This is a genomic window from Sphingobacterium sp. 18053, from assembly GCF_902706145.1.
In the GTDB taxonomy this organism is placed as follows: domain Bacteria; phylum Bacteroidota; class Bacteroidia; order Sphingobacteriales; family Sphingobacteriaceae; genus Sphingobacterium; species Sphingobacterium paramultivorum.
This window is the reverse complement of record NZ_CACSJW010000005.1, coordinates 115,344-230,686: the sequence shown is the minus strand read 5'-3', so window position 1 is coordinate 230,686 and position 115,343 is coordinate 115,344. Positions and strand designations below refer to the sequence as shown.

Below are 115,343 nucleotides of genomic sequence, written 5' to 3'. Positions count from 1 at the left end.
TCCCATTGTATATTCACCGTACGATTTCCTCTTGCTTTAAGTCCGGTTACGCTTCCCTGATCCATGTTGTGACTTAGAGCGGGTAGCAGCTCGATGAGGTAATTGTTGTTTTTGTCCCTGACCTGACTTTGCAGCAGCATTTCGGCAATCGCTGCGGTCGCGCCAAAGTTCCCGTCAATCTGGAAGGGTGGGTGATTATCGAACAGATTGGGCAGTGTCTTATCACTGATCAGGTTATACAATAAGCGGTAGGCATGTTCTCCGTCATGCAATCTATTCCACATATTGATTTTCCAGGCCAGACTCCAACCTGTACCATGATCGCCCCGACTTAATAGTGTCTTTTTTGCAGCTTCGGCTAGTTCGGGCGTATTAACGATTGAAATCTGGTTGCTCGGATGCAAACCAAATAAATGTGACGTATGCCTGTGATTTACCTCAGTCTCTTTATAATCTTCGATCCATTCCATAATGCGGCCTGTTTCTTTGCTGATTTGTGTTGGAATAAGTTTGGTTAAGGCAGCTTGACAGCGTTGTCTGAAATCAGGATCGCAATCTAAGAGCTTTGTGGCTTCAACACAATTTTGCAGGAGGTCGCGGATAATCTGTGTATCCATGGTGGCACCGTAGGTAAAACTGGAAACTTCACCCGATGGTAGGATAAAACTATTCTCAGGGGAATGTGAAGGGTTGGTGGTCCAATAACCGGCAAATGATTTACCTTGGGGGATTTTGACCATAAAATCCAAAATAAATTCAGCCGCTCCTTTCATAATAGGATAAGCCTGGACTTTTAAAAATTCTCGGTCGCCAGTATAGTTATAATGTTCCCAGGGGTGCTGCGCCATCCAGGCCGATCCCATGGGCCAAATGCCCTGTACGCCATCGGCTGGAGCTGTGTAGCCCCAGGCATCGGTGAGATGATGTACCACCCAGCCTTTGGCTCCATAGAGCTTGCTTGCGGTACGCTCACCAAAAGGGATTAATGCCTTGGTCAGGTCAAATAGGGGCTTATGCAATTCAGAAAGATTGGTTACCTCGGCAGGCCAATAGTTCATTTGCAAATTAATATTGGTATGAAAATCAGCATTCCAAGGTGGATCCATCTGCCAAGCCCATAAGCCCTGCAAATTTGCCGGCATATGTCCTGGACGGGAGCTGCTGATTAAAAGGTAACGACCAAACTGAAAGAATTTGTTGACTAAGGTATTAGGTACCTTTTGCAATTCTTTTGTCAACCGAATGAGTGAATCGGTGGGTAGTTTTGCGAGTTTATCTTGTTCTGGATCTGGAAGATTCAACTTGACGCGATTAAAATACTGTTGGTAATCTTCTATATGAGCCTGTTTTAACTGTTGATAATGCTGTTTGTTCAGGCTACTGATTACCTTGCGGCAGCTTGCAAGTGGATCAATATCCACCGGGGTTTGTGGATAGGCGATATGCTTCAATCCGGGATAATCCGTAGCAGCGGTGACGATGATGGTAATCTCATCTGCTCCGGTAATCGCTATGCGGCCGTCGGCATTGATAAGTTTACCGCCTTTAAGGATTACTTTTGCAATTGCGGCAAACTTTGTTCCGCGCTCATTGGCGTGAGCAGATTGGCCAATCTGCCCCTGAAGTAGCAATTGTGTGGGATCTGTCGGATCAGCCGTGCAACTGAAATCCTGGGCTCTTTTCCAGGTGAAGTTTAGATCGAGTGCCTGTTTCTTGTTTGCTGTATAATGGATGACCATCGCGTTGGCAGGAGCTGAAATGAATGACTCGCGAAAGAACTTGACACCATTATACACGTAGCTTGTTTGTTGCAATGCACGCTCAAGATCAAGCGAGCGCGCATACTGTTCAGCTTTAAGATGGGGCATATCAAACCATAGTTCGCCAAGCGACTGATAGGGTTTGATGTTTTTGGGTAAGCCCATCAAAGTTGTGTCTGCAAGGTCGATTGCTTCTTTATTTTTACCTTCAAAAAGAAGTTGTTGTATGCGAGGTAGATACATTTTCCCCTTGGGATTATTGGGATCCTGCGGATGACCGGCCCAAAGCGTACTTTCGTTCAGTTGGACGCGTTCATCGGCGACACCACCAAAAACCATAGCACCGAGCTGACCGTTACCTAGCGGTAGAGCTTCCTCCCAAACTCCTGCGGGGCGTGCATAGGATAACGTTAAAGGGCCTGCGGAGAGACTTGCAGCCGATTGAATCTGTGTGCGGTCTGTCCAGAATTGCGTGATCTTATGTTGCCGCTGACTAGCTGGGGCATCTATTATTTTAGTAGACTGCTGTGCCTTAATTGTTGTGTTGCCCATCAGTAGCAGTGCGCAGTATAGGAGCGTTTTTATTTTCATCTTTTAGTTTCTTTTTGGTTGTTTTACGGGGACTGAGGTTTTGGTTTTTAGGTATTTGCTTGCCTGTCCGGTTAACCAAAGATAATGATCATTTGGAAGATTATCTTCAATACCGACAAATGAACCTGTTCCATTAAGTGGGACATCTTTTTGATGCAGTGTCTTGAATATGGCGGTACCTTCATCGACTTCATCAAACATGGCGATGTAGAGCATTTGGGCACCAATTGAAAGGTTATACTGTAATTGTTTCCATAAGAAATTTCCGGAATCACGTGGGACGAACGCACGTGAACTCCCAGTCATGTTAGTCCAGGAGAATCCCGGGAAGCAAAGTGGAGCATAATCGATTTGATGTTGTTTGCACCAGTCCATATCATCTTTGATCAGGGATTTGAACTGATCGAATCCGGCCTGATTATATCGACCAACAAACCAAGGCATAATGATATCTGATTTTTTGATGAGTTCATGCAAAAATGGATCGGATTCAGTATCCTGGCGTAATTCACGCCAATAAGTCGGTACGCCAAGAAGGACGCTATAGCCGTTTTGTTTGAGGTAATTGACAATACGTTCGGCTGTTTTGAGATTATATTTGCGACCGTCGTTAAATCCGATACCCCAAACGGCAATCAGTGGTTTGCCATGATGAAAAAGATAGGTTTTGGCGCGATCCCGCTTTTTGAGGTTCCATTCTTTTTCAAGGGCGGCTACATCGTCCATTAAGATTTTGTCGTCGTCCTCTTTAATGCCACTAAGGTCGTACATCACGCAGATTGCGCGGTCAAATTCATTGGCTGAACGAATAGCCGAAGTCAGGACCGTATTGAAGTGGTTGCGACCACTGGGGTTAGCGATCTCACCCACGAATCGTTGCATAAATACGCCATCGATTCCGTATTGTTGCATCCATTTAAAATGAAGGTTGACGGAAGAATAGTCATGTGCGCTATAGAGTTTAGCGGGCTTTCCATCTTTTGTCATAAAAGGACTGTCATAGGTTATTTGATAGGCGCTGACGTCTGGCCAAAAATCGATATTTGTAGAACCAGGTTGGAATCCGTTTTTTCCACGGTAATGGTACCATCCGCGGTCTGCACCATCCGTAGGACTATTAAACCAGCCTTGGTAGCCGGCCATAACAAGGCCGCTATACGAGTCGTATTGTTTTTGTGCGAATAGTAAGCCTACCGAAAAAAGTAGACAGATGCCAAGAAGATGGAATTTGAGCGTTTTAGCTATCATATCGATTTATAATTAAGTTATCATGCTAAATATCGATTAACCCAATTAATAGTCCATTAATAAAGTATTAATGGAACATATAAGTATTTGTTTTTAATATAACAACAGCGTTCCAGCTTGGATGCAGCCGGTTGCATTGTTTTTTATACTAAAAAAGTGACAAAGTGAATTTCGATAAATAAAAGTCAATCGATTGCGTTATTTGCGCAATCGATTTCGTGACACCGTTGTTTTGTTCCCATAAAATATCCCTCTAATTTAATGGGCTGAACCAGTCAATCTAATACTAAACTGACAGACTCAATTTTACTAACTATTTAATTATGATTTCAAAATTTACAAGTAACCAAAAGGTAAGCCTGCTTGCTATTGCTCTTCTTGTTGCGTCTTCGCAAAGTTTGTGGGCCGCAGAAATGCCGATTGCATTTAAACATACAGCAAACGAGGCCACGCAGAACCAAGTTACCGGGAAAGTAACCGCAGAAGATGGTCCTCTTGCGGCTGCGACTGTTTCGGTCAAAGGGACATCGGTATCGACATCTACAGATGCAAAGGGAACATTTGCAATTCGAGCTAAAGCGGGAGATATTTTGCTTGTTAGTAGCGTTGGCTACAAAACCAAAGAAGTTACAGTTACAGGAACGACCCTATCAATTCAGCTGGAAAGTAATAATGAGGCTTTGGAGGAAGTGGTCGTTGTGGGATTTGCTAAACAAAAGAAGGTAAATTTAACCGGCGCGGTACAAGCGATCACGTCAAAAGATCTACAGGATCGTCCGGTTACCAATGTATCTTCTGCGATCCAGGGTAAATTTTCGGGTGTAACGATTACCCAAAATTCAGGACAGCCTGGTAAAGACAACGGTACGATCCGTATTCGTGGGCTGGGTACCATCAATAATGCGAATCCGCTTGTTATTGTCGATGGAATAGAAAGCTCGATGAATAATATCAACCCCAACGATATTGAAAGTGTTTCGGTATTGAAAGACGGACCTAGTGCAGCAATTTATGGCTCTAAGGCTGCAAACGGGGTTATCTTGATTACGACCAAAAAGGGCGGTAGTGGCAAGCCGCAATTGAATTATACAGGCTATGCCGGTATTCAGGATCCAACACGTCTACCGGAGTATATGAACTCTTATGACCATGCTGTTATCTTAAATGAGGCCCTTAAAAATGAAGGGAAGACACAGCGTTTTTCCCAGCAGGATCTTGAACTTTTCAAAAATGGATCTGATCCGGACGGTCATCCCAATACGGATTGGTTAGGACTGCTCTATAAGGGATCGGGCTTTCAACAATCACATAATTTGCAGGTCACAGGTGGAACAGAAGATGTGCAATATATGGCTTCGGGAGGCTACTTAGGACAAAAAGGCGTTATCAAGGTAGCGAGCTCTGACCGTTATAATTTACGCACAAATGTTGGTGCAAAAGTATCTTCAAGACTTCGATTTGATTTAGGACTGGCATATAATTACCAACGCATCACCGAACCCGTAAACCCTTATACCGGTGATATGGCGCAGATCTTTAGACAGGTAAACCGTATTCCTAGTTTTATTCCTTATAAATACAGTAATGGTGTATATGGCCGTGGTAGCGATGGTAACCCAATTGCTTGGATGGATCTCGAAGCCAAGGATAATATGACCTATAAACATACTCAGGTCAATTTCTCCGGTGAATTTCAGATTATGGATGGACTGAAGATCAAACAGGTTGTAGGCTTTCAACCGATTGACAATATGTCTTCCAAATTTGTCAAAGACATCCAATACTATGCGCCAAATGGTGATTTGGGACCTAAGCAAGGGGTGAATAATTTGACTGTTTATAACTTCCAATCCGAACGATTGACTTTTCAAACCTTGATGACCTATGACAAAAAGATTGGTAACCATCAGATCAATGTTTTAGGCGGTTTTATGGATGAAACATTCCGTGCGGATTACTCCAGTGCTTATGCACAAGGTTTCTTAAATAATGATTTTTCGGAACTGAATTTGGGTAGCAAAGACGGAATGAAAGTCGATGGAGGGGCCAAAAAACTAATATTACGCTCTTTCTTCGGTCGTATCAATTATGCATTTGCGGATAAGTACCTATTGGAAGCCAATGTGAGACGTGATGGAACATCGCGATTCTTGGGAAGCAATCGTTGGAGTACATTCCCGTCGTTCTCAGCCGGCTGGCGTATTTCTCAGGAAGATTTCTTTAAAGAATCTTCTTTGTCCGATGTAATCTCAGAATTGAAATTAAGAGGCGGTTGGGGTAAACTAGGAAACCAACAATTAGCGGCAACATCAGACAACTCATATCCTTCTTCCGACGCTTATTATCCAGGCTTATTTACTATTTCTCCTGGTTATAACTATTCTTTTGGTGGTGAGATTAGTTCCGGTGGGGCCATCGTAGAATCGGCAAACCCAATATTAAAATGGGAGTCAACGACAAGTACCAACATTGGTTTGGACCTGAACTTTAAAAATAATCTGGGCTTTGTATTTGAATACTTTGACCGTAAAACTGATGGGGTGTTGTTAAAACTGCCTGTATCGAACTTATATGGTCTTCCAGCGCCTTACCAAAATGCAGGGAAAGTGCAAAATAATGGGGTAGAGCTACAAGTAAACTATCAAAATAGTATCGGAGATTTCAAATATAGCATTGCCGCAAACGGTTCTTATATCAACAACCAGATTAAAAAATGGGCTAGTGACGAACCTCAGGTCAATGGAACTTTCTATATCTATGAGCAGGGACGACCAATCCGTTCGTTTTATGGCTACGAAACTGCTGGAATCTATCGTTCGGACGAAGAATATAAAAACAGTGGCATTCAAGGTGTGAACGGAACTGTAGGTGCTGGTGATATTATCTATAAAGATCAGAATGGCGATAAAAAAATCGATGGAAATGACCGTGTATATCTAGGTTCGCCTGATCCAAAATTTATCTTTGGTCTGACCTCCAATATGAGTTATAAAAACTTTGATCTGAGCCTATTCTTCCAAGGTGCGGCTAAAGTACAGGGCTATCTTTGGGGTGAAGCCATTGGCGGGATCTCGGGATCGGATAAACCGACAACCATTTTTGCAGATCGTTTCAATGCAGAGACCAATCCAAACGGATCTATGCCGAGGGCGTTGACCAGTTGGTCACAAAATAGCCCTTCAGGCACACCTTCCGATTTCTGGATCCAGAATGCAAGTTATGTCCGCTTGAAGAATATCACCTTCGGTTATACCTTACCAAAAACGTTTACGGATAGAATCGGTATTAAGGGGGCTAAAGTATACTATAGTGGACAAAATCTCTTGACTTTTACCGGATTTGCTAAAGGATTTGATCCGGAGGCGCCAGCGGATTCTAGAGGTAATTACTACCCACAGGTGAAAACAAATGTGTTTGGTCTTAACGTAAACTTTTAATTGAAAATCATGAAACTTAGAAATATAACGATTGCATTGAGCGTAGCCACCTTACTGTTCTCTTGTCAAAAACTCGATCAGGAACCGTTGGATGCATATAATGCCGATAATTTTTGGAAAACGGAAGCTGAAACCGATTTTGCTGTAACAGGTTTGTACAGTGGTACAAGGGGAAGTGACGGTAAGCTGGCCGAAGGATCTGCTTGGGAAGACGGTACCCAGATCTTTTACATGGACTGTACGTCGGATAACTCCAATAGTGATTTCCCTTGGGAAGGATTCCAGGCTTTAGGAAATGGCACGGCAACACCGACAAACGCTGGAAATGCAGAGGCACGCTATACGTACGAGCATATCCGTCGAGCCAATTACATCCTTGAAAATATTGAAAAATCGCCGGTTAATGCTGAAAAGAAGAAGCGGCTGACCGCCGAGGTACGCGTTATACGAGCATACAAGTATTTTGATATGGCAACCTTATTTGGGGGAGTACCTATCATTACGAAAACTTTGACGACAGAAAATTCGTTTGTGCCTGCAAATACGCAAAAGGAAGTATTGGAATTTGTGGAAAAAGAATTGAAAGAAGCTGCTGCAGATTTGTCGTTTGCTAAGGGGGGCGGCCGTATGTCCAAAGGTGGTGCCCTTGGTTTATTGGCACGCTGTTATGCTTTTGAAAAGAAATACCAGGATGTCATCAATACAACACAGGAGATCATTTCTTCGGCTAATTATAAATTATTCGATGATTATGCGACCTTATTTGAAGAGGCAAATGAAAATAACAGTGAGGTCATGATGAATATCGAATATTTGGTAAATATTCAAGGATATACTTCACTTGGTATTATGCTGCCCAATTCAATGGGAGGATGGGGTTCTATTGTACCAACACAGAGTCTGGTAGATGCTTACGAAACTGCCGATGGGCAGACTATTGGTGAGTCAAAATCTTATGACCCTGCCAGTCCATATGAAAAAAGAGATTCACGCCTGGGCGCAACAATTGTTTACCCAGGAGCACTGTACAACGGTAAATATTTCGATCCATTAAATCCGAAATCGGAAGATTATCCATCTGGTCCAGATAATGCATCTAGCACAGCTTACAACTATAAAAAATATATCCAAAATCCGGGCAGTTATGCGAACATTTGGAACGTAGGTACCAACATTATTGTGATGCGTTATGCCGAAATGCTTTTGTTAAATGCGGAAGCAAAGATTGAATTGGGGATTATCGATAATACCGTATATGATAATATCGATCTGGTTCGCCAGCGCGCTAAGATGCCAAAAGTAGACAAATCCGTATACAGTGGCCAGAGCAAACTGCGTGAATTGGTACGTCGTGAGCTGCGTGTAGAATTCGCCGGAGAAGGACGTCGTCGCTTTGATATCATTCGTTGGGGAATAGCCAAAGACGTAATGAACGGTCCTGTAAATGGCGCGCTATCCAAAGGTACGGTGGATCCTAAAACAGGCAAGGTTACTTATACTTCGTTAACTGATCGTTTTTTCTCTGAAAATAGATCGTTCAAAGCTGGAAAAAATGAATTGTGGCCAATTCCACAAGCTGTCATCGACAATAGTAAAGGAACGTTGAAGCAAAATGTAGGGTATTAATTTTCTCCTGCTATATTTTTTACGAAGCAAGCAAGCAAGCAAGCAAGCAAGCAAGCAAGCAAGCAAGCAAGCAAGCAAGCAAGCAAGCAAGCAAGCAAGCAAGCAAGCAAGCAAGCAAGCAAGCAAGCAAGCAAGCAAGGCGGTTAAGTGATATACTCACTTAACCGCCTTTTTATTGTCATATTATATTTCTAATTTTTTTGTGTAATTTTTTATGGAAAAAGAAAAAATGATCATCTTATATTAAAATATATCCTACTTTAGCGTGATACGCAGTAGATAGATCAATTATAAATTATATAAACTAAGATAAATGAGAAGTGTTCTATGCGCACTTGCGGTAACGATTATCCTAATCTTATCGTTTAATAAACTCGTTTATGATGATATGCCCGTAGCCAACGCTACGATAGTATTAACCGAAGTAAATCGTCATAAACAAGACGTCAAAAGTATCTTAATGACCGATAGTAATTTTTCGGATTTAAGTTTTTTTGATACTATGCTAAAAAACAATAGAATCCTGATGTTGGGCGAAATGATGCACAATGATGGCGAAACTTTTAAAGCGAAAGCCAGGATCATCCGTTATCTCCACGAACATCTGGATTATGATGTTGTTTTATATGAGGCAGGGCAGTATGATATGTGGATGATGAATGCACAGATGGATACCCTGATGGATAAGTCGCAGGAAAAAACGATCGGCGGTACTGGACTATTTGACTTCTGGTGGCAAAATCAGGAAAATCAGCCCCTCTTAACGTATTATAAAAAAACAAAATCAACAGAGCGTCCAATGATCCTCGGCGGATTTGATATCCAATTTTCAGGCAGGGGCTTATCAAATATACGCGTAAAATTATTGGAAGATTTCCTGCTTAAAAACGGGATAGATTCAACCAAATATCCGTTATTGAAAAAAAATAGCAACAGGCTGGAGTATCTAACTTATGAACCTTTTGCCAGTAAACGGCTCAATGCGAACGAAAAAAAACAGCTCCTGGCAGAACTGGATGAGTTGAACCGTAGGATCCGCAGCGGGATAAAAGACTCGGAGCATCTGATCTATAGCCGATATCTGTCTGATATGAAAAACAACTTTGACAAATCTTGGCGCTATAAAACTGGGTCGATGCAGAGCATGCATTTTAGAGATTCACTGATGGCGGAAAATCTAACCTATCAGATCGATTCGCTTTACGCCGGCAAAAAGATTATCGTCTGGTGTGCCAATATCCATAGCTTTTCTGCGCCATACAATAAAGATTATCGGCCCCTCGGGACTTATCTAAAACGTAAATACGGCACTCAAGCGTATAGTCTGGATTTTACTTCCTATGGACGATACGATAAAACTGGCCGTGTTGTCGATAGAGTGGGTAAGTTGGCCGTGGAAAATGTATTTCATGCCACTAAATCACCCTATTTCTTTTTGGATCTTCGTCAGTTGCCCAACAATAGCATGTTAAAACAGCGTTTTAGTTCAGTCATTAATCAGGGGATTGATGAAGAAAGAAAATGGCACGAGTTTATCGATGGCATTTTCTATATCGATATCAATAAAGATCCAATTTACCGCTAACAGCATGGAAAGTATCTTAACACAACAACTTAGCTTTAAAATAGGCGCAAAAACAATCTTGGATAATATTAGCCTACAAGTCCCAGACAGGAGTATTTATGGATATCTCGGCCGAAATGGGGCGGGAAAATCCACAACAATCAAATTGCTTTTAGGTCTTTTGGAGGATCAGGCAGATACGATTTTTATTCAGGGAAATAGTCTAAAGGCTCATCCCACAGGTGTTTATGCCAATGTTGGAAACTTGATTGAGGCCCCATGCTATTATACGAAATTGACCGTTTTTGAAAATTTAAAGTACTTGGATATCATCCACAAAAAAGGCAACAAACGCATTGATGAAGTATTGGAAATGGTAGATCTTCATCGGGAAAAGAAGAAAAAAGCCAGTGCCCTGTCCATGGGGATGAAACAGCGGCTGGGAATAGCGATGGCGATTTTTCATGATCCGCAATTGCTTATCCTGGACGAACCATTAAATGGTCTCGATCCACAGGGAATTGTCGAAATGCGCAATTTGTTTTGTCATCTCAACGAACAGGGAAAAACGATCTTTCTTTCGAGTCATATTTTGAGTGAGCTTGAAAAAATAGCGACACACATTGGTATCATTGAAGGTGGGAAAATGATTTTCCAGGGAACCAAACAGGAGTTGCTGGGACAGGTTGACCGAGAGGTGTACCTACGTACAGCCAGCCCGGAAGCAACGGCTTCGGTTTTGCGAAATAGCGGGTTTTCTGGTGTTAAAATCGATGGAGAAAGCGTTACCGTCACTATCGGCGATGATCTGCAATTTGGTCTTATGATCAAATCTTTGGTCGAAAAGCAGATTGATATTTATGGATTGGAATCCCGTAGTGCTGATCTTGAACAAATTTTTATAAATCTAATCGCTCGTGTAAATGGCTAATACATTCTATACCGCTTTCTTGTCGGAAAAGTACAAACTCCTACGCAATAGGGAGATTTTTGGGGTACTGATCGTCCCTATGGTGCTCGTTTTTGCGATTGCCGGTTATATTATTTATGATGTTATAGATTCAGGAGGGGCAGTGGCGGTTCCTAACCCTTGGAAACTTCTGCTTGGCCGATATGTTTTTCAGTTTTTTTACCTGCTCTATCCCATCCTTGTCGCTTTATTCGTCTATGCCTGTTGTGATGTCGAGTATAAGAATAACAATTATAAAATACTCTTTACCCTACCCATCAGTAAATCGAATATTTTCTTTTCCAAAGCCGTCTTTATCCTGCTGACCTTACTGTTTTCAATACTTTTTGCTTACGCTGCATTTCTGATTAGTGGTTATCTGCTCAGCCTGATTTACCCCGTACTGGGGTTTCAGAATTATGATTTTAGGGTCGTAATCTTTTATACGTTTTTGAAACTTTTTATTACGCTCTCGGCTATCGCTATGATTCAGCTTGCCCTAAGCCTATTGTTCAGAAGCTTTATCTACCCAATTGGAGTAGGCATGTTTATGTTGGTCTTTTCCGTGCTTGTCGCACAGAAAAGTTTTTCGGATTTTATCCCTTATACAGGTGCCTATAATGCGGTAATGAATATCTTATCTGAGAATGATTCCTTTGCACGGCTAGACTACAGCAACTTACTGATGCTCGTCATATTTCTATTGATCAGTTTTTACTTATTCAAGCGGAAAGGACAGTTTTAATTTGTATGCACACCTGATCGGCTATTTTTTGTCAAGTTCTTTTTTATAAGTACTTGGGGACTGGCCATATTTCTTTTTAAAGGCCGAAGCGAAATAGGATGCCGAGGAAAAACCGACACTGCTAAATATTTCGTTGATGTTTAGTCCTTCAGCCATAAGGCTTTTGGCTTTCTTTAATCTTCGCTCGATAATGTAATCATTGACGCTGCAGTCAAGCAACTGTTTGACTTTACGGTAGAGCTGCACGCGGGAGAGATGAAGCTCGTTGGCAATGCCGTCGACACTCAATCGCGGGTCTGATAATTTGGATTCGACAATCGCTGAGAAATTGTTCAGAAAACGTCTATCGTTATCATTGACCTGCTCAGCTTGAGCGCTATCAAACTGTTCCACATTGCTGCTGTATTTTTCTTTAAGCTGATGGCGTGACTGTAGGATGTTTGAAATCCGTGTCCGCAGTAATTCGGCATTGAAAGGTTTAGTAATGTAGTCATCGGCCATTAATTTACTTCCTTCGAGCATCGTATCTTCATTGGCGAGCGCACTCAGTAAGATGACAGGAATATGTGCGGTCTGATAAAATGCTTTGATGTCCTTTAGAATATCCAGACCGCTACCATCGGGAAGCATAATATCCGTAATGACTAGATCTGGAAAATGTGTTTTCAACATCCCATTGGCTTGTTGCACATCTTTTGCCAGGAAAAGATTGTAATCCCTTTCTAAGAGGGAGCGGAGATAATCTCTGATTTCATCATTATCTTCGACGACCATAATACTTTTTGATTTGTTGGATCGAAAAGAAAGATTGTTGTCTACCATCTTTCGTGTGGCGTCCAATAGGTCGTCTTGTTGAAACAGCGGTTTTTCTCCTTTGTCGAAATCGGCCAGTTCAGCAGGCTCGTAGTGACTATTTCCAATTGGCATACGTAGGGTGAATATCGACCCATGGCCGGGTTTGCTACTCACAGTGATTTGGCCATGATGCAGTTCGATGATCTGTTTGGTGTAGGAGAGGCCGATTCCAGAGCCATTACGACTACTGGCGCCCTGATAAAAAGGATCAAAAATATGCTCAATATCACTTGGGGCAATCCCCAGGCCATTATCCAATACACGTAGATAGAAATAGTCTTTGAAATTGTTTTCTTCCAATATAATTTCAATTCTGCCACTTGTCGCCGTATGTTTGATCGCGTTGGACAATAAATTGGATAATACCTGTTCCATGAGGTATTCGTCCATCCAAACCTCTTTCAAGCTTGTTTTGTTGACATAACTGACGGAGATCCTGTTTTTCTTAAATAAGGGTTTGAAACTACCTATTACCTGCTGAATAAATGGGTCAATGTAAACGATGGCCGCATGTAGCTTAATCTTCGATTTACTGATGCGATGGATATCAATGAGGTCGCTGACCAAACGTTGTAGTTTTTTTGCATTCCGTTTGATGCGCGACAATTGTTCTCTGACCTCTTCGCTAAGATCTTTTCGTAATTCAAGGTCCTCGATAGGCGCGATGATAAGGGTCAGCGGGGTTTTAAATTCATGCGAGATATTGGTGAAGAAATTATTTTTGATTTCTGCCGCTTGCTGAATTTGACTGTTCATTTCGACGATCTGTTTTTGTTGCGCAAGAATCTCGCTATTCTGGATTTCCAGATGTTTGTTCTTTTCCCAGTTGCTCCTGATCACGATAATAGAAATTCCCCCAAAGACAACAGCTAGCACCAAACTAACGACCAATACATTAAGAACGGACTTTTGGCTTTGGTAAATCTTATTCTGTTCCGTAATGAACTCCTGTCTTTTGTCAATATCGAGCTGCTGTTGTTTTATTTTATCCGACTGCAGGGCAAGCAACTCCGCGTTGGTTTTATCGATGACAGAGGTTGCGAGTATATTCTCGCGGCGATAGTTTTGGTGGTTGATGATAGCCAAGGCCGTTCGAATGGCTTCGGCCCCGCCAGTGGGATAGAGTATGGAAGCAAACATTTTGCCCTGTATGATCTGTTCAAGGCCATTTCCGGGACCAGGAAGAGCATCAACACCAATTATCTTAATGTCCTTTTTGATCTGGGCTTCGTCCAATGCTTTTTTTACCCCCATGGCCATCTGATCATTGAATGTAAAGATGATATCACTCTGGCTCATGACGTTTATATGCTTACGCATTTCCAGATAGGCATTATTTTTCTCCCAGCCGCCGTGAATGACGCCGCTCACCCGAACCGCTGTGGCATCTCCAATTTGCTGCATAAAGCCTTTTTCACGCTCTATTGAAGCCGAGGTGCCCGATAGCCCTGTGACTAATCCGACCGAACCCTTTCCTTGTAAAATCGTGCGGCTATATTGGCCGGCCAGTTTCCCGATGGCGAGATTGTCGGCGCCCACATAAGCATTGTATTGGCCGGAGGACGTCTTACGGTCTGTTACGATGACAGGTATATTGCGTTGGAATACAGAATCCACAATTGGCGTGAGTGGCTCGGCCTCATTTGGGGATACAATCAGAAGATCGATATCCTGTTTGACTAATTCGCGAATTTGATTGATCTGTACATTATTGTCGCCATGTGCGTCGCGATAAAGAAAGTCAATATCGGGATTGAAGGAAAGTTCCCTTTTCATTTCCTCGAGCATCGTTTGTCGCCATGCATCGTTTCCGATACACTGCGAAAAAGCGATGACCTGCTTTTTCTTCCGGACCATTGGTTGACATCCACAAAAAAGAAGCAAGGTCAATATGCCACTAAAAATGAAATATTTTCCCATGATTTTTTCCCCTTAAATATCCGAATATACATTATTTAGATTTTTTGGGGTAACAGTGGTCGTGTTAGTGTATATTTTACACTAAAATAGGAGCCTTCAAAAATGTATCATTTTCTAAATTTTCTGTTTAAAAAGTGAAAGTTTTGAAAAGTGAAGTGAGTGTAAGTGTTAGATTTTTAGTGTTTTAGTGTTTTTTGAAAAATGTTACATAAATAAATGTTTTTGCGAAGTCCAAATTTAAGTTAAGATGAAGCACGTGTTAAATTTGGATTAATCAATTATAGATCATCACATGAACAAAAACACGGTATTAGCTTGGTCCTTTGTAGTGGCTTTAGGCGGATTTTTATTTGGATTTGATACAGCGGTTATTTCGGGAGCAGAAAAGGCCGTTCAGGAGCACTGGCATTTAAGTGAGTTTCAGCATGGACTGACAATGGCCATCGCCTTGATAGGGACAGTTGTCGGCGCAGCATTAGGTGCACTGCCTTCCGATAAATTAGGCCGTAAAAATACCTTATTTGCTGTTGCAGCCCTTTACTTTATTTCAGCGATTGGTAGTGCACTGGCGAATGACTGGACGATATTTATTTTATTCCGCTTTTTGGGTGGCATAGGAGTTGGCGTCTCTTCGGTAACGGCACCAATCTATATATCAGAAATCTCCCCGGCAGCATCTCGTGGTAAGTTGGTAGGGCTTTTTCAATTCAACGTTGTATTAGGTATTTTGATAGCCTATTTGTCCAATTATTTTATCGGTCAGGTTGGCGAAGAGTCCTGGCGCTGGATGCTGGGGGTACAGTGCTTTCCGTCGTTGTTATTCTTCTGTTTGATCTTCCTCATTCCGGAAAGTCCGAGATGGTTGCTGCTGCACAGGGGGAATTTGGCCGAGGCAACACGGATTATGAAAAAAATTAATTCGGATGGTTACGAGCTGGAGATTTCAAAAATTCAGGAGTCCAAAAACAATTCCACAGGAGAAGGCAAACTCTTCGTTCGCGAAAATGCCAAACCTATTTTATTGGCCTTTTGTTTTGCGCTGTTCAATCAAGTTTCAGGTATCAACGCGATTATATATTATGCGCCCCGCGTATTTGAAATGGCTGGCCTGGGCTCGCAGAGTTCATTGCTTTCGACAGTAGGTATAGGGGTTGTCAATTTTATTTTTACGTTGCTGGCGATCAATTTCATCGATAAGGTAGGCAGAAGAAAATTAATGTTGGTGGGCTCGATCGGGCTGATTGTTTCATTGGCACTCGTTTCCCATGCTTTTTATACCAACCAGACGACGGGTTTTGCGATCACAATCTATCTAATGAGTTTCATTGCCTTTTTCGCATTCTCGCAAGGTGCAGTGATTTGGGTGTTTATTTCGGAAATTTTTCCGAACGACGTACGTGCCAAAGGGCAGACATTTGGGAGCTTGACGCATTGGGTGATGGCGGCGATTATCACTTTTTGTTTTCCGGCCTTGACGGAAATGCTCGGCGGCGGCGGTACCTTCTTGATCTTTGCCCTATTTATGGTGCTGCAGCTTGTTTATGTGCTCAAGTTTATGCCGGAGACAAAAGGGAAATCATTGGAAGATCTTGGGCATACCATCAATCTACATTAGTCTTTAGCTGGACTACACCAATAGGTGTCGGAGTAGCCATGACGCGACTGACGCCTATCGAAAGTTATTTAATCAAAGACAATGTGATAGCATGTTGTGTGTATCTATTGTCAACATTGAATTTAAAGGGAAATATAATAATCAATTTGTTACTTGGTTTTTGGCGCTCAGCTGAAGCTTTGTATAAAAAGGAGAAAATATGAAATACGGAGATAAATCAATACAGGGTATTTGTTTTGGCGAGGTTCTTTGGGACAATCTTCCTACAGGTAAAAAATTAGGCGGTGCGCCTTTGAATGTGGCTTATCACCTCAATAAATTGGGGGTTAAGACACGTATGCTAACGCGTATAGGGCGTGACGATAATGGTTACGAGCTGCGCAACGTATGTGAAGATCTGGGTATCCCGACCGATTTCTTCCAGTACGATGACTTGTTACCAACTTCAACAGTAGAGGTTTCGATCGATGCAAAACGCGACGTGCATTACGATATCGTTTATCCTGTAGCTTGGGATAGAATAGCGGTGGACAATGTTGTTCTTGAGGCAGTTGCGGCGGTGGATTTTTTGGTGTATGGCAGTCTGGCCTGTCGGGATGAAGTAAGTTTTCAAAGCTTGCTATTATTGCTGGAAAAAGCCCGCTTCCGGGTGATGGATGTCAACCTGCGTACACCTTATTTTGGTCCGGAAAAATTACATACACTGTTGGGATACGCTGATTTTGTGAAAATGAATGCCGAGGAGCTGCATGTTATTTCCGACTGGAATGGCGCGACGGATGCCTATAACGATCAGCAGCGTGTAGACTTGATCATGGAGCGTTTTGCAGTTCAGGAGGCAATTGTAACCTATGGTGCAGATGGAGCGGTATATCATTATAAAAAAGACAATATCAGTTATCATTTTCCCGCCTTGAAAGTTCAGGTAGAGGATACCATCGGAAGTGGTGATTCTTTTTTGGCGGCTTTCCTGACCAAAAGGTTTCAGATGCAGGAAGGTGTTCAGCTGGAAGAAGTACTGGAATTTGCGGCCACCTTAAGTGGATTTGTGACACAGAGTCGGGGGGCTTGTCCTGAATATAACGATGAGGTCATCAATCGATTCCAATGGTTGCATCCGATCTTCAATGGAGCTCAGAAGCAACAGTAGGTAGACTGCTTCTTTACGAAGCAGTCTACCCGCTATCATAATCAAATAATCAATCTAAATCATTAACCATTTACTTATAACCAATTATGTTTACAAGACAGAAAGCAATGCTGCTCCCGTCTTTGGCACTTTTTTCTGTTGTCGCATTTGCGCAACAGACTGAAATCCGGGGAAGAATTACGGATAGTGGGACAGCAGCACCTATAGTAGGGGCATCTTTAGTGGTGAAGGGAACCACAATAGCCACCAAGACAAATGAAAAGGGAGAATTTGTCCTTCAGACTTCGGGCAATCAGGGTACATTGGAAATAAGCTATGTCGGCTATGCCTCCCAGGCGATTGCTGTAGCAGGAAGAAAGTTCCTCGATATTCAGCTTGCGCCTACCGAAAAAGGGCTCGATGAAGTGGTCGTTACAGGATATCAAACAGAACGGAAGAAGGATTTGACGGGTGCAGTGAGTGTTGTTAATGTTGCTGAGATGATGAAGGCTCCGGAAAATAACCCGATGAAAGCGCTGCAAGGAAGAGTAGCTGGTATGACAGTAACTTCGGATGGTAGTCCGAGTGGAGCGGCAACAGTGCGTATGCGCGGAATCAGTTCCATCAACAGTAGTCAGGATCCCTTGTATGTCATTGATGGAACCCCCACACAGGGAGGAATGCATGAACTCAATTCGAATGATATCGAAAGTATTCAGGTTTTAAAGGACGCTTCTTCGGCGAGTATCTATGGCTCACGTGCAGCGAATGGTGTTATTGTTATCACGACAAAAAAAGGAAAGATAGGTGCCCCTAAACTTACAGTAGACGCCTATGCCACCAGTACGCATTTTAATAATCGCATGAAAGTGCTGGATGCCCAACAATATGGTCGTGCATTGTGGCAGGCCACCATCAATAATGGTGGAAACCCCAACGGAAATAATATTGGTTATCAGTTTGAATGGAATAACAACGCAAATGGCGTACCTCAGCTCAATACTGTTTTTGTTTCCAAGTATATCGACCGTGAACATACCATGTACGCTTCCGATACCGATTGGTTTAAGGAAGTTTCAAAACCGGGATTGCAACAATCTTACAATGCGACATTAAGCTCCGGTACAGAAAAATCCAGTTCCTTTTTCTCCTTAGGTTATTTGCACAACAATGGGACACTCCGTTACACGGATTTCCAGCGGATATCAGCCCGTATGAATGCCGATTATAAATTATTCGATGGACGCTTGGTGGTGGGCGAGAATTTTACGGTAAACAATACCGGTGAAGTGCAGGTACCGGGCGACGTGCTTGACCTTTCGTTAAAAGCATTGCCCATTATTCCTGTCCATACAGTAGATGGAATAGGATGGGGGGGGCCAGCATTGGGGATGAACGACCGCCATAATCCCATGCGAGTACTTTACGACAACCGGAACAATAAATATAATTATTGGCGGTTGTTTGGAAATGCCTATGCCGATCTACAGCTTATAAAAGGTCTGCATGTCCGCACCAGTTACGGTTTGGACTATAGTAATTTTTACAAACGTAATTTGGAAGTATCCTATCGTTCGGGATTTATGAATAGCAGCCGGAGTGGGGTTAATATGGAACAGTCCCATGGGATGAAGTGGACTTGGTCCAATACGGCGACATATCGGAAAGAGATTGATAAACATACCTTAGATGTGCTTGCCGGTATGGAAATGAACCGTCAGAATGATATCAATTTTAATGCCTATACTGCCGGAGATGGCGCCTTTTCCATAGAGACACCTGAGTATATGTGGCCAGGTGTGAGTACGGGCACAGCGGCAGTAGGCGGTGGCTCTACGGGATTCTCGCTGTTATCCTATTTTGGAAAGGCCAATTATTCCTATGATGACCGCTATCTGGCTTCCTTCACCGTGCGACACGATGGCTCTTCCCGCTTCGGTAAAAATAACCGCTTTGCAACTTTCCCGGCGGTAACAGCGGGGTGGCGGATTTCGTCCGAGCGTTTTATGGCAAGTACAAAAAACTATATTTCGGACCTCAAGCTGCGTGTTGGATGGGGGCAGACAGGTAACCAGGGCATAGGCAATCTGGCTACCTATGCACTGTTCGTCCCCGAATATGGTGTTGCTGATCCCACATGGAACATCGTGGATGGCACAGCCTACGATCTCTCGGGCGCTGGAACGGGAAAATTACCGTCGGGATATCGCAAAATCCAAACAGAAAACAATGACCTGAAATGGGAAACCACAACGCAGACGAATATCGGTTTGGACTTTTCATTGTTTAATCAAAGTCTATATGGTTCGATTGACTGGTATGTCAAAGCAACCAAAGATATGTTGATCAATCCAGCCTATATCGGTGTGGTCGGAGAGGGCGGTTACCGTTGGGCGAATGGTGCCTCCATGGAAAATAAAGGTTTGGACCTATCGGCCGGATATCGCAATAAAACATCGTTTGGACTGGATTATGATGTGATGGCTGTGTTCTCTACCTATAAAAACAAGGTGACACATTTGCCCGAAGCGGTAGAAAACTCTTATGGAGGTCGTCAGGGAGATAATATTATCGGCCGGCCGCTGGGATCATTCTATGGCTATGTCACCGACGGTATTTTTCAGAATCAGGACGAAGTGGATGCGCACGTCAATCAGACCGGTAAGGGGATAGGACGTTTACGTTACGTCAACGTCTATGATGCGGACAAGCAGATTACGGATATGGACCGTACTTGGATCGGTAGTCCACATCCTGATTTTTCCTATAGTCTCAATATTGTGCTGAAATATAAAGGGTTTGACCTATCGGCATACTTTCAGGGGGTACAGGGGATAGATGTCGAAAACTGGCTGAAAAAGCAAACAGACTTCTGGAGTGTGGATGACGTCAATTCCAATAAAGGCCTGCGGTTGCTGAATGCATGGACACCACAAAATCCAACGTCAACAATTCCGGCCTTACAAACGACAAACAACAATGACGAGGGCCGCCTGTCAAATTACTTTATCGAGAATGGATCTTATATGAAACTCCGGAATCTGTCTCTGGGCTATACCTTGCCAACAGCAACAGCCTCACGCCTGCGTATGAGCCGGCTAAGGATCTATGTGACCGGTCAGAACCTATTTACCGTTAAGTCAAAGAATTTTACAGGTGTAGATCCTGAAAATGTAGGTTGGGGGTATCCAATTCCAACGACCTGGACAGCCGGGGTAAATATTGGATTTTAAAAAGGGGAGAAATAAGGCTATAAACTTATAAATAATTTATACGGATGAAAAAAATAACCACTAAAATAGCGATACTTATGGTTCTTGCTGGACTACTTCCAGGATGTACCAAATTTTTGGATCAAACACCCAATGGTGTGTTGAGCTCCGATCAGGTTAAGGAGCCAGAACGATTATTGACAGCGACCTATGCCGCTTTGGGCAATGATCATTATGATGTCCCTTTTAGCTTATGGCCCTATGGTACGGTTCGGTCGGACGATGCTTATAAAGGCGGATCGGGACCACAGGATATCCAGACCTTTCATTTTCTTGAGGTCTCAAATAACATTACAACCAATTTCGCGGAGTTGGATAAATTGTGGTTTCAATTGTACGTTGCAATTTCGCGTGCCAATACAACAATCAAGACCATACAGGAAATGGACAATTTCGACGGGAAGGAAGAAAAACTGGGTGAAGCACGCTTTCTTCGGGGGCATTTTTACTTTATGCTCAAGATCCTTTTCAAATATGTGCCTTATATCGATGAAAATGTACCGGTAGACAGCTATGAAACCGTATCGAATAGAGCCCTAAGCAACGATGCACTATGGCAAAAGATTGTAGCGGATTTTCAGTATGCGGTAGATCATCTTCCTGCTGTGCAAACGGAGGTCGGTCGGGCCAATCGTATCGCCGCTGCGGCTTATCTCGCCAAAGCTTACCTGTATAAGGGATACCGTCAGGACAATGCCGAACGTAATTTGGTGACGGGTATCGATGCGGGAGATTTGGAAAAGGTTGTACAAAATACGGATATTGTGCTTTCATCTAACCATACGTTGGAAACCGACTTTGCATTTAACTTCTTGCCGGGTAAGTATGAAAATGGGACAGAAGCGCTGTTTTCAGTTCAGTTTTCAAAAGATGACGGGACAAAATTTGGACGTGTTAACTTTTCTGATGTGCTATCTGTACCTATGGGGGTGGGCTGTTGTGATTTCAATAAACCGAGTCAAAGCCTTGTCAATGCGTTTCGCACAACGGGTAAAGGTCTACCACTGGATAATTATAACGCGTTGAATAGCTTTAATACCTCCGAGAAGTATGACCCGAGGTTATTCCATACAGTTGCAATCCCGGGCTTACCGTACAAGTATAGTAGCAAAAGAACATACGAAGAAAGCTGGAATCGTAATCCGGCGGAGTATGCTGTTTATGCCTCGTTAAAAGAAAATGTAGATCCCGACTGTGATTGTTTCGTTCCGATGGTTCCCTTCTATGCGAATACAAAGAATCGAATTTTATTGCGCTTTGCCGATGTGCTGTTGATGCGGGCAGAGGCGCTTATCGAGCTGCATCGTTCGGCTGAAGCATTGCCATTGATCAATCAAGTGCGTACGCGCGCTAAAAATAGCACCTCACTTACGGGATATGCAAATGATAAAACGCTGATCGAAACGTACAAAAATGGAGATAATATTGTGTGGACCGAAGAAAATGCCCGGAAGGCGTTACGTTGGGAAAGACGCTTGGAGCTTGCAATGGAAAATGGAAGATTCTTTGATCTGGTACGTTGGGGAATTGCAGACCAGGCTATGAATGCTTATTATGATGTAGAAAAGTCACGTCGATCTTATTATTCCTCGGCACATTTTACAGCAGATAGGAATGAATATCTGCCGATTCCCGAAGCACAGATCAGATTAAGTAAGTATTTGTACAAACAAAATCCAGGCTATTAAACAGGCATTTATTGTTGAACGATTAGCATAACCAATTATTCCAATGAACACATTAAACAATTATATAAAAGTAGGGATTACCATCCTGTTTATCGGGCTTCTCGCGGCCTGCAAGCGTGATGCTGAGAGTACACTCAATTTGAGTGCAGATGTAGATGTACTTTCTTTCAAGGTCGGCAATACCATTGGGAAAGTAGATCAGGCAAAAGGTACCATTCTTGTCATGGTTCCTGAAGGTACAGATCTTTCGGCGGTGGCTCCGACAATTGAATTGCCCAGCAATGCAAAGGTTTCTCCAGCTTCAGGCATCGCCCAGAATTTTTCATTTTCTAGCACAACACCGATTACTTACCGTGTGTTTAATGGTAATCTATTTAATACCTACCAAGTAACCGTCAAAGAAATCAAAGCAGAAATAACGGCATTCCGCATCGGAGAAAAAGCAGGGATCATTGATCAGAAAAATAAAAGCATTAAAATTTACCTACCCCTGGGGACAGACCTAAAGAACCTATCACCTGTGATAGAATTTACAGCCGGAGCAAGCATAACGCCCAATCAGAGTGGGCCCGTAGATTTAAGTTCCCCCATAAAATACAGCCTTGCGTATATGGGGCAGACTTTCCAATACACGGTAACTGCCCTATTGGGTACAGAACCCAAACAAATCCTTATGATTTATAATGGCGAAACCAGCGTTCCACATTTCGATGGGTTAGGGGTGAGTACGGTAGATTCACCTTATCCCAATCCGAAAACCACTGGAATTAATGCAACACCCTTCTGTGCGTCTTTTGTACGGGACAATAAAACTGGTGAAGGCTGGCACGGTGGAGCGCTCTGGAATGCAAATAAAGTGACGATCAATCCGGCAGAATACGGGAGTTTCTCGATGATGGTATTGAAAGATGTTGCTGGTGATGTGCAATTGGAGATTCAATCGGATGGCGAACAGAATAAAGATTGGTTGCGTGCCAATTATTCGAAAGATCATGTCGGTGAGTGGCAAGAATTGGTTTTTCAGATTCCTGCCGGAAGAAAAGCTATAATTAACAATATATTGGTAATGCCACATGAGCATCCTAATGGACAGCCCGTGGTATTTCCTACCCAACGGATGTACTGGGACGAATTGAAGGCATTACCTAAAGAGTAATCGAATACAAACAAAACAAGTTATTATAAAAGCAAAAATGATAGCTAATCAGGGATTAATAGAAAGATTTAAATCATGAGACCAAAGACGTATTTGCTTCCGACAGTATTCTTGCTAAGTTTGTTGACAAGTTGCAAGAATGGGGACGAGAGTTCGACAGGGCTGGATAGGCCCATGGAAATACTGCCTGTGGATAGTTCTACGGTATGTATTTCGGGGCAGGAGGCGGGCCCTTATCAAAGGTTCTACAGACCCCAGCAGGGGTTTGTGGGCGATCCCATGCCTTACTACAATGTCAACGATAACAAGTTCTACTTGTTTTATCTGTATGAAAATGCCAACAGGCATCCGATTTATAGTACGCGGACAAGTGATTACGGTACATTTGAGGGCTATACCGAAGTCTTGTCGTCGGGTGCTGTGGGGAGTCAGGATGAATGGATCGGAACAGGAAGTTTTATTAAAAAAGGAACATTGTATTACTGTTTCTATACCGGTCATAACAATGTTTTTACGCCTGCGGAAAAGATTATGTTGGCTACGTCAACTGATTTAATGAATTGGACCAAGCAACCAGCAATGGCGCTGCAGGCTGCAGCGGGCTATGATCAAAATAATTTTCGTGATCCACAGGTTTATTGGGATGAAGGCCGCAATGCCTACGTCATGTTAGTCACGACACGAAAAGACGGAAAAGGAACGCTGGCACGTTATCAGTCGACAGATTTAAGCAGTTGGTCAATGATTGAACCGCTCGTTGCGACCACAGGGACAGTAGAGAAATATGGAATCGAAACAGATGCAGAACTATTGGAATGCCCGGATTTATTTAAAATGGGCAATAAATGGTATCTCTTGTTTTCGCGGATCAACCGGGATGAACATCGAAAGACATTTTATCGTGTTGCGGATTCTCCGGATGGCCCTTGGACGATCTGTCGGGATAGCGAAGGACATCATGAAACCTTCGACGGACGCTATCTCTATGCGGGCAAAACGGCTAGCGACGGTACGACACGTTATCTTTCGGGATGGTGTTCAACCGGGCAAACAGTAAATAATAACAACGAACTGCCCTGGGCTGGAAATTTAATTTCACACCAGTTGGTTCAGGGAGCTTCAGGACGTTTATATCCTAAAATTCCGGAAGCCCTAAACAGTAAATTCAATAAGGAAGTCGCCTTTGAAAAGCTGAGCAATGTTGGTCAAGTTTCCGAATCGAATAAAACCTATAGTTTGACAGCGCAATCGGGCGGAAGAAGTTATGCACAATTTAACCGGAACACTTCATCCGTGAAAGTGACAATGACCATTGATGCTTCCCAATCCAGCAAATTTGGTTTTTCATTTGGCGCATGTGATGATCCGACCGAAGTATATAGCATTGCTTTTGATCTGACTTCATCCAATCGTTGGAACATGCCAGCACTGTTTATGAACAAGGAGGCACGCGATGGCGGCGGAAGCAAAACAGAACTCAATTTTACGCCACTTACAGTACCGACCAACCGGATTTTTAACGTGAAAATTATTATTGAAAAATCGATTGGTATCGTATATGTGAATGATCGTGTTGCTTTTACCAACCGGATCTATAAAATGGATCAAAACCCTTGGACTATTTTCGCGGATCAGGGAACAGTACAAGTGAATGGGTTGAAAATAGAAAAATCTTCCTGACAATTGAGACTATATTTGCCTATTGAAGCGAACAATAACCTAATTAGAAATGTAAACAAAAGAAAAATGATAAGATTAAAGAAATACGGTGTTTTGATGCTCCTGCTAAGTGTTTTTGGTACAAGTCTGGCACAGACGGGACAGCATAAACAAGGGGATCCCGAAGAAAAGTATCGCCCACTTTACCATTTTACCCCACAGCAGGGCTGGATGAACGACCCCAATGGACTGGTTTATCTGGACGGTAATTATCATCTTTTTTTTCAGCATAATCCCGAAAAACCCGTTTGGGGGCCTATGCATTGGGGCCATGCGATCAGTAAAGATTTAATCCATTGGGACGAGCAGAAGATCGCATTGTACCCCGATAGTTTGGGGACTATTTTCTCCGGTAGTGCTGTAATCGATAAAGATAACACGGCAGGTTTTGGAAAAGGTGCTATGGTCGCCATTTTTACCCATCACAATCATCAGGAAGAGGATCGAAAAACAGGATTGCATCAAAATCAAAGTTTGGCTTATAGTTTGGACAAGGGCCTTACCTGGACAAAGTATAAAGGCAATCCGGTATTGCCAAACCCTGGTATATGGGATTTCAGAGATCCAAAGGTGATGTGGCATGTGCATAGCCAGCGTTGGATTATGACCTTGGCTACAAAAGATTGTATTACTTTCTATTCTTCCAAAGATTTGAAAACATGGCAGAAGGAAAGTGAGTTTGGCAAAGAGGTGGGTGCCCATGGTGGTGTCTGGGAATGCCCTGATCTTATCCCCATGGATTACAAAGGAGCTACAAAATGGGTTTTGCTGGTGAGCATCAATCCAGGTGGACCCAACGGCGGCTCGGTGACACAATATTTTGTGGGTGACTTTGATGGGCATCAGTTCCGAACAGCGGATACTAAAATAAAGTGGTTGGATTGGGGCCCCGATAACTATGCCGGCGTAACCTGGAGTAACCTAGGGGATAGGCACCTGATGATTGGCTGGATGAGCAACTGGCAATATGCCAATGTGGTTCCTACCACAAAATGGCGTTCCTCCTCAACCATACCTCGTGTTTTATCTTTAGGAAAAGTTGGACAGTCGTTCTACGTTGCGAGTACTGTGCCCAAAGAAATTGATACCGCATTTCGTCCGCTAAAAAAATATCATGGCGGCGGAACGAAGGAAGTTTCGTTCGAGCAACATCTCCCACAAGCGTACCGTTTGGACCTCAAAGATTTGAAGCGGCAGGCTTTTAAAGTCATCTTATCGAATGAATCTGGTGACGAATTGGTTATTGGTTATCGTGAAGACCAAAATACCTATTATATCGATCGTTCTAAGTCCGGTGAAGTGTCTTTTAATGGAGAATTTCCAAAGACAGCTTTGGCAAAACGGCTGCAAAGTAAGGGAGCACTTTCTTTTAGTTTGTATGTTGATGTGAGCTCTGTGGAACTTTTTGCAGACGAGGGGCTAACGGTAATGACCAGTTTATTTTTTCCGAACAGGCCAATAACCAAGCTGCGTGTCGTGGGAGATAAAAAGCTGGAGTTTAAAGAACTGAGTATCTCCAAATTTAATACACAATAAGACTTAATTGCTTAAGAATATAAGCCTGTCCGACTTGGTTGGACAGGCTTTTTTTTTGCCTTTTGGACAGCCCTTTTGTTATCAACAAGTGTTCTTGAATAACTGATAGAAGATGTAAATGTAACAATCTTCTGTCTTTCAGTAATTTAATTTGAATTCATGTGCTTATTGATTAATTTAATGACCAAAATAATCAATTATGGACAGCGCTCAATAGTTATCTAATAAGTCTTTTGCGCATATTGGTATCAACCTAAACCAATGAGATATGTAAGGTTTGGTACTTGTCCAACTGATCCAATATTACACAATGTTAAATTTATCATTTCGTAGAAAAGAACTTCGTTTTTTTGTATTGCTATTGTGCTTAGGCCTTTTGTCTATGCAAGTAAAGGGGCAAAGTCATGTTAAGGACTTTAGTTTGAGTGATGGACAAAAAGTACTTTTTTTAGGCAATAGTATTACTTATGCGGGGCAATATGTCGCCATGACCGAAAGTCTATTCCTGAGCAGTCACCCGAAAAGGAAACCTCAGTTTATTAATTCGGGGTTACCAAGTGAGACCGTTTCTGGACTCAGTGAACCGAATCATGCCGATGGAAAATTTCCACGCCCTTGTCTATTTGATCGACTGGACAATGTGCTTGATAAAATCAAACCTGAGGTGGTTTTCGTCTGTTATGGCATGAATGACGGCATTTACCTCCCTTTTGATGCTATCCGTTTTGAAGCCTATAAAAATGGAATTATCCGTCTGCACAAACGTTTGGTCGATCAGGGCGTCAAACGCATCCTATGGATGACACCTCCAGTTCATGATGATCCGCAGCTTCGGCTCAATGGCTACAATAAAGTATTGGATCGTTATGCCGAATGGCTTATCGGCTATACTAAAATGCAGTCCTGGGAAATCATAGACCTGCATTTTCCCATGCGTCGCTATTTGGAAGCTGGGATCGAGAAAGACGCTCAGTTTAAGCTGGCTGCAGATGGGGTGCACCCCGGAGAGCTGGGGCATTGGCTAATGGCAAAGGAAATTGTACAGCACCTGATGCCTGATTTCCCTATTGAAAGCACATGGGATGACAATTTGCGCAATCAGCCAAAACTTCGCCAGTTATATACGCTTGTTTTGAAAAGGCAGACGATGATGAAAGACGCATGGCTAACCTATACAGGTCATAAACGACCTGGACTATCCAAGGGAATTCCAATAGAAGATGCAAGCAAAGCATATGCTGCTATTCAAGATGAAATTCAAGCGTTGGGTTTCTGATCGACGATAGCTTGTAATCCGAATAAATGAACTTTTATGTATAAATCTATATCATGATGAAAATCAATTTTTTTAAGTGGAAGTGTGCAGCAGCAGTGGGAATGTTGCTGTGCATGACCGATGTTGCTATTTCACAGACCAAATCGGCACCTTATGAAGGTGTTGCCGGTTGGCAGGAGACGCAAGATAAACGCATGGAATGGTTTAAAGAGGCCCGTTTTGGACTATTTATCCATTGGGGATTGTACAGTGCAGCAGGTGGTTCTTTTGAAGGGAAACAATATCCACAGCATTATGCCGAATGGATACAAACCTGGGGGAAAATTCCCAGTAAGCACTATGCTGAAGTACTGAAACCAAAATTTACTTTAGGTTCTTTTGATCCACAATCCTGGGCACGCCTTGCAAAAAAAACTGGAATGAAGTATATGGTGCTGACCTCCCGACACCACGAAGGCTTTAGCCTGTTCAATAGCCAACAGCCTTATGCCTTGAAAAATGATGTTACGGGTACGGCAAATTTATCGCCGAAAGGAAGAGATCTTTACCGCGAAATTATGGATGCTTTCCGTCAGGAGGGAATGAAAGTAGGAGCTTATTATTCGCTCCTGGATTGGCAACATCCCGATTCTTATGAGGCCTTTCAGCTGAACCCGAATGTGGATAAGCACCAGCCAGATCATGAACGTTACAAAGCCTATCTCTATGGCCAAATTAAAGAACTTGCACAAAATTACGGGCGGCTGGACATGCTGTGGCCCGATTTCAGCAGCAAACAGCATGAGGGGGAAGCCTGGGGGACAAAGCATATTTTGACAGATCTGATCAAATGGCAGCCCAATATTATTATCAATAATCGATTTTGGAACGGACTCGAAAATAAGAACGGTGATATCGGAACTCCCGAAAAATATATTCCACCAACAGGTTTGCCGGGTATGTACTGGGAGGTAAGCCATACCATGAATGAAAGTTATGGCTACAGTGCTCATGATCAAAATTGGAAAAGCTTTCCCAAGATCATGCAATTATTTGTGGAAACGGTGAGTAAAGGGGGCAATTTCCTGTTAAATGTCGGACCCGATGGTGACGGAGCCATTCCTGAACCTGCGGTGCGGATTATGGAGCAAATCGGGGAATGGATGAAGGTCAATGGCGAATCTATTTACGGTACCACCGCGAGCCCTTTCCAAGCCTTGGATTGGGGGTATTGTACCCAAAAAAATGGGAAGCTGTATCTGCATGTTTTTGATCGTCCGGCCGATGGAAAAATAAATCTGCCCATCAAAAATAAAGTGACGGCTGTCTACGCCCTAGCTTCACCTAAAATGAAGTTAAAATCCACTTTAGAAAACGGAAGACCAGCAATTCCTGTCGATATCTTCGACAGTAAGAAAGGACCGAAGGTTATTGTTGTCGAAATCCAGGGAAAGCCAATTGTTGAAGAAAGCCTGACCCAAACACAGGCAGATGGACGTATCGTGATGAACGCAAATAATGCAAAATTACAGGAAGGAAAGGGATTAAAAATTATTGGTGCACATACCCATGATCCAAACCGCCCGAACGCCATCGGTCAATGGAAAGACCTTGCGGATAAAGTTTTTTGGGATATCAAAATTCAAAAACCAGGGAAGTATCGTGTGCTCGTCAATTATCTGGCGAATAGCAAGCAGCACGGAAAAATTGTGCTCTCGATACTCGGACAGCAGCTCCCATGGACATTCGTCGCTGAAAAAGAAGCTAAATTTAAGGAGGTGGCTATGGGGAACATTGAGGTATCCCAGCAAGTAATTGGTGAGCCTAGTACGAAAGTGATTTTGCAGGCTACAGCCATCGAAGGCGATACTTTGCCAGAGATTGCTTCGATTACTTTGGTGCCGATTCAAGAATAAACTTTTTATAAGAAAAACTGAACAAATCATCCATACATAAACCATTTTGCCGTCAAGGACTGAGGAAGTACCAATAAAGACGAGCAGAAAAATAAACTATCCATAAAGAATGAAAAGAAGAGAATTTATAGCCAAGGGAATTGTATCCTCTTTGGCTTTTACAATTGTCCCGCGCGTTGTGTTGGGAGGCAATGGATTTCTTGCGCCAAGTGATCGTATCAATCTTGGATTTATTGGTGTCGGAAAACAATCCTATACCTTGATGAATGGCCTCAATCGCTGCAAGGAAATTGCAAGTCTGGCTGCCTGTGATGTAGACCGTAATAAGTTGGCAGCATTTATTGCGGCGACAGCGAAAAAACAAACGGAATTGTCAAAAGCACAGACCGAGATCAAGGCCTATCATCATTATCGGGAACTATTGGATCGGAAAGATATTGATGCTGTTGTCATTGCTACACCCGATCATTGGCATGCGCAGATTGCAGTTGATGCGGCTCAAGCTGGCAAAGATATTTATTGTGAGAAACCCCTTGCATTGACCATTGCCGAAGGTCGTGCAATGGTCGATGCAACCCGAAAATATAAACGTGTATTTCAGACGGGCAGCATGCAGCGTTCTTCCTATAATTTTAGACAGGCAGCAGAACTGGTTCTCAATGGCTATATCGGCAAAATCAAGGAAATCAATGTTTCTGTGGGCGAACCGGTCAAACAATGTGACCTTCCCGCTATGCCAGCCCCCGATTATCTCGATTGGGATATGTGGGTAGGACCTTCACCATATCGGGGTTATAATCCGATATTAAGCCCACCTTTAGAGGACGATAAATGGGCCTGGTGGCGTGGTTACCGTGATTTTGGTGGCGGTTACATCACCGATTGGGGAGCACATATGTTTGACATCGTGCAATGGGCCTTGGGTATGGATGAATCGGGCCCTGTTCAGTTTAATCCACCCAAGGAAGCCAATAGCAATAGCGGACTCTCGTTTAGCTATGCCAATGGCGTTCGTGTAAACCATGTGCAGTGGGGAGTACATAATGCGATCCAATTTATTGGTGAAAAAGGTAAGATTGAAGTAAGCCGCGAATTTATCCGCTCGAACCCGGAAAACTTGGCGAATCTTAAACTGACATCTTCTGATCGTCGTTTGTATTATAGTGATAATCACTATCAGGACTGGGTTGATGCGATCAAAAAAAGAAGTAAGCCTATCTGTGATGTTGAAATAGGTCACCGGACGAGCTCAGTGTGCAATGCCATCAATATTGCGTATGAACTTCAAAAGGATTTAAAATGGAATCCACAAAAAGAACAGTTCGACAATGACTATGCTAATCTCATGCGCAGTCGCCCTTATCGCGGGGAATGGGATTTTAGAAAGTTCTAGTAAAGAAAATGGGCGATTAATTGTGAACAGGCTTAGCAAAATACGCTAAGCCTGTTAAGCATGTCTCACAATTTTTTGATCAAATAGTGGGGAAAGATTCGTACCTGCTTCGTACCTTATTCGGATGCGATACAGATATTGTACAGGTGCTGAACAGATATTGACCAGACCCTGAACAGGAATTACTTGTTCAACTTTCGATCAATAGCCGTAGCAGGACTCTCCACATCCGAAGGTGGTACGAACACAATACGAAGACAACCCGAAGACAGCATTAGCGCTGTAGACACAAAAGGCCATATAAAACAAGTTTTTCTGTTAACAGAAAGCGGATGAAAGCAAGCATATTGGAATGATCATTTACAGGATTTGATCACTAGATCGCTTTTCTTATCGGGAGATAAAAAAAACATGGCCCGCTGATTTAAAACAAAGAGGACAAAAAGAAAATTTGCTATTCTGGATAGATAATTGCTTTATTTGTATCCAACAATTATTACATTCGAACAGCAAAGGGAATCTTGATATGTCGCAATTAACAATAGTAGATCTGGCCAAAAAGCTCGGCTTGTCAAAATCGACCGTTTCCCGTGCATTTCGGGATAACGTGGACATTAATCCAGCGACAAAAGCTCGGATTCTGGCTATGGCCGAAGAAATCGGTTTTTCGCCGAATGTTTATGCAAGTAGTCTAAAGGCAAATAAAAGTCTGACCATTGCGATTATTATTCCCGAATTTGGCAATAAATTTTTCTCGCAAGCCATCAAAGGAATTGAAGCTGTGGCGCGTTCCAAGGGCTATCATACCTTAATTTATGTGACGGATCATCTGGTGCAAAATGAAGCCTCAATCGTACGTTCACTTTCTAACGGGCGGGTGGATGGCGTTATCATTTCGGCTTCGGGTGAGGGTAAAGACCATTCGCATTTACAACTTTTGGCAGAGCGCGGCATTCCGGTCATGTTTTTTGACCGTGCATACGATGATTGGAAGGGGGGATATATTACGGGTAATGACTTTGATTCAGCTTACCTGGCAACCAAACACCTGATCGATAATGCCTGTAAACGGATCGCTTACCTCGCGATTAATCCGAATGTCTCCATCGGTAAGGTGCGTAAGGATGGTTACGAAAAGGCGCTGCAGGAAGTGGGGATTCCGATCAGACCAGCGCTTATTTTGGATACGGTCAATGATGCTGATCAGAATATGAAAGATATCGCCGACTTGATCGAACAGGAGAAACCCGATGCCATATTTGCCTCGGTAGAACGTCTTGCTATTTCGAGTATACGAGTCGCCAAGCAGCTCGCAATTCGTATTCCTGAAGATCTTAAAATTATTTGTTTTTCTTGTTTGGATATCGCCGATCTGATTGACCCGGCACTGAGCGTAGTGAAACAACCAGCCTATGAAATGGGGCAATTAGTAACAAAATACCTATTGGATAAGATGGAAGACCCCGAAAATAGTAAGTTTGCTAATTCGGTTTACCTTGATTCCCAGCTTATTTTTCAAAAATCTAGCCTGAAATAAGAAAAAAAATATTTGTTTTTTGTAATCCCATTATTTAGCTTTGATTACTTTCGGGAACATTCCCGAAAGTATTTAAATAATCAATTTTTATAAAATATTGGATAGGGAAATCCAGCAAATCGCCACAAGCGATTTCTTTTTACCTTGATTTCGGGAACGTTCCCAATTTCAGATTCCAAGTAAAGCTAATTATCGATGGGGAAGCATATCTCTCGTTTAATAGGGTATCTCTGGGTGATTGTCCTATTATCATCATGTGCAAATAAGAAAGATATCGTGGATGTCGAGCAACCTCCTGTTGTTGAACAGCAGGGATCTGGTTTGCTCAATCTTTCCGACCCATTTATCTATTGGGATCAGGAAATTACGTTTCAATTTGATCTTTCGAAAGGAAATGCGGCTTTAAAAGGTAGTACTACCGACCTGTACCTACACGCCGGATTGATTCCTGTCAATGGGGGCAGCTGGCAACATGTAGCAACAGATTGGTCAAAGAATGACAATGCTTATAAACTTAAATTTGTTTCTGCTGGTTTATATTCATTCACATTTACCCCCTCCAAATTTTTTAACCTGACTAATGGTGGGGAATTTGGTCAGATGGCACTTTTAGTCCGCAATGGTGATGGGTCGCTGGTCCAACGAAACAAAAATAATTCAGATCTATTTCTTCCTCTTGTAACGAGCAATACACAGGCCATTCGTTTTGTTTCGCCTACGCTGCAACCCACAGATCCAATTACCCTGGAACAGATGTACACCGTTGGAGATAATCTGAAGCTAAAAGTACAGGCAACGCAGTCCGGAAAAATCAGTATCTGGGACAATGGTTTATTGCTTGCTGAATCTTCTGCTGGGCTGTCATTACAAAAATCGCTCAGCCTACAAAGCAATGGCCTGCACGAGCTTGAAGCACGTCTTGAGGCTGGGGGCAAAATATATTTCAGTAAAGCACAGTTATTTGTGCAATCAAAACCTACCATCGCTGCACTCCCGATAGGCGTCAATGCAAACGGAACAACCATAAACAGGGAAAAAGGAGAGGTCAGTTTTGCGCTCACAGCGCCATTAAAAACGAGTGTGTATGTCTTGGGCGATTTTAATAACTATAAAGCATTACCAGCCTATGCGATGAGCCAGACACCGGATGGAAAAACCTGGTGGGTTACCGTATCGAATCTGGATTTCTCTAAAAAACAGACTTATCAGTTTTTAGTGGACGGTCAGCTGAATATCGCCGACCCCTATGCTGAGCTGATTCTTGATCCGCAAAACGACGCGGCACTCGGACTGACCGCGGCGGCTGTACCCGCTTATCCCGCTGCTGCGCAGGGAGTAGTTGGCGTATTGGATCTCCCAGCCAAGTCCTACTCATGGAAAACCACGCTATTTAATAAACCCGCTCAAGGTGATTTAGTTATTTATGAACTCTTGGTCCGTGATTTTGTCAAACAACATCAATATTCCACATTGAAAGACTCTTTGCCTTATTTAAGAAGGCTGGGTGTAAATGCGGTCGAGCTTATGCCTGTACAGGAATCGGAGGGGAATTCGACCTGGGGTTATAATCCTTCTTTCCACCGCGCTTTGGATAAATATTACGGCTTAAAAAACGACTTGAAAGCATACGTTGATGCTTGTCATGAAAATGGTATTGCCGTGATTTTGGATGTTGTTTTTAATCATGCTTTTGGTCAATCCCCGCTAGTACAGCTTTATTTTGAGCAGGGCAACGTAGCTGGCAATAGCCCTTGGTTCAATACGGTTGCCAAGCATCCGTTCAATGTTGGCTTCGACTTTAACCATGAAAGTAGTTATACACAGACTTTTGTTAAGGATGTTTTGACCTATTGGATGCAGGAGTACAAGATTGATGGGTTCCGATTTGACTTGTCTAAAGGGTTTACACAGAAAAATTCGGGTACCTCAGAAAGTGATTTAAGTGCATGGAATGCTTACGATGCGTCACGTGTGGCTATCTTGAAGCAATACCAGCAGCATATTCGCAGCATCGATCCCTCGTGTTATATTATTCTCGAACATCTTGGTGGAGATCAGGAAGAGGCCGAACTTGCGCAATCGGGGATGTTGCTATGGAACAACATGAATGCGGTCTTCAATGAGGCGGCAATGGGCTGGAATGCCAACAACGGCTCGGATTTAGGCAGATTATTCCCTTCGAGCCACGGCATGACACAACCCTCGTTTGTGTCTTATATGGAAAGCCATGACGAACAGCGGTTGCTGTTCAAATGCCTGAATTACAGCAATTCATCAGGTAGCTATAACATCAAGAACCTCAGTACGGCATTAAAACGTATGGAACAGGCCGCCGTGTTTTTATTGGCTTCGCCCGGACCTAAGATGATCTGGCAGTTTGGCGAATACGGCTATGATGTGTCTATCGATGAAAATGGGCGCACAGGCGAAAAACCATTGTTGTGGAGCTATCTACAGCAAGATGATCGCAAAAAGCTCTTTGAGACCTATGCCAAACTTACACGTTTCAAAACCAAAAATAGCATTTTCCAAAACGGGACGATTATCACATCGGCTATGAAAGATGCCGTTAAATATTTTGTTCTCGAAAAGGAGGGACAACAAGTAGGGGTACTTGGCAATTTTGGGGTAGAAAGTGTGGACTTTGCTTTGCCGGCAGCGTTGCAGGGGCAGTGGGTCGATAATTTTACGGGAAAAGAGCTCAATTGGTCAGGCCAGTCAAAATTGAGTCTCCTCCCTGGGCAGTACCAATTGATAAGCAAAACAAAACTAAATAAATAAACAGTTATTTTATGAACAAACAGCTATCACGTCCATTTTGGGCTCTGAGCATGCTACTCGGTGTAAGTGCTTCGGCATTTGCGCAACAGGCAACGCTAAAAGGGCGAGTAATGGACCAGAAGGGGAGTTCCTTGGTCGGTGCTACACTGCGCTTCGAGGAGATTCAAAAATCACTGTCTACCAATGCGAATGGGGATTTTAGCTTGGATAGACTACAAACAGGGAAATTACGTCTGAAAGTAAGTATGGTCGGATACGCGACCCTGGATACCTTGATCCAGGTCAACGATGGACAGCATCCGTTAAACCTTTACCTTAAATCCAATACCAGTGCACTGGAAGAGGTTGTGGTGATTGGTTATGGTACACAAAAGAAAAGTGACCTGACGGGTTCAATCAGTACAGTATCTGCAAAAGATTTTCAAAAAGGACAGATCTCCTCACCAGAGCAACTCATTATGGGCAAAGTTCCAGGCGTACAGATTACAACAAGTGGAGGGCAGCCGGGCGCAGGAAGCACCATCCGTATCCGTACCGGAGCTTCATTGAACGCCAGTAACGATCCGTTAATTGTCGTAGATGGAATTCCATTGGCAGGTGGTTCTGTATCTGGAGTAGCTAACCCATTAAGTTTGATTAACCCAAATGATATCGAGACATTTACAATCTTGAAAGATGCCAATGCAACAGCCATCTATGGTTCGCGGGCGTCAAATGGGGTTATTTTGATCACGACAAAAAAAGGCAGCCGCTCAGGAACACAGATCAACTTCTCTACACAGAATTCATTGGCTACCGTAGCCAATAAAGTAAAGTTGCTCAACGCCGATCAAATCCGCGATTATGTTAATACAAATGGTAGTGATGCCATGAAAAAGTTGTTGGGAACAGCAAATACCGACTGGCAGGATGTGATTTATGGCAATGCATTTACAACGGATAATAACGTTAACATTGCTTCCAAAGCGGGCAATATGCCTTACCGTATCGCTGCGGGCTATATGAACCAGGATGGGGTATTGAAAAATGATAACTTAAAACGAACTACTGCTGCATTGGCATTAACGCCAAAATTTCTGGACAATCATCTTTCATTGGATGTAAATGTTCGTGGTACCTGGTCAAAATCGAAATTTGCGACGCAAGACGCAATCGGAGCTGCCATTCAGTTCGACCCGACCCAACCTGTCTATGTGGATGATAAAAATAGTTTTGGTGGGTATTATGAGTGGATTCAGGGGGGGAAACCTAATCCCAATGCACCACGAAATCCTTTAGCCTTGTTGGATTTACGCAAAGATAATGGCGATGTGTTTAGAAGTATCGGAAATGCAAAGGTGGATTATAGTTTTCATTTCCTGCCGGAGTTGCATGCCAACTTAAACGTTGGATACGATCTGGCGCGTTCGAAAGGGAACACATTTACACCAGCGATAGCTGCACGTAATTTTAATGAAGGGGGTGAAAGAACTCAGTATAAAACCGATATCAACAATAAAACGCTGGAGTTTTATTTAAAGTATGATAAGGAATTACCTACAATCAAAAGTACGATAGACGCGACATTGGGCTATGGCTACTATAAAAATAGCAGTAAGGTTTATAATTTTAACCGTACAAATGCGGAAGGTGATAAGATCCTAAATGAACCAACGCGACCTTTTGATAAACCCGAAAACCTGTTGATCTCTTATTATGGGCGTCTGATTTATACCTATGACAACCGGTATGTTCTGTCGGGAACCTTGCGGTCGGATGGTTCTTCCCGTTTTAGTCCTGATAACCGTTGGGGATATTTTCCTTCTGTCGGATTTACCTGGCGCGCCAAAAATGAAGGCTTTTTAAAAGATATAGCTGCAGTATCCGAACTGAAGCTCCGTCTAAGTTATGGAAAAACCGGGCAGCAAGATGGCATCGCCAACTATTCTTATTTGCCTAATTATACCATCAGCGGCAACGAGTCGATGTATCGCTTTGGTGATGAATACTACTATTTAAATTCACCTGTGGCCTACGATAAAGACATTCGTTGGGAAAATACAACAACCTATAATGCCGGCGTTGATTTTGGCTTTAGCAACAATCGTGTCTATGGTAGCGTGGATTATTATTCGAAAAAGACCAAAGACCTGCTCAGCACGATTCCCGTTCCTGTAGGCTCTAACTTTAGCAATTTCCTATTGACCAACGTGGGTAACATGGAAAACCAGGGGCTGGAGTTTAATGTACACTTCGTCCCACTAAAAACAGATAATTCGACCTTGGACATCGGTTTTAACCTAACTTATAATAAGAGTAAAGTAACCAATCTGACACAGAGTGATGATCCAAACTTTATTGTAGAGACAGGTGGTATCCGTGGTGGTACAGGCGGAAATATCCAGGCGCATAAGGTTAATTTCATGCCAAACAGTTTCAATGTTTTCCAACAGGTATATGATGAACAGGGGCATCCTGTCGAAGGTGTCTATGTTGACCGTAATGGAGATGGCGTTATCAGCGATAACGATCGCTATCTGTATAAATCACCGTTACCGAAATATCTTTTGGGTTTTACGGCGGCATACAGCTACAAAAAATGGTCGGCAACAACGGTATTGCGCGCAAATCTGGATAATTATGTCTACGACAATGTTTCCTCTAATTTGGGAAGCGGGGCAAATATCAATGATCAGGCCGTTTTGGTGATCAATAATGCACCTGTGGATTTTTTTAATACCAATTTTCTGCTCAAACAGCTACGAAGTGATTACTACATCAAGAACGCTTCGTTTTTAAAAATGGATAATGTCAACCTGAGTTATAACCTTGGAAAATTTATCCGGAATAGTAACGCTTCAATGTCGATTTCTGCAACTGTACAAAATGTATTTACGATCACCAATTATAAAGGTGTTGACCCAGAGATATCTAACGGTATAGACGATCGCTTTTATCCGAGGCCAAGGACTTATGTATTGGGTGTAAATGTGAGTTTTTAAACGATATAACAATGAAAAAATTAAATAAATATATAGGTGTATGCTTGCTGGCTATAGCACTGAGCAGCTGCCATAAGGATTTGGATCTAAAACCGACCAACGACGTAACTGCAGATGTGGCCTACAAAGATTTTAAAGGCTATACCTCATCTTTCGCAAGATTATATGGATCATTGACCTTAACGAGTACATCGGGGCCGAATAACTCTGATCTGGGAGGATTGGATGCCGGTACATCGGATTTTTTACGCCTCTTTTGGAACGCACAGGAACTTACGACTGATGAGGCCGCCTGTGCCTGGCTCAATGATTCGGGGATTAGCGGACTGGATTACCTCGATTTTGACGATAGCAATCCCATGCTGCGCGGTCTTTATACCCGCTGTGTCTATAGTGCCACACTTGTCAATGAATTTTTAAGAGAAAGTACAGATGCTAAATTGGCCGAACGCGGTATTTCAGATGCCGATAAAAAAGAAATCGCTTATTATCGTGCCGAAGCAAGATTCTTACGTGCTTATAATTATTGGGTGCTGCTTGATTTGTTTGGAAATCCACCATTTGTAACCGAAGAAACTCCTGTCGGAAAAGTATCGCCGCCTCAGATCAAACGACCTGAACTTTTTGCTTATGTAGAGAAAGAGCTGTTGGAAGTTGCAGGCCAGCTAAAAGGTGCCAAACAGAATGTATATGGTCGTGTAGATCAAGTTGCGGCATGGGGGCTGTTAGCTCGTTTATACCTCAACGCAGAAGTTTACCTGGGTGCTGGTAATAAGAAATATACCGAAGCGATTACATACGCAGAAAAAGTACTGAACTCGGGCTATAGTTTGGGAACAAATTATCGGGAGCTCTTCTACGCGGATAATGATATGAACAACCCCGAATTTATTTTTTATCTGCCTTATGATGGTACCAAAACACAGAGCAAGGGTGGTACAACTTATCTGATCAATGCAGCCATCGACGCAACCATGGATCCCACTTCTTTCGGTGTACCCGGTGGCGGTTGGGCCGGAAATCGGACACGTGACAATATCGCAACGATTTTCGGTGACTACAGCGGAGCAACGGACAAGAGGGCAATGTTTCACTTAAATACAAGCGTGAAAATTGAGGATATCGCTGTCTATAAGCAAGGGCTGGCGGTTACCAAATTCCGCAATGTGAACAAGGACGGAAAAACTGCTCCTCCGGCAGCTGAAGGTTTCGTTGCTTCGGTGGATTTCCCGTTGATTCGTTTGGCAGAGATGAACTTGATCTATGCTGAGGCTACCCTGCGTGGCGGCTCTGGCGGCAGCTTGGCCAAGGCGCTGGACTATGTCAATAAACTGCGTGTACGTGCCTATGGAAACAACAGTGGGAACTTAACGAATCTTTCTTTGGATGATATTCTCAATGAGCGTGTGAAAGAATTATACTGGGAAGGATTTAGACGTTCGGATTTAATCCGCTATGGCAAATTTACGGGTGATAATTACCTCTGGCCTTTTAAAGGTGGTGTGCTTGCAGGTCAGGCAGTTGCCGGGTATAGGACGCTGTTCCCACTTCCTGCTTCGGATATTATTGCGAACTCCAATCTTGTACAGAATCCAGGCTATAATTAATCAGCATCAGACAGGAAGAACGGCGAGTCTCTTCCGGTCAATGTAGCCTTACCTGTAATAAGACAATTGTTGACAGATGAAACCGGGCAATATCTATTGTTCGAATGGTCAGTTACCTGGGCTTTCATCAGCTATTGAAAACAAAAATTAAACAGATGAAAATTAGACACTATATCGGAATCATGCTGCTATTTATAGTGGCGTTCCAAAGTTGTAAAAAAGACGAGACGCGCGCTATATTGGCTAGCGGGGAGAGCATAAAGCCTGCAACTTTAAGCCTCGATAAAACGAATGTAACCTTGTCAAAAGATAACGCAAAGGATACCGTACTGCACCTCAATATGATTCAGCCTGACTTTGGTTTTCAGGCCGCAGTAACCAACGTCCTGCAGTTTGCACTTAAAGGAGACAATTTTAAAACAGTAAAAGAAGTTGTCATTCCCAACGGTCGGACAAGCCTTGGATTTACAGGCTATGAATTGAACAGCTATTTACTTTCTCTTGGTGTTCCGACGGGAACGGCTTCGGACTTTGATGTACGCCTCAAATCGAGTATCAATACTAAAATTACGGTGGTGTTTTCTGCGTTAGCTAGTCTTAAAGCAATCCCTTTTGCTTCGACCAGCTATTTGTATGTTCCGGGAGCTTATCAGGGATGGGATCCGGCCACTGCTGAATCGATAGTCTCCCCAACAAGCAACGGCATCTATACGGGCATTATCTCCTTTCCGGAAACGAATTCGGAATTTAAGATTACGACAGAGCGCAATTGGGCAAATTCCTATGGACAGGCTGCAGATGGTAAACTCGCTTTTAATGGCGGTGGAAATATAAAGGCTCCCCGTGCAGGAAATCTGGAAATAGAAGTCAATACGACAGCAAATACCATTTCATTTAAAGATCACAATTGGGGCATTATTGGTAGTGCCACGCCTAAGGGCTGGGATGCCGATACGGATATGAAATTCGACAATGCCAATCAGGTATGGAAGCTCACGGTGAGTTTGACTGCAGGCGATATCAAATTCCGTAAAAACCACGATTGGGGAACGAATTTCGGCGGAGCTAACGGCAGTCTGATTGCCGGCGGGGCCAATATCGCGGTTGCCAATGCCGGTACGTATGATATCGTCGTGGATTTCAATGCAAATACATATACGTTGACGAAGAAATAAAAAACGATGTTTAAACGAAATAAAAAGATTACCACAGTATTCGTGGCACTAACGGTGCTTGGATGGAGCCCCCTAATGGGGCAATCCATCCAACGCGTAGAACCTTTAAACTGGTGGGTAGGAATGGAAAATCCGACCTTGCAGCTTGTTGTGTATGGACCTCAGATAGGGAAAAGCGAGGTACAGGTGGAGGACAAAGGGATAGAACTTGTCAAAGTCAATCGCGTAGAAAATCCCAACTACCTGTTTTTGGATGTCAAGGTGGCTGCTTCGGCCAAACCAGGATGGTCAACTTTTACCTTTAGCCAAGGAAAGAAAAAACTAACCTATCGTTATGAGTTGAAGCAAAGGGATCAAGAAGTAAAAGCACAGGGAGTGAACAGTGCTGATTTGATCTACCTGATTATGCCCGATCGTTTTGCCAATGGAAACAAAGGAAATGATCAGGTGAAAGGCATGTTGGATATGAGTTTAAACCGAGACTCGATGTATCTGCGTCATGGCGGTGATCTGGAAGGTATTATCGGAAAGCTGGATTACCTACAAGATCTTGGGGTGACATCATTGTGGTTGACTCCTGTGTTGACCAATGACATGCTCCAGGCTTCATATCATGGTTATGCCAACACCGAAACCTATCATATTGATCCCCGTTTTGGTAGCAACGATACCTATGTCCAATTGGGTGAACAGCTGCATAAACGTCAGATGAAACTGATTTTTGATGTGGTGCCCAATCATATCGGAAGTTATCATTGGACGGTAAAAGACAAGCCGATGGCCGACTGGCTCAATGAATGGCCTACCTATACGCAGACATCTTACAAAGACCAGACAGTTTTTGATCCTTATGCCTCGGCAGATGACAAAAAGAAAATGGTCAAAGGCTGGTTTGTTCCCACAATGCCCGATATGAACGAACAAAACCCATACGTTCAAAATTATCTGACCCAAAGCCATATCTGGTGGATAGAGACTGCGGCAATAGATGGATTCCGAATTGATACCTATCCATACAATGATCTTGATTTTATGGCCAAATGGACAGATCGCATTCTGCAGGAGTATCCAAAATTCACCTTTTTTGGTGAAACATGGGTACATGGTGTGGGGAACCAGGCCTATTTTCTGGGTGGAAAACGAGTTGGCCAGGATGTCGATTCCAAGCTGATGGGTGTCACGGATTTTCAGCTTAATTATGCCATAGGTGATGCACTCAACCAAAAGACAGAATGGACCGCCGGAGCCAATAAATTGTATTCAACCCTCGCTTCAGACTTTCTGTACCCACATCCCGAGCAAAATGTGCTTTTTTTGGATAACCACGATAAAGATCGTTTTTTCTCCGTTGTCGGTGAAAATGTGCAGAAATATAAATCGGCAATGGCTTGGCTTATGACAACAAGGGGCATCCCACAATTGTACTACGGGGCTGAAATTCTGATGAAGAATTTCTCAAATCCAGATGGCTTGCTACGGGAAGACTTCCAGGGTGGTTTCGCGGGTGACAAACTGAACAAGTTTACCGCAGACGGAAGGACTAAAGCAGAGCAGGATATGTGGACTTTTGTTCAAACGCTAGCCAATTATCGTAAACAACATGCTGTATTACAGGTTGGTAAAACGATGCAGTATGTGCCCGAAGATGGTGTGTATGTGTATTTCCGCTACAACGAGCAACAGACGGTTATGGTCGTGATGAATTGCAATGATTCGACGAAAGAGATCAAACTGGATCGTTTTAAGGAAAGAAACAGCAGGGTCAGATCCTATGTTGATATTATCCAAAAACAGGAAACCGCTCCAGCTGACAATACCTTGAAACTGGAAGCTTATGAGACTAAAGTGTTGGAGCTTAAGTTTTAATACAATTTAAAATTCTATAGAATTCATTTTTCAATGATTAATTATACTACTGTAAAAGCCGTAATATTTGATTTGGACGGTGTGTTGGTGGATACGGCAATCTACCATTTTGAAGCTTGGCATAGATTGGCCGAAGACTTGGGCTATTCGTTTTCCATTGTTGACAATGAGCAGCTGAAAGGTGTCAGCCGGATCGAATCCCTGGAGCTTATTTTAAAATGGGCCGGGGTGGAAAAGTCCGAAGCTGAAAAAGCGGATTTACTGGTGCTTAAAAACCAATGGTACCTGGAGTTGATTGAACAGCTGAGTCCTGACCACTTGCTTTCCGGTAGTTTGGAACTTTTAAAAAAGCTACAGGAAAAGGGAATTAAGATTGGACTTGGTTCGGCCAGCAAGAATGCAATGGGTATCCTTGAAAAAACCGGAATTATACCCTATTTCGACGCGCTGATCGATGGGAATGTAGTGCAGCTTTCTAAACCCAACCCGGAAGTTTTCCTTAAGGGGGCTGAGGTTCTGGAGATTGTGCCGGCCCACTGCCTGGTGCTGGAAGATGCGCAGGCTGGAATAGATGCAGCACGGGCAGCCGGTATGCAGGTAATAGGTGTAGGCCTGGAGGTACATCTCAAGGGAGCGGATTTGGTCGTAGCAGATTTAGGGACCTTAGTCGATAAATTTTAAAATTTAGGAGAAATTCAATAGCGGAAAGCATGCAGTAGATGGTATCGGTAAATAGGGCAATCATTTATTTGCCTTCGATTCCGAGCATGCGGTGAAAAAAATAAAAAGATGAAAACATATATCAAACATAACCCTTGGCAAATTATCGAAGATACATTTCGCCCCGAACATAATGAATTTTCGGAAAGTATCTTCGCTATTGGTAATGGTCGGATGGGGCAGAGGGCTAATTTTGAAGAAGAATTCAGCGGGAAATCCTTGCAAGGGTCGTATTTGGCCGGTATTTATTATCCGGACAAAACACGTGTAGGCTGGTGGAAAAATGGGTATCCGGAATATTTCGCCAAGGTTATCAATTCCATCGATTGGATAGGCCTGCATATTTTGGTCAATGGGCAGGTGCTGGATCTGAACAAAGTTACGGTCAAATCTTTTGAGCGCCGACTGGATATGCAGCATGGCGTTTTGTACCGCAGTTTTGTCGTGGAAATGCCAGACGGAGCACAGCTTAAGGTAGAAGCAAGCCGGATGTATCATCTGTTTGCTTCCGAAACAGCTTCATTGCAGTATAACATCCAGGCGCTTTCTGGTCCAATTGCATTGGAGATCAGGTCGCAGTTAAATGCTGAAGTCGTTAACCGTGATAGTAACTATGACGAGCAATTTTGGGAAAGTACAGCGCAAGGTAGGGATGGTGAAAATACCTTTGTGGTAGCGCGCACTAAGAAAACGGGGTTTGAAGTCTATGCCATGCTTACAACGAGCGTAACTGGTCCAACAGCGGTCGTGGAAGTGCAAGATACCGTCGCAAGTCCGGGCTGTATGACAGAGATCTATCAGACGGATCTTGCCGAATCTCAAATTTGTCGTGTTGAGAAGCGCGTTGCCATTGTCACCTCGCAGAATCACCTGCCGGCTCAGCTAAAAGAGGCTGCTTCGGTTAATCTACACCAATTGAATGTGCTGAGTTATGAGCAGTTAACGGCTCGACAGGCAGCAGCCTGGCAAGTGATCTGGGCAGAAAGTGATATTGAAATTAGTGGTGATGTCGCAGCACAGCAGGCAATACGCTACAATATTTTCCAGCTTAACCAGACTTATACCGGCGAAGATGAGCGCCTCAATATTGGTCCGAAAGGTTTTACAGGTGAAAAATATGGTGGTGTTACGTATTGGGATACCGAAGCATATTGTATTCCATTTTATCTCGCAACACAGTCACCAAAGATTGCCCGTAATTTGTTGATTTATCGTCATCAGCAATTGGAAAAGGCAATCGAAAATGCCGCTAAACTCGGCTTTAATCGGGGCGCTGCACTCTATCCCATGGTTACGATTAATGGTGAGGAATGCCATAATGAATGGGAGATTACATTTGAGGAAATTCATCGCAATGGAGCTATAGCATTTGCGATCTATAATTATGTCCGTTACACCGGAGATCATGATTATATCTGGTCACATGGATTGGAGGTTTTGGTTGCGATAAGCCGTTTCTGGGCACAGCGTGTCAATTGGAGTGCCGATCGCCAGCAATATGTTATGTTGGGCGTGACGGGACCAAACGAGTATGAAAACAACGTAAACAATAACTGGTACACCAATCGTATTGCTTCATGGTGTCTGCAATATACACTGGACTGTTTAAAAAAGCTGGCTCAGCTGAGCGACGGGAATGCTGACGTACTGAAAGCGAAGTTGGCCGTAGCATCGGGAGAACAACAAAAATGGCAGCACATTGTCGATAACATGTATTATCCTTTTGATGCGCAACGGAATGTGTATTTGCAGCAAGATGGCTTTTTGGACAAAGAGCTGATTCCTGTGGCAGAACTTGATCCATCGCATCGCCCTATTAACCAGCATTGGAGTTGGGATAGGATTCTGCGTTCCTGTTATATCAAACAGGCCGATGTATTGCAAGGTTTTTACTTCCTTGAGGATCAATTTGACCTGGAGACCCTAGGTCGACATTATGAATTCTATGAGCCTTTTACGGTGCATGAAAGTTCGCTGTCTCCCTGCGTACATGCAATATTGGCCGCTAAATTGAACAAGCCCGAAAAAGCGTATGAATTCTATCTGCGCACCTCACGTTTGGATCTGGACGATTACAATAACGATACCGAAGACGGTTTACATATTACGTCGATGGCGGGTACCTGGATGACAATCGTAGAGGGCTTTGCAGGAATGCGGATTAAGGACGGACAATTGTATTTAAATCCGATGTTGCCCAAAGAATGGGAAGGATATAAATTCCGGGTGTTATTTCGTGGAGCGACTTTACTGATTGCAGTAGATGCCGATGGTTATACGATCGAAAATGTCAGTGATACTGCAGTCCATATCCAGACGGCAACCGAAGCTTTCGTGCTGCCTGGGCAAAGCAAAAAACAGGTGCTTCAGCTGAGATAAACCCTAGTTTTCAGCAGTGAAAGAACCTATCTTATGCTGCTGAAAATAGGGGTTAAATGGTAATTAAATTGTATTTTGTCTTAAATTTTGATAGCCTATTATGGGAAATAAACCTGAATTAAGCATTAGCCAGGTCATCAATATGAGTTTTGGATTTCTGGGGATACAAATGGGTTTTGCTCTGCAAAATGGCAACGCCTCCCGTATTCTCCAAACATTTGGTGCTGATGTGGAGCATCTTTCACTTTTTTGGCTTGCAGCTCCGATTACGGGGATGATTGTACAGCCAATTATAGGCCATTATAGCGATCGAACCTGGAATAGATTGGGCCGGCGGCGACCTTATATTTTGGTAGGGGCACTGTTGACTACCCTGACTTTATTTTTAATGCCCAATGCGGCATTATTGACAACATTATTGGCGCCACTTTGGATCGGTGCCGGCTTATTGATGTTTATGGATGCTTCCATCAATGTGACGATGGAGCCCTTTCGGGCGCTGATCGGTGATAATCTGCCGAGCAGTCAGCGGAGTCTGGGCTTCTCGGTACAGACCTTTTTAATCGGGATTGGCGCTGTTCTTGGCTCGCTACTTCCCTTTATGTTGACGAAGTATTTTCATGTAGCAGGAACTTCTGAAGCCGGGCAAGTACCGAGTAATGTTATCTACTCCTTTTATGTAGGCGGTTTTGTCCTGCTTCTAACGGTGTTATGGTCTGTGTTCAAAACAAAAGAGTACTCACCAACAGCGCTTCAGACTTTTTCGGATGCGGTTGCTATTGAACAGGATGCGGCACCAAAGTTTGGTTTGCGTTCTATCGTTAGTGATATCGGTAAGATGCCATTGATCATGCGCAAATTGGGCTGGGTCCAGTTTTTCTCCTGGTTTGCCCTTTTTATGATGTGGGTGTATACAACTCCTGCTATTGCTGATTCGGTTTTTTACCTGCGGGAAGGAAATCGGCAGGATCTCTATATGGAGGCTGCCAATTGGGTAGGTGTGCTTTTTGGTATTTACAATGGAGTCTCGGCCTTGTATGCCTTGTTTATTCCGCGGATAGCTAAACATTTTGGGCGTGGAAAAACGCATGCTCTTGGGCTTTCCATTGGTGGGCTTTCGTTAATTTCATTATTTCTGATTAAAGATGCCAATCTACTGATTCTTCCTATGATCGGTATTGGTATCGCTTGGGGAAGCATTTTGGCAATGCCTTATGCAATTTTGAGCGATCATTTGCCTACGGGTAAAATGGGAGTTTATATGGGGCTATTTAATTTTTTCATTACCCTACCTCAGATTGTGTGTGGATTTTTTGGCGGAATGATCATCAAATATTTTTTTCATAGCCAATCCATTTATGGCTTGTTGTTGGCCGGCATATTTATGTTGCTGGCGGCATTCTTTGTTCCAAAGAGTAAGAATTAAGTTCATGCCATTATCGTAGACGTAGGCTAAACCCGCTACGTCTACGTTTTTTTTTCTTCACTAGCGTCTTTCAATAAGATTTTCGAGTTCCTTGTATTTGTCCCCGATTCTTTCTTTACCTAGGGGCTATTTCTTTCTTTATCAAGTGCCTATATTCTTTCGGCATCTCGGGAACAGTTTTTACGCCATCGGAATAATATTCTTCCTGGTACTAGAACTGGTGTTCATCACTTGCTGTTTTCAAGAATATAGCTGCTTGGCGACATGCCATAGTGCTTATGAAAGTCCCTTGAAAAATTGGATTGTACGGTATAACCGACCATCGTTGATACCTGGGTGATGTTATATTCTTTTTGGGTGAGTAGTTCTGCCGCCTTTTTCAATCGTGAAATATTGATCAATTCATTGGGCGTGAGGTCGGATAGTCCTTTGATTTTACGGTAAAGGGTTGGACGGCTCATATGCATCAATTTGGCCAGTTCATCCACATTGAGATCTATCGTTGAAATATTCTCATAAATAACCGTATTCAGCTGACTGATAAAATCTTTGTCGGGTGCTGAAACGTTAATATCCATTAAATTGGAGCTGGAAGAATTGGTTAGGTAATTCTTGATAATTTTACGGTTTTTGAGGATGTTGCGTATCTGTACCATGAGGAATTCAAGCGAAAAGGGTTTTTCGATATAGGCATCGGCACCATTTTTTAATCCCTGAATTTTTGAATCCAGCGCATTTTTTGCCGTTAGAAAAATAACGGGAATATGGCTATACAGAATATCTGTTTTGATGCGTTTGCATAGCGCCAGACCATCCATAATGGGCATCATAATATCTGTTAGTACAAGTTGTACATTCTCTTGGTCTAATATTTCGAGGGCCTCGGCACCGTTCCCTGCCCGTATAACAGTGTAGCTGGTTTTCAATTCTTTATTGAGGTAGGCCAGTATTTCTTTATTATCCTCGACGAGCAGAATCACCGGCTTTTCTTCCTCCTGTTCATCGGATTTATCATTCAATACATGATCGTCGTTATCTTCCTGAAAAGATTTGATGTCGAGCGATTGTTCCTGAAAAATAGGGATCGATAGCAGGAATATATTGCGGTTTTCCTCCAGATGTACAAGGGATAAGTTTCCTTGGTGCAATTCGACCAAAGAGCGAGATAAAGGAAGACCAATGCCCGTCCCCGTATCTTTATCGGATTCATTTAAGCGATAAAATGGTTCAAATATTTTCTCTCTTTTCTCAAAGGGAATGAGCTCACCATCATTCTTAAACTCGATATTGAACATAATATCATCGCTATTAAAAGGGAGGAGTTTGACATAGACTTCTTGATCCGCATATTTGATAGCGTTGTGAATCAGGTTGGTAAATATTTTTCGAAGGGCTTCCTCATCCACATAAGCCGTGAGACTGATACGCGGGAGACTGAGGTCATAGTGCAGCTGTTTATCTTTTGCGAGATAATTTAAATCGTGAAATACTTCGGATAGGAGGGCATTAATATCCGTTTTAGTAAAAATAAGGCTCATATTGTTGGTTTCTGCTTTTCTAAAATCCAGTAATTGGTTGGTGAGGCGAATTAATCGCGCCGTGTTTTTTTCAATCAGAGCAAGGTCTTTGGCTGTGTCGCGATCGGTAAATTTATGGTTATTGATTATTTTCTCAAGGGGCATTTTGATCAGCGTGAGTGGCGTACGAATTTCGTGGGCCAGGTTGGTGAAGAATTCCAGCTTGAGGTTATATATTTCCTGTTCTTTTTTTCGTTCATAACTATCCATCTTTTGGGCGTTGTTGGCCTTTATAAGGAGAAAATAATACCGTAATACGAGCAGTGCAATGGTGCCGAAGCTCAAAAAATAAAGTAAGTATGCCCAACCTGACTGCCACCAGGGTGGCGAAACGATGATGAGCAGTTTTTTTTCATCCGGATTCCAGACGCTGTTGTTATTTGCACCTCTGAACTTAAACGTATAAGTGCCCGGAGGAAGTTTATTGTAATAGATTTTTTGGTTGCCTGTAATATCGGTCCAGTCTTTATCGTAACCTTCCATGATATAACGATAAGGATTGCTCTTTGGGGAAACAAAGCTCAAGGCGGCGATATTGAAGCTAATATTGGAATTGTCGTAGGTCAGTCGGATCTCTTCTGATAGGGAGATGGATTCTTTCAGTATGCCATTTTCACGAACCGGTACGCTCACATTGTTAATCTGAATGCCGCTGATGAATATAGGTGGAATAAAGCTGTTCTTAATGGATTTTGTAGGGTTGAAGCTAACCATTCCTTTAATCGTTCCGAAATATAAAGTCCCGTCGCTATCTTTGTAAGCCGAATTATAATTAAACTGATCTGCAGGAAGCCCGTCTCTCGATGTATAGATGACCCTACGCGGGACACCTTCATCCAGTCTGACCAGTCCACCACCAGTAGATATCCAGATGCTCCTGTTGTCATCTTCCAGGACCTTGAATACCTGATTAGAAGGTAAGCCGGATTCGGTCAGATAATTGGTGAAGCGCCCATCACGACGGTATTTTGATAGGCCGCTTTCGGTGCAAAACCACAAGTTATTTTTGCTGTCTTCAAATAGACCGTTGACGTAATTATTGACAAGTGTATTTTGTTTACCTTGTTCGGATAACAGATGCTGAATTTCTCCCGAACTGCGGTTATATTGGTAGACCCCACTACCGTAGGTGTTGATCCAAAGTATACCATATTCATCTTCATAAATGCCTTGTATCCATGCGGTAATAGGAAGGAGGTCAAAACTGTCGCTATTTTTGTTGTAGCGGTATAGTGCGCGGTCTGTCCCGACAAACATGCTGTTGTCTTTCGACTTATACAGGCATACGGCAAAGCTGCTTTGTAAGGGGCCTTTGCCGATACGGTCATAGTGTTTTTTTAGTTTTCCGGTTTTTACGTCGAGAATGTCTAGTCCATGTGTTGTGGAGCCTACCCAAAGATCGTCGCCGATTGTTGCCAGGCCATGAACATTGTTATGCGCTATACTTCCCTTTTTTCCATTGGCAAGGAAATGCTGAATCTGTTGTGTTTGAGCATCAATTTTGTTCAGGCCGCCATCTTCTGTTCCTATCCAGAAATTTCCATAGCGATCTTTTTTGATATCGTGTACAATATTGCCTGATAGGGCCGATTTTCCGAATCCGGATAGATATTTTTTGAAATTGTCGAATTGGTTGCTGTATTGGTTAAAGCCGCCGAAAAATGTTCCAAACCAGATATTGTCTTCACGGTCCCGATAGAAATTCAGGACAGCATTGTCAGATATGGCAAATGGATTGAGCAGATCTTTTTTGATGTGCTGGCTCTGACCCGTGTGAATATCATAGGTATATATTCCAGTTTCTGTTCCGATCCAGTATACTGACTCCGTTTGTTGAATAATACAGTTTGCCTGGATGACTTTATTGGGGTAATGACTTGCAAATAGATTTTTTAACCGGCCGTTTTTGAAATCAAACAAATAAGCCGAATTGATTGTCCCGACCATCAATAGGGAATCATTGATGGCGTAAACGGTTTTTGTATTTGCCAATGCTTTTCGATCGATCTTTTTAAGGTCAACTTCGACAAATTTGCTCGTATTAACCTGATACCGCTGTATGGTACTGTTATTGTCCGTTGTCCACAACCCGCCTTTTTTGCTGCTGGTAATCGCTACAATGGTATTTTTGTTCTGATCAAATGGAATTATTTCTGTTGTATAAGAATTATAGCGATAAAGTTTTCCGTTCGAAAGTAACCAGATAAAACCGGCGTATTCGTGTATGGCATTTACTTCACCGATTGGTACACCCCTGAAGGGTGTAAAATTTTCTTTAATGGGATCGTAACAATAGGTACCGCGTGTGGTTCCCACCCATAGCACTCCTTTACTGTCTGTGAGAATACTTAAAATGGACGAACTTCCGATACTTGTAGAGTCTGAAGCATTGTGTCTAAATATCTTAAATTGATTGCCATCAAAGCGATTGAGACCATTCCTTGTCCCTAACCATAGAAAACCCTGAACATCCTGTGTAATACATTTGACTGTGCTATTGGAGAGACCGTCGTGGGTTTGATAATTTTTAAAATAGATCGATTGTGCCTGCACGTTAATACATGCTAGCGATATATATAAAAGGAGTATGGTGGTTATTCTTTTCAAAACTGATTACGTTGAACTAAAAATAGTCAATTAAAAGATAAAAAAGAGTTTTACTGATACGCTTTGATATAAAATTGAGACGCTCTGATTGGACTAGCTACAAGGATTTACGCATTTTTATAAAACAATAATAACCAAATATAAACGTATGTTTCGCCCTAGAATTATGACAGGTAAGTCCTGTGTCCTTGTTTTTCAGTTTGTTAGGTTTTTGTTTTTACCTGTGAGACATTATGTTCACGATGCTTTGGTTTTGAATTTTGGCTTTAAAGGCCTTGATACCGAGCGCTACGTCTTTGCCATTATTGGGGAAGACTATACGCATTTCAAAAGGGCTTTGGAGCCTAAAAAATACCATTAAAAATCACTTAGTATCATTTGTGTATCCTAGATGCATGATATAAAAATCAATTAAACCACCAATCAAAAAGCGTATGAAAAATAAACTACTTGCACAATGCGTAATGACGCTTACATTTTTGCTTGTATCTTTTATTGTAGTTGCCCAGACGAAAGTCTTGAAGGGAAAGGTTGTAGATGAGACTCAAGGTCCATTGGCAGGAGCTACAATTAAGGTAAAAGGGGGAACCGCGGCTACAACAACAGACACGGAAGGTTCCTTTACATTTACTGTTCCCAGTGAAGCGAAAACGCTGGAAGTATCCTTTATTGGATATACTTTAAAAGAAGTACCCATTGTGGGAAACGATATCACCGTAGCGCTGGAACCTAGTGCCGGTCAGGGTCTAGATGAGGTCGTTGTGATCGGTTATGGTACCGCCCGTAAAAAAGATCTAACGGGGTCGATGGTCACTATTGGAGCGAAAAACTTCAATAAGGGGATCATGACGAGTCCCGATCAATTAATACAAGGAAAGACACCAGGGGTTATGGTGATTAATAATACGGGGCAACCTGGCGGATCAACCACAGTACGTATCCGTGGAAACTCATCGATCCGGGCCAGTAACAACCCATTATTTGTGCTGGATGGTGTGCCTATGTCGGGTAATTCGCCTCTGCCCGAAGGAAGAGGAGGCTTTTCTTCCGACAGAGGAAATCCTTTGACTTACTTGAATCCGGGTGACATTGCTAGTATGGACATCCTTAAAGATGCATCGGCTACAGCAATTTATGGCTCACGTGGGGCAAATGGCGTTGTCATTATTTCGACGAAAAGAGGTAAAGTAGGGCAGCCCGAGGTTTCTGTAGGAGCCTCTGCAGGTGTTTCTACCATGCGGGAATATCCTGATGTATTAGATGCTGCTCGATTTAGAGAAGCGTTGAAATATTATACACCATCTGAAGTCGCAAATGCTGATTTTGGTGGCAATGAGGATGCCTTTAAAGCGATCACAAGAAAAGCGATCACGCAAAATTACTATGCTGATGTAGCTGGCGGAACCGAGTATGGTAAGTATCGCCTTTCAGGTGGATATTTAAACCAAAACGGTATTATTCGTGGATCACAGCTGAAGAAATACACAGCCAATTTTAACGGGAATTTCCGTTTTCTGGAAAACAAACGATTGGGATTGGATTTTGCAGTCTTTTTGACGCAAATGGATAATAAATACGCACCGATCAATGCGATGGTAGGTTCGGAAGGAAATGTGATTTCCCAAGCCTTACAATGGAATCCGACACGACCATTACGGGACGATCAAGGCAATTTAACCTTTGTCAGTTCAACTACGCGAAACCCATTGACAAGTATTGACGCCTTTAAAGATTTGGCGACAACAAATACCATGGTAATCAACTTGGCGCCATACTATAAAATTACAGACGATTTGGAATATCGCTTTATCTATAGTGCAATGCGACAAACTGGAAACCGTGAAGGTATGTACCGCGCAGGACTTATTGATCCTTCAGCTGTGAACAATGAGCAGGCTTTTATTTCCAATAACGGAGAAACCAACTTGCAAATGACGCATATGCTCTCTTACAATAAACAAATCAATTCAGATTGGAGTGTCAATGCGGTAGCGGGGTACGAGTATTTGGATTATAACTACAACAACAACATTTCCTTTGGCGGTGGATTTCGTTACATGGGACTAGATTATTTTGACTATCTACAATATACACCTGTTTCCACGCGTGAAATATCGTCGTATAGAAGTCCAACCAATCAATTGCAATCACTTTTCTTGCGTGGCGGATTCAATTACTTGGATCGCTACTTATTGACTGCAACAGTAAGAAGGGATGGCTCGACGAAATTTGGTTCAAACAACAAATACGCCATGTTCCCTTCATTGGCCGTAGCCTGGAATGTGAATCAGGAAGAGTTTTTGAAATCTACCGGTATTTTTGATCAGTTGAAAGTAAGGGTAGGCTGGGGAAAAACAGGTAACCAAGAATTCCCATCGGGGGCATCGTTAAATAGATTGGTTTTTGGTAACCAAAGTGTAAGCCAGGCAAACTATGGTAATCCTGATTTGAAATGGGAGACTTCGACCACGATCAATGCAGGTATTGATTTTGGAATTTGGGGTAACCGTCTGTATGGATCCATTGATTATTTTAATAAAAAGACCACAGATGCACTATTTGAGCAAACTCTTGCACAGCCAGCTCCAGCAGGGCGTATCTGGGTGAATTTGGATGGCGAGATTGTCAATAAAGGGGTAGAGGTCGCGTTGACCGGTACAATTATTAAAAATGACAATTGGACTTGGGATTTGACAGGTAATGCAACTTTCCTGAAAAACAGTGTAAGTGGTCTAGTGGGCTATTACGAAACAGGGGCATTGCGTGGGCAAGGATTTTCAGGTGTATTGGGACAACGTATGACCAATGGACAACCATTGAATGTATGGTACCTGGCCGATTACCAAGGTATTGATCCGCAGACAGGAATGAGTATGTATCGCGGACAGGATGGTAGTATCAGTACGGCCAACGACCCTGCAATTAATAAATTCTATATGCACAGTCCAAATCCCACGACCTTATTGGGTATTTCTACCAACGTAAATTACAAACAGTTTTCTTTGGCTGCCAATATGAATGGTGCTTTTGGACATTATCTATTCAATAATACGGCAGCGACGACTTTGGGATTGAGTAATCTGTCATCACGTAATATCGGTTCAGCATTCTTTAATACAGCTGTAAAAGAGTCTACTTCCAATTCGGCTGCGCCTTCGACGCGATTCCTTGAAAAAGGTGATTATCTAAAAATGGCTAATCTTACTTTAAGCTATCGTGTTGGAAATGTAGGTAGAACACTTAAGAACTTAAATGTATCCCTTACTGGACAGAATCTTTTCATCATCACGAAGTATACAGGATTTGATCCAGAGGTGAATACAGATGGTGCAACAAATGGTATTCCTTCGTTGGGTATCGAATATTTACCGTATCCACCGGCAAGAAATATCCTATTGGGGGTTAACTTCTCACTTTAAACGTATACTGTAAATCATTAGATAATAAAAAGAGGAGAGCATCACGATTGATTTAAACGTATTAGTGAATGAATAAAAATGAATAAATCTGATCGCCCCATTACGAATGAAACACCAAAGGCAGTATGAATGCCTTACAGTCAAAATGGATGAATAAATAATCAAATTTAGACGGATGAAAAAGATGAAATTAAGAACTTTATTATATATCGGAATAATTGGCTCCATTGTAACAAGTACATTTTCTTGTACTAAACTAAAGGAGGAATTTAAAGGAGAATTAGAGGAGGGGACATCCAATGTGGATCCTGGAAGCTTGTTGATCACAGCTTATAATTCATTGAATACCCCTTATCAGCAGGAACAGCGCTGGGTGATGCAGGAAATATCAACGGACGCAGCCATGGCCCCTACACGGGGTGGCGACTGGGATGATAATGGTATGCATCGTGCGATCCATTTACATACCTGGAATGCAGATAATGGCTACATGAACAATACTTTTGTCAGTTTGGGTACAGCCATCTATAATGCGGGCAATGTGTTGCGGTACAATCCGAGTGCGCAACAAGGCGCTGAAGCGAAGTTTATTCGTGCGTTGGTCATGTTTGATATGTTGGATCTTTATGGCGTAGTACCCGTCCGGGAAGGAGCCTCTTTTGAAGATTTTAGAATCGCACCAGAGGTGTTACAGCCACAGGCGGCTATTGACTATATGGTGAAGGATCTCAACGAAATTATAGCGAGTTTGCCTGCAAACGGGCCGAGAGCGGCATATGTAGCCAATAAAAATGCGGCGAAAGCATTATTGATGAAGATTTATTTGAATAAGGGAACATTTTTAAATAGACAAGCTCCTTCTTTTGCTGCCGAGGATATGAATAAGGTAGTGACCTTAGCCAAAGAAATTACCGCTTCGGGATACTATACTATTTCTGCGAAGGGCAAATACTTTGATAATTTTGCGCCGGATAACGACGAGAAGTCTACCGAAAATATTTTCACTTTATACAATAAAAATGGAGATAGAGGTGGAAATGTGGACCGTACCTGGAATACCGTTGCTCACTATAATATGAATCCAGGGGGTTGGAATGGCTGGTGTACCTTATCAGATTATTACGATAAATTTTCGGATACCGATGAAAGAAGGGGAATTTATTATAATTATCCAGCTGATACGACTTCTAACAGAACAAAAGAATTCAAACGTCAAAATGTTGGTTTTTTTGCTGGACAGCAATACAATTGGAGTACAAACAAACCTTTAATGGCGCGGAACCCAGCGAATGCGCCTTTGGTCTTTACGCGTGAAGTGACCATCCGTACCTCGGGTGCAACCCTGGAAACAGCTGGTATCCGTCCAATGAAGTATGCTTTTGATTATGCCGTCACTGGTCAACGAAACAACGACTGGGTTGTATTTCGTTACGCCGACGTATTGCTGATGCAAGCAGAGGCTATTCTGAGAGGTGGAACAGGAACAGCAACAGAGGCACTCGGTTTGGTCAATACTATTCGGACGAACCGTGGTGTTAATAACTTGACGGCATTGACGCTCGATAATTTATTGGATGAGCGTGCTCGCGAGTTATATTGGGAAGGCTGGAGAAGACAGGATTTGATTCGTTTTGGTAAATTTTTATTGGCCTGGCAAGAAAAGGCTGCGGATGCCGATCCCAAAACATTGGTTTATCCAATCCCGAGCCAACAGATTGCCGTCAATCCAAATTTGAAGCAAAATACGGGTTATTAATTTGCTGTATAAGCATCAGTAAAACAAGCAACTTCAAGAAGTTCGTTTTATTTTGAAAGGTATTTAGCTGATAGGAACTTACTCTTATCAGCTAAATACCTTCTTTTTTTGAAACAGGTCGTTTCTTACAATTCGTTTCTTTTGACCAGAAAGAACCAGCAGTTTACTTTCATGACAGTTGGTTCTTGTGAAACTAAAAAGCTTTTAGGAAAAAAGGTGCATAAAATGGGGATTGAAGCAATTGCTCTATTGAAAATATTATCTTGTTTTTTTGATAAAAAATAATCACTTTAGAGGTGGATAACTAGCCAAAAAGCATGGGTCATTTTGATGGATCAAATTGAAATTCTGTCAGATACCAATTTCGATATTCTTTGTAAAGAGGATAACAGCATTGAAACAAGACTATCTAAATGTAGATTATGATTAATAAAATCCTACAGCGGGCACCTACTAACGAAAAAGAGTTTTTTTTAGCTTATCGTTATTGGTACAGGAAATTATACTATTTTCTGTATCAGAAGACCCAATGTTCGAATCTTGCTGAAGATGTCGTCCAACAGACTTTTTTAATTGTTTGGGAACGCAAAAATAATGCGAATCAGCAAATCCAGTTCAGTACCCAGCTCTTCCAAATTGCGCGCACAAAATTGATTGATGAATTGCGCCGGCGTGCATTGAATAGAAAATATGTAGCGTTTGAGAAACCATTTGTACTGACCCAATATGAAGATCTTGAACGACAAATTGCCTATAAAGGAGAGTTAGAATACGTAAAAGAGCTGATTACACAAATGCCTTTTATGCGGCAACAGGTCTTTTATCTCCATAAAATTGAAGAATTGAGTTATAAAGAAATTGCCGTCAAATTGTCTATCTCCCCGAAGACTGTAGAAAATCACGTTAGCATTGGCCTGAAATTTATTAAAAAATTTTTTAAGTTGTCTTAGGGGACAAGCCCATCACTATTCGTATAACAGTTATATACCTATCCCGCTAAAAGGATAGAAACTGTTATGAATCGCAAATCCTTATTAAATAAATTCCTGGCGAATGAATGTTCTGCTGAGGAAGCGAAACTTGTGTTCACCTGGCTGAATGACGATCCGACATTATTGGACGATCTCATTTCGGAAGATGATTGGGTATCCTATATCAATCAGGAAAATAAGTCAAAACGTGGTGGCGATAGCCTGTTGAGAATTATTACTGTATTCGTCCTGTTTGGTTTCCTGTTCGTTTTATCCAATCTTTTGAGCACATCAACCGATAAACCTATACAAACAGCAAGTTTCATTCATGAAATTTACTACAACCCTTCTGCTCAGCCTAAAGAAATTATTGCAGCAGACAATTCGATTTTAACCTTGGAACCCGGTGCACTGATTCAGCTAGGTATAAAACCGGATCTTGATTTTCGGCGGGTTAAATTATTCAGTGGAAGAGTCAATTTTAAAGTAGCAAAGGATCCTTCAAAACCTTTCATCGTCGAAAGCGGCACGTTGATGACCACAGCGCTGGGAACAGAATTCATCGTGGATTATAATGCGGCAGTTGAACATGTTCTGATCCGATTATTTGAGGGGAAAGTTCGCGTTGAATCTATAGAACCGTCCGTAGTAGAGACAAACATTTTGAAACCTGGCCAACAGATTTATTTTGGCGGAGCGAACAAGATGCTTGTTTCAAATTTCAAAGGTACGCCAAAAATGAGCGCCAGGGAAAGTCTACCAGCCCAGCTTATGCTTTCCGCAACGGAAAAACCGTACCGCAATCCGGCAACAATTCACCAGAGCGCCAATTGGCTCCAATTGGAAGAAACCTCTGTATCCGATATTATTCGATATATCAATCATGAACTTGATGTACCTATATCCTATGATTCATTAATCGTTAAAAACTATCGGATAAAGGGGCGGTTTAGCAAGAATCCAACAATGGACCTGAAAGACAAAACGGATCTTGCGGCGTCTATTCTGCAGTTGATTGTTGAGGTGAATCCGTTTATTCTTGAAAAACAACATAATACATATATACTCAAACCTAAAAAATAGAATCATGGTAAATTTCAACTTAACCAAGAAACCATTTTTTGTTTTTCTTGTCTTGACACTGTTATCTTTTCGATGTCTAGCGGGAACAATAAATGGTGTAATCAAAAACTCGTCGGGGCAACGGCTGGCAGGGGTAAGTATAATTTTGAAAAATCCCGGCAGCAGTTTTTCAACAGCAGCTTCGAGTGCGAGTGATGGGAGTTTTCGTTTTGCTGATGTACCGAATGGAAAGGGGTATGAACTGACTTTTTCATACATCGGGTATCAAAGCTATGTGGAACGAAATGTGCAGGTTTCCGCTGATGGAGCCACCACTCTTTCCATTATTTTGGAGGATCAAGTGAATCAGCTAGAAGATGTTGTCGTGATCGGATACGGTAAACAAAAGAAAAGCGATCTGACAGGTGCCATTGCATCGCTTTCCAGCAACGAACTAACAAAAGGAGGAGCAGTGAGCAATGTAGGTCAGGCCCTACAAGGTAAAGCTTCCGGTGTCGTTGTAACCCAGAATTCAAAGGCGCCGGGTGGTAGCACGTCTATTCGGATTCGCGGAACCAATTCGATTAGTGGAAGTAATGATCCACTCTATGTGATCGATGGATTTCCAACAAATAATGGAATCAACATCAATCCTGATGATATTGCTTCCATGGATATCTTAAAGGATGCTTCGGCAACGGCTATCTACGGTTCCAGAGGTGCCAATGGTGTTATTATCATTACCACAAAACGTGGTCTTACGGATAAAAACAACATTACCTATAGTGGCTATGTGGGAACACAGAAACCGATTATACCGTTCACCTTTCTCGACGGTAAGCAATATATGAATCTTGCCAATGCACTTTATAAGGAGATTCAGGGGCAAGAAAATCAGGAATATGCAGTCTATACCAAATCACAGCTCGAGTCTGATGTCAATACGGATTGGGTAAAGGAGACCATGCGGAACGGCATTTTGCAAAACCATAATTTACAGTTTTCCGGAGGTGGTGAGAAAACCAAAGTGTTGACGAGCATAGGTTATTTTGATCAAAAGGGTGTTTTGAAGACGACAGACTTTAATCGAATTTCGGGACGTATCAACGTGGATCAAAAGGTAAACGATTATATCCGCACTGGGGCGAGCCTATCCGCGCAACGGGAAAAATCGAATATGCAGGTGTATGACGGAAATATCCTGAATTCAAATGTTTTGTACAGCATATTGACCTATGATCCGACGGTACCTGTTTACAATGCAGACGGTAGTTTTGGAAGACCTCCAGGAGGGCAGGGTGACAATCCCTTGGCCAACCTGATGTCACGGATCAATGATGTGCAAAGGGACAAGTTGAATGGAAATATTTTTCTTGAGGTAAATCCGATCAAGGAACTGACCTTGCGCATGGATGCAGGAACGGAAATAACACATGATCAATTGGGCAGTTATCTGACTCGAGACTCTTATCAGGGTGGGATAGATGATGGTGTGGCAAGTCAGGCCGATTATAATGAAACCCATAACCTGATTGATTTTTATGCCACCTATGCAAAGGTGTTTAATGAGAAACACAATTTGAGTGTGATGGGGGGCTATTCGTATGAGAAATACGTGCGCAACAATAAGGGGATCAATGTGAAAGGTTTTTCAACGGATCTGCTGGAATACAATAATTTAGGAATGGCCTCTAGTATTACGGGAGTAAATTCTGCTAAAGCTGAGAACTTGGTCATCTCTTTTTTCGGGCGGGTAAATTACGCCTATGCTGATAAGTACCTGTTGACTGCAACCTTACGTCGTGATGGATCATCGCGCTTTAGTCCCAACCATCGTTGGGGAACCTTTCCTTCAGCAGCTTTTGCATGGAAGGTCAACAATGAGGATTTCATGAAAGAGCAGCAGTTATTTTCGGATCTAAAATTTAGGTTGGGTTATGGACAGACGGGTAATGATCGCGTTGCGGATTATGCTTCTTATGGATTGATGGATAATGGGCACTATACGTTTGATGGTGTGACCAATTCGGGTGGCGTTAAACAAAACCCAACTTATCCTGAAAACGATAAATTAAAATGGGAATCCACGACGCAATATAACGTCGGACTTGATTTTTCATTTTTTAAGAATCGATTAGCCTTTACCGTAGATGCCTATTATAAGAAAACCAATGATCTTTTGATTAAGAGTATATTGCCTTATTACACAGGATATACCTCCGGACAGCGCAATCTAGGTACGATGAATAACAAAGGGTTGGAGTTTTCGGTAACCAGTAAGAATATGACCGGAGCGTTTACCTGGGAGACAAAATTGAATTTAACGATGAACCGCAATAAGGTGTCAAGCTTGGGTGGAGAGCCTGAACAATTGTTGACTTCGTCAAAACCAATGGGTAATGTTTCTGAAGAAGCTTATTCGGTTATTCGTGTTGGGGAATCGTTGGGCTCTTTATTTGGCTATAGATACCTGGGGGTTATTCAACAAGGAGAAAACTATGCGCCACAGCCAAATTCTAAACCCGGCGATCCGAAGTTCGCGGATGTGAACGGCGATGGTACAATCAATTCTGCGGACCGGACGATCATCGGTCGTGGTTATCCGAAGTTCAATTTTGGTATGACCAATACATTCGCGTATAAAAACTTTGATCTGACGGCCTTCATTTATGGAAATGTCGGAAACGATCTCCTCAATATGACACGTATGAATCTGGAGTGGAAACGTACCACAGAAGCTTTAAATCGATGGACTCCGACAAACACCAATACGGAGATTCCAAGAAACGGATTTTACTACATGAACTATGGTGGCTATATCAATGACCATTTTATTGAGAATGCTTCCTTTTTGCGGCTGCGTAATCTGACACTGGGTTATACCATTCCATTGAAAACAAAAGCGGTTCAATCGATACGGGTATATGGTATGGCGGAAAACTTATTTACGATTAGCAATTATTCTGGATGGGATCCTGAGGTGGATACCAAGGGATATGAAAATGATGCGCTGGTTAAAAATAGAGCTGGAAATAATCAGAGTGCCAATGCTGGGGTAGGTCTGGATTTTAATTCATATCCTTCGATGCGCTCGTTTACTTTTGGTGTAAGTGCAACATTTTAATAGCTAATATCTAAATCAGAAATGACATGAAGACGTTTAAAAATAATATAAAATATATCTTGGGTATGGCGGGTCTGGCCGCTGTTTTGGGCCTCAGCTTGAATAGCTGTACCAAGCTTGACCCTAAATTATACAGTGATCTGACGACAAAAAATGCCTACTCAACAGAAAGTGATATCAATGCTGCCCTGACGGGTGTCTATACGAGTTTATCGCCTTATCCGGGGGATGCCTATTTATACTATGCGGGTTATTTGGTGATGATCACCGATTACGCAACGGATATAGGCTTTTCTACAGCGGCAGGTGATCCTACACGGATGAGTAACTTTACCTATGATGATAATAATAGGTATTTTAAATTTAATTATCAGAATATGTACCAGGTGATTAGCAATGCCAATATGTTGATTGATCGTATTGAGAGTGTAACTATTCCCGACGATCGCAAGAAGAAAATTATCGCACAGGCCAGGTTCTTGCGGTCATTATCTTATATGGATCTTACAGATGCCTGGGGACCGGTACCACTGATAACGACAGTCAAGAATCCGACGGAAAGCTACAATGAGCCTTTGGTTGCTGTAGAGAAAATTGATGCACAGATTGCTGAAGATTGTCAGTATGCAATCGATAACTTGCCGGAGAAATGGTCGGACGAACTGGGCATTGGCCGTGCTACAAAAGGCGCCGCGTTGACCTTAATGGGAAAGATGTATATGCGTTCGCACAATTATGAAAAAGCAAAAACGTATATCGATCAGGTTTTAGCGTTACGTGATAAAGGTGTATACACGCTGAATCCGGATTTTAAGAAGGAGTGGTCCGACAATAATAAAATGGATATGGGGCTGATATTTGGCATCTTGCATGAGCCTACATTAAATGGAGGCGAGATTACCAATCACTTTGGTCCGACCGACAACCCTGAAGTACCGGATAGATGGCAGTACTATGGTGTTTCCCTTGATTTTTGGCGAAAATATAGTGATCTCGATCCGCGTAAAAAGTTTTTCTATTATAATTACACCGGAAAGGCTGCACGGGACAAAAATACAAAGTATGGATTTTTTTACATGTTGCCTGCTAAAGGTCAGACTACTCCGCCAAGTGATACCGTGAAATTCCTGCAAAATGTTGCAACGAAAAAGTATTCTTATGATATGGTCAATAACTCCTATCTGGATGGGCGGACGATTCAGGTTCTCCGTTTGGCGGATGTTATTTTGTGCAAGGCTGAGATTGAAAATGCACTGAATGGGCCCGCGGCAGCATTGCCTTATATCAATGAAGTCCGGAAGAGAGCTGGAGCACCTGAATATGGTAAGCATCCTGATTTTCCTAGTCCTGCAAATAAGGAGGCTATGATCGATGCGCTTGTTGACGAACGTGGTTTTGAGCTTGTCTTTGAATACAAAAGACGTCAGGATCTGATCCGCCTGGGCCGCTATGAAAAAGTAAGCAATGCTTATTTGAAAGGCCGCGGACTGAAAGAAAATGTCACTGAAGCCATGCGCTATTTCCCTTATCCATTGGAAGAAGCACGTTTGCATCAAGAAATGACGACAGCCAATCCATCGCGATTGCCTAAATAACCCAAACTAAAGCGCATTATATTCGGTAATGCGCTTTGTTTGATAGACCAGTGGAATTGAAATTATTTACAGATGAAACCAATTAAAGCAATTATTGCACTGATTGTGGTAGCTATAGCGGTATTTGCTGCTTACTATTATTATGCACATCAGGTTGACATTGAAAATATTGAGGTGAGCTCACCCAATAATTTGCCGCTCAACGCTGCTATTCAGGTGAAACTAAATAAGGCAGAAGCCGTGTATGTGGAGTATTGGAAAGAGGGGGATAAACAGTCTTATAAAACAACTGTTTCAAATGCTGCTGTTCAGCATAACATTCCGTTAATGACGCTTGAACCAAATACAAGTTATAAATTTAGGGTTATCATAGACCGGATTATTCCCATAAAATCGAGCGAACAATCTTTTAAAACAAGAGCGCAATCGCCATGGATGGTACACGACTGGATCAAGGCCGACCATCCTCATGATGAAAAGGCCCTAGGTAATGGTATGGTATTATTATGTTATCGCGGATTTCCGGGCTACATGGCCATGGTGGACGGCAAGGGGACGATTCGTTGGTATTGGCAGGACGAAAAGCTGGGCGTGCGTCTTGCTTCTTTGACTCCAAGGGGTACTATCCTTGCCTTATTGGCTCCAGCGAGTAAAGATGAATTCAACAAACCCAATCAGCCAAGCAAGAAATCGACCAATGCAAGTTATTATTTAAGAAGCGGCCGTATCGGATTTGTCGGTGGGACGGTACTTGTTGAAATTGATCTTACGGGTAAAGAAATAGCACGTATCGATTTGGATAAAAAAGGGATCATCATGCACCATGACGTGCAGATGGATCACAACAATAATATTGTCGGTATCGTGCGGGATTTTAGGATCGACGATCGGCCCAACCATCCGAAAGATACCCTTTGGGGTGATGCTATTTTGACGATGGATATGAAAGGTAATATCTTGAAGAAATGGTCTCCCTGGGAAAAATGGGATATTCAGCAGGATAAAAAATTAGACAGCCTGAAGCATGATCGATTTCATTTTAATACGATCTCCTTCGATCGTGACAACAATTATTTGACTTCTTCGCCAATTGAAAATCAGGTCTGGAAAATTGATGCTAAAACCGGTGATATTCTCTGGAAATTGGGAAAGGGTGGCGATTATAAATTAAAGGACCAGGAACTATTTTATTTCCAACATGCACCGCATATCACAAAAACTGGTGAGCTGTTGCTTTTTGACAATGGTGATTTTTCTCCGCGTGACAGTACAACAGCCAATAAGCAATCTCGGGCGATCGCTTTTAGGCTTGATCAAAAGAATAAAACGGCAACAGTAGCTTATGCGGGCCCAATTCCGAAAAAGCAGTTTACAGCAAGAATGGGCAGTGCCTATGAACTGGATAATGGTAATTTACTGCAGACTAGCTCGAAAACAGGTAGTGTACTGGTGACGGATAAAAGGGGGAAAGTTCTTTGGGAATTAAACGCTTATTTTATTCCCTATCGCGCTATTTATGTGCCTGAGGAAACCTGGCATAAATACAGGCAAAACTAAGTTAAGATGTTAGGAATAAAACTTAATTTTAGTCCTCTTATTGACCAATAAAAGTAGCTGCACTACGGACTCATGTTGGGGAAGCAGTGCAGCTTGTAAATCGTATCAGGCTTATGGAAAAGCTTGGTAAAGACAAAAATATTTTGAATAAATACTATTCGCATGAAAAAAAGAACAGCCTCTTATAAGCTGGCAATTATCCTTGCCGTATCCTTATGCGCAAACTCGGCCCGGGCGCAATTGACCTATCCTCCGGAAACACAAAAGTGGGATGCGGACCAGCTGGGTAATCATCGAGCAGTGCTGCAGGTAAACACGGATCAGAAGGAGGTGCAGGTTACTATTCCGTGGCGAAATCGCTGGGTTGAGGCAAATCAGCAAGTTATTATCGTCGACAGTGCCAGCAATAGGCAAATCGCACCCAGCTCTTATCTTTGGATGAATACGGAATCTGGTGGACTACGGTTTAAGCCGATTTCCGGGAAGGGCGTTTACTATGTCTATTATTTACCGTATCAGATGGGTGGCCGCAGCCGCAATTATCCGGATGCAATTTATCTTAAAAATGCCGTTTCAGCACCAGTGAAAGTAGTACAACATGGGGCAGGAAACTCAAAAGGAGTTACTGTTGCACGCTTTGATGCCGTAGATAAATACAATAGTAATGATCCGATGGAACTGATCGCGAGTGCCGAAGAAGTGCGAGGCTTTGTGAACAGAAATGCGAATGCCGCTTATTATCTTTTTCCTGAATTGCGGGAGTTTCCGATTAAAATGGAAAGCAATCTTCCGCAACGCTGGCTTATGAAAGGTAAAGCCATGACTAAGTTGCAGGGCACAGGGCAGAAAGGTGAATTTTATGCATTTCAACTCGGGTTATGGTCTCCAAAGCAGGACCTCCATGAAATCCAAATTTCATTCTCGGATTTTAAAGCAAGTGATGGGGCTATTATTCCCGCGAATAGCCTGAATTGTATCAATACCCAAGGTACGGATTATACCGGAAAAGCAATGGCACTCCAGGTTGATATACCAAAAGATAAGGTTCAGGCCCTGTGGTGTGGTATACAGATTCCGGAGGTCACTGCAAGCGGAACTTATCATGGCGTGGTTACCGTAAAGCCAAAAAATGCAGTAGCGAAACAGGTCAATGTGGAAATAAGGGTTTCAGATGCTTCAGGTGATATATCCGGTGTTGATCAACCATGGAAAATGACGCGACTACCATGGCTCAATTCGACATTGGCCCAAAAAAATACAGTGGTTGCGCCTTATACAGCTATTGAATTAAAAGCGGACTCTACCTTACATATTTTAGGCCGCGAGGTGAAACTCCATGCGAGTGGTTTTCCAAAACAGATCAGCACGTTTTTTACGCCCGAATTGACTGAAATATCGTCCAAGGCGAATAACCTCTTATTTGAACCGCTTCATTTTCATTTTTATAGTGCTTCGGACGGAAAGGAAATTCAACTTAAACCAAGCGGGATCCGATTTGAAACCAAAAGTGACGGTGAATATAGTTGGACGGCCAAAAATGAGTCTTCCGATCTGACAATGGAAGTAGAGGGTAAATTGGAATTTGATGGCTATATGCATTATGTGGTCAAGCTGACGGCGCTGAAGGACCTGTCATTAAAAGATGCCACGATGCATATCCCGATGATGCCCGATAAGACGGATTATTTTATGGGACTCGGGCAAAAGGGAGGAAAGAGGCCCGAACAGCTTACCTGGAAATGGGATGTAGCCCATAAAAATCAGGATGGTGGTTGGATAGGTGCTGTAGATGCCGGACTCCAGTTTTCACTCCGTGACGAGCATTATTCTCGTCCGCTCAACACGAATTTTTATCTTCAAAAGCCGCTTGTGCTGCCACAGTCCTGGGGTAACGAAAATAAAGGGGGAATTGATATTGGCCTGAAAGGAAAATCGGTTTTGGTCAATAGTTACAGCGGAGCCCGTGAACTCAAAAAAGGCGATGTGCTTTATTACAATTTTAACCTGCTAATTACCCCTTTTCACCCGATCAATACGGAAGCGCAATGGAATGAACGGTATTACCATGCTTATAAACCCGTTGATTCTGTTGTTGCAAGTGGATCTAATGTCATCAATATCCATCACGGAAATGAAATAAATCCATATATCAATTATCCGTTTATTGCGACAAAAGAAATGAAGCAATATATCGATCAGGCACATGATAAGGGGTTAAAGGTCAAGATCTACAATACCGTTCGTGAGGTTTCAAATCGGGTTTATGAGCTCTATCCATTGCGTAGCCTGGGCACTGAGGTGTTTTCACCTGGAAAAGGAGGCGGATATTCCTGGTTGCAGGAGCATGTGGGTAAAAATTATATCGCTGCATGGTATGTTCCCCAATTTAAAGACGCGGCTATTATCAATAGCGGAATGAATAGATGGCACAATTATTACGTCGAAGGCATGAACTGGCTGGTAGATCATATCGGTATCGATGGGATTTATTTGGATGATGTTGCCTTTGATCGGGTAACCATGAAAAGAATAAAACGTGTACTGACAAAAAATGGCAAACCTGGTCTGATCGATTTGCATTCGGCAAATCAATATAATAAAAGTGATGGATTCAATAATAGCGCGAATCTGTATCTGGAGCATTTTCCGTACATCAATAGATTATGGTTTGGTGAATACTTTGACTACGAGAATAACCAACCCGATTTTTTCCTTACCGAGGTGAGCGGCATTCCGTTTGGTTTAATGGGTGAAATGCTACAGGATGGTGGAAATCCTTGGCGGGGTATGCTCTATGGCATGACCAATAGGATGCCTTACCAAAAATTGACACCTGCTGATCTATGGAGAGCGTGGGATCAATTTGGTATCAAAGGGAGTAAAATGATAGGTTATTGGTCGCCGAATATTCCTGTTAAAACCGATCATGATAAGGTTCTTACAACTGTTTATAGCCGTGCGGGCAAGGCGATGGTAGCTATCGCTAGCTGGGCGGATGGTGATGTGGATGTAAAATTGGCCATTGACTGGGAAAAATTGGGGATTGATTCTGGAAAGGCAAAATTATCCGCACCATTAATTCCTAATTTTCAAAAGGGAGCGCAGTATAAATTGGGCGATGCGATTCCGGTAGAAAAGAATAAAGGACTTTTGTTGATTATTGAATAGCAGTACGATAGCGCTACAAGGTGTAATTTATCATAGGCTTTTTGTTGATGCAAAGATGCAAATAACCTATGATAGATTCATTTATGTTGAAATTTGGTGAAGTAATGGCTTACATGACGGATTTAATCACATCGGACAAATCAACGATTTGGGGAATGCCATTAAAATTGTGAAATTTTTAAATTAAAACGCCAATGAAAAATTGGATTATGTTATGGGCAATGGGCAGCTGTGTGCTCGGAGTTTTTGCACAGCATCCGGCAAAGGTTTCTGAGCTTAAGAAACGTTATGTAACCTATCCCTTTACGGATCCGGATCCCATAGCTTCAGCTCAAAAGTTGTATCCTTATTTCCGCTTTGACGGTTTTACAAATACGGCTATTGAAAAGGATTGGAAAACCGTTATCCTGGAAAACGATTATATTCGGGTACAGGTGATGCCAGAGATCGGTGGGAAAATTTGGTCGGCCTATGATAAGGTCAATAAGCGGGACTATATTTACAACAATGGCGTTGTGAAATTTAGGGATATTGCCATGCGGGGACCATGGACGAGTGGTGGTATCGAAGCTAATTATGGTATTATTGGACACACGCCCAATACTTCTACACCGGTCGATTACCTTACGCAGGAAAATGCGGATGGAAGCGTAAGTTGCTTTATCCATGCCTATGATATGCTGAGCCGTAGTAACTGGACCTTGGAGATCCGGTTAGAAAAAGACAAAGGTTATTTTTCTACACGCTCCTTTTGGTATAATGCCAATGCGGTTGAACAACCTTATTATACCTGGATGAATCTGGGTGTTGCTGCGGGACAAGATCTGAAGTTTTTGTATCCCGGAAATCAATATATAGGTCATGATGGGGATGTGCATGCCTGGCCTATCGATAGCCAGGGACGGGATCTTTCTAACTATAGCGAGAATGCTTTTGGCAGTTCTAAATCATATCATGTATTGGGCGCGCATATCAATGCTTTCGGGGTTTACTATACAGATCATAATTTTGGAATGGCCCGTTATGCCCTCCGTGAAGATAAATTAGGGAAAAAGATATTTCTTTGGTCGCAGGCTGGAGATGGCAAGATCTGGGAAAATTTACTGACTGATCAGAGTGGGCAATATGTGGAAATCCAAAGTGGACGTCTGTTCAATCAAAATGTTCCTTCCAGCAGCCAGACCCCCTTTAAACAGCTTGGTTTTGCTCCTTATCAAAGTGACAGTTGGACGGAATACTGGATGCCATTTTCAGGGATAGGAAAACCGAAGGAGATACAACTTTCAGCAGCAATTCAGATAAAACGTGAGGACAATAAGCTATTATTGGATCTTGATCCAAAGCGACCTTTAAAAGATAGTATATATGTGCTTGATAGCATAGGTACTGTATTAAATCGAAGTTTTATTGAAGCTCAATTGGGCGAGCCTACCAGATTATCCTTGATTGTAGCAACCGACTCAAGACCTCGCTATCTGAAATTGGGACAGGATTATTTTAATCTCAGAACCGATACATCTTGGTCAAAACTGAATAGACCCACTGTAATTTCAGCGGAAGTAAGCTTAGATACGGGGCAGACCAAATTATTGGAGATAAGTGATCTCATTCGCTTTAGGCAATATACGCTTGCGGAAGTAAAATTAAAGGAACTGATCCAGCATGGCGCTACTTCGCAGACCTACCTTGAAATGGCCAAACTGGCCTGGTTTAAAATGGAATATGAGCAATGTTATGCCTATGCCCGGCAAGCATTGTCTATGGATACTTATGATGCACAGGCAAATTATTACTATGGTTTGGCAGCGATTAAGCTAAAAAAAGATAACGATGCTTTAGATGGTTTTGAAGTCGCTTCATTAAATCCAACTTGGCGAAGTGCTTCCTTTGTGCAAATGGCCAAATATTACTATCGGATTAAACAATATGAACGTGCAGGGGATTATATCGCAAAAGCTGTGGTTGCCAATCCGCTAAATATAGATGCCTTGCAGATGGACGTGTTGGTTCAGCACAAAAAAGGAGCTGTAACAGATCGTCTTTCCCATCAGACAATTCTCCAATATGATCCGTTTAATGCTTTTCTCCAATTTGAGGAAAAGAAGACATTTTCATCCAGGCAAGAGTTTGCCGCTGAAAAGCTGATGGAACTGGCGATATGGTATGCTGATCTTGGAGAATCTGAATCTGCCACCGATCTACTCCGCTCGGGACAGAAGAATACGGAAGCTTTAATTTGGCTAGCTTGGCTGACACGATCGAATAAGTCGATCAGTCAGGAATGGTTAAATCAGGCAACGCAAAGTAAGCCCGCTTTTGTCTTCCCATTTCGAGAAGAAAGTAATCAGGTATTCCAATGGGCAAAAGAGAAGAGTAAAAGTTGGACTATCGATTATCTGACTGCACTATTGTATCGTTTCAGGAATCAACCCCAAAAAGCAAGAGAAATTTTGTCGGCAGTAGCGCAGGAGCCAAAAGATTTTGCGGCCTATTATGCACTGAAATCAAGTTTGCAAGATACGAGCCGCATAGATCTAGCGGTACAGATGATGCAGCAGGCAACCTTGATGGAACCACAAGAATGGCGATATGGGCTACATTTGGTGGAGCTCCTAAACAATAGTCAGTCTTATAAAGAAGCGCTTAAGGTGAGTACAGCATATCATCGCAAATTTCCGAAGAATTATATACTAACCCTGGCACAGGTACGTGCATTGTTATTGGGGAAAGAATACATGCGGGCTGAGAAAGAATTGGAAGAGGTGACGATACTTCCATTTGAAGGCGCAACTGAAGGCCATCGGTATTATGTACAGACCAAATTAATGCTGGCCTACCAATTTATCCTTGAAAAGAAATATAAAGAGGCAAAGTTGAAAATTGCGGAATCGAGATTATGGCCCATGAATTTGGGCGTTGGTGAGCCTTATTCCGATGAAAAAAATGAAATATTGGCCGACTGGCTTGAACTGCATTTGCAGCAAGGGAATAATCGGGGAAATCCAGATCTTTTGAAAAAAATTGCCCATAGTAAACCTTCAAAAAACAGGTATGAACTGATGCTTCGCGAACTTGCAGAAGAACAATTAAAGCTGTCGAAAGGGGAAGGATCTGCCGCGAAGAAGGATGATTTAAAAGGAATGATTCCTTCGGATCATGATCTTCTCAAGCAGATTAAAGAAGGAACCCTTGCAAGTTATTGGCCGGTATTGATCCGAAAAATCTATTTTGAACAGGATCAACGTTTATTCTGATGACAGAAGGGAGAATGAAACAGACGTTAATCATAAAGGAAAAAAGTCGGGATGGCCGGATTTGAACCGACGACCTCCAGCACCCCATGCTGGCGCGATACCGGGCTACGCTACATCCCGTTTATTCCAATTTGATCGAAAGTCGTATTTAAATAGGACGATTAGCTGGAATAATTTTTTGGTAGGGCTAAAATAATAATTATTGACAAAAAATAAAATGTAAAAAAAAAACGCCATTCGATTTAGAATGGCGTTTTTCTTCGCTAATAGATGCTGATTAGAACTTATAACCGACCATAATGCCGATAGTTTTATTTTTTGCATCTAAGGTTTTGTCGATACTCGTAAAACCATGGCTGTAATAAGCATCTAATGTAAGGTGACTGATATCTACACCGATCCCCACTCTGCCATCGAATGAAAATTTCTTATAATCGGTATTTGCGCTGGACTTCACTGTTTTTACATCATAGTTTAACTGCGGCCCCAATAGCCCACGGAGGTTGAAGTCGCCATTTTCCAAAAATTTATAACCGACCTGTAATGGTAGATTTATTTGATAGAATTTAGGTGTTTTCTGCACATTTTCGAAGGTATATTCTTTACGCAACAGACTGGCACCGATTCCAGGCTGGAAGAAAACGCGATCTCCTATACGGGCAAATCCTGCTACTGATACGCCGACTTTGCCATTATTATCTTTGACAGACTTGTTACCAAAGGAACTCATATGATAATTGCTTCCGACCTGTAAACCATAAGTGATATCTTGCGCTTGTGTAGTACCTGCAATTCCTAATAATGTCAATCCCAACAGGGCTACTTTGAATGTTGTTTTCATTGTCAAATTATTTTTTGTGATCAATTGTATGTTGTTCTTTCCTTTATGACAATGGAAAATCCGTATACCCTTAGAAAAAAAAATATTTTATAAAATAGATGGCTTACCTTTAGTCGTCACAGACGCCTTTTTATAAAGTTTCTTGGGCAAATATCATTTGACAGATGGGAGGATGTACCGTACTCACCATAGCATCTATATGAAAAGAAATACGAATAGGGATAAATAAGGGATTTGAAATCATATGGTGCATGTATTGAAGTTGAAATTAAAAAAAGTGAAAAATTTGTAAGGGTAATAGTCTATTGGGGTGTCTTACTAATAGAGCGGATTATTTAAACAATAGAATTGATCAATGTCGGAAAATAAAGAGAAGAATTTTGAGCAGCTATTTCGGGCGCACTACAAAGAGTTACATCGTTATGCCTACCGGTATCTAGGCGATAGTGATGTGGCGGAAGAGGTTGTGCAACAGGTGTTTTTGCGGCTTTGGGAACGCGATTGGGAGGAGCAGATACATACTTCATTAAAAGCGTATTTATATCGGGCTATTTATAATGAAAGTATGAATGTGCTGAAAAAAGAGCAACGTAAGCTAAAATATCAATCCCACGAACAGCATAGACAGGATTTTGTACCTGCGGTTGATGAAAGTACGCGGGATTTGAACGAAAAGCTACAGGTGGCATTGGCGGAATTACCTGAAAAAAGCCGGACGGTCTTTGAGTTAAGCCGTTTTCAGGAAATGAAATATAAGGATATCGCAGTAACCCTGGATCTGTCGATAAAAACTGTTGAGGGACATATGAGCAAGGCACTGAAGCATTTGCGTATCGAACTTATGGATTATTTAACATTGATTATTTGCTTTCTTATCTATACGCTATGAATAAGGAACTGTTAGAAAGATATATCATTGGTGAGACCAATGAAGTAGAGAATATCATGATACAAGGTTGGTTAGAAGAAGACGCTAACAATAAGGAGGAGTACATAAAAATGAAAAAAATGTGGGATAGTTTGCCTAAACCCCTGGATGTTCCTGATGTGAACATAGATAAGGCTTGGGCTGACTTCAAAATTGTGCGAGATAAAAGAGCGGCAGAAGCTGCGGTAATCCCCCCAAAAAAGACTTCTGTAATTCAATGGAGCTGGTGGTTAGCAGCCAGTATCTTGGTCTTTTGTGCAGTAGGATTCTATGTGTTTGATCAATCTCATCGTGAGGAAATGTTTGTTTCGAGTATGGAGCAAGTACGACAAGATTCCCTACCTGACGGTTCGGTAGTTACCTTAAATAAAAATACGGAACTGGCTTATTCAAGCAGATGGACCAATAAAAATAGAAATGTGGCATTGAAGAGAGGGGAAGTGTTTTTCCAGGTTCACAAGGATAAAAAACATCCCTTTGTCATTGAGACAGGTAAAACCAAAATTACGGTATTGGGCACCAGTTTTAATGTGCGCCGAACATCAGATGCGACGGAAGTTATTGTTGCTACAGGATTGGTTAAAGTCGGTTATGCAAATAAGGAAGTCTTTTTGCGACCACAACAAATGATTACAATCCGGGATAGTGATACAATAAAAGTAGGAAAGAAACCTGTCAAGGATCAATTTTATAAATATTACGTGGATCGTGTGTTTGATTTTGAGAATACCCCATTACAGCGTGTTGTTGAGTTGCTAAATCAAGCTTATGCATATAAGATTATTATTGACCATCCTGCTGATCAGAAATTATTATTGACAGCAAAATTCGAACAAAATAGTTTAACTGAAATTTTGAAAGTCATTTCTAGCACATTTGGATTAAAAGCAAATGTGAAAGACAGAGAGATTCATCTGACGAGGTGAGCCAACAGATAGATATATTTTCAGAACAAAATTGTATAGAAAACAACATGATACTATTTTTTATAAAGAGGGTAGAGCTTTATCTCTTAATTTTAATGCTGTGTTCGTTCCATTTGGGAAGGGCACAGCAAAAGCTCGCTGCAGCGATTCAAATACCAGCCTTTCCAGAGACTACTGTAGGCGAAGTTTTTCGCTTGTTGAAGGAGCAGCAGGATGTATTGTTCTCCTTTAATGGAAATATCCTACAGACAGACAGTGTGATTCATACTAAGGCCTTCAAAGGGAATTTGTATGATTATCTGGATCGGATTTTGGGAAAGGAATATAGTTTTAAAGAACTTGGAAGGCATATTATTATTCAATATACACCTCAGCGGATGTCCGTGGAGTTTGAAGTGAAGACACCTAATAAAAACAAAGTTGTTATAGCGGGGTATATCAAAAATATTCGGACTAATAATCCGATTTCCAATGCCAGTATCTTTGATCGAAGTGCTTTATTGTCTACGTTGACGGACCAAAATGGCTACTTTGAGTTGGACGTAAAGAAAAAAAGTAATCTCATTGCAGTGAACGTTAGTAAGGAGGCTTTTCGGGACACCAGTGTTATGGTGATTTTTCCGATAGAAGCGCAAATTGGCGATAAGAAGAAGCGTGAATACGGCTATTTTGAAGGGTATGAAGAAGATCATGGTCTTTATCGATCTTTTTGGGGACGGGTATTTCTGTCTCCTGCCCAAAAGATCCAAAGCATGAATTTAGGCGGGATGTTTTTGTATAGCCCATACCAAATTTCGATGACACCGGGATTAAGTACACATGGTTTTATACAATCGCAAATTGTGAATAAATTTTCCATAAACATTATTGGTGGATCTACTGCGGGGGTAAAAGGTATTGAGCTTGGTGGCGTATTTAATATTAATCAATATGATATGCAAGGCTTGCAAATGGGCGGTGTTTTCAATGCCGTTGGGGGAAGTGTGCGTGGCGTACAACTTGCCGGTGTAGGAAACCGTGTGTTCGGAGAAATGAAAGGTTTGCAAATGGCAGGCGTCTTCAATGGTGTGGGAGGAAATGTAAGTGGGGTACAGATCGCCGGTGTGGGAAACCATGTTTCCGGGGAAGTGAAAGGTCTGCAAGTAGCGGGTGTTTTTAACAAAGCGGATACGGTTAGAGGTGTTCAAATCGCTGGTGTTGTAAATTTAGCCAATGAGGCTCCAGGAACGACACAGCTTGCTAGCATACTTAACAATAGCGAATCGACTGTTGGAAGTCAAGTAGCAGGCATCGCCAATAAAGCAAAAAAAGTAAAAGGATTTCAATTGGCAGGTATCGTTAATATTGCTGATAGTAGTGATTATCCCATTGGTCTGCTTAATTTTATTAAAAATGGTGAGAAGAGTCTTTCAGTAGCGGTCAATGAGGATAGCTATCTCGGACTACAATTTCGTTCAGGTGGTCGGGTACTCTATAGTATATTATCGATCAATAGGGCACTCGATGGCAACAGACCGGATAAATATGCCTTTGAAGCAGGTTTAGGTGCAGTATTGATCAATAGGACCAAGTTTAGCCTGCGTACGGAAATAGCTACACGTAATTATCTGACAGAGAAATTTAAAAGCCTGGATAATCATCAGTCGTCGCTGCGGGTAATTCCGGCGTTTAAACTAAGTGAGCGCATGTCTATATTTGTTGCTCCCAGCCTGAACTATGCGGAGAGGGATGAAAATACAATTTCTGGTGGTAGCACGGTATGGCGAGCTTGGCGGAGAGACCGTACACGAAATACATTTTATGGAGGTGGAATGGCAGGTCTTATGTTAAAATTATAAAACTAAAAACTATTTGGCAATAGCGCTGTTCTATAGATAGCTTTTAAACATTTAACATTTTACGTAAACGCCCTATATCAATCTGATAGAGGGCGTTTATCTTTGTATAGCGGATGAAAGAACAGTGTTTAAGCGACTGTTGCAGTCTTTAATACATTACGGTAAGGATAAGAATGGAAGATGTGTCTGCGAGCAAATCGACCTAAAGAATCTGCGTTTACAAATTTAATATAGTCATTCCGCTGAACACCAAAATATTCATATTGACTGCCGTCGTGAAAAGTGACTGTCAATATTTGTCCTTTCCAGTCAATATCCTGAATACCAGAATTGGTAATTGTCTCCGTGTAGATCGGTAACTGTTGCTCTAATGTTTCCGGACAGATGCTTACCAGGAAATGGTAGGCTTCAATCATTTCCACACTTTTTTGCTCTGCAGCCAAACGACCTTCTTCATCATTGACAAATTTATCTGGATGACATTCTTTCATGATTGTCCGGTAGGTAGATTTCAGGGTTTTAAGATCCACAGATTTCTCTACGTTAAGTAACTTCCGGTAGTCGGCAATTTTTTTCATGGCGGCAAAGATATGCTTAATAATCAGATTATTCGTTATGAAATATGAAAAAAACTTATTTCTTCAACAAGGTTTTTACATAGAGCTGTTCAACCTTCTCTCTAGCCCAATGTGTTTTCCTTAAGAAAGTTAGGGAAGATTTGACACTCGGATTGTCATTGAAGCATCGGATGGATATGCGTTGTCCCAACTCTTCCCAACCATAATACTCCACTAAATATTCAATGATGGTGTCGAGCCTTTTTCCGTGTAATGGATTATTAATTTGTTCTTGCATGTCGTAAAGATAATAATCTTCAAATTATGGATTGCGCTAATTTTTATGGTTTGGATGAAAATGGAGCAGAACTTAATGGGTATTAATATTCATTAAGTTGTGTTGCCAGCTTTTCTAGTTCTAAATTGAGCTGTTCGTCCCAAATTGCTCCCGTAGCATCCAGCTTTCCTTTGACTCCTTGTATGAGCAGATTTCTTTTTTCGTCAATTTGAGCTCCTAGTCCCTGCAGGATACGTTGTAGTTCAACATGTGCTGTTTCGCCTTGCGCTGCTGCGGTAATGATACTAACGGGCTTATCGGTGAAAACCGTAGTTGCTGCGCACCACTCGAGTAGATTTTTTAATCCACTGGGCACACTGAAAATATATTCGGGGCTGCTTATCAATACGATGTCAGCATCATGAATTACCTGACGGAGTGCAATAATTTCAATAGGTGGATGGGACTGGCTCTCTTCAGGATCAAAATGAGGCAGTTCTTTAAGGCGGTCAAATAGGGTGAAATGGATATCGGCATTAATCTCCTGTTGGAGGTGACTTACAATATGATGATTGGATGAATGTGCACGGGCACTACCTACAATGGCAAAAATAGTTTTCATGTGAGTTTAAATCTAGTCAACGGCTGTATACTGCTGCTTTGTTTTTACTTTTTATATTCTTAATGAAGGAACTAAATTACAATATTCAATTCAAACGATTTACTTTGTTCTTCGCTTCAATGTAATTTTTCGTTTCTTTCTCCTTTTACCGATTAAGTTTATACTTTTGGAACTGAGGACTTATATTAGCTTTTTTCGGATTATATGCTTTATTATGAGAAATAAAATGGGGTACCGCTTATTGTGGGAGCGTATTCGTACTGGAGACGAGACGGCTTTCTTTGATCTTTATGCGGCGCTCTATCAAGAGCTTGTTAATTTTGGAATACGCACCTGTGGCGACAGTGACTTGGCAAGTGAAGCAACCGATCAGGTATTTGTTAAAATTTGGGAGAAAAGAGAACAGCTAGATCGGGTAGAAAATGTACAGTCCTATCTCATTACTTTTTTAAAAAGACGTATCCTACGTCTACTAGAGAAACAACATAGGATAAATACCGCCCTTCAAAATGTAAAAGCGGAAGATGATTGGGTTGAGATGCCTTATGAGGAGTTTGTTATCAAAGTACAGACGAATGAAATTATACAGATCCGTTTAAAGGAAGCGTTGGAGAAGTTGTCTTTTCGTCAGAAACAGCTGGTGAATCTGAAGTTTTTTGAGGGCTATTCCTATGAAAAAATAGCTGAAACTACGCAGATGTCCGTGAAAACTGCCTACAATACGCTTTATGATGCTTTAAAGATTCTGAGGGAGGAATTGAAAGATATTTAAGTTTAATTTGTTGTTCTCCCTTTGAAGATTCAATAATCGCATAGAAATGCGCTTAAATCTATTGTAAAATGCCATCCTTGTATTTTCTTTAAAAAAAATAATAATCTGATTTTCAGGTTTTTGTGAAATATTTTAAATTTTCTTTAGGCAAAATAACTCCTTTTGGGCACTATAGAGTAAATACCCAAAAGAATGAGCCAAAAAGATTATAAACAGTTAGAAGATTTTTTGATTGACGATACCTTTCAAAAGTATTGTTCGGGAGAAGATAAGAACTGTATTCTCTACTGGCAACAATATAGTCTGAACCATCCAGAACAAGCGGAGACGATTCTGAAAGCCAAACGCCTATTTCAACTCTTGGTTGGCAACCGTAGACCTGTGAATGAGCAATTGGAAAAATTGAAGACAGATCTGCAGAATGCTCCAGTAGAACATCGCTTGCCCTATCGGTTTAACTGGCCTAAATGGGCAGCCATTGCTGCTGTGTTTGTCGCTTTGGTATCGGGTGGTGTTTGGTATTATGCTCAACCGGGCAAAGTTGATACGACATTACCAATAAGCGCAATTGGCCAGGTGTATCAAACAAAAAATGGTGAAAAAAAGACCTTCGAATTAAGTGACGGAAGTACTGTTACGTTAAACTCTGCGAGTAAACTGGAGTTATCGGCAGATTTCAATCAGGAATTGCGTGTGGTGCGGCTTGCGGGTGAAGGTTATTTTCAGGTGGCCAAGAATAAGGATAAACCTTTTGTGGTACAAGCATCTGATTTTGATATCAAGGTCCTGGGAACAACATTTAATGTGAAGAGTTATTCCGATGAACCTACAGCAGAAGCACTGCTTGTAGAGGGTTCGATTGAAATGACGAGCAAAGGACAGCGTGAAAATTCTGTTGTCATCAAGCCGAATCAAAAAATCACGATCTTTAAGAATCAAGCAGAAATAGCAGTCGCTCGTAAAACCAATAAACCAACAGCGAGCAAATTACCGATTAAGGAGATTGCCATAGAGAACATCCCTACAGTAGAATCCAATACAGCTGAAATACCAGATATTGCATGGCGTGAAAATAGATTAGAAATCGTGGACCAAGATTTTGAATCGCTTCGCCGGACGTTGGAACGCTGGTATGATGTGGATATCCAAATCCAAAATGATCAATTAAAACAATATCGCTTTACAGCAACCTTTGGTAAGGAGGGTATTACTCAGGTACTGAGTGCTTTGCAGAGCGTTGAACCTTTTAAATTTAATGTATATGGGAGAAAAATAACTATATCAGAAAAGTAAAAAGGATGGTGGACCAACACCATCCTTCATTGAAAAAATGATTAACCAAAAGCAGCAACATTGGGGCGTGCTGCTTAATATTAATTTTAACCAACACTAAAATATGATTAAAAATTGCTTATTGCAAATGCGCAATGGATATATTGTGCATTTTAGATTCATTATCCGGATGAAACTAGCCTTAATTATGACTACGTGTGCTGTTATGAATGTTTCGGCAAATGTATTTTCCCAACAAAAAGTATCCTTGGATGTCCAAAAAACAAAACTGAGCAAGGTACTTAAAATGATCGAAGAGCAAAGTGATTATTACTTTGTCTATAATTCGACGAATGAAAATTTAAATAAAGAGGTGTCAGTCAATGCAAATAATACCAAGGTATTGGATGTGTTGGCTAAGCTTTTTAATAAAAGTGGATTGGTTTATTCCGTTTCTAAGGAGGGGCTTGTGGTTGTCAGTCAACAGCAGCAGGTGGCTGTCGCAGGTGTCGTCACTGACGATAAAGGCAATCCCTTAGCTGGTGCTACGGTACGTGTTAAGGGAACCGCGGTGGGACGTGCAACAGATATCAATGGACGCTTTATGATCGATGCGGCAACAGGAAACACCTTAATTATTTCTTTTGCGGGTTACACTTCGCAAGAAGTAGCCGTAACCAAAGAGGGTGATCTGAAAATTGTTTTATTGGAAGATAATCGGATGCTCAATGAGGTTGTTGTGACGGCATTGGGTATGAAGAAAGAGAAGCGCTCATTGGGGTATTCTGTTACGCAGGTTGCCGGTGAATCGCTAACCACAGCCCGTGAAAATAATGTGATGAATTCACTCGTTGGAAAGGTGGCCGGGTTGGATATCAGTTCTACTTCTGGCGGTGCCGGAGCTGCGTCCAATGTGACCATCCGCGGGGTATCGAGTTTGAACCAGACAAATCAACCATTATACGTAATTAATGGTATTCCTATGGAAAGTAAGCCGGTAGGTATCGGAAATGCCAATTCCAAAGGAAACTCAGGAAGCCAATGGGATAATGCACCCGATCTTGGTGATGCAATTGGCAATATCAACCCAGACGATATTGAAAGTATTTCAGTACTGAAAGGTGCTGCCGCATCTGCATTATATGGTTCAAGAGCCAAGGCAGGGGTTATCCTTATTACAACAAAATCAGGAAAAGGCAATTCGATCGATTTTAATAGTAACCTTGTTGCCGAGCAAATTATAGACAACACGAATTGGCAAACAGTCTATGGTCAGGGGGCAAACGGTGAGAAGCCAACGACCCAAGCAGGCGCAGCCCAAGTGGGAGGTTCAAGCTGGGGAGCTAAATTAGATGGAACACCAGTCGTACAATTTGATGGAGCTTCAAGACCTTATTCATTACAAAAGGGAAATTTAGATCGGTTTTACCGCACTGGTTCGACATGGACTAATACATTAGCGTTAAATAAATCATTTGATGGTGGCTCTATTCGTCTGTCAGGAACAGATGTCAATAACAGGTCAGTTGTTCCAAATTCGGGACTGAAAAGACAGTCGTTCAATTTGGTCGGACTTTTTGAGCCACTTAAAGGATTGACGATCGATGCACGCTATAATATGATTCTGGAGCAGGTCAAAAATCGTCCAATGGTTTCTGACGGTGCTGGAAATGCCAATTACAACGTCATGTTTTTGCCAACGAGCATCAATATAAACGATTTGAAGCCATGGAAAGATGACAATGGAAAAGAGATCCTCTATAATTCGGGTAATGTGTATGCAACCAACCCTTGGTTTGCAGCAAATGAGTTTATCAATAATACGAACCGGGATCGTTCGATCGCTTCCGTAACAGCAAAGTATACCATGGGTAATGGTTTGTTTGTTCAGGGTAGGGCAGGAAGAGATGGTTATACCGATCATTATAAGAATGTTGTTCCATCTGGAACCGGCTATTATGAGAATGGTAAAATTGCAGAGCAGGAAACTAAATTTGCAGATATTAATGCCGATGTTTTGGTCGGTAAGTCATTCACTTTCGGAGATTATAGCCTTACACCTAATCTTGGTGCGAGTTACCGAAATACTAAAATCAGACAGACGACCAATTTAGGTGCCGACTTCGCGATATTTGGTGTGTATAATATTTTGAACGCAAAAAATAAGTCGGTAGCGTATCTCGAAAGTGAATCGGAGACGCAGTCTACTTATGGTACCTTAGAATTTGCTTATAAAGATATAGCCTATTTGACTGGTAGTTTACGCTCTGATTGGTTTTCTACCTTAGCTACACCTGGAGTAGATAATAAATTAAACTCTGTTTATCCCGCAATCTCAGGTTCATTTATCTTTTCAGAATATCTAAAACCATCATGGTTGAGCTTTGGAAAGTTGAGAGCAGGTTTTGCTCAGGTAGGACAGGCAACAGATCCTTATCAAACCTTGTTAACCTATAATTTTAGAAGTGAAGTACTCAACGGACAACCTTTAGGGGTTATTAACAATGTGAATATTCCGAACTCTTCCTTAAAAGCTTCTACAGCAACAGAGTTGGAAATCGGAACGGAGTTGCGTCTTTTTAATGATCGTGTAAATTTGGATCTAACATGGTATAACAAAAAGTCGAAAGATGAAATTTCCTTTATCACAACGCCTTCCGCAAGCGGTTATGCTGGTGCCGTACTCAATGCCGGTAAAATGCAAAATAAGGGATTTGAAGCATTGATTTCAGCCACAGTTGTCAAAACGGAAGATTTTAAATGGGTATCCTCATTGAATGGTTCTTACAACGACAATAAAGTGATTTCATTGGCTGAGGGAATGGACGAACAGACGGTAGCGACTTCGCGTTCGGGTGTAGGTTACTTAATGAATAAAGTTGGTATGCCTGCTTTCCAGATCATGGCTTTCGATTATAAATACGATAGTAATGGTGAGATCGTAAAATTGGCCGATGGTTCTCCTGACCGGGGTGAGTTAAAGTCCTATGGTTCGGCAATGAATAAATGGTTTGCTGGCTGGAATAATGAGTTTAGCTACAAAAGGTTCAATTTTTCTTTCTTGGTTGATGGAAAATGGGGTGGAAAGCTTTTCTCGGGAACAGATTATTACGGTTATATTTTTGGATTACATCAGGAAACTGTGGCTGATCGTGAAAGCTTGGGCAGAACAGCTTCTACCTATTATACCAATACGGCAAATAATGTATCTAAGATATTTGTAAACAGCGCTGATTTTGTGAAATTGAGACAGGTCGTTATGGGCTATACTTTCCCATCCAATCTATTTAATAACAAAGTTAAGTCGATTACAGTAAGTGCTGTAGCGCGCAATCTCTGGACGATCATGAAGAAAACAAATAACATAGATCCAGAATCGAGCTATAATGCAACTTTCCCCGGCTTAGAGCTTGGAGGTGTACCAGCAGTACGTACTTACGGTGTTAATTTAAGTGTTAAATTCTAATTGCAAACAATCATGAAAAGATATATTAAACCGGTAGTTATTAGTTTAATGGCAGCGACATTATTTATGGAAAGTAGCTGTACAAAAGATTTTGATAAGATAAATACAGATCCAGTTGCTTATGGTAAAGAAAATTGGGATCCAAATTATACATTGAGCTCTGCACAATTATTTTACACAGGAAGTTTTGATTTTGCATACGATACATGGCGTGGAAATCTAATTTACTCGTCGACAATGATGCAGGGTTTATCGACTGTAGTGAGTTATTGGGCCGGCGATAAATATATGCTGAATGAAAGCTATACCGCGGCGTATTGGGGTACGGGTACAGTTGGGGCCTATATTGAGCAGGTTCGTAATATTGTGGATGTGGTTGAGTTTACAAAAGACAAACCAAAATATGCAAATCTGTATAATGTCGCACGTATTTGGAAAGCTTTAATTTATGCTCGCTTAACTGATTTGTATGGGGATGTTCCCTATTTGGAGGCGGGACTGGGTTTTTATACCAAAGTTTATAAACCGAAGTATGATAAGCAGCAGGACATCTATAACGATTTGCTAAAGGAACTTGAAACGGCTACTGCAGCATTAAAGGATGATGGTGATAAAGTCACTGGTGATGTTATTTATAAAGGTGATATTGCCAAATGGCGTAAATTTGGCAATTCTCTGCTCTTACGCACAGCGATGCGTTTGGTTAAAGTAGACGAATCTAAAGCGAAGGAATATGTGCAGAAGGCTGCGGGTAAGACAATGGACAGTAATGCCGACAATGCTTTTATTTTACATGATGAATCAGGATCTAGAGTCACTCAGAATAGAAACAGCCAGGTTTTATTGGGCGATGGTGGCCAAGAGAATTATTATGTAAAATGGTCTAAAACGTTTATTGACTATTTAAAAAGCAACAATGACCCGAGGTTGCAAAAGGTTGCTGTTACAAAGCTATATTTATCAGAAAAGGACAAAACACAGAACGGGAGTTTTATCACAGATCCAACCAAGCAAAAGGGGATGCCGAATGGAAAAGATTTGGGATCAAATGCACAGTATAACATCAGTAGCGACCCAAGTTATACGACCTTTGCAGAATATTCTTCGCCCAATCCTAATATGATCAAGCGGACTGGTGCGACATTTATTTTGACCTATGGCGAATCCGAGTTGCTTTTGGCTGAGGCAGCCCAACGTTGGGGAATAGCTGGTAGTGCAAGCGATCATTATAAAAAAGGTGTGAAGGCAAGTATTACCTATCTGAATCAGTATGATGGTTCCTTAGCAATAAGTGATGCTGATGCTGAGACTTATTTGGCTGCGAATCCATTTAATGCTGCTGATGCCTTAAAACAGATCAATACCCAATACTGGGCACATACCATAACAATGATGGATTTTTATGAAACTTGGAGCAACTGGCGTAGAAGCGGCTATCCAGCGTTAACTCCGGTGAATTATCCAGGAAATGCTACTTCGGGGACTATTCCAAGAAGATTCCCTTATCCTTCTACTGAAGCGGCTATCAATGGCGAAAACTACAGAGCAGCTTCGGCCGCAGTACCTGGCGGAGATAAGTTGTCTGGTCGAGTTTGGTGGGATAAATAATTACAATGGTTTGTTTTTGATTGAGGCTGAACTTTCGTAGTTTGGCCTCTTTAAACCTTTTATAAAATATGATAAACCTAAAAAATCAACTGCTATTTGCGATTGCGATTTCCTGTCTTGTTTTTTCATGTAAAAATACTACCGAAAAGAAGGATGTGGATGCCGTAAAAGCCAAGTCCTTGACCGGTACCTATAAGCTTATTGAAAGCAAAACAATCAAAGGGAAAGATACGGTAACTGCTTTTACGGACACGAGCAAAACCGAAATGTTTAAAATGTTCAATGATGACCATTTTTCCTTTTTTAACCACGATAAGGAAAAAGGTAAAGGTAAAGAACCGCTGTTTGTCGCAGGCGGGGGCACCTATTCTTTTGATGGTTTCAACTATCAAGAAAGATTACAATATTGTTCAATGCGCGATTGGGAAAGTAATAAGTTTGATTTTCAACTTACTTTAAAAGGAGATACATTGGTTCAGACCGGTGAGGAAAACTTACCTGAATTGGGAGTTAAACATACCATTGTGGAGACCTATCTAAAAGTTAAATAATCGATAATCTTATACCTGGAGTTTTAAAATCCTTATTAAGTTTATTTTATTAATGCAGACACTCAAGTTCATCCTTGAGTGTTTTTTGTTGAAAAGGGACCCTTTAATGGGCTTTTGTGCATTTTTAGAATTATTTTAGAAAAAAAATAAAATTATATTGCAACATTTTCAGCAGAGCCCCGACTACATAGTAGAAACATAAGAATTAACAGTATTAATTTTATAACGTGCAAAATCAGCTTAGCGATAAAGATTTATTAGCGATGTGCCAAACGGGCAATGAGTCTGGGTTTGCACAGCTCTATCATCGGTATGCAAAAAAGATTTTTAATTCTATTTATCGGATTTTGTCCAATCAGGAAGAAAGTGAAGATATTTTACAGGAAACCTTTGTTGACTTTTTTTCAAGATCAGATAAATGGCATTTAGTTCTCAGTGTGGAAGCCTGGTTGAGAAGGATGGGGGTGAATAAGGCAATCTCACTGTTACGGAAGAATAAGCAATATTTTACGCCGGTGGATGATTTGGAAATTAAGGATGATGGCGAAGACGAATTGCTGGAAAAAGAATGGCGTGAATGTCGTTTGACAGATTTGGAGAATGTGATCGATCAATTGACAGGCGTGCCTAAGATGGTCGTTAATCTTTACCTGTTTGAAAACATGAGCCATGATGAAGTTGCGGAAACATTGGGGATGACAGCGGTTGCTGTACGTAGTCAATATCACCGTGCTAAAAAGAAAATTTACGAAGAATTGAAGGAAAGGTATAATTATGCGGGATAATTTAAAAGATTTTGTAAACGCTAATCGGGAGGCATTTGATCAGAGAGAACCTTCGGCTGACTTATGGAATAAAATAAGACCACAAGTAGTTCCCCCTGTTCAGGAAAGAAAGATTAAGCCTTTATGGAAGTGGGCTAGTATTGCGGCAGCAGCCCTTTTAGTGGGGACAGCAACTTTTATTGCTTTTAATCAACAACGAGAAATAGAAGTAGAAAAGCCTGTAGCTGCGGTACATCCTATTACTGTTCCGGAAAAAGAAGACAATGCAAAAGCAGTTGATGCTGAGGTGATGGGAATTGATACTGGAGGCCAAGAGACTTTAGCTCCTGTTAAGGCAATCGCCGGTATCGAAAGCAAAGGAAAACAATTGGCAAAAGTAAGCGTATTGGAAGCTGCTCATCGTGAAATGGAAGAGAAAATGGATTACGTTCAGATGCTTCAGGATTCGAGTTCCGCAAGCACGCGTTTAAGTGCTGTCTTGGCGATGAAAGATGGGGGTAAGTTAGATCGCAATAGTGTGGGAGCTTTGGAAAAGACAGCTGTGTCAGATCAAAGTAGTAATGTCCGCATGGCCGCAATCGAAACCATATTAAGTGGACTTAGCCCAGAAGAACGTCAGCAGAAAGTTCAGGACTTATTTGTGGAGCAAAATGATCCCACTTTACAAATGGAACTGATGCAAATGATGGCCCAACAGGAGGATCCGACGATGAAAGCAACAACAAAAGAAAAGTTAAATGAAATTGTGGAAGATCCATTTACCCTGAAATTTGTGAAGGAGCAAGCATATGCGGTATTATTAAATCAATAATAGGATATATTAAGGTAGAAGTCAGATTGTGTAGGTTAATCTATGAAAAAGCTTAAAATGCATTATTTGACAAATAATGAAGACAAACTAAAACGAAATGAAAAAGATAAGGATAATGATGATTGGGGTCGCACTGATCTTTGCAAGCGCATTGCAGGCCCAGGTAAATGAAACTGTAGAAAGTGTGGCTGCACCAAAACCTCCTAATCCTCCTAAAAAGGCTAGAGCGGTTTCAGGAGTTGTTGTTAGTAATAGTAATAATTTTACATACAGTTCTGCCGGATTCGGCCGTGAAAAGGGACCGAAAAACTGGAAAGAAATTAAAGTGCCCAACTTGGGAAATAAGCTTTTACTAAAATTGGATAATGTTTATATTGAAGGTTATAAGGGGAAAGATGTGCTGATTACAGCCAAGGTGGAGGAAAGTGAAGAAAATGACCGCGCAAAAGGCCTACGTGTGATCAATGGCTCGGGATTATCGGATAATTCAGGACTTGGTATGAATATCAAGACAGAAGGTGGAGTGACGGAAATAAGTATGGTAGGGATGCCCTTAGAGGATTCTATTCGTATCAAGATACCAATGGATTTACCTGTGACGATCAAAGGAGGGCGTGGAGCCATGTTTAATGCTGGAGTTATCGAATTAAAAGATATACGGGCTGAGGTTGAAGTTGCTAGTACGATAGGCGACGTGAATTTATTGAATGTTACCGGGCCGATCAATGTAAAGGTTTCACAGGGAGATGTTACAGCCAAATTTGTTCAACCTGTCAAAGGACCGATTTCTTTAGTCGCTGCTATGGGCGCCGTAGATGTTGCCTTCCCAAAGAATTTCGGAGCTAATGTGGATGTAAAATCTGCTATGGGGAATATCTATGCCGCGGAGGAATTTCAATTCGAAAAACCTGCCGAGGAAGCCAAATCAACTCCTATGGGTAACGCCGTGAAAGGCAAAATGAATGGTGGTGGACAGGATGTTATTTTAAAAACATCTATGGGAGATATCTACATAAGAACACAGAAATAATAGATATAAGAACACAGAAATAATAAAAAAAATAGCTTGTTATAAACAACAGGCTATTTTTTTAGTTCCATGCGGACGAGGTATTGATCATTCTCATCTTCATATAAAATTTGGACAACCCAACCCAGTTCGTGTGAAATTTTGATCAATAAATCCTGGTCTAAATAGAGCCATTTGAAAAGATTTCCTCGAGTCCCTTTGTACTCATACTGGTATTGAATTTCCCCAAAATAATGCGCTGGTTTTTTGATGTTGTAATCTTTGTACAAATAACTGATGTCTGAAGAGTCAAAAATCAGTTGGCCATTTTCAGTCAGTAACTCTTTACTATGTTGTAATAGTTTTCGAAAACCATCTACGTCGCCGGCAAGACCTATTCCGTTCATTAAAAGCAATAGCGTATCATATTTTTGGCCTTCGAATTTAAAGAAATCTTCGCAGATAATATGTTGTACCCCGCGTTGTTGCATAATATGACAAGCGGTTTGCGAGAGTTCCAGTGCATCTACTTCAAAACCTTTTTCTTGTAGATACAGGCTATGGCTGCCAACTCCGGCTCCAACATCAAGTACACGTCCATCACATAAAGATAGACCAATAAATTCCAGTTCAGGAAAATCATCGGGTTCCCGAAAGAAAATCTCGACGGGCATTTCATCTTGGTCGCCATAACTTGTATGGAGTATTAAAGGGAACTTTTCTTCTTGATGTACAAAGTAATCATCTAAGGCCTCACCGTATACATCTCTATGCATTGTCATCATCAATCATTAATACTTTTTTTGCAATATATATGGAGTCCTCATCTCCTGTATGTTTCATTGGTTCGTCAGATAGTTTGATAACTGGTGTCCATTGATCATCTTCTGGCAAAGCATCAGTCATCTTAATGACGATATTCATGGGTTTGAGTCCCACATCATTGGTGAAATTGGTACCAACGCCAAAGGAATGCAAGATTTTCCCCTCACAGTAGCTCGCGATTCTTTCGACCTTCTCATAGTCTAGGCCATCCGAGAATATGATTGTCTTTGAGAGGGGATTGATTCCATTTTTCTTATAGTGTGCAATAACCTTATCTGTAAATTCAAGTGGGTCGCCGCTATCGTGACGGACTCCATCAAATAATTTGGTTAACTTTTTATCAAATTGCTGAAAGAAAACTTCTGTAGTATAGGTGTCCGACAGTGCTATTCCGAGGTCACCCCGGTAGACATCAGACCAATGTTCAAGGCCAAGTAGATTGGCCATTTTATAACCGTATTTGGCGGCGTGAAACATAAACCATTCATGGGCGTGTGTGCCAATTGGTTTCGTCTCATATTTCATTGCTAAATGTACATTGCTGGTCCCTATAAATGTTTTTTCGCCATATTGCTTCAGTGTGCGAACGACCATATCATGGACTTCATAAGAATGACGCCTGCGGGTGCCAAAATCAGCAATTGTGATATTGAGTTTTTTATATTTTTCGATTTTATCTTTGGCCGTGGCGATTACTTCTGCATCCGAGGCACGTTGTAAACCTTGGGATTCATAAAAAAGTTCACAGATGAGCGACATCAACGGAACCTCCCAAAGAATAGTACGGTACCAGTACCCTTCGATAATGACTTCAAGGTCGGGGCCATCCTGGAATATTTTGATCTCTTCGGGATCGTAGCGATAACCTTGAAGAAAGTCAAAATAGGTGGGGTCTATATAAGGACAAGTTCTGGCAAAAAAAGACTTTTCTGCTTTTGTTAACTTCAAATTAGCCATTTCATTGACGGCCTCCTTCAGGAGTACGTCAAAACCATCGGGAAATTTATGATGTCCCCGGTTAATAAAATGATAACGTGCCTTGGCCTTTGGAAACAACTTAACCACAGCATGCTGCATGGTGAATTTGTAAAAGTCATTATCTAATATAGAGGTAAATGAAGCCATCTTTATCGATCTGTTTTTTTGTTTGAAGCGGTAAATTTACTAATTAACGTGAAAATGTATGGATTGTTCATGATAAATATAAAAAGACATGTATATAAAAGGCGGGTAAAATTTTTTATTTTACCCGCCTCATTTGACTTATTATTTTATTCGGCTGTCATTATCTTGTTCTAGATCTTTCTGATCCTTGTGAAGAACGTCCAGAGCTACGTTCACCTGAGCTTTCTGAAGACCTTGATCGAGATACGGACGATGAATTGTCTGTATTTGATCTACTTCTTGTGTTTTCGTAGCTCCGATTTTGAGTTGGTTGTGCTACAGGTTGCGATACCGGTTGGCTCGAGCGGGTCCTGCTGCCAGCATCGTTATTTCCATTTTGAACAGGCTGCGATACTGGTTGGCTAGAACGTGTTCTGCTGCCATCATAATTTCCATTTCGTTGCGGTGTCGTTGTCGGTTGAACTACTCGTGGAGGCACAGTCTGATCATTGCTGTTCGCATTTGACCGCGAACGAGAATTATAATCTGTGTTTCTATTGTAGTCTGTACTTCTGCCGTTTACAACACCATTATTATCAACGGAGCCATTTTGTCTATCTCTACTGGTAGATGTAGGGTTGTTATTGTTTGAAGCATCCGATTGGCGACCTGATCGCGTTCTAAAATCATAGTTATTCGAATTAGGTTGTGTACCGTTCGTATTTCTATTTACAGTTCCATTGTCGCTGGTTCTCGTATTATTATTTGAACTACGGCTCGAGCCACCGCTGTTGGCATCATTACTAGACCTTACAGAAGCATTTCCACTGTTATCAATATATAACTCACGACTTCCTGATCTTGAGTCGATGTTATCTCGATTGCCGATGACACGATTGGTTCGATCTGAAATCTCACTATTGTTATTTCGTGTTCGGGTAGAAGCATCTACGACATTTGTAGGACGTGCAGAAGATCTTGTATTACGGTCTACATTTGGACGGTACATACTGATTTCATTACTACGATTGCTGCTACTGCGGGCAGACCCAGGTCTATCGACATTTGCTATTCTATTAACCGTTACGCTTCTTCCTGTCGAACGTTCGATGTCAGATCTTCGCGGTCCACCAACATAATAGTTGTTGTTTATTATCGTTGTATTGTTGATAATGGTGGTTCTGTTATAGATATTATTGTAATTTCTTCGATTAACGTAATACCTATCCATGTCCCTATTCATAAAGTGATTGACTCCCACAAATGTCCAGAAGTTCATCGGAATATTAACGGATACATTGATACTCATGCCCGGACCCATTGGTGCCCAACCGTAGTAGTCGTTACTTTGACGCCAATTTACCCATGCTGGTCCCCATTCATAGTCAGGAACCCATCCCCAACCATAACGGTCATTGTAGTTCCAACGACCATAGTGAAATGGAGCCCAACCCCAGTCATAGTTGGATACCCAGGTATTACCATAGTCGGTCATTGTCCAATAACCATTGGTGGCATAAGGCTGGAAGTTCGGGCCAACGTCCGGAATCCAAACATAGCCATAATTGGGGTCATTAACCCATTGTCCATAAGGGGAGAGTTGATCATAGAACATCTGGAACGAAACTCCAGCATTGTTATAATTGTTATAACCATTATATCCACCCCGTTGGGCCATTGAAGTCGCGCAACTTGAAAAAGAAGCGATACCTATAAAACCAAGTACCCAATATTTTATGTTGCCTAAATTTTTCATGACTGTAATATTTAAAAGTGTGACAAAACTCTATTGTATTGTCTTTGTTATTATGACAGCATAACGTATAAAATGGTTTAATCGGTACACTGGAAATCTGATTTTTTTTATATAAAAGTCAAATTGATGATCTTTTTACATAAACGACAATTTTAGATACATATTTTTTATTTACCTTTACCGCTCGAATTGCTACGTGTTTGTTCAGCATAAGACGTGTTTTATGACACATTAATTTGAAATAGACATCATTTAAATGGCTAAAAAACTTCAGACTTTTTTTCTAGAATTCGCAAACATTCACCGTTTTTTGCTACGGTTTTGGCGCGAATTGGTAACTCCACCATATGAATTTAAAGAAATTGTCCGCCAGTGCTATGAAATAGGCTACAAATCTTTGCCTTTGATCAGTTTAACGGGATTTATTGTTGGATTTGTTTTTACAAAACAATCGCGTCCTTCTTTGGAAGAATTCGGGGCGACTTCGATGTTGCCTTCGCTTATTTCGATTGCTATTGTTCGTGCTCTTGCACCGCTGGTAACAGCTTTAATTGCTTCGGGTAAAGTGGGCTCGCAAATTGGTGCGGAACTAAGTTCGATGAATGTCACGGAGCAAATCGATGCCATGGAAGTTTCGGGAACTAATCCATATAAATATCTTATTGTAAGTAGAATATTAGCTACAACTATTGGAATTCCTGTACTATGTTTTTATGTAGCGGGTATAGGTCTTTTAGGTGGTTACCTAAGTATGATGAGTAAAGACGACTTAAGCTTTTTGAGTTTTTTTACGCAGGTATTTGAGACAATAGCATTTAAGGATTTAGGTGCTATGGTTTTGCGTGCGGTTATATTTGGTTTTACTATTGGAGCTGTAAGTTGTTATTGCGGTTATTTTTCTTCAAAGGGGACTGAAGGTGTGGGTAAGGCGGCCAATGCGGCCGTTGTCGCTTCGATGTTCCTTGTATTTATTGAGGAAATAATTATTGTTCAAGTTTTATCGTTCTTTGGATAGTGAGCTATGGAAAAGATTAAATCAACCATCGAACATTCGAAGCCGGTCATTGAAATTAGGGATGTTAGCAAATCTTTCGGTGATAATCACGTCCTACGTGGTGTCAACCTGGATTTATATAAAGAAGAAAATCTCGTTGTGCTTGGGCGTTCTGGAACAGGGAAATCAGTGTTGATCAAATTGATTTCGGGCTTATTAAGACCTGATGAGGGGACGATCAATGTTTTGGGAGAGTCAGTTCTTGAATTAAATGATCGCGAACTGCGTGAATTACGCTTGAAAATAGGGTTTTCTTTTCAGAATAGTGCACTTTATGACAGTATGACTGTGCGCGAAAATTTGGAATTTCCATTGGTTCGAAATAAACGGAACTTAACACGTTCGGAGATCAACCACGCTGTAGAAGAGGTTTTGGATGGAGTAGGGCTTTCGCAAGCTATCAATCAGATGCCATCGGAGTTGTCGGGTGGACAACGTAAACGAATTGGTATTGCGCGCACACTGATTCTTAGACCTGAAATCATGATGTACGATGAACCAACAGCAGGACTAGATCCGATCACTTGTTTGGAGATTAATGGATTGATTAATGAGGTTCAGGAGAGGTATAAAACAGCATCAATTATTATTACGCATGATTTAGCTTGTGCGAAAGAAGTGGGAGACCGTATTGTGATGTTGTTGGATGGCAAGTTTGAAAGACAGGGGTCTTTTGAAGAGATTTTTGATACAGATGACGCACGTGTAAGAGCGTTTTATAATTATAATTTTATTCTATAATATACATGAGTAAGGCAGAAAATAAAAGAGCAATCATTGTCGGTATTTTTGTTTTTTTAGGCGTATTGATTCTTTTAGCGGGTATTTTTGTTTTGGGTAGCCAGCAAAAGAAATTTACTAGAAATATCGAAATTACGACTTCATTTCCCGATGTCGCTGGATTGAAAGTGGGAAGTAATGTGTGGTTTTCTGGGGTTAAGGTAGGGATCATTAAGAATATACATTTTAAAAGCGTGCAGGATGTTGAGGTGGTATTGACAATCGAGGAGAAATCTGCTGAATATATTCGTAAAGATGCTGTAACAAAATTGGGCTCGGACGGTTTGATTGGTAACAAGATTGTAGTGATTTCTGGGGGGTCGCAAAATGCGCCAACAGTGGAGACGGGTGATTTCTTGCGTTCGGCGAAGACTGCGGACATGGAAGCAATGATGGAAACATTGCAGGTAAATAATGAAAACTTAGCAAAGATTACTACTGACTTTGTAGAAATATCACGTGGATTGGCGGACGGAAAAGGAATGGTTGGAGCGATGTTGACCGATACTTCTATGGTTAATACATTGCGTGCTACGTTATTGTCAATCAGTGCTGCAATGAATAATGCGAATAAAGCATCTGCTAATTTGGTTACCTTGACAAACTCTTTAAATAGCAATAAGGGCTTGATCCATGATTTAACGACTGATACCGCTATATTCTCTAACCTGCGTCAGTCTGCAGCGCAGTTGCAAGGAGTTTCTCAGACAGCAAATGCGTTGATAAACAATTTGAATAATGCTTCAAGTCGATTGAATGATAAAGATAATGCGGTGGGTGTGTTATTGAATGACCCGGCATCGGCAAATCAAATTAAATCGGCAATCAATAATTTAAATTCGAGCACATCCAAACTGGACGAGAATATGGAAGCGCTACAACATAATTTCTTGTTGCGTGGTTTCTTTAAAAAGAAGATGAAGGAAGATGCGAAAAAAGCTGAGTTGCTTAAAGCGGACACTGCAAAATAAGTTGTGTTAAAAAAGAACATAAGGAAAGGCTGTACGCTTGCGTAGGGCCTTTTTTAATAAATAATAGCGTCATTATGGGATCCAACTCAACAGGTATTAGCACTGTATAGCATTTGGATAACCCTTTTAGATTTGAAAGAAATGAATCACAGCGAAATAACCGATAAAGACGTCATTTACGAAGACAATCATCTCATAGCTATAAATAAGAAGGCCGGGGATATTGTGCAGGTGGATGAAACAGGAGACCTATCTTTAGAAGATATGGTGAAAGTATATTTGAAAAAGAAATATGATAAGCCAAATGAAGCATTTGTTGGTGTTATTCATCGATTAGATAGACCTGTTAGTGGTATGATTTTGTTCGCCAAAACAAGCAAGGCTCTAGAGCGAATGAATAAATTTTTTCAGGATAGACATGTGAAAAAGACCTATTTGGCAATAGTCAGACAGCGTCCGCGAAAAACTGAGGGGAAACTTATCAATTGGTTGGTTCGGAATAGACAAACAAGGGTAACAAAGGCCTTTCCACGCGAGGTGAAAGGCGGAAGTTATGCCGAGTTGGATTATACATTGGTGGGTGAGTTGAATGGATTCTATTTGCTGCGCGTAGAGCCTTTAACAGGTCGTACACATCAGATTCGTGCGCAACTTGCAGCGATGGGATGTCCTATTGTTGGTGATAATAAGTATGGATATCCAAGAGGTAGTTCTTTGGGCAGTATTTGTTTACATTCTCGTTCATTGGCCTTTACGCATCCAATAAAAAAGGATAAGATGGAATTGACCGCTTCTTTGCCGAAAGATGGCTTTTGGGATAAATTTGAATCTTTGGCACGCTAATCGTTAAAATTTCAGTACCTTTGTGTTATGAAATGGTTTAAATATTTACTCCTAATATTTACCTTAAGCTGCTCGGCTGTGTCTGTTTCGTACGGACAGTGTGCGATGTGTACATTGACCGCTGAGAATTCTACGAAGGAAGGAAATATGCAAGGAAGAGGTCTGAATGACGGTATTTTGTTTCTATTGGTAATACCTTATCTAGCTGCGGCGGGCCTTGGTTATTTATGGTATAAAAAATACCGTAAGAAGAACCCTGTAACAAAGAAATTTTTAAACGAAATAAAATAGATTCTTCATGCCCACATCCAAATTCCATGCAATGATACATTCCAAATGTCCGAAGTGTCATATTGGTAATGTATTTGTAGGAAAGGTATACAGTTTACACAAGCAGCATATGAATGATACTTGCCCTTATTGTGGTGTCAAGTACGAGGTTGAGCCGGGGTATTTCTATGCTGCCATGTATGTGAGTTATGCTTTGTCTGTCGCTGAGATTGTTACTGTATCTGTTGCTATCGCAATTTTGACCGGAAGCGAGTCTCCTTGGTCTTATCTGATTGGTCTAGCTGTAACTATTTTGGTCTTCGCACCTTTTAATTTTAGATATGCCCGTTTGATTTTACTTCATTTTTTAACGCCAAAAATCAGTTATGATCCGCGCTATGAATTGGCGGCAGAGATAGGTGAAAAGGATAATAAGAACCTTGAAGAAGATAGCAACGGTATTAATGATCTAAAAAAATAAAAGAGCTCCAAAGAGCTCTTTTATTTTTTTAGATACTTCATGGTACTGTCGAAAAGGAACACCTTGTCTTTATATACTTCCGAAATGAGTTGTTGTAATGGGATTAGATGTACTTGCTGAAAATCTGCTATATGGTCTTCTGAAGGGAGTACAACCTGAATGCAGTAGGTCATACCTTCATGTGGAGACTGGAGCATTTCCAGAAAATGCACTTGAAATTTTTGGGATTGCACGATATGATCCTGAATCCATGAAACGACCTCTTGATGGATTGTTTCTTCTGCTATAACGGAGACATTGTATAAAAACATATGCAAAAATACGCTATTTTTTTGCTATAAAAAAGATTCTAAAGGACAGAGCCGAGATAAGTTTGAATATTACATTTAATTACTATATCTTGTAAAAATAAGGTTGCATTTCATGCAATTCCGTATTTAATTGCAATATTTGGAATAAATGATAAGGATGTATTTGGGATTATGAGGATGAAATTTTGGATAGGTTTGTTTTTTTCTGCCATGATCATGTTGGGGTGTCGACGACATAGTGTTGATCTTATTCCAATAAATCAATTTTTTTCTACACCTGAAAAATCAAATTTTAAGATTTCTCCAAATGGTCGATTTATAGCTTACATTGGCTTGGATAATCATTGTAAAAATATCTATTTAATAGATTTGATCAATAAGGATAGTTCCAAACAGCTTACTTATCAAAATGATATTAATGTAAAATCCTTCGCTTGGAACAATGATTCAAAAATTTCCTTTTTGACGGAACAATCTTCGCAGGATAGTTTACGTTTATATGCTGTGGACATCAACACAGAAAAGATTTGGCCATTGATTAAACCGGTACGAGGTCGGTTTCGATGGATTCATGCTATGGCGACCGGAGGGGATAGTTTTATAGCGGGAATCAATGACCGAGATTCCTCATTTTTTGACCTTTATCGTATCTATTTAGACGGGAGGCCACGGGAATTGGTTTTACAGAATCCCGGAAATATGAGTTCCTGGGTTGTATCCAATGATGGGCAGGTACGATTGGCTGTGGCCAACGATTCTGTACAGCAATCTGTGCTCTATAGAAGCTCAGAAAAAGAACCATTTAAAGAGATTATACGATGTGATGTTGAAAGTAGTTTTACTCCACTGGGTTATAAGGATAGTTCAAATGCCATTATTTATGCTTTATCTAATATAGACCGGGATAAACTAGCCTTGGTAAGTTATGATTTAGTAAATCAAAAAGAGCTGGGCGAGCTATATAGTCATAAAGATGTTGACGTGAGCCCTGGGGGGTATTTCACTGAACAGAATAAGCTGTTATTTGTCAATTATAGCACATCAAGACAGAACAGACATTTTTTTGATGAGGCTACCAAAGAGAAATATGATCAATTGTCGAAGCAGATTGATGGCTTTGAGTTTCAGGTATTGAACACTGATATTTCGGGGAATAAGGTCATTGTTAAAACCTATACGGACGTAAATCCGGGCGGGATTTATTTTTATGATTTTTCGACACAAAAATTAACGAAGCTAACAGATAATAATTCCGATCTAAAGGACAAAGAACTTTCGCCAAATGAGTATATCACTTATACCGCGAGAGATGGTATTCAGATTTCGGGTTATTTAACTTATCCCATTCATTCCAATCGCAAAAATCTGCCTATGGTTGTATTGCCCCACGATGGACCTAACGGACGGGAGGTTTGGGGATTTGATAATGAAGCGCAGTTTTTGGCAAACAGGGGCTATTTGGTTTTTCAGATGAACTATAGGGGATCGACTGGTTTTGGTAAGAAGTTTTGGACTGCTGGATTTAAAGAGTGGGGAGGGAAGATTCAGGATGATATTACCGATGGAGTGAAATGGTTGATTAAAGAAGGAATTGCTGATCGGGAACGTGTCGCTATTGTAGGGAAAGGTTTTGGGGGCTATTCGGCGCTACACGCTGCTTGTTTTAATTCTGATCTTTATAAATGTGCCGTGTCTTATTCCGGTTATACCAATCTGTTCACTTACTTTAGAGATATACCACCATATTTTAAATCGTATGTACAGAAAATGTATCAAGTAGTTGGGAATCCGATTCGGGAGGCTGAGCTATTTAAAAATATTTCACCTGTATTTCATTCGGATAAAGTAAAGATACCGGTGTTATTGGTACAGGGAGGAAAGGATAGGTTTAGTTCGGTAACAGATGCAAATCAATTTGTACAGAAATTAAAGAATAATAATATTCCCGTACAATACATCCTAAAAGAGGACGAGGATAGAACTTTTAAACGGGACGAGAATGTCTTTGGTTACTATAATGAGTTGGAGCGGTTTTTGGCGAAATATCTTGTAGACTAAGGGCGGGAGATTATGAAAGCAGAGAAATATAGCTATCGAAAAAACTACGGATTATTGTTGATGTTTTTCATCGTGATTAGTGGTCTGTATATATTTGCCCTTTTTCTTTCGCGTAATTATACAGAATCGCATATTAAGAACGAATTTACCAATCGAAAATCGGAGATATTTGATCAAACCTTAGTCCCCTTCAATGATTTTTTTCAGAATAGAATTCCTGAAGTATCTTTTTATCAAGGTTTTTTGGATTCAGTCCAGGCGGGAAAATATGCATATAGTATATTAAGTTCCTACCCATTCGTTAGAGAAATTGGTTTTTTTGATTTACAATTTAATAATGATCATAACTTGAACTATGGTTTTATTGTTAATAACCTTAGAATTCAACCGAAAACCATTACTTTTTTTACCGTTTCCAGGTCTGGCCTGAACAAAAATACGATTCGGGATCGTGGGCAGATGGGCTTGCATTCCGAAGAGATTAATAATATTGGTGTGAAGCTGGCAACTTATATCGATAAATTGCAACCGAATGCCAAGCTTTCTGATAAGGATATACTGAAGGTTTTTTATACCATAAGACCTGGACAGATTACCTATCTGAATATTCCAAGGGTCAACGACTTAATAGTCTATAAGTCCATTATGGAAGGTAATTTGGATCATACTGTCGGATATGAACAGGATATGTTCAATTTTCAGATTGATCCAATGTATCTGGAAGTAAAAAATAGTTATTCAAATCTTTATGAGAAAGTAGAAATAGTCCCACTGGTTGGTGCTCCGATCACGCCGGAAAATGACGAGATTTCAACGGAGATGCCGTTACCTGGAGCCTTAGCTGACTACAAACTTCTTTTTAGGTCGAGTAAAAGTTTTCTGTCAAAAGAGATAAATCGCAGTTTTTGGCCGGTATTGGGAGGGGTATCCCTGATTTATATTATTTTGATTGCAATATTATATTTAATTTATAGAAATTTAGAAATTAACGGAAGACTTTTTAAATTGCAGTACGATTTCATCAATAATCTTACCCACGAGTTTAAGACGCCTGTGAGTGTTATTAAAATTGCTGGAAATAATATTAAGAGTGCGCAGGTGCTCTCTGATGAAGAACGGAAAATGTATGGAAATATATTAGATCAGGAGGCAGACCGATTAAATAACTTGATGAATAAGCTGTTGTCTTTTAGTCAGATCGAAAATAAAACCATAAAATTAAATAAAGAAGAAGTTGATTTGGAGGAATTTACCGAAAATCTAGTAGCTTCGTCAAGAATAAAATATGCGGATTTCAAGATTAGCACAAAAATTGATGTAAGGACATCAATGCTTGCAGATCCGGTACTGTTAAGTAGTGTGTTTCAAAATATGATCGATAATGCCTATAAATATTCGAAAGCGGGGCATAAAATCTTAGATATTGCGATACAACAAAACAAGAAGAATTTTGTTATCACTTTTAAGGATGAAGGAATAGGTATTGAGAAGGCAGAGTTTAACAACATCTTCAAAAAGTTTTATAGAATAAAAAGTCAATATAATCAGCAAGGAAGTATCGGTTTGGGCTTGGCTTTCTGTAAAGAGATTACTGAATTTATAGGCGGTGATATTACAGTAAAAAGTCAATTGGGACATGGGACCACCTTTACCTTGGTATTTCCGGTTTAAAAAATAAATTTAAATATGAATAAAGACATCACTGTTGCTGTTATTGAAGATGATGAGAACTTACGGTTCTTGGTAAAACATCGATTGGAATCCGAAGGCTATCAGGTCATTCAAAGTGGAAATGGGAATGAAGCGGAAAGTTTGATCTTGGAAAAGAGACCCGATGTGGTTTTGTTGGATTGGATGCTTCCAGGAAAAGAAGGCAACGAAATCTGTGAAGATGTCCGTAAAGCCGGGTTTGAGAATATCATTATCATGATGACAGCGAAGTCTCAAGATGTGGACAAAATTGAAGCCTATAGCTTTGGTGTGACTGATTACATTAGCAAGCCATTCAATATGGATGTGCTTATTGCTATGATCGATAATAAGGTGAAATTTTTCTTACCTAAGAACAGTCCCGAGGTGTATAAATTTGGTCAGACGGAACATCATCCAAATATTCATTCCCTAATACGTGATGGAAGGAAAGTTGAGTTGACTATTTTGGAAAACCGAATTTTGCTTCATTTTTTACAGAACTTAGGCCGGGAGATTACACGCGAGGAGTTAATGGAGGTTGTCTGGGGTTATAGCTCAAATGTCAACACACGTACTTTGGATATGCATGTGGTTCGTTTGAGGAAAAAGATCGAAACAAATCCAGATAAGCCACATTATCTACAAACAGTTCGGGGGCTGGGGTATAAATTTGTTGATGAGGAAGAGATTTAATTATATTTAACGGGTAAGAATTTGTTTTGTTGAAAACAATTATTATCTTCGTATAGATTCAAAGCAAGACCATGTTTCCTGACGAGGGAAATATGGTCTTGTTTCTTTTTTAAAAAGTAGAAAATAAGAAAAAAGATAAAATTATGGCAGAAGTAACTTATTTTACGGAAGAAGGATTGCGTAAGCTTAAAGAAGAATTGGCTTATCTGAAGACGGAAGGAAGGTCTAAAATTGCCAATGCTATTGCAGAGGCTAGAGACAAAGGAGATTTGTCAGAAAATGCAGAGTATGATGCTGCTAAAGAAGCTCAGGGTCTTCATGAGGCTAAAATTGCCAATTTGGAGAATACATTGGCGACAGCACGTTTAATTGATGAGTCCAAATTAGATACATCTAAAGTTTTGGCCTTATCGATTGTTAAGATCAAGAACAAAAAGAATGGTGCTGAAATGACTTATCAATTGGTGGCGGAGTCAGAAGCAGATTTAAAGTCGGGCAAGATTTCAGTTAAGTCTCCTATTGCCCAGGGTTTGTTGGGGAAATCGAAAGGTGATACAGCTGTTATTGAAGTTCCTGCTGGTAAAATTGAATTCGAGATTGTGGAGATTTCAAGATAATATATGTCGGTTATGTGCGGTACGCCATAACCGCAAAAACATAACCAAAACATATTTTAAGCTTGTTTTGTTCTAAAAATGTTCTAAATTTGAAAAAGTTTAGAACATTTTTTTTGTCCATATATGGCTATATCAAAATATACGCTACCTAGAGCGGTCAACGGAGAACAAATAATCTTTATTAATAAAGAGGGTAAAACAATAACGAGTGCAAAAAAAGGAACCAAAGGGAAATTGGGTAAAGGGTGGGTGATTGGTGTCTCTATTAATGGTAAGCAGGAAAAGGAAAGAATAACAACCAAAATACCAATTTTAGACCAAGAGGTTGAATGTATTGCGAGATTGGAAATTATCCATGATATGCTTAAACAGGGACTAAATCCTTATTCTGAAAATGATAAGAATAAGTATGCAGGTGTAAATGAAATAATAGATACTCGTATAACAGTTAAAGAAGCTGTTGACATTTATGAAAAGTTTCTTAAAGATAATGATGTTACTGATGATATACCAAAAATCAAGAAACGCTTAGATTTTATCGTTTCTAAATTTGCAAATAAGCTTCTAGAAAATGTTACTCCAATACATATGGAAGAAGTTATTCATTACCTTGTCAATGAAAATATTTATGCTGACTCCACATTGAAGAATGTTAAAAGCAATTACACGACTTTCTTCAAGCACTTCATTAAAAAAAGAATAATCTTTAATAATCCTATGGAAGACGTGTCTAATATAACCTCAAATAAAGACACAGAAGACAAGAACGAACCATTTGCTGATGGACACTTTGAAACAATAATGGAAGCCGTTAAAAGCCATAAAAAGCTTTATTTATTTACTTCGTTTATGTATCATACTTGCGCTAGACCTACGGAGTTAAGGAATTTAAAAAAGGAGAACATCAAAGACAATTTTATCCAATTTAAGGCATCAACAGCAAAAAATAAGTCCAAACAAACCGTGGATATTACCGAGCCATTACGGAAGCTGATTATTGAATTAAATCTTGAAGAAGCAGAAAACGATGATTATATATTTTCAAATGAATGTACGAAGGTTGACGGTGAAACGTGGGGTAAAAAGCAGTTGTATATTAATCACTTCTCAAATCTTTTCAGAGAGGGTATATTGAAGCCTTTGGGGTTATATATCGGTACTGGATATAATCTATATTCCTTCAAACACACATCTAATGTCCATAAGCTTTTAGACGGTTGGACACAAATTGAACTATCCGTTATCAATCGGCATAAGAGCCAAAAAAGTACAGAAGCTTACATTAAGAAGATTGCTAAATATGTGAAGATAAAAGAGAAAGTGATACGTGAATTATAATGCAAATAACTATATTTAGGTTTAACTATTTTATTTAAAGTATGAAGTTATATTTTTTTGAAGATAAACTGAGACATTCTTATGATGGGTCAGATTATTTGGTTTTCGAAGGAGAGTTTTTAAACGATTCTATTCCTTTTAAAGCGAGGTTTAAGGTAATTGATAGTAGTTCCAATACAGGTGTTGATTGGATAGATGCGGAATTTGGTAAAAATACAGTGGAATTTATCACTAGCGGTGGAAATGTATTTCAAGGAGGTGTAGTAAACGATGTGTTGAAGCCTTGGTTAATTAGCGAGTTGCGAAGAAATGAGAAGTCTATTTACAATGATTCTATGTTGGTAGCTAGGGGGAAAGATTCATATAAGTTTGATTTTAAGGTGCTATCGGATATGGAGCCATATAAAATTCAGTTTACTTATTTTGATACGAATACCCAAGACGAGTGGGCAACGACTGTTGAATCTGAAAATGGAGATTTACGACATTCAGGGGAAACAGATAGGTATAAATTATTCCCTTTTTTAAGAAATTACTACGACAGTTTTGTTATAGCCAAAATGAATGAAATAGAAAGCTTTAAAAAAATTAGACTCTATTAGATTCTTAACAAAATTGTATAGTAGTGTTATTATAGAATAAAAAGACTTAGTATGGAAAGCACAATTAGAGATTATGATATTTATTCAGTTGATAGAGAACTCTTTGAGGATATTAATGATGAAATAGCTAGATTAAATAAAATAGATTCTAGTATTTTAAAATTTAATACATATCAGCAGATTGACGATAAGTTCTTGTTTCATGTTTTTAAAGATGGTTTTGCACAGCTATCGATAGCTAAAGAACCCAAAGAACTGACTTATGAAGAATATGACAAAATGATTAAAAAATATGAGAAGGGCATTTAAGCCCTTTTTTTTATTATAGTTTTTTGGATGAATATTCCGAACGGCGTTGGGCGGAACCTCCCCGATATAAATTTGGCTCTATTTAAGACGATTTGAGAGAGTTTAAGTTGAAATTGAAGAGGAAGTTAATTTAAATATTATAGCTGATTACAGGCTCCGCCTGATAGCTTAAATTGAAGGATTTCTTAAAGATATATTGAGAATCTCAAATTTATAAAAATTGATATAATTCTTTTTCAATTGAATTTACAAAAATATTATCAATCAAAATTCCTCAAATCCTTATCAGGATTGAAAAATATAAAAATTAAAAAAGATATATAATATAACTTCAATCCCCTATTAAGACCACATTCAAAACCACAATCAATTTCATTTTTATTTTCAAGATTAAAACCAAAACCATTACCATTAGATGATGAGCTATAGTGTAGGTTATAGTGTAGGCGATAGTGTAGGTTATAATGTAGGTTATAATGTAGGTTATAGTGTAGGTTATAATGTAGGTTATAGTGTAGGTTATAATGAGTAGTGTAATTTAAATAATATAAAAAAAATAAATTTTTTATACTTGACTTTTCTATAAAAAGATTATATATTAATGTAAAGTAAATTAATTTACTTTTTTATTATACAAAATGAAACTTTCTCAAAAAGTATACTATTTATAATAAAAAGGATATTTCCAAATTTTAGTTTTTAAAATGGGTACAGAGTAGCTACTGTACCCTTTCTGTAACCACAGGCAAAATTAGAATTTGGGACAGAATTTAAAAAAATTAAAAATATAAAAATAAAAAAATGGAAATAGACGTGAATGGTATTATTACCACTGACGATAAAAACATCGTCACTATCTCATTACCAATGACGGTAATCGAAAAAATCAATCAACAAGCGGTAAACTGTACACCACTTTTCAAGACAAAACTATATTTTTTAATATGGTTAATCAACAGAGGAGATAAAGTTATAGGTCAAAACTCCTACTATTCAAATAGTTATCAGTTACATATACGTGCGCACAAGCAAGTATTCACTACCAAAAATGAATTACAAAAATTAATTAAATTCCTTTTTGATAATCAATTAATTGAGGTTATTGGTGAATATGGTACCAACAATAAAAAAGCACGTACATATAGAGTAATTGACGGTTGGACGTTAAAAAATAAATCAAATGAACTAATTCATTTGGATGTTAATATCTATACATTCGCTAGACATTTTCAAGATTTAAATTATTTGATATTGCCGTTATCGACCAAAAGACCTAAGCCCCATGTTATCAAGGAGTTTAAATCTGTTGAAGTGGTTAAATATGAGGAGCTTATAAATAAATTGATTGAAGAAAATAGAGAATTAAAGGAGCAAATTAAATCCCTTATTCAACCGCAATCTATTGTAATCGAGGAATATAACCAAGATGATAGCGACATTATAGAAGAAGAAATTGAAGTTATAAAAGAGTCTGGGCCGACAGTAATAGAGGATTGTATAACAACATTTAAACCAAATGACATATATACTACTGAGATAATCGATTTGATGAATAGAGGAATAAAGGAGTTTGACGATATTTTCGTTGCTGTGTATAGCAAATATTTCCAAGTATTGGATGATGAAGATATGAAGATGGAAGTCATCGAAATGCTATCCTCTAAGATAGAGGAGTTTATAGGGGAGTAGATAAGTTTTTTTATCCTTTTAATTTCGTTAAAATTAATGTATTGTCACTTTAAGGTAAGGAATATTAGGTAAAGTTGTAAAAAAATGGTCGTTTGTCAAAAGACAGACTATTTATAATAAAGGAGCAATCAAGACTGATTGCATTAAAGTCACTACCAATATGGAGCGCAAGGAGTAATTAATAGAATAATGAACAATTTAAAAAATGAAAATGATTTAGTAAAAATCAGTAAAAATGAAAATGGTATTGAAGTAGTAAGCGCAAGGGAACTATATAACAGGCTAGAGGTTGGAAGTCGCTTTACTGATTTTTTCAAACGAATGGCTGAATATGGATTTAAAGAAGATATTGATTACTCAAAATTGAGTACTGATAATCAAAGTGTTACAGATTACGCAATTACGTTGGATATGGCAAAACATATTGCTATGATTCAACGGACAGAACAAGGAATGAATATTAGACAATATTTCATTGATTATGAGAAGAACAAGTCTAATCAATTCCAAATTCCTACTACCTTATCAAGTGCCTTGTTACTTGCATCCCAACAAGCAGAGCAAATCGAGCAACAACAGCTATTGTTAGAACAGCAGACAAAGCAGATTGAGGAAAAAGAAAAGCAAGTATATCAATCCCAATTGGTAAACAAAAAATTGCAGTCAACCATATTGGACCAGGAGCCAAAAGTTGTTTTTGCACAAGCAATTGTTTGTGCTGAAACTGATGTACAAATAGGTCAACTTGCAAAGGTAATCAGTCAAGCTACAGGCAAAAGTATTGGACAAAATAAGCTCTTTTCAATACTCCGAGATAACGGCTATTTGCTAAGTCGTCGGGAGCAATATAACCTTCCTGCACAGACATATATTGATAGAGGAATTTTCAAAATCAAGTATTCAACATACACCGATACTTATAAAAAAGCAACGAGAATCAACGCCACGTGCATGGTAACGCCATTGGGGCAAGAATATTTTGTTAACAAGTTCGTGAAGAAATTTAAAGATTAATATATGTGGGATATAATTGGATATAGTATTGTAATTGGTATGGTTGTGAACATGATAACATCCATTCCATTATATAGTTACTTGGATAGATTAGGGAAGCCATTTAGTTGTGTTTTTTGCCTAGCATTTTGGATTTGTGTGTTCATTGGAACATTTAATTTACAACCGATGCCAATCATTAATTGGCTCTTTGTAACGCTATCGGCTCCATATGTGGCTGATATTATGGAACGCATTAAAAATGTGCTTCCAATTCGGATTAAGTAATAAATAGGTTGGATAATAATAAAGAAGAGGAATTTGATAAACAAATACTAAAAAGAAAAGAAGAAGCAATAACCGAATTGTACCACACAGGCCGTTATCAGGGCTTGTATATGGGCAAGGAATCAAAATGCAAAGATAATCCCATCAAAGCTTATATCAGTGGATGGCTAAAGATGAAGGGGTTTAAAGACAAGGCTATTGAGCAAGAAATGGATGACTATTACAACGAACTATTCAAAGAAGTTCATTTAATTAAAATGGAGAAATGGGTAGAACTTTTAGACAATCCCAAAAAGCTAACTGCAACCATTTGCCTTATTGCGCAAAGGCATCTATTTAGAGATGTTAATGAAAAGTATCCAAAGGCAAAGTCATACTACGAGAAAAATAAGCTCTTTTCGACCACTTTGGATAGAGAGACACAGCGTGTTAACCACAACGAATTTTTGGACATAGAAGGGGAATATGTGATTGGAGATATTGAGGTTAACCCCTTTGAAACTAAATATGGTATAACATGCGACAAGTTCATCAATATGATGACAGAGGAAGAAAAAGAACTTTTTTATAGTTACTTAAACAAAAAAGGAACAGGACAAAAAGGAAGATATACGAATGCAGATAAAGAGCATTATAAAAAGATTTTTGATGAAATTAGCGGAATATGTAACCGTATAAAAAACGATTTAAATAAATAAAATATGACAATTCAAGAAAGAGAAGTTTTAAATGAAATATATAAAATACAAGGAGTTTTAACGACCTTTAAAGATGGTGGTGATTTAATGATTAACATCGCTACACAACAGCAATTAAACGTGATTTTGGGCAAACTTAAAGAAGCGTATCCCACAGTAAAATACCCATTGAAAATTGATTCGTGCAGTGGTTGTATAAGGAATTTTCTCAGTGACTTATTGCCTGTATTCGACCGACTTAATAAGCAGGAGAAACAATTGAACCAAATTGAAATGGTAGGGGGCATGTTCGAAATAATCGAGAATGCCACAGATGAGGAGTTTACTAATGCCACCAAAGAAGAGGTGCCAGAGCCGACAAAAGTAACAACAAGAAGAAAGGGTAAAAAGTAATGTTGAATGAAAACTTTAGAAACAAAGTTAAATCGGAAATAGAGAGAAAGTTTAAGGATAGCTAATTGCTATCCTTTTTTTGTTCGTCAAATATTTTTTTTGCATAAGAATAAAGGACTGTACCAAAGGGAGTGTGATTTGGTATTCGCTCGTTATTACGGTTATAAAGTCTTATACCATCTGTGTCATTTTCCGCTGTATAATAGATGTGGTTATCCAATTCTAAAAACACAATTTTGTCTATTTCTACACTGAACACTTCGAAGTTCCTTTCTGAATTTTCCATAATTTTTTAAAATATAATTTCTTAATAATGCAATTTACGAAATATTATTCTACGGTTGTGTCAGATTTTTGCGAAAAATGTTGTGAAATAGATTTCTAGTGCGTGCCAATATTTATTGGTGGAGATGCCAAGAAAATAATGGCATAATATGGGAAAATGGCAACAAGACAACCACAAAAGAAGAATGAAACATCAATAAAAAAAGGAGAGGTAAGAAATCCTAAAGGAAAACCAAAGGGGACTTTGAACAAAGTAACAGCAAGAACCAAAGCCACTATTGAAATGGTTATGGATGCTTTGGCGGAGAATATTATTGATGACCTTCAACAAGTAAATTCCTCACGCAGACTTCAAGTCTACATCGACCTAATGAATTATATAAAGCCCAAATTAAGTTCGACTAAAAATGAAAATACCAATGAAATAAAAGGCGATGTAAAGATTAATATTTCATGGGATGATGATGCAATCGAATTAAAAACCCCTCACGATAACGAGGAATTAGAGGATGGAGAATAATATAAATCTCCGATTACCAAAGCCCCATAAAACACAACAGATAGTTCTTGATGCTTTTAAAACAACACGCTTTATTACAATGTGTTGTGGTCGTCGTTGGGGCAAATCCCTCATATCAAAAACGATTAGCATAATAGAGGGAGTACAAGGCAAACACATAGCTTATGTAACTCCTCAGTATCGATTAGCAAAGAGGTTTTTTAAAGAGATAATTAATCAGTTACCTAGCGGAATTTATGAAGCAAATAAGAGTGATTTAACAGTCGAATTTATTTCGGGTGGCACCATTAGTTTTTTTAGTGGTGAGAATTTAGATGCACTCCGAGGGGGCGAATATGATGTATTGATAATAGATGAAGCATCATTTATTGCGGATTTAGAAGAGGGTTGGAAGAACGCTTTAAGGCCGTTATTGACTAAGACAAAAGGCAAAGCATTATTCATAAGTACACCGAGGGGTAAGGATTACTTTTTTGAACTAACAAAGAAAGCAGTAGATAATAGAGATTGGAGGAATTTCCAATTTACAACCTATGACAATCCACATATTGACCCGAAAGAAATTGACAATGCAAAGGCTGATTTACCATCCGAATCTTTTAATCAGGAGTATTTAGCAGTTGCAGGAAGTAATAAAAATGGTATCGTATCGCTTGATGTAATAACACGTAATACCATAGCGGAGTATAGCACGGAGCCGACGGCAATCATAGGTATAGACGTAGCATCAACCACTGACTTTACATCAATCTCATTCATGTCAGCAAGTGGCAAAATGACTGACCACGTACATTTTCAATCCAATGATTGGGTGATTGTTGAAGAGAAGATTAAAGCGTTACCACAAAATATAATGAAGGTAATGGACATTACTGGAGTTGGTAAGGTGGTATATGATAATCTAATCAACCAAGGGGTTTTAAATTTAATTGGGTTCACATTCACAGGACAAAGCAAACCACAATTGATAAAGGAATTGATTTTAGCATTAGAGAAGGACAAGTTAAAATTCAATGAGATTACAGCTAACGAGCTTTCAACATTTGAATATAAACTAATGAAAGGTGGACACGTAACGTATAATGCTATTAAGGGTTGTCATGATGACACCGTTGTTAGTTTGGCTTTATGTAATAAATTCCTTCCTGATGTGCAATATTTAGTCAATGATAATCCACTATCAAAATACGGTTGGTAAGCCAATATTTATTATCAAAAAAGTAATGGTTACAAAAGAAGAATTATTAAATAAACTCCCCGTTAGATGGGCTGATATAACCCTTAAACAATATATCCAATTCAGGAATCTAATTGAACAATTGGGTGGAACCGATGATTTTGAAAAGGTATACAGAAACATGCTAGATATATATTTCTATGTGTTTACTGGAGTACAGCTTTATGACGTTGAAGGATTCAGACAGGTCGATTATTTTAAAGTTGCTGAAAGGTTTAATGCGTTCGAGAACGACGAATCTAATACGACAGCACAGATTGACGAGGAGTTGATAAAGGATTTCGACCAAATCATATTTGAAGACCTTTTGAAATATATGAACCTTCAAGAACAAAACAATATATCTAATTGGCCTGAAATGATAAACATATTATTGAAAGAACCTATTGACAACATAGAGAACCAAATGAACATGGCAGAAGCCAATAGGTTTTTTTTTGTGCTAGAGAATCAGTTGACCGATTATTTAAAAGCTTTGGAAACCTCTTTGATGGAGAAGTTGAAGAAGAAGCACAAAGCGCAATAGAAGCATCACAGCAATATTTAAAGAAGGAGTTTTATAAGCGTTGGGGGTATTTTGAATTATTACATAATGTGTGTGAATACTTATTCATCGATATGATTCAAGGAATGAAAATGTTTGCCGTTGATGTGTTCGTATACAGTTCATTGTTGAAGGACAAAGTAAATATTCTAAAGAAGTAAAACCCCTCATTATAAAAATTATAATGTATGAGGAATTTTAAAATTTATAATCATGGCAAAAAGTCTAAAGCAAGCAAGTAAAAAAGCACAATTCAATAGTTTGATTGATAACCTTGTTGCAACGGTGGGTGAAGATAAAGGAGCGTTTTCCTTTAATATGAACATCCTAGAGCAGATAGTAGCGGAGTTTATCGAGCGAGTAAAAGAGGGTATGAACTCAATTGATAACTTCATACTTACAGGTGCAACACAAGAACTTTCTATTAAGGTCAATAGCTTGAATGAAATCGAGGTGCTAGGCACCTTGGCAACTATTGTACAGGCAAGGGGAGTTAATGGCGTTGAACAAAACAACGGTTCGGTACATAGTTATAAAGAGTTTAAGCCCCCTGTTTCAGTTTTCATAGATTGGATTAAGAACAGACAATTAATAACTAGCCGAAATTCTACCTTTTTTAAAGATAGTGCGTTCGATGATATGACCACAGACGAGAAGATAACACAATTAGCTTATGCGATAAGAGCAACAATTTATAAGAAGGGTTTTCAAAGTAGAGGTAATTATTGGGATTGGAATGTTGATTGGCTAAAGCAAGAATTGAATACACGCATTCAACAGAATTTAGGAGACCAAATAAAATTCCGAATCTTCGACAAGTACGGAAATAACGTACATAAAAAACAATAATATAAATGGTAACAATACTAAATGAACCACATAAGATTTCCCCAAATGGAAATTTAAATACTTGGATGTTTAAAAGTGACAATCCTAATCTAATTTATTGCGTGCTGACAATGACTAAGGCACAGAGCAATGACATTATAGCAAAGAAAAAAGTATTTGCAAAACCCCTTAATAACGTCCTATCTGTCGATGTTTCTAATGTCCTTAAAAACTTAGCAGAATCGGTGCTAGTAAATAATAATGAGGTTATTGCATTGAGTAATTTGCCTGAATATTATTTGAAGATAGAGGAGTTTTTAAATGACCCATTAACAGGGAATATTACAGCAGGAGATTCTACAACAAGCGCAAAGTACTTCTTTGAGTCGGAGGAGAATGTAATAGACTTTTATGGTTATACTGAGAACAAATATAATATTCAACCATATCAAGGTCCAGGCAATACAGACCCCAAAGCAAAATTCCTTACTAATCAACAATCGGTGAAAACCATTACCACACAGCAAAAGGAGTTTTTAAAAATATTTGATGCCAATAGACACGGACAAAAATTAAAAGTATCATTATACGATGGTGATAATGATTTGCTATTAGATGTTTCAATACCTATTCAAAGACAAGCATCTGAAAATGTGATTAACTTAAATGTGTCACCTTTGATAATATTAAATCATCCATCTATCAAAGGCACGGATGAAGCGAGCATTACACACACGTATAGGATTGTTATCTTAGATTCTTCGAATAATGAAGTAAGCGAAAGCCGTATATATTCTATGATTGAAAGCTGTCAATTAAGGGAGCGTAATATCATCTATAAAAACGCTTTCGGGGGATTTGATTCTTTAATAGTTAATAACGCTACTGAGACATTAACAACGTCCAAGACCTATATCAATAGGTCGAATACACGCAACAATATGTACAGTCAAGACGGCAAATTCTTTGGCAATAAAGATGTAATCAACAGTAATAATACATATAGCTACGCAGCTTCAAGTGGATATTTAGACGATTATGAAAGCAACCTTGCAAAGGAGGTAATTACCTCGAATAAAGTATATATCGGTGTTGAGGAGTTTCTAGTTGAAATCACAATAGACAACAAGATTTATAAGGTAATGCAACAGCATTTGAACGGTTATAAGCGTAACCGATTGGATTTACAATATACGGCTCCATTTAGCATTCAGAAGCTCAATGCAGTTATCAATGCAAATGATATTGACCTTAACAATAATCCTGATTCAAGCTTATATCTAGCAGTGAATACAGGGGATTTTGTAATAGATAATTGGCTAAATTCCGTAACACTGAAATATTAAATTCTTCTTACATAATACTTATAAGTTGACCCCTTTTTAAGGCACCCAAACCTTAAGAGGGGTTTTTTATGCGCCAATATTTATCTCAAAGAAGATTAGAAAAATGGCAAATAAGAAGCAGTTTCCACAGGATTTTAATAAGAAAACAACGGTTAACAACACGGACAAAATAATGTCCGCTGATGGTGTTACAGGTGAACCCTTTTTTATTGAAGTCGGTGATGTAGTAAAGAATAAAGTCGATAAAGAAAATAATAAAAGTTTGGTGCTTGATAGCGATATAACCAAGCTTCAAGGCTTGCCAACAAATACCCAATTAAACACCTCATTAAACACCTCATTAAACAACAAAGTTGATAAGGTTACAGGTAAACAGCTATCAACAAATGATTATTCTAACGAGGAGAAAGCCAAAGTAGCTAAAATCAAAGTTGATACAACAGGAGATAGCAATAAATTCCTCAATGAAAAGGGGGAGTATAAAGAGGTTATTGTTCCTAAAGCACCGGTGCAAAGTATCAGTGTTAACGGTGATGATGTTGCACCCGATGTTGAGGGCAATGTTGCAATTACAATTCCTGATGCACCCATTCAAACAATTGATGTAAACGGTGAAAATGTTGCTCCTGTTGATGGAAAAATATCAATAGAAATTCCTAAAGCTCCTGTACAATCTGTTTCGGTTAATAATGCTGTTGTGGAGCCTGATAATAGTGGTAATGTTAATATTGATGTAAATATAAATGTTGAGCAAACTATCAACCCTGCAAGTACCGACCCCGTTAGCTCTAGTGCTGTTGCAAGTGCATTCAATCAATTAGATGCTAAATATGGAACGCAATTATCATTGGCAACCGTGGGTGAAGGAGACGATAAAGTTTATTCTATCTCATTACTAAATGAGAATGGAGATATTTTAAGTACCACAGAGGAGTTTGCAGGCGGTGGAGGTAGTGGAGAAGTAACCACAACCAAAGTTGTATTAACCAAGTTAAGCCAAAATAGTACAATTAAAAAAGGTGATGAAGTTATCTTACAATATCAATATGACCACATCGATACAACTACCAATGTAAGTACGGGAAACCCAGCAAAGATAACGGCTAAAGTTACAGCAGGTGCAGTATCCAACACAATAGAATCAGTAGTAAATTCAGGTACAATAAATAATTTAGATGTTACCGATTTATTGGGACTTGGTAATAACATGATTACCATCCGAGCGGAGGTAAATACAGGTGAGAGAATCCAAGTATCAACGATTACATATACTGTATTGGTGGTGAATTTGGTTCTAAATTCCTCATTAGATATTGCTCAATACTACGATAAAGGAACATCTATTTATGTGCCTTTCTCTTTACAAGGTTCAGGAAACAAGACCTTAAAAACCTATGTAAATAATTCGCTTTATGAGACAAGGACGATAACACAATCGACTGCAACAGGTACAATATTAATTCCTACAGCAAGCTATTCGCATGGTAATATTAATGTACAAATTGTTGCGGAGTTGGACGTTGTTAGCGCGACTATCTTATCCAATAGTATCTATTATGATTTGATTATTCGTGAAGCTAATAATAGCACGCCCGTTGTTGCATCGAGATATAATTATTTAGATGGACGTATCATTGAAGCAAATCAAAGGCCGTCAATTGTTGCAAAGCAATTTGAGGATTACACTATCAATTATGCAGTATATGACCCCTCTAAGCCAACAAAATTAGTGAATGTAATTGTTGATGGTGCATTGATTTCAAGTGCTAACGTAGGCTTTACAAGTCAACGAGTAACCAATAAAAGCATATCAGCAGGCGAATATGTAGCTAAGATTACAACAGGAAATATTGAATACTTATTTAATGTATCTGTAAGTAACTCGAACATCAATCTGTCGGAACCAACTGATAATATGGTTTTCAAATTCCTTGCTTCTGGGAGAACAAATAACGACGTAAATAAAGATACTTGGAATTCGACCAACAGCCAAATAACAGCAACTTTAAGCGGTGTAAAATTCGGTGGTGATGGTTGGTTAAATAATGCTTTAAGGTTGTCCGACAATGGCAGAGCCACGATTAATTATAATGCTTTAAACGCAGGTAACGCAGTGGTCAGCAACTCCTTTACGTATCAAATCAAGTTTAAAACTAGTGATGTTGTTGATGACAATTCACAAATGATAAGGTGTTTAGATGCTGACGGTACAGGCTTTGTAATTACTGCAACGCAGGCATTGATGCAAACAAAAGGCAAAGCAACTGTAAGCATGAAGTTAGCGCCAAATGAGGTGTATAATATAACGTTTGTATCCTTTCCGTTTGTTTCTCCTACGTCCTCAGATTATGAAAAGCTTAATGATTCAATGCTGTATCTGTACATCAATGGTATTATGTCAGGTGGTGTACAAATGTCAAATTCCGACTCAATATATCAAGCTATTCCATCTAACATTGTTTTGGGCGGTAATGGTGCAACGTTAGAAGTTTATTCAACTAGGTTGTATAATCGTTATTTATCCGATAGTGAAGCATTGGATTTATATATAGTTGATTTGGATAACGTCAATGACATTGTAAGTAAGTACAATGCAAATGCCATAGTTGACGGTAATGG

The 115,343-nt window shown here is 40.4% G+C and carries 80 protein-coding genes and 1 tRNA gene (2 of these 81 cut by a window edge); 67 read left to right on the top strand and 14 right to left on the bottom strand.

Features of this window, described 5'->3' with window-relative positions; genetic code table 11:
- Positions 1-2,351 carry the 5' portion of a glycoside hydrolase N-terminal domain-containing protein gene (locus GVK91_RS13435; RefSeq protein WP_159729323.1) on the bottom strand. The gene continues 136 nt to the left of window position 1, outside the view, so only the first 2,351 of its 2,487 coding nucleotides appear in the window; its start codon is at positions 2,349-2,351; its stop codon lies beyond the left edge, outside the window.
- Positions 2,352-2,354: 3 nt separating this feature from the next.
- Positions 2,355-3,599 (bottom strand): glycoside hydrolase family 71/99-like protein, encoded by a 1,245-nt coding sequence (locus GVK91_RS13430; protein WP_159729321.1) that lies wholly within the window; start codon positions 3,597-3,599, stop codon positions 2,355-2,357.
- 323 nt (positions 3,600-3,922) lie between these two features.
- Between GVK91_RS13430 and GVK91_RS13425 the strand changes: the two genes are divergently transcribed.
- From GVK91_RS13425 to GVK91_RS13405, 5 genes are all read left to right on the top strand, one after another.
- Complete coding sequence (locus GVK91_RS13425) at positions 3,923-7,036, top strand: TonB-dependent receptor (RefSeq protein ID WP_159729319.1); 3,114 nt, start codon at positions 3,923-3,925, stop codon at positions 7,034-7,036.
- Positions 7,037-7,045: 9 nt separating this feature from the next.
- Positions 7,046-8,662, top strand: coding sequence for a RagB/SusD family nutrient uptake outer membrane protein (locus GVK91_RS13420; protein WP_159729317.1), 1,617 nt, complete (start codon positions 7,046-7,048; stop codon positions 8,660-8,662).
- A gap of 313 nt (positions 8,663-8,975) precedes the next feature.
- Complete coding sequence (locus GVK91_RS13415; RefSeq protein WP_159729315.1) at positions 8,976-10,247, top strand: erythromycin esterase family protein; 1,272 nt, start codon at positions 8,976-8,978, stop codon at positions 10,245-10,247.
- 4 nt (positions 10,248-10,251) lie between these two features.
- Positions 10,252-11,157 carry an ABC transporter ATP-binding protein gene (locus tag GVK91_RS13410; protein ID WP_159729313.1) on the top strand — a complete coding sequence of 302 codons (906 nt, stop codon included), beginning with the start codon at positions 10,252-10,254 and terminating at the stop codon, positions 11,155-11,157.
- On the top strand, positions 11,150-11,920 hold the full coding sequence (locus GVK91_RS13405) for an ABC transporter permease (RefSeq protein WP_159729311.1): 771 nt from the start codon (positions 11,150-11,152) through the stop codon (positions 11,918-11,920). Before GVK91_RS13410 ends, GVK91_RS13405 begins: the two co-directional genes overlap by 8 nt.
- A gap of 21 nt (positions 11,921-11,941) precedes the next feature.
- On the opposite strand, the gene GVK91_RS13400 is transcribed toward GVK91_RS13405, so the two are convergent.
- A complete protein-coding gene (locus GVK91_RS13400) occupies positions 11,942-14,695 on the bottom strand; it encodes a substrate-binding domain-containing protein (protein ID WP_159729309.1) in 2,754 nt (917 codons plus the stop codon).
- A 292-nt stretch (positions 14,696-14,987) separates the two neighbouring features.
- On the opposite strand from GVK91_RS13400, the gene GVK91_RS13395 reads away from it, so the two are divergent.
- The 19 genes from GVK91_RS13395 (at position 14,988) to GVK91_RS13305 (ending at position 47,846) form a co-directional block, all read left to right on the top strand.
- Positions 14,988-16,310 (top strand): sugar porter family MFS transporter, encoded by a 1,323-nt coding sequence (locus tag GVK91_RS13395; RefSeq protein ID WP_159729307.1) that lies wholly within the window; start codon positions 14,988-14,990, stop codon positions 16,308-16,310.
- Positions 16,311-16,509: 199 nt separating this feature from the next.
- A complete protein-coding gene (locus GVK91_RS13390; protein WP_159729305.1) occupies positions 16,510-17,460 on the top strand; it encodes a carbohydrate kinase in 951 nt (316 codons plus the stop codon).
- Positions 17,461-17,546: 86 nt separating this feature from the next.
- Entirely contained in the window at positions 17,547-20,672 is a 3,126-nt protein-coding gene (locus GVK91_RS13385) for a TonB-dependent receptor (RefSeq protein WP_159729303.1), read from the top strand.
- Positions 20,673-20,716: 44 nt separating this feature from the next.
- Complete coding sequence (locus GVK91_RS13380) at positions 20,717-22,399, top strand: RagB/SusD family nutrient uptake outer membrane protein (protein ID WP_159729301.1); 1,683 nt, start codon at positions 20,717-20,719, stop codon at positions 22,397-22,399.
- 43 nt (positions 22,400-22,442) lie between these two features.
- Positions 22,443-23,555, top strand: a complete 1,113-nt coding sequence (locus tag GVK91_RS13375) for a hypothetical protein (RefSeq protein ID WP_159729299.1) — start codon at positions 22,443-22,445, stop codon at positions 23,553-23,555.
- A gap of 75 nt (positions 23,556-23,630) precedes the next feature.
- Complete coding sequence (locus GVK91_RS13370; protein WP_159729297.1) at positions 23,631-25,235, top strand: glycoside hydrolase family 32 protein; 1,605 nt, start codon at positions 23,631-23,633, stop codon at positions 25,233-25,235.
- 66 nt (positions 25,236-25,301) lie between these two features.
- On the top strand, positions 25,302-26,810 hold the full coding sequence (locus GVK91_RS13365; protein ID WP_200845614.1) for a glycoside hydrolase family 32 protein: 1,509 nt from the start codon (positions 25,302-25,304) through the stop codon (positions 26,808-26,810).
- 310 nt (positions 26,811-27,120) lie between these two features.
- Positions 27,121-28,086 (top strand): SGNH/GDSL hydrolase family protein, encoded by a 966-nt coding sequence (locus tag GVK91_RS13360; RefSeq protein WP_159729295.1) that lies wholly within the window; start codon positions 27,121-27,123, stop codon positions 28,084-28,086.
- A 53-nt stretch (positions 28,087-28,139) separates the two neighbouring features.
- Complete coding sequence (locus tag GVK91_RS13355) at positions 28,140-29,981, top strand: alpha-L-fucosidase (protein ID WP_159729293.1); 1,842 nt, start codon at positions 28,140-28,142, stop codon at positions 29,979-29,981.
- A gap of 109 nt (positions 29,982-30,090) precedes the next feature.
- Positions 30,091-31,374, top strand: coding sequence for a Gfo/Idh/MocA family protein (locus GVK91_RS13350; protein WP_159729291.1), 1,284 nt, complete (start codon positions 30,091-30,093; stop codon positions 31,372-31,374).
- A 526-nt stretch (positions 31,375-31,900) separates the two neighbouring features.
- On the top strand, positions 31,901-32,911 hold the full coding sequence (locus GVK91_RS13345; protein ID WP_153845053.1) for a LacI family DNA-binding transcriptional regulator: 1,011 nt from the start codon (positions 31,901-31,903) through the stop codon (positions 32,909-32,911).
- Between the two features lie 195 nt (positions 32,912-33,106).
- Positions 33,107-35,692 carry an alpha-amylase family glycosyl hydrolase gene (locus GVK91_RS13340; RefSeq protein WP_159729289.1) on the top strand — a complete coding sequence of 862 codons (2,586 nt, stop codon included), beginning with the start codon at positions 33,107-33,109 and terminating at the stop codon, positions 35,690-35,692.
- An 11-nt stretch (positions 35,693-35,703) separates the two neighbouring features.
- Entirely contained in the window at positions 35,704-38,673 is a 2,970-nt protein-coding gene (locus GVK91_RS13335; protein ID WP_159729287.1) for a SusC/RagA family TonB-linked outer membrane protein, read from the top strand.
- An 11-nt stretch (positions 38,674-38,684) separates the two neighbouring features.
- Positions 38,685-40,280 (top strand): RagB/SusD family nutrient uptake outer membrane protein, encoded by a 1,596-nt coding sequence (locus tag GVK91_RS13330; RefSeq protein ID WP_153845050.1) that lies wholly within the window; start codon positions 38,685-38,687, stop codon positions 40,278-40,280.
- Positions 40,281-40,435: 155 nt separating this feature from the next.
- The gene (locus tag GVK91_RS13325) at positions 40,436-41,455 is read left to right on the top strand and encodes a SusE domain-containing protein (RefSeq protein ID WP_159729285.1); all 1,020 of its coding nucleotides are present in this window, start codon (positions 40,436-40,438) and stop codon (positions 41,453-41,455) included.
- Between the two features lie 6 nt (positions 41,456-41,461).
- Complete coding sequence (locus GVK91_RS13320) at positions 41,462-43,321, top strand: glycoside hydrolase family 13 protein (protein ID WP_159729283.1); 1,860 nt, start codon at positions 41,462-41,464, stop codon at positions 43,319-43,321.
- Positions 43,322-43,354: 33 nt separating this feature from the next.
- Positions 43,355-44,002 (top strand): beta-phosphoglucomutase, encoded by a 648-nt coding sequence (gene pgmB, locus GVK91_RS13315; protein WP_153845047.1) that lies wholly within the window; start codon positions 43,355-43,357, stop codon positions 44,000-44,002.
- Positions 44,003-44,110: 108 nt separating this feature from the next.
- Complete coding sequence (locus GVK91_RS13310) at positions 44,111-46,420, top strand: family 65 glycosyl hydrolase domain-containing protein (protein WP_159729281.1); 2,310 nt, start codon at positions 44,111-44,113, stop codon at positions 46,418-46,420.
- 100 nt (positions 46,421-46,520) lie between these two features.
- Entirely contained in the window at positions 46,521-47,846 is a 1,326-nt protein-coding gene (locus tag GVK91_RS13305; protein ID WP_159729279.1) for an MFS transporter, read from the top strand.
- Positions 47,847-48,073: 227 nt separating this feature from the next.
- Here the strand turns inward: GVK91_RS13305 and GVK91_RS13300 are convergent, their stop codons facing one another.
- Entirely contained in the window at positions 48,074-52,030 is a 3,957-nt protein-coding gene (locus GVK91_RS13300; protein WP_235032924.1) for a two-component regulator propeller domain-containing protein, read from the bottom strand.
- A gap of 434 nt (positions 52,031-52,464) precedes the next feature.
- Between GVK91_RS13300 and GVK91_RS13295 the strand changes: the two genes are divergently transcribed.
- The 9 genes from GVK91_RS13295 (at position 52,465) to GVK91_RS13255 (ending at position 71,936) form a co-directional block, all read left to right on the top strand.
- Entirely contained in the window at positions 52,465-55,449 is a 2,985-nt protein-coding gene (locus tag GVK91_RS13295) for a SusC/RagA family TonB-linked outer membrane protein (RefSeq protein ID WP_153845044.1), read from the top strand.
- Positions 55,450-55,633: 184 nt separating this feature from the next.
- Positions 55,634-57,205: a RagB/SusD family nutrient uptake outer membrane protein gene (locus tag GVK91_RS13290; RefSeq protein ID WP_159729277.1), complete on the top strand. Its 1,572-nt coding sequence runs from the start codon at positions 55,634-55,636 to the stop codon at positions 57,203-57,205.
- A gap of 422 nt (positions 57,206-57,627) precedes the next feature.
- Entirely contained in the window at positions 57,628-58,155 is a 528-nt protein-coding gene (locus GVK91_RS13285) for an RNA polymerase sigma factor (protein ID WP_075991636.1), read from the top strand.
- 66 nt (positions 58,156-58,221) lie between these two features.
- Positions 58,222-59,259: a FecR family protein gene (locus GVK91_RS13280; protein ID WP_159729275.1), complete on the top strand. Its 1,038-nt coding sequence runs from the start codon at positions 58,222-58,224 to the stop codon at positions 59,257-59,259.
- A 4-nt stretch (positions 59,260-59,263) separates the two neighbouring features.
- Complete coding sequence (locus tag GVK91_RS13275) at positions 59,264-62,362, top strand: TonB-dependent receptor (protein ID WP_159729273.1); 3,099 nt, start codon at positions 59,264-59,266, stop codon at positions 62,360-62,362.
- A gap of 26 nt (positions 62,363-62,388) precedes the next feature.
- Entirely contained in the window at positions 62,389-63,957 is a 1,569-nt protein-coding gene (locus tag GVK91_RS13270) for a RagB/SusD family nutrient uptake outer membrane protein (RefSeq protein WP_200845613.1), read from the top strand.
- Between the two features lie 72 nt (positions 63,958-64,029).
- Positions 64,030-65,514, top strand: a complete 1,485-nt coding sequence (locus GVK91_RS13265; protein WP_159729271.1) for an aryl-sulfate sulfotransferase — start codon at positions 64,030-64,032, stop codon at positions 65,512-65,514.
- Between the two features lie 162 nt (positions 65,515-65,676).
- Positions 65,677-68,682, top strand: coding sequence for a glycoside hydrolase domain-containing protein (locus GVK91_RS13260; protein ID WP_159729269.1), 3,006 nt, complete (start codon positions 65,677-65,679; stop codon positions 68,680-68,682).
- 194 nt (positions 68,683-68,876) lie between these two features.
- Positions 68,877-71,936, top strand: coding sequence for a DUF5107 domain-containing protein (locus tag GVK91_RS13255; protein ID WP_159729267.1), 3,060 nt, complete (start codon positions 68,877-68,879; stop codon positions 71,934-71,936).
- A 46-nt stretch (positions 71,937-71,982) separates the two neighbouring features.
- On the opposite strand, the gene GVK91_RS13250 is transcribed toward GVK91_RS13255, so the two are convergent.
- Positions 71,983-72,056, bottom strand: a tRNA-Pro gene (locus GVK91_RS13250).
- A gap of 157 nt (positions 72,057-72,213) precedes the next feature.
- Positions 72,214-72,777 (bottom strand): porin family protein, encoded by a 564-nt coding sequence (locus GVK91_RS13245; protein ID WP_088160652.1) that lies wholly within the window; start codon positions 72,775-72,777, stop codon positions 72,214-72,216.
- Positions 72,778-73,132: 355 nt separating this feature from the next.
- Between GVK91_RS13245 and GVK91_RS13240 the strand changes: the two genes are divergently transcribed.
- From GVK91_RS13240 to GVK91_RS13230, 3 genes are read left to right on the top strand one after another with little or no spacing between them, the layout of a single operon-like run.
- A complete protein-coding gene (locus GVK91_RS13240) occupies positions 73,133-73,666 on the top strand; it encodes an RNA polymerase sigma-70 factor (RefSeq protein WP_153845037.1) in 534 nt (177 codons plus the stop codon).
- Positions 73,663-74,631: a FecR family protein gene (locus GVK91_RS13235; protein WP_159729265.1), complete on the top strand. Its 969-nt coding sequence runs from the start codon at positions 73,663-73,665 to the stop codon at positions 74,629-74,631. Before GVK91_RS13240 ends, GVK91_RS13235 begins: the two co-directional genes overlap by 4 nt.
- A 47-nt stretch (positions 74,632-74,678) precedes the next feature.
- Complete coding sequence (locus GVK91_RS13230; RefSeq protein ID WP_153845035.1) at positions 74,679-76,469, top strand: hypothetical protein; 1,791 nt, start codon at positions 74,679-74,681, stop codon at positions 76,467-76,469.
- A 128-nt stretch (positions 76,470-76,597) separates the two neighbouring features.
- Here GVK91_RS13230 and GVK91_RS13225 read toward each other — a convergent pair whose 3' ends face one another.
- From GVK91_RS13225 to GVK91_RS13215, 3 genes are all read right to left on the bottom strand, one after another.
- Positions 76,598-77,047 (bottom strand): KTSC domain-containing protein, encoded by a 450-nt coding sequence (locus GVK91_RS13225; RefSeq protein ID WP_153845034.1) that lies wholly within the window; start codon positions 77,045-77,047, stop codon positions 76,598-76,600.
- 55 nt (positions 77,048-77,102) lie between these two features.
- Positions 77,103-77,324 carry a VF530 family DNA-binding protein gene (locus tag GVK91_RS13220; protein WP_153845033.1) on the bottom strand — a complete coding sequence of 74 codons (222 nt, stop codon included), beginning with the start codon at positions 77,322-77,324 and terminating at the stop codon, positions 77,103-77,105.
- Positions 77,325-77,406: 82 nt separating this feature from the next.
- The gene (locus GVK91_RS13215) at positions 77,407-77,925 is read right to left on the bottom strand and encodes an NADPH-dependent FMN reductase (RefSeq protein ID WP_153845032.1); all 519 of its coding nucleotides are present in this window, start codon (positions 77,923-77,925) and stop codon (positions 77,407-77,409) included.
- A gap of 214 nt (positions 77,926-78,139) precedes the next feature.
- On the opposite strand from GVK91_RS13215, the gene GVK91_RS13210 reads away from it, so the two are divergent.
- The 8 genes from GVK91_RS13210 to GVK91_RS13175 all read left to right on the top strand — a co-directional run bounded on the left by GVK91_RS13210 (position 78,140) and on the right by GVK91_RS13175 (position 88,220).
- On the top strand, positions 78,140-78,697 hold the full coding sequence (locus GVK91_RS13210) for an RNA polymerase sigma factor (RefSeq protein ID WP_153845031.1): 558 nt from the start codon (positions 78,140-78,142) through the stop codon (positions 78,695-78,697).
- Between the two features lie 192 nt (positions 78,698-78,889).
- Positions 78,890-79,990 carry a FecR family protein gene (locus tag GVK91_RS13205; RefSeq protein WP_153845030.1) on the top strand — a complete coding sequence of 367 codons (1,101 nt, stop codon included), beginning with the start codon at positions 78,890-78,892 and terminating at the stop codon, positions 79,988-79,990.
- A 169-nt stretch (positions 79,991-80,159) separates the two neighbouring features.
- Entirely contained in the window at positions 80,160-83,435 is a 3,276-nt protein-coding gene (locus GVK91_RS13200) for a SusC/RagA family TonB-linked outer membrane protein (protein ID WP_235032918.1), read from the top strand.
- Between the two features lie 12 nt (positions 83,436-83,447).
- Positions 83,448-85,043 (top strand): SusD/RagB family nutrient-binding outer membrane lipoprotein, encoded by a 1,596-nt coding sequence (locus GVK91_RS13195; protein WP_159729263.1) that lies wholly within the window; start codon positions 83,448-83,450, stop codon positions 85,041-85,043.
- Between the two features lie 68 nt (positions 85,044-85,111).
- Positions 85,112-85,594: a hypothetical protein gene (locus GVK91_RS13190; protein ID WP_159729261.1), complete on the top strand. Its 483-nt coding sequence runs from the start codon at positions 85,112-85,114 to the stop codon at positions 85,592-85,594.
- A gap of 227 nt (positions 85,595-85,821) precedes the next feature.
- Positions 85,822-86,379: an RNA polymerase sigma factor gene (locus GVK91_RS13185; protein ID WP_153845028.1), complete on the top strand. Its 558-nt coding sequence runs from the start codon at positions 85,822-85,824 to the stop codon at positions 86,377-86,379.
- Positions 86,369-87,190: a hypothetical protein gene (locus tag GVK91_RS13180; protein ID WP_153845027.1), complete on the top strand. Its 822-nt coding sequence runs from the start codon at positions 86,369-86,371 to the stop codon at positions 87,188-87,190. Before GVK91_RS13185 ends, GVK91_RS13180 begins: the two co-directional genes overlap by 11 nt.
- Before the next feature lie 97 nt (positions 87,191-87,287).
- Complete coding sequence (locus tag GVK91_RS13175; RefSeq protein ID WP_153845026.1) at positions 87,288-88,220, top strand: DUF4097 family beta strand repeat-containing protein; 933 nt, start codon at positions 87,288-87,290, stop codon at positions 88,218-88,220.
- Positions 88,221-88,273: 53 nt separating this feature from the next.
- On the opposite strand, the gene GVK91_RS13170 is transcribed toward GVK91_RS13175, so the two are convergent.
- From GVK91_RS13170 to GVK91_RS13160, 3 genes are all read right to left on the bottom strand, one after another.
- Positions 88,274-88,984 (bottom strand): bifunctional 2-polyprenyl-6-hydroxyphenol methylase/3-demethylubiquinol 3-O-methyltransferase UbiG, encoded by a 711-nt coding sequence (locus tag GVK91_RS13170; protein WP_228280329.1) that lies wholly within the window; start codon positions 88,982-88,984, stop codon positions 88,274-88,276.
- Positions 88,968-90,149 (bottom strand): nicotinate phosphoribosyltransferase, encoded by a 1,182-nt coding sequence (gene pncB / locus GVK91_RS13165; RefSeq protein ID WP_153845025.1) that lies wholly within the window; start codon positions 90,147-90,149, stop codon positions 88,968-88,970. The genes GVK91_RS13170 and pncB overlap by 17 nt, the downstream gene beginning before the upstream one ends.
- A gap of 160 nt (positions 90,150-90,309) precedes the next feature.
- Positions 90,310-91,884: a DUF6600 domain-containing protein gene (locus GVK91_RS13160; RefSeq protein ID WP_159729259.1), complete on the bottom strand. Its 1,575-nt coding sequence runs from the start codon at positions 91,882-91,884 to the stop codon at positions 90,310-90,312.
- A 256-nt stretch (positions 91,885-92,140) separates the two neighbouring features.
- Here GVK91_RS13160 and GVK91_RS13155 point away from each other — a divergent pair, with 256 nt between their 5' ends.
- The 6 genes from GVK91_RS13155 (at position 92,141) to GVK91_RS13130 (ending at position 96,283) form a co-directional block, all read left to right on the top strand.
- A complete protein-coding gene (locus GVK91_RS13155; RefSeq protein WP_075991659.1) occupies positions 92,141-92,899 on the top strand; it encodes an ABC transporter permease in 759 nt (252 codons plus the stop codon).
- 6 nt (positions 92,900-92,905) lie between these two features.
- On the top strand, positions 92,906-93,679 hold the full coding sequence (locus tag GVK91_RS13150; RefSeq protein WP_159729257.1) for an ABC transporter ATP-binding protein: 774 nt from the start codon (positions 92,906-92,908) through the stop codon (positions 93,677-93,679).
- A 5-nt stretch (positions 93,680-93,684) separates the two neighbouring features.
- On the top strand, positions 93,685-94,689 hold the full coding sequence (locus GVK91_RS13145; protein ID WP_153845023.1) for an MlaD family protein: 1,005 nt from the start codon (positions 93,685-93,687) through the stop codon (positions 94,687-94,689).
- Positions 94,690-94,830: 141 nt separating this feature from the next.
- Positions 94,831-95,532, top strand: coding sequence for an RluA family pseudouridine synthase (locus GVK91_RS13140; RefSeq protein WP_153845022.1), 702 nt, complete (start codon positions 94,831-94,833; stop codon positions 95,530-95,532).
- A 27-nt stretch (positions 95,533-95,559) separates the two neighbouring features.
- On the top strand, positions 95,560-95,823 hold the full coding sequence (locus GVK91_RS13135; RefSeq protein ID WP_153845021.1) for a hypothetical protein: 264 nt from the start codon (positions 95,560-95,562) through the stop codon (positions 95,821-95,823).
- Positions 95,824-95,932: 109 nt separating this feature from the next.
- On the top strand, positions 95,933-96,283 hold the full coding sequence (locus GVK91_RS13130) for a DUF983 domain-containing protein (RefSeq protein WP_227550108.1): 351 nt from the start codon (positions 95,933-95,935) through the stop codon (positions 96,281-96,283).
- A 20-nt stretch (positions 96,284-96,303) separates the two neighbouring features.
- On the opposite strand, the gene GVK91_RS13125 is transcribed toward GVK91_RS13130, so the two are convergent.
- The gene (locus GVK91_RS13125; RefSeq protein WP_153845020.1) at positions 96,304-96,594 is read right to left on the bottom strand and encodes a DUF4286 family protein; all 291 of its coding nucleotides are present in this window, start codon (positions 96,592-96,594) and stop codon (positions 96,304-96,306) included.
- Positions 96,595-96,771: 177 nt separating this feature from the next.
- On the opposite strand from GVK91_RS13125, the gene GVK91_RS13120 reads away from it, so the two are divergent.
- The 11 genes from GVK91_RS13120 to GVK91_RS13070 all read left to right on the top strand — a co-directional run bounded on the left by GVK91_RS13120 (position 96,772) and on the right by GVK91_RS13070 (position 107,964).
- A complete protein-coding gene (locus GVK91_RS13120; RefSeq protein ID WP_153845019.1) occupies positions 96,772-98,652 on the top strand; it encodes a S9 family peptidase in 1,881 nt (626 codons plus the stop codon).
- 12 nt (positions 98,653-98,664) lie between these two features.
- On the top strand, positions 98,665-100,323 hold the full coding sequence (locus tag GVK91_RS13115; RefSeq protein ID WP_153845018.1) for a sensor histidine kinase KdpD: 1,659 nt from the start codon (positions 98,665-98,667) through the stop codon (positions 100,321-100,323).
- A gap of 15 nt (positions 100,324-100,338) precedes the next feature.
- On the top strand, positions 100,339-101,037 hold the full coding sequence (locus GVK91_RS13110) for a response regulator transcription factor (protein WP_046674214.1): 699 nt from the start codon (positions 100,339-100,341) through the stop codon (positions 101,035-101,037).
- A 143-nt stretch (positions 101,038-101,180) separates the two neighbouring features.
- Entirely contained in the window at positions 101,181-101,654 is a 474-nt protein-coding gene (gene greA / locus GVK91_RS13105; protein ID WP_046674213.1) for a transcription elongation factor GreA, read from the top strand.
- A gap of 123 nt (positions 101,655-101,777) precedes the next feature.
- Positions 101,778-102,992 (top strand): site-specific integrase, encoded by a 1,215-nt coding sequence (locus GVK91_RS13100; protein ID WP_159729253.1) that lies wholly within the window; start codon positions 101,778-101,780, stop codon positions 102,990-102,992.
- Between the two features lie 41 nt (positions 102,993-103,033).
- On the top strand, positions 103,034-103,594 hold the full coding sequence (locus GVK91_RS13095) for a hypothetical protein (protein WP_159729251.1): 561 nt from the start codon (positions 103,034-103,036) through the stop codon (positions 103,592-103,594).
- A 51-nt stretch (positions 103,595-103,645) separates the two neighbouring features.
- Complete coding sequence (locus tag GVK91_RS13090) at positions 103,646-103,903, top strand: hypothetical protein (RefSeq protein ID WP_159729249.1); 258 nt, start codon at positions 103,646-103,648, stop codon at positions 103,901-103,903.
- An 801-nt stretch (positions 103,904-104,704) separates the two neighbouring features.
- Positions 104,705-105,592, top strand: a complete 888-nt coding sequence (locus tag GVK91_RS13085; RefSeq protein WP_159729247.1) for a hypothetical protein — start codon at positions 104,705-104,707, stop codon at positions 105,590-105,592.
- Positions 105,593-105,781: 189 nt separating this feature from the next.
- Positions 105,782-106,606, top strand: coding sequence for a phage antirepressor KilAC domain-containing protein (locus GVK91_RS13080; protein WP_159729245.1), 825 nt, complete (start codon positions 105,782-105,784; stop codon positions 106,604-106,606).
- Positions 106,607-106,881: 275 nt separating this feature from the next.
- Entirely contained in the window at positions 106,882-107,571 is a 690-nt protein-coding gene (locus GVK91_RS13075) for a hypothetical protein (protein ID WP_159729243.1), read from the top strand.
- A gap of 3 nt (positions 107,572-107,574) precedes the next feature.
- Positions 107,575-107,964, top strand: coding sequence for a hypothetical protein (locus tag GVK91_RS13070; RefSeq protein ID WP_159729241.1), 390 nt, complete (start codon positions 107,575-107,577; stop codon positions 107,962-107,964).
- Positions 107,965-108,025: 61 nt separating this feature from the next.
- On the opposite strand, the gene GVK91_RS13065 is transcribed toward GVK91_RS13070, so the two are convergent.
- On the bottom strand, positions 108,026-108,250 hold the full coding sequence (locus tag GVK91_RS13065) for a hypothetical protein (RefSeq protein WP_159729239.1): 225 nt from the start codon (positions 108,248-108,250) through the stop codon (positions 108,026-108,028).
- Between the two features lie 156 nt (positions 108,251-108,406).
- On the opposite strand from GVK91_RS13065, the gene GVK91_RS13060 reads away from it, so the two are divergent.
- From GVK91_RS13060 to GVK91_RS13035, 6 genes are all read left to right on the top strand, one after another.
- Positions 108,407-108,769 (top strand): hypothetical protein, encoded by a 363-nt coding sequence (locus GVK91_RS13060; RefSeq protein ID WP_159729237.1) that lies wholly within the window; start codon positions 108,407-108,409, stop codon positions 108,767-108,769.
- The gene (locus GVK91_RS13055) at positions 108,759-109,967 is read left to right on the top strand and encodes a terminase family protein (RefSeq protein ID WP_159729235.1); all 1,209 of its coding nucleotides are present in this window, start codon (positions 108,759-108,761) and stop codon (positions 109,965-109,967) included. The genes GVK91_RS13060 and GVK91_RS13055 overlap by 11 nt, the downstream gene beginning before the upstream one ends.
- 25 nt (positions 109,968-109,992) lie before the next feature.
- A complete protein-coding gene (locus tag GVK91_RS13050) occupies positions 109,993-110,532 on the top strand; it encodes a hypothetical protein (RefSeq protein WP_159729233.1) in 540 nt (179 codons plus the stop codon).
- Between the two features lie 231 nt (positions 110,533-110,763).
- Positions 110,764-111,399, top strand: coding sequence for a hypothetical protein (locus GVK91_RS13045; protein ID WP_159729231.1), 636 nt, complete (start codon positions 110,764-110,766; stop codon positions 111,397-111,399).
- Positions 111,400-111,404: 5 nt separating this feature from the next.
- Entirely contained in the window at positions 111,405-112,724 is a 1,320-nt protein-coding gene (locus GVK91_RS13040) for a hypothetical protein (RefSeq protein WP_159729229.1), read from the top strand.
- 103 nt (positions 112,725-112,827) lie between these two features.
- A protein-coding gene (locus GVK91_RS13035) for a CotH kinase family protein (protein WP_159729227.1) crosses the window boundary here: on the top strand, positions 112,828-115,343 show its start. Its footprint extends 4,072 nt past the window's final position; only the first 2,516 of its 6,588 coding nucleotides appear in the window; the start codon lies at positions 112,828-112,830; the stop codon falls past the right edge of the window.

Coding starts and splice junctions, on each gene's coding strand:
- GVK91_RS13430 (WP_159729321.1), bottom strand. CDS start 3,599: ATGATAGCTAAAACGCTCAAATTCCATCTTCTTGGCATCTGTCTACTT.
- GVK91_RS13425 (WP_159729319.1), top strand. CDS start 3,923: ATGATTTCAAAATTTACAAGTAACCAAAAGGTAAGCCTGCTTGCTATT.
- GVK91_RS13420 (WP_159729317.1), top strand. CDS start 7,046: ATGAAACTTAGAAATATAACGATTGCATTGAGCGTAGCCACCTTACTG.
- GVK91_RS13415 (WP_159729315.1), top strand. CDS start 8,976: ATGAGAAGTGTTCTATGCGCACTTGCGGTAACGATTATCCTAATCTTA.
- GVK91_RS13410 (WP_159729313.1), top strand. CDS start 10,252: ATGGAAAGTATCTTAACACAACAACTTAGCTTTAAAATAGGCGCAAAA.
- GVK91_RS13405 (WP_159729311.1), top strand. CDS start 11,150: ATGGCTAATACATTCTATACCGCTTTCTTGTCGGAAAAGTACAAACTC.
- GVK91_RS13400 (WP_159729309.1), bottom strand. CDS start 14,695: ATGGGAAAATATTTCATTTTTAGTGGCATATTGACCTTGCTTCTTTTT.
- GVK91_RS13395 (WP_159729307.1), top strand. CDS start 14,988: ATGAACAAAAACACGGTATTAGCTTGGTCCTTTGTAGTGGCTTTAGGC.
- GVK91_RS13390 (WP_159729305.1), top strand. CDS start 16,510: ATGAAATACGGAGATAAATCAATACAGGGTATTTGTTTTGGCGAGGTT.
- GVK91_RS13385 (WP_159729303.1), top strand. CDS start 17,547: ATGTTTACAAGACAGAAAGCAATGCTGCTCCCGTCTTTGGCACTTTTT.
- GVK91_RS13380 (WP_159729301.1), top strand. CDS start 20,717: ATGAAAAAAATAACCACTAAAATAGCGATACTTATGGTTCTTGCTGGA.
- GVK91_RS13375 (WP_159729299.1), top strand. CDS start 22,443: ATGAACACATTAAACAATTATATAAAAGTAGGGATTACCATCCTGTTT.
- GVK91_RS13370 (WP_159729297.1), top strand. CDS start 23,631: ATGAGACCAAAGACGTATTTGCTTCCGACAGTATTCTTGCTAAGTTTG.
- GVK91_RS13365 (WP_200845614.1), top strand. CDS start 25,302: ATGATAAGATTAAAGAAATACGGTGTTTTGATGCTCCTGCTAAGTGTT.
- GVK91_RS13360 (WP_159729295.1), top strand. CDS start 27,121: ATGTTAAATTTATCATTTCGTAGAAAAGAACTTCGTTTTTTTGTATTG.
- GVK91_RS13355 (WP_159729293.1), top strand. CDS start 28,140: ATGATGAAAATCAATTTTTTTAAGTGGAAGTGTGCAGCAGCAGTGGGA.
- GVK91_RS13350 (WP_159729291.1), top strand. CDS start 30,091: ATGAAAAGAAGAGAATTTATAGCCAAGGGAATTGTATCCTCTTTGGCT.
- GVK91_RS13345 (WP_153845053.1), top strand. CDS start 31,901: ATGTCGCAATTAACAATAGTAGATCTGGCCAAAAAGCTCGGCTTGTCA.
- GVK91_RS13340 (WP_159729289.1), top strand. CDS start 33,107: ATGGGGAAGCATATCTCTCGTTTAATAGGGTATCTCTGGGTGATTGTC.
- GVK91_RS13335 (WP_159729287.1), top strand. CDS start 35,704: ATGAACAAACAGCTATCACGTCCATTTTGGGCTCTGAGCATGCTACTC.
- GVK91_RS13330 (WP_153845050.1), top strand. CDS start 38,685: ATGAAAAAATTAAATAAATATATAGGTGTATGCTTGCTGGCTATAGCA.
- GVK91_RS13325 (WP_159729285.1), top strand. CDS start 40,436: ATGAAAATTAGACACTATATCGGAATCATGCTGCTATTTATAGTGGCG.
- GVK91_RS13320 (WP_159729283.1), top strand. CDS start 41,462: ATGTTTAAACGAAATAAAAAGATTACCACAGTATTCGTGGCACTAACG.
- pgmB (WP_153845047.1), top strand. CDS start 43,355: ATGATTAATTATACTACTGTAAAAGCCGTAATATTTGATTTGGACGGT.
- GVK91_RS13310 (WP_159729281.1), top strand. CDS start 44,111: ATGAAAACATATATCAAACATAACCCTTGGCAAATTATCGAAGATACA.
- GVK91_RS13305 (WP_159729279.1), top strand. CDS start 46,521: ATGGGAAATAAACCTGAATTAAGCATTAGCCAGGTCATCAATATGAGT.
- GVK91_RS13295 (WP_153845044.1), top strand. CDS start 52,465: ATGAAAAATAAACTACTTGCACAATGCGTAATGACGCTTACATTTTTG.
- GVK91_RS13290 (WP_159729277.1), top strand. CDS start 55,634: ATGAAATTAAGAACTTTATTATATATCGGAATAATTGGCTCCATTGTA.
- GVK91_RS13285 (WP_075991636.1), top strand. CDS start 57,628: ATGATTAATAAAATCCTACAGCGGGCACCTACTAACGAAAAAGAGTTT.
- GVK91_RS13280 (WP_159729275.1), top strand. CDS start 58,222: ATGAATCGCAAATCCTTATTAAATAAATTCCTGGCGAATGAATGTTCT.
- GVK91_RS13275 (WP_159729273.1), top strand. CDS start 59,264: ATGGTAAATTTCAACTTAACCAAGAAACCATTTTTTGTTTTTCTTGTC.
- GVK91_RS13270 (WP_200845613.1), top strand. CDS start 62,389: ATGAAGACGTTTAAAAATAATATAAAATATATCTTGGGTATGGCGGGT.
- GVK91_RS13265 (WP_159729271.1), top strand. CDS start 64,030: ATGAAACCAATTAAAGCAATTATTGCACTGATTGTGGTAGCTATAGCG.
- GVK91_RS13260 (WP_159729269.1), top strand. CDS start 65,677: ATGAAAAAAAGAACAGCCTCTTATAAGCTGGCAATTATCCTTGCCGTA.
- GVK91_RS13255 (WP_159729267.1), top strand. CDS start 68,877: ATGAAAAATTGGATTATGTTATGGGCAATGGGCAGCTGTGTGCTCGGA.
- GVK91_RS13245 (WP_088160652.1), bottom strand. CDS start 72,777: ATGAAAACAACATTCAAAGTAGCCCTGTTGGGATTGACATTATTAGGA.
- GVK91_RS13240 (WP_153845037.1), top strand. CDS start 73,133: ATGTCGGAAAATAAAGAGAAGAATTTTGAGCAGCTATTTCGGGCGCAC.
- GVK91_RS13235 (WP_159729265.1), top strand. CDS start 73,663: ATGAATAAGGAACTGTTAGAAAGATATATCATTGGTGAGACCAATGAA.
- GVK91_RS13230 (WP_153845035.1), top strand. CDS start 74,679: ATGATACTATTTTTTATAAAGAGGGTAGAGCTTTATCTCTTAATTTTA.
- GVK91_RS13225 (WP_153845034.1), bottom strand. CDS start 77,047: ATGAAAAAAATTGCCGACTACCGGAAGTTACTTAACGTAGAGAAATCT.
- GVK91_RS13220 (WP_153845033.1), bottom strand. CDS start 77,324: ATGCAAGAACAAATTAATAATCCATTACACGGAAAAAGGCTCGACACC.
- GVK91_RS13215 (WP_153845032.1), bottom strand. CDS start 77,925: ATGAAAACTATTTTTGCCATTGTAGGTAGTGCCCGTGCACATTCATCC.
- GVK91_RS13210 (WP_153845031.1), top strand. CDS start 78,140: ATGAGAAATAAAATGGGGTACCGCTTATTGTGGGAGCGTATTCGTACT.
- GVK91_RS13205 (WP_153845030.1), top strand. CDS start 78,890: ATGAGCCAAAAAGATTATAAACAGTTAGAAGATTTTTTGATTGACGAT.
- GVK91_RS13200 (WP_235032918.1), top strand. CDS start 80,160: ATGAAACTAGCCTTAATTATGACTACGTGTGCTGTTATGAATGTTTCG.
- GVK91_RS13195 (WP_159729263.1), top strand. CDS start 83,448: ATGAAAAGATATATTAAACCGGTAGTTATTAGTTTAATGGCAGCGACA.
- GVK91_RS13190 (WP_159729261.1), top strand. CDS start 85,112: ATGATAAACCTAAAAAATCAACTGCTATTTGCGATTGCGATTTCCTGT.
- GVK91_RS13180 (WP_153845027.1), top strand. CDS start 86,369: ATGCGGGATAATTTAAAAGATTTTGTAAACGCTAATCGGGAGGCATTT.
- GVK91_RS13175 (WP_153845026.1), top strand. CDS start 87,288: ATGAAAAAGATAAGGATAATGATGATTGGGGTCGCACTGATCTTTGCA.
- GVK91_RS13170 (WP_228280329.1), bottom strand. CDS start 88,984: ATGATGACAATGCATAGAGATGTATACGGTGAGGCCTTAGATGATTAC.
- pncB (WP_153845025.1), bottom strand. CDS start 90,149: ATGGCTTCATTTACCTCTATATTAGATAATGACTTTTACAAATTCACC.
- GVK91_RS13160 (WP_159729259.1), bottom strand. CDS start 91,884: ATGAAAAATTTAGGCAACATAAAATATTGGGTACTTGGTTTTATAGGT.
- GVK91_RS13155 (WP_075991659.1), top strand. CDS start 92,141: ATGGCTAAAAAACTTCAGACTTTTTTTCTAGAATTCGCAAACATTCAC.
- GVK91_RS13150 (WP_159729257.1), top strand. CDS start 92,906: ATGGAAAAGATTAAATCAACCATCGAACATTCGAAGCCGGTCATTGAA.
- GVK91_RS13145 (WP_153845023.1), top strand. CDS start 93,685: ATGAGTAAGGCAGAAAATAAAAGAGCAATCATTGTCGGTATTTTTGTT.
- GVK91_RS13140 (WP_153845022.1), top strand. CDS start 94,831: ATGAATCACAGCGAAATAACCGATAAAGACGTCATTTACGAAGACAAT.
- GVK91_RS13135 (WP_153845021.1), top strand. CDS start 95,560: ATGAAATGGTTTAAATATTTACTCCTAATATTTACCTTAAGCTGCTCG.
- GVK91_RS13130 (WP_227550108.1), top strand. CDS start 95,933: ATGAATGATACTTGCCCTTATTGTGGTGTCAAGTACGAGGTTGAGCCG.
- GVK91_RS13125 (WP_153845020.1), bottom strand. CDS start 96,594: ATGTTTTTATACAATGTCTCCGTTATAGCAGAAGAAACAATCCATCAA.
- GVK91_RS13120 (WP_153845019.1), top strand. CDS start 96,772: ATGAAATTTTGGATAGGTTTGTTTTTTTCTGCCATGATCATGTTGGGG.
- GVK91_RS13115 (WP_153845018.1), top strand. CDS start 98,665: ATGAAAGCAGAGAAATATAGCTATCGAAAAAACTACGGATTATTGTTG.
- GVK91_RS13110 (WP_046674214.1), top strand. CDS start 100,339: ATGAATAAAGACATCACTGTTGCTGTTATTGAAGATGATGAGAACTTA.
- greA (WP_046674213.1), top strand. CDS start 101,181: ATGGCAGAAGTAACTTATTTTACGGAAGAAGGATTGCGTAAGCTTAAA.
- GVK91_RS13100 (WP_159729253.1), top strand. CDS start 101,778: ATGGCTATATCAAAATATACGCTACCTAGAGCGGTCAACGGAGAACAA.
- GVK91_RS13095 (WP_159729251.1), top strand. CDS start 103,034: ATGAAGTTATATTTTTTTGAAGATAAACTGAGACATTCTTATGATGGG.
- GVK91_RS13090 (WP_159729249.1), top strand. CDS start 103,646: ATGGAAAGCACAATTAGAGATTATGATATTTATTCAGTTGATAGAGAA.
- GVK91_RS13085 (WP_159729247.1), top strand. CDS start 104,705: ATGGAAATAGACGTGAATGGTATTATTACCACTGACGATAAAAACATC.
- GVK91_RS13080 (WP_159729245.1), top strand. CDS start 105,782: ATGAACAATTTAAAAAATGAAAATGATTTAGTAAAAATCAGTAAAAAT.
- GVK91_RS13070 (WP_159729241.1), top strand. CDS start 107,575: ATGACAATTCAAGAAAGAGAAGTTTTAAATGAAATATATAAAATACAA.
- GVK91_RS13065 (WP_159729239.1), bottom strand. CDS start 108,250: ATGGAAAATTCAGAAAGGAACTTCGAAGTGTTCAGTGTAGAAATAGAC.
- GVK91_RS13060 (WP_159729237.1), top strand. CDS start 108,407: ATGGCAACAAGACAACCACAAAAGAAGAATGAAACATCAATAAAAAAA.
- GVK91_RS13055 (WP_159729235.1), top strand. CDS start 108,759: ATGGAGAATAATATAAATCTCCGATTACCAAAGCCCCATAAAACACAA.
- GVK91_RS13050 (WP_159729233.1), top strand. CDS start 109,993: ATGGTTACAAAAGAAGAATTATTAAATAAACTCCCCGTTAGATGGGCT.
- GVK91_RS13045 (WP_159729231.1), top strand. CDS start 110,764: ATGGCAAAAAGTCTAAAGCAAGCAAGTAAAAAAGCACAATTCAATAGT.
- GVK91_RS13040 (WP_159729229.1), top strand. CDS start 111,405: ATGGTAACAATACTAAATGAACCACATAAGATTTCCCCAAATGGAAAT.